Here is a 110933-nt window from a genome sequence, read left to right on the forward strand (position 1 = left end):
TCGAGGCGGCCGATGCCCTGGATCTCGGTGACGACGCGCTCGCCGCCGGTCAGGTAGCGCTTGGGGTCGCGGGCGTGGCCGACGCCGCCGGGGGTGCCGGTGGCGATGATGTCGCCGGGGTTGAGGCGCACCACGGTCGAGACGTACTCCACCAGCGCGACCGGGTCGAAGAGCAGGTCGCCGGTGTTGTCGTTCTGCATGACCTCGCCGTCGACGGTGAGCTTGACCTCGAGTGCGGGGCGTACGCCGCCGGGCAGCTCGTCGGGGGTCACCAGGTAGGGGCCGACGGGGGTGGAGGAGTCCCACATCTTGCCCTGCAGCCATTCGCGGGTGCGGAACTGCCAGTCGCGGCAGGTGATGTCGTTGAGGACGGTGAACCCGGCGATCGCGGCCTCGGCCTCGGCGCCCCGGGCGCGGCGGACCCGCTCGCCGATCACGACGGCGAGCTCGACCTCCCAGTCGAACGCCTCGGTCTCGGCGGGCCGGGCGATGTCGTCGGCGGCCCCGATGAGGCAGTCGGCGAACTTCGCGAACAGGGTGGGGTGCTGCGGCAGGTCGCGGCCCATCTCCTGGATGTGGTTCTTGTAGTTCAGGCCCACGCACACGACCTTCGAGGGGGCCGGGACGACCGGCGCGAAGTCGGCGCCCTCGACCGGGTAGGTCCGGGCGGTGTTCGCGTCGACGGCCGCGGCGCCGGCGGCCCAGTCGTCCCGGGAGAGCAGTTCGCCGAGGTCGGCGGCGCCGAGGTCGACCAGCCGGTCGCCGTCGAGCCGTACGGCGCGGGTCGAGCCGTTGACGCGGAGGGTGGCGAGCTTCATCGGGTGGTCCCTTCGTGGTGGGTGCGGTTGAGCCGGAGTGCTTCGAAGACCGGGGAGTCGCTGAACCGGAACAGGTCCAGCGCGCCGGAGTCGGAGTCGGTGGAGCCGGCCTCGGACCGGGCCGAGAAGGGCTCCCACGACGGGACGGTGAACAGGTCGCCGCGGGTGGCCGTCCAGGTCCGGTCCCCGACGGTGACGGTGCCGGAGCCGTCGAAGACCTGGTAGACCGACGAGCCGGTCTCACGGACCGGGGCGGTCTCGGCGCCGCGGGCGATCCGGTGCATCTCGGCGCGGATCGTGGGCAGCACGTCGGCGCCGGTGGCCGGGTCGGTGTAGCGGACGGCGGCGTGTCCGGGCTCGACGGTGCCGCCGAAGCCCTCGGCCTCGAGGGCGAGCTGGTCGGCCAGGGCGCGGTCGGTGAACTCCCACTTGTAGGACAGCAGCGGGGAGCCCGGCGTGAGCTCGCCGGCCGACACCGGGCGCAGGCCGGGGTGGCCCCACAGCCGCTCGGAGCGGGAGCGCTCGGGCGTGATCCGCTCGGCGTCGCTGATCTCGTCGCGGCCGAACTCGAAGAACTGCGCCTCGGTGGCGTACTGGAACGGGATGTCGAGGCCGTCGATCCAGGCCATCGGCTCGCTGGTCGCGTTGTGGTGGGCGTGCCGGTTCCAGCCGGCCTGGGGCAGGAAGTCGCCGCGGCGCATCGGGACGGCGTCGCCGCCGACGACCGTCCACACGCCCTCGCCCTCGACGACGAAGCGGAAGGCGTGCTGGGTGTGGCGGTGCTCGGGGGCGTCCTCGCCGGGCATGAGGTACTGGATCGCGGCCCACAGCGTGGGGGTGGCGAAGGGCCGGCCGCCCAGCGAGGGGTTGGCCAGCGCGATCGCGCGCCGCTCTCCGCCGCGGCCGACCGGGACGAGGTCGCCGGCCTGCGCGGCGAGCCGGCGCAGGTTCTCCCAGCGCCACAGGTGCGGCACCGCGCGCGAGCGGGGGTGCGCCGGCATGAGGTCGCCGATCTCCGTCCACAGCGGCACCAGCAGCTCCCGCTCGAAGCCGCGGTAGAGGTCCTCGAGCGCGGGGGTGACGTCGGGCTGGCCCGGGGCGTCGACCGCGTGCAGCCGCACCGGGGAGCCGGGCGTGGTCACAGGGGTGCTCATGCCGCTAGTGTGACTGCTGTCGCGTGGTGAAGAACAAGAAATTCTGCTGTGCAGAATCGAGAGGATCATGGACAAGCCGCTGAAGACGCCGCCGCCCTACCTGGTCCGCAGCGTGGACCACGCGCTGCGGATCGCCGCGATGCTGCAGCTGGAGGGGGAGCTGACCGTCTCGGAGGTCGCCGAGCGGCTGGGCGTGGCCCGCTCCACCGCGCACCGGCTGCTGGCGATGCTGGTGTACCGGGACTTCGCGGTCCAGGACGAGCGGCGCCTCTACCGGGCGGGGCCGGTCCTGGAGCTCGCCGCCCACTCGCCCTCGGCCGCCTCGCGGTTGCGGGCGGTGGCGCTGCCGCACCTGCACCGGCTGGTCGGCGTGCTCGACGAGTCGGCCAACCTGGTGGTGCGCACCGGCGACACGGTCCGGTTCATCGCCAGCGTCGAATGCGCCCAGACCCTGCGGGTCGGCTCCCGCGAGGGCATGGTCTTCCCCGCCCACCGCACCACCGCCGGGCTCCTGCTCCTGGCCGAGCTCACCGACGACGAACTCGAGGAGGTGTACGCGGCCGACCGCTACGCCGACCGGCCCGAGGAGCGGCCCGACCTGGCCGCGCTGCGGGCCGACCTGGCCCGGGTGCGGCGCACCGGCTTCGCCCTCAACCAGGGCCGCTCCGAACGCGGCGTGGTGGCGGTCGGCGTCCCGGTACGGGATCCCGGGGGAACGGTCCTCGCCGGCCTGTCGGTCTCGATGCCCGGCGCCCGCTACGACCGCCACCGGCTGCCGTCCCTGGTCAACACGCTCACCCGCGCCGCCGGCGCCCTCGAGGCCGACCTCGCCCGCCCCGCCTGACCGGCCGTACACCACCGGCCGCGCGTGGGCGGCGCGCGTGCGGTGGGGAGGATGGACGGTATGCAGCCGTTGTTGACCTTCGGCCACGGCACCGCGGGGCGGGAGGAACTGGCCGCCCTCCTCCGCGGCGCCGAGGTGCGGTGCGTGGTGGACGTGCGGACCGCGCCCGGCAGCCGCCGCAACCCGGACGTGCATCGCGACGCCCTGGGGGAGTGGCTGCCCGCGGCGGGGATCGGCTACCGGTGGGAGCGGCGGCTCGGCGGCTTCCGGCGGGCGGCTCCCGACTCGCCCGACACGTTCTGGCAGAACGCCTCCTTCCGCGGCTACGCCGGGCACACCCGTGACCCCGGCTTCCTGGCCGCCATGGCGGAACTGCTGGCCGAGGCCGGGGAGACCCGGACGGCGGTGATGTGCAGCGAGTCGGTGTGGTGGCGCTGCCACCGGCGGCTCATCGCGGACTTCGCGGTCCTGGCCCGCGGCAGGCCCGTGCTGCACCTGGCCCATGACGGCCGCCTCACCGCCCATCCGCCCGCCTCCGGAGCGCGGCTGCGGGCGGACGGCCTGCTCGTCTACGACGGGGAATGACGGTGGCCGGTGTCCGCCCGCGTTGTTACCCGGGCGTACCGTGGACGGGCTATCCAGGGAGGAGCGGCACGGGTGAGAACTGAAGAAGAGGCGACGGAAGCGGAGATCGTCCTGCGGGCGGCGGCGCCGGAGGACGCGCCGGCGGTGGCCGCGCTGGTGGAGTCGGCGTACCGGGGGGAGTCCAGCCGGGCGGGCTGGACGACCGAGGCGGACCTGCTCGACGGCAGGCGGACCGACGCGGCGGCGGTGCTGAAGATCATCGAGGATCCGGGCAGCCGGGTGCTGCTGGTCGAGCGGGACGGCGCGCCGGTGGCCTGCTGCCAGCTCGAGCGCCGGGACGACGCCGCCTACTTCGGCATGTTCGCCGTCCGCCCCACCCTGCAGGGCGGCGGCGTGGGACGCGCCGTCCTGGCGGCCGCCGAGCACGAGGCCCGCACCCGCTGGGGCTCCCGCGAGATGCACATGCACGTGATCTCCGTGCGCGCCGAGCTGATCGCCTGGTACGAGCGCCGCGGCTACCGCCCCACCGGCGAGCGCGTCGCCTTCCCCTACGACAACGAGCGCTTCGGCGTCCCCCGGCGGTCCGACCTGGAGTTCGTCGTCCTCAGCAAGCCCCTCCTCCACTCCCCGGAGGCCCGTCCCCCGGCCCAGGCCCAGGCGCAACCCGCCACGTGACGCGAAGGCCCGGCGAAAACCGGAAAGGTTCACGAAGGGGACATCTGGCCGCCGTCGTGGCGTCTCACCGGGCGGAGACGTTGGCGGGGTGCGCAGCCTTGTGATGGTCCCGCTGCTGGCGGCGGGAATGCTGGTGGTACCCGGAACCGCGGCGTCGGCGGCGGAGTGCCGGGGAGGGTCGGACTTCGACGGCGACGGCAGGCGGGATCTGGCGGCGGGAGCGCCCTCGGCGGCGGCCGGGGGACAGGCCAGGGCCGGTCAGGTGGGCGTCCTGTACGGCGATGGACGGCAGGAATGGCTGGTTCCCGACGGTGCGCGCTGGGGGGAGGGGTTCGGGGCGGCGCTGGCCGTGGGGGACCTGGACGGCGACCGCTGCGCCGACCTCGCGGTGGGCGCCCCCGGCGCGGGGACCGTCAGGGTGTACCTGGGCGGGGCGGGCGGGCTGCGGCAGGGGCCGGTGCTGCGGCTGCCGGGCCGCGGCGATGACGCGTTCGGCACGGCCCTCGCCGCGGCCGACCTCGACGGCGACCGCGACCTGGAGCTCGCGGTGGGCGCGCCGGGCCGGGGGAACGGGGGAGCGGTCGCGGTGTACGGCCTCCGCCGCGCCGGGCTGGACGGACGCGAGGTCTTCCCCGCGAGCCTCGGCCGGAAGGGGGAGCGCAAGGCGCGGACGGACGCGTTCGGCGCGGTCCTCGCCCCCGGGGACTTCGACGGGAACGGCCGCGCGGAACTCGCGGTCGGCCTGCCCGGAGCCGGGCGCCGGGGCGAGGGCTCGGTGACGGTCCTGGACGCCGTCCGCTCCCGGGGGCGCACCCTCTCCCAGGCGGGCCGGCTGCGCGGCTCCCCCGAGCGCGGCGACGGGTTCGGCAGCGCCCTCGCGGCCGGCGACTTCGACGCCGACGGACGGGACGACCTGGCGGTCGGCGTTCCCGGCGAGGCGCTCACCGACCGGAACCGCGGCTTCGGCGAGGGCGCCGTCCACGTCCTGTACGGGCCGTCCTTCAAGGAGGAGGGCCCGATGTGGAACCGGCTCACCCGGGGCCTGGCCGGGAACGTCCACCGCAACGACCTGTTCGGCGCGGCCCTGGCCGCGGGCGATCTGGCCGGCGACAAGGCGGCCGACCTCGCGATCGGCATCCCTGGCTCCGGCGCCGTCCAGATCCTCCGGGGCCGCGCCCGCCGGGGCCTGACCGCGGCCGGAGCGGAACTCATCGGCTCCGGCCTCGGCGCCGCCGCCCACTACGGCGGCGCACTGAAGATCGCCGGCGGCGTTCTGACCGTCGGAGCGCCCGGAGCCGGCGACTTCACCGGCGGCGTCTACCGGGGCCGCACCCGGCTCCCGGTCGAGGGACGCGGCCTGACCGGCTTCTCCCTCGGCTGAGGCCGTCCTTCGCAGCGGCGCCGCCGCCGTCAGCGGGCCAGGGAGCGGGCGCCGTCCGGGACGGTGAACCGGGCGGCGCGACGGGCGGGGGCGCCGCGCCGTGAGACGTACTCGAGGGTGTGGAAGTCGGCGGTGAGGGCTTCGGGGGTGAGCCTGCCGAGGGTGTAGCCGCGGCGCTGGTCGACGAAGGCGAAGTGGGGGTTCTCCGCCAGGAGCGCGGCGTTGACGCCCCGGTCGCGGTAGCCGTCGCCGTCGCTGGCGATCGAGGTGGCGACGAGTTCGACGCCGATGCGGGCGGAGGACGGATCGTCGAAGTCGCGGAGCAGGTCGCCGGCGAAGGCCGTGTGGACGTCGCCGGTGAGGACGACGGGGTTGCGGGCGCCCGAGCGCTGGACGGCGTCGAACAGGCGGCCGCGTTCGGCGGTGTAGCCGTCCCAGGAGTCCATGCCGGACCTGACGGCGGGACCGAGCGCGAAGTCCCGCTGGGCGAGGAAGATCTGCTGGGCGAGGACGTCCCAGCGGGCTCCCGAGGCGCGCAGCCCGGACTCCAGCCATCGCAGCTGCCGGGCGCCGAGCACCCGGTTCGACGGGTCCGTCCGCGCGTCGCAGCCCGTCCGCAACCAGTCGTCGCAGGGCTGGTCGGTGCGGTACTGGCGGGTGTCGAGCAGGTGGAAGGACGCGAGGGCGCCCCACGAGAGCCTGCGGAACAGCTGGATCCTCGTCCCGGACGGGCGGGACGCCGCCCGCAGCGGCATGTTCTCGTAGTAGGCGCGCATCGCGGCCCGCTTGCGGGCGGTGAACCCGGGCACCTTCGAGCCGGGATTGCTCCCGACCCAGTTGTCCTCCAGTTCGTGGTCGTCCCAGATGACGGCCCAGGGCGCGGCGGCGTGCGCGGCGCGCAGGTCGGGGTCGCTCTTGTACTGGGCGTGCCGCCGCCGGTAGTCGGTGAGCGTCTGGCACTTGCCCGCGGTGTGCCCGCGCACGACGCCGTTCGAGCCGCCGTAGTCGCCGGGCGCGTACTCGTACAGGTAGTCGCCGAGGTGCAGCACCAGGTCGGGGTCCTGCTCGGCCATCCTCCGGTAGGCGGTGAAGTAGCCGTGCTCGTAGTGCGAGCAGGACGCCGCGGCGAACGTCATCGGCGTCAGCGCGCCGCGCGGCGGCGCGGTGCGGGTGCGGCCCGCGGGGGACAGGTGGCCCTGGGCCCGGAACCGGTAGAAGTACTCCCGTCCCGGTTCGAGCCCGGACGGTTCGACGTGCACCGCGAACCCGCCGGACGGGCGTGCGACGGCCGTCCCCCGCCGGACGATCCGCCGGAAGCGTTCGTCGGCGGCGAGCTGCCAGCGCACCTCGACCGGCCGGGAGCCCATGCCGCCCAGTCCGTCCTCGGCGAGCGGGCGGGGCGCGAGCCTCGTCCACAGCACCACCCCGTCGGGGCCGGGGTCGCCCGAGGCGACGCCGAGCCGGAACGGGTCGGGCCGCCCCGCCGCCGCGGGGGAGCCGCCGGTCAGTCCGAGGGCGGTCAGGCCGCCCGCCGCGAGCACGCCTCTTCGCGTCATCTCCACGGTCCCCAGTGCAGACGACCGGTGCGAACGGCGGGTGAAGCACGGTTGAGCGCCCGGCGGACCCCGGCGGGCGGACGGCCCCCGCCGCGAGGGGACGCGGAAGGGGCCGGGCGTCCGGCTCCGGGTCAGGCGGCCTGGGGCGCCAGGGTGCGGGCGAGGCGGGCGACGGTGTCGGAGACCTGCGCCGCGATCTCGGCGTCGTCGGCCGGGTGGGTGTCGGCGAAGCGGACCACCGAGCCCGGGATGGACAGCGTGATGTCCTCCAGCACGGTGCCGCCCGCGATCTTCACGGCCTTGCGGGCCTCGTCGTGCGCCCAGGTGCCGCCGTACTGGCCGTGGGCGGTGCCGATCACGGCGACCGGCTTGCCGCCGATGGCGCCGGCCCCGAACGGGCGGGACAGCCAGTCGATCGCGTTCTTCAGCACGGCGGGGATCGTGCCGTTGTACTCGGGGGAGAGCAGCAGGAGCGCGTCGGCCTCCGCGGCGGTCCGGCGCAGGCGCGCGGCGGCCTCGGGCAGGAGGTCCGCGGTGTCGAGGTCCTCGTTGTAGAAGGGCAGCTCGCCCAGCCCCTCGTAGACCTCGACCTCGGTGCCCTCGGGGGCGACCTGGGCGGCGAGGTGGGCGAGCTGGCGGTTGTGCGAGCCGGCGCGGAGGCTGCCGACGAGGGCGAGGACGCGGACGGACATGGGGGAACTCCTCGGATATCGGGATAAGCGGGCCGTGGCCCGTTTTCTACGGACACTATAACCGGGCCGCGTTCCGTTTATTCCGCGGGCGGTAGGCTCGACGCATGAGCGCACCCCCTTCGCCCCCGGTGCCCCCGCGTCCCGAGGACGGCGCGGGACGGGCACTGACCGTCCCGCTCGGCGGCACCTCGCGGCTGCGGGCGGACGCGGCGCGCAACCGCAACCGCCTGCTGGAGGAGGCCGCCCGCCTGGTGGCCGAGGGCGGGGTGGCGAGCCTCACGATGGAGGCGGTCGCCGCCGCCGCCCAGGTCGGCAAGGGCACCGTCTCCCGGCGGTTCGGCAACCGCGCCGGCCTGCTGTACGCCCTGCTGGACCACCACGAGAGGTGCCTCCAGACGACGTTCCTGTCCGGCCCGCCCCCGGTGGGCCCCGGCGCCCCGCCCGCCGAGCGCCTGAAGGCCTTCGGCCCCGCCGTCCTGCGCCACGAGTACAGCCGCCAGGACCTGTACGCGGCCATCAACGCCGGCCTGGACCGCGGCTACGCCGCCCCCGTCCACCAGGCGCGCCTGGCCCACGTCGTCCTGCTGCTGCGCCAGGCGCGGATCGGCGGCGACGCCGACCTGCTCGGCCACACCCTGCTGGGCTGCCTGGACACCGCGCTCGTCCGCTACCTGATCACCGAGCGCGGCATGTCCCTGGAGCGCCTGGAGGCGGGCTGGGCGGACCTGGTCGACCGCGTCATCGCGGGCGGCGCGGCCGCGGAGCCGGAGGCCGCTTCTGGAACGAACTAAGCCGGTTGGTATTTTTCCGTCCGTACCACCGGCCGCAGGACCGCGGAGGAAGACCCGTGACCGAGACCTCCGACCCTCCGCTCGCGGCGCCCCGGGCGGCCGTCCCCCTGACCCACCGCCAGATCGTCGAGGTCGTGCTCGGCCTGGTGGCGATGCTCTTCACGGCGATGGTCAGCTCGACCATCGTGAGCACCGCGCTGCCGACCATCATCGGCGCCCTCGGCGGCTCGCAGCGCGCCTACACGTGGGTGTTCACCGCGTCGCTGCTGGCGATGACCGTCACCACGCCGCTGTGGGGCAAGCTGTCCGACCTCTACGACAAGAAGAGGATGCTGCAGCTGGCCGGGGCCGTCTTCCTGCTCGGCTCGCTGTGGGCGGGGCTCGCCCGCGGCGTGCCCGAGCTGCTGGCGGCCCGCGCGCTGCAGGGACTGGGCGTGGGCGGGCTGGTCGCGCTGACCCAGTCGGTCATGGGCGCGATCATCTCGCCGCGCGAACGCGGCCGCTACAACGGCTACCTGGCCTCGGCCATGGCCGTCTCGACCATCTCGGGCCCGCTGATCGGCGGCCTTCTGGTGGACACGGCGGGCTGGCGCTGGTGCTTCTTCGCCATAGTCCCGTTCTCGGTGGCCGGACTCGTGCTGATCCAGCGCTTCCTGAAGCTGGAGCCGCTGCGCCGCGAGACGCGCATCGACGGGTGGGGCGCGCTGTTCATCTCGATCGCGGCGGGCCTCCCGCTGGTGTGGGTGTCGTTCGCGGGCAGGGACTTCCCCTGGGTCTCGGGCGCCTCCGCGCTGTTCCTGGCCGGAACGCTGGCCGCCCTGGTGCTCTCGGTGCTCGTGGAGCGCCGCCACCCCGAGCCCGTGGTCCCGCCGCGCGTCATCTTGGAACGCACCACGGTGCTGGCCGTCGTCGCGAGCGTCTCCGTCGGCATCACGCAGTTCGGCGGATCGGTCTTCCTCAGCCAGTACTTCCAGATCGCCCGCGGCTTCTCGCCGACCGCGGCGGGCCTGCTCATGCTGCCGGCGATCGCGGGCAACCTGGTCGGCTCGACCGTCTCGGGGAGGCTCATCACCCGGACGGGCGTCTGGAAGCGCTACCTGCTGGTCGGAGCGGTGCTGCTGACCGCGGGCCTGGGCCTGATGGGCACCCTGGACCACACGACGCCCGTCTGGCTCGCCGGCGCCTACATGGCGCTCATGGGCCTGGGCACCGGCGCGCTGCTGCAGAACCTCGTGCTCGCGGTGCAGAACACCGTCGACCTCCCCGACGTGGGGACGGCCAGCGCCGTCGTCGCCTTCTTCCGGTCGCTGGGCGGCACCATGGGCATCACGGCGCTCGGCGCGCTCCTGGCCGTCCAGGTCGCCGACCGGGTCCGCGAGGGCCTGGCCGCGGCGGGCCTCGCCGGGCAGGCCGGGCCGGACGGTCTCGACCTGTCCGGCCTGCCCGGGCCCGTCCTGCACGTCGTGCGCGACGCCCACGCCGACGCCATCGGGGTGGTCTTCCTGGCCACCGCGGCGCTGGGCCTGGTGACCCTGCTGGCCGTCTGCCTGATCCCCGAACGGGAGCTGCGCACGACCGTCGCCAGGACCACCGGGAGGGGCTGAACGTGAAGGCCTGAGCGGCGGACGTCAGAGGCGGTAGAGCCTGCGGGCGTTCTCGCCGAGGATCTTGCGGCGCGCGGTGTCGGAGAGGGACTTCATGCTCTCCTTCGCCCGCTCGACCGGGCTGGGGTACAGGCACGTCGGGTGGGGGAAGTCGGTCTCGAAGAGGATGTTGTCCTCGCCGACGGAGTCCACCAGGGAGGCCAGCTTGCCCTGGTTGGTCTCGAACCAGTAGGTGGCGTAGATGTTGCTGCGGAAGTACTCCGAGGGCAGCCTGCCGAGCCTGGCCAGGTCGCTGGGCGCGTTCTCGGTCATCTCGTAGTCCAGGGCCTCCAGGATGAAGGGGACCCAGCCGCAGCCGCTCTCCACCGAGACCACCTTGAGGTCGGGGTGGCGGTTGAAGATGCCGGAGACCAGCAGGTTGGCCACGACGCGCGCGTTGCCGATGAACAGCAGGGTGCCGCCGATGGCCAGCCGGGTGCTCGGCGGGTGCGACGCCCACGGGTACTTGCCGTAGAAGGTCATGCCGGTCACGCTGGCGCCGATGTGGAAGTGCACCGGCAGCTCGGCCTCGGTGCAGGCCTCCCAGAACGGGTCCCATTCCCGGCTGGCCAGGTCGGGGGCGCCCAGGTCCTGGGGGTCGGAGGTCATGTTAACGCCGCGCGCGCCCAGCGCCGCCACCCGCTTGGCCTCGCGGACGCACTCCTGGACGCTCCAGGCCGGCATCAGGGGCAGCGGCAGCAGCCGGTTGTCGGAGTCCCGCTGGATCTGCGCCTGCCGGTCGTTGTAGAGCTCGAAGGTCAGGCGGCGGAGCTTCTCGTCGGTGACCTGGGCCAGGCCCTGCCCGCCGAGGCCGATCGTGCTGGGGAAGATGACCTGGGCGTCGATACCGCAGTCGTCCATCACCTGGAGGCGGGCGTCCGGATCGTAGGCGCCCTCGTGGATCTGGTCGATCGTCCAGGTGTGCAGCGCGATCTCCGACTCCTCCTTGGAGCCGTCCCGCGCCACGACGCCGCCGGCGCTGAACTTCCCGGAGGGCTGCCCGTCGAAGACCCACATCAGCTGGCCGTCGACCTCCCGCACCTGGGGCACCCGGTCGCGGTACTCCGGCGGGGCGAGACTGGTGAACAGGTCGGGACGTTCGCACCAGTGGGAGTCGGCGTCTACTACAAAGTCCGTCTTCGTCATACACATGAAAGTAAGGTTCTCCGCCTGAAAGAAGCAAGTGTTCACTCTCAAATGCCGAGGGCTCCTTGTAGAGTGAGTGATTACTTGTTAGCCTCCAGCCGTGGATAGGGAAGCCCTGGAGCGCGGTCTCGCCCGCCGGTTGCTGGACCACATCGAGCACCGCACGACCGACCTCGCCGACGACGTGATGGAACTGCCGACCGGCGTCTACTCGAGGGAGCGCCACGAGGACGAGATGCGCGTCCTCTTCCAGGACCGGCCCCTGGTCTTCTGCCTGTCCGGCGCGCTTCCCGCGCCGCGCACCTACCGCACGGTCGACCTCATGGGGACGCCGATCCTGCTGACCCGGGACGGGGAGGGCAAGGTCCGCGCGCTGGTGAACGCCTGCCGCCACCGCGGGGTGCGCGTCGCCGACGGCGCGGGGGAGGGCACCAGGTTCACCTGCCCCTTCCACGCCTGGACCTACGGCGCCAAGGGCGACCTGCTGCGCGTGCCCGTCGCGCGCGCGTTCGAGGGCATGTGCAAGGAGGACAAAGGGCTCGTCGAGCTGCCGGTGGCCGAAGGGTACGGGCTGATCGTCGGACGCCTGCGGCCCGGCCCCGTCCCCGACATCGACGTCTTCCTCGGACCCGGCCTCACCGACGAGCTCGCCATGTTCGACTTCGCGGACTGGAGGCTCCACGGCGAGCCACACGTCCACCGGGTCCAGGCGAACTGGAAGGTCACGCTCGACACCTTCCGCGAGAACTACCACTTCGACTTCCTGCACAGCAAGACGCTGGCCACCTACGCCCACGGCGGCGTGCTGACCTTCGACGCCTTCGGGCGCCACCTGCGCAACTGCTCGGCGCTGCGTTCCATCGATGTGCTGAAAGGCGTCCCGGAGGCGGAGTGGGGGGACGTGGCGCAGCACTTCAGCTACCAGTACGCGCTCTTCCCCAACACGAACCTGACCCTGGACAGCCGGCACATCGAGCTGTGGCAGATCCTTCCCGTCGACGAGAGCACCTCAGAGGTGTTGCACACCTCCTACTTCCGGCCCGGCCTCAGTGAGGCGGAGCTGGCCAAGGCCACGGAGATGGCGCCGTGGATCTGCGAGACGGTCGTCGACGGCGAGGACTTCTGGGTCGCCGGGCGCACCGAGCCGGGCGTGCGGACGGGCCTGCTCGACACGGTCGTCTTCGGCCGCAACGAACCGGCGCCCCAGCACCTGCACCGGGGGTTCGAAGCCGCCCTCCGGGAGGCGCGGGAGCGCCGCTGAACGCGCGGCCGGACGCACCGCCCGGCCGCGCGCCCGGCCGGTCAGTCCGTGTCGATCCACACGGACTTGACGTCGAGGTACTCGTCCAGCGCGTGCTGCCCCATCTCGCGGCCCCATCCGCTCATCTTGTAGCCGCCGAAGGGGACGGCCGGGTCCATGAGCAGCATCGAGTTGACCCACACCGTTCCGGCCCGCAGCTCGCGCGCCATCCGGTGCGCCTTGCCCACGTCGCGCGTCCAGACGCCCCCGGCGAGCCCGTAGGAGGTGTCGTTCGACCGGGCGACGGCCTCCTCGGGGGTGTCGAAGGGCAGCACGCACGCGACCGGCCCGAAGATCTCCTCCCGCGCCACGCGCATGGTGTCCTGGACGTCGGCGAAGACGGTGGGCTGCACGAAGTACCCCTTCGCCAGCTCCCCGGTCTCCAGCCTGCGGCCGCCGGAGGCGGTTCGCACGCCTTCCTTCGGCCCCAGATCCAGATAGGCGGTGACGCGGTCGAGCTGCTCGGCCGACACCAGAGGCCCGATCTTCGTCGCGGGATCCAGGCTATCGCCGACCTTGAGCTTCTCGGCGAACCGCGACACTCCTTCGACGAACTCGTCGTAGACGGGCCGCTCCACATAGATGCGGGTGCCCGCGCAGCACACCTGGCCCGAGTTGTAGAACACGCCCATGGCGGCTCCGGGGACGGCGCGCGAGAGGTCGGCGTCGGCGAACACGATGTCGGGAGACTTGCCTCCGAGCTCCAGCGACAGCCGCTTCAGATTGCCCGCGGAGGTGCGGACGATCTCCTGGCCCACCGCGGTGGACCCTGTGAAGGCGACCTTGTCGACGCCGGGGTGCGCCACGAGGGCCGCGCCCACCTCCTCGCCGAAACCGGTCAGGACGTTCACGACGCCGTCGGGCACACCGGCCTCGGCCAACAGCTCGCCGATGCGCACGGCGACGAGGCTCGCCTCCTCGGCGGGCTTGAGCACCATCGTGCAGCCGGTGGCGAGCACCGGGGCGATCTTCCAGACGGCGTTGCTGACGGGGCGGTTCCAGGGGACGATCGCGGCGACGACGCCCATCGGCTCCTTGAGCGTGTAGCTGAAGACCGAGCCCGGCACCGAGTTGGGGATGGTCTCGCCGTGGATCTTCGTGGCCCACCCGGCGTAGTAGCGCAGGATCTCCGCCTCCCAGGCGGGGGTGCGGCCCGAGCGCGGCCGCCCGATGGGCAGGCCCATGTCGAGCGACTCCAGGTGCCGCAGCTCGTCGTAGTGCTCGTCCACCGCGTCGGCGAGCGCCAGCAGGAGCGTCTGGCGCTCGCGCGGCTTCATCCGGCTCCACGGCCCCTCGAACGCCTCCCGGGCCGCGGCGACCGCGCGGTCGGCGTCGCGGGCGTCCGCCCGGGCCAGCTCGGCGATCCGCTCGCCGTTCGACGGGTTGAGGCTGGGGAACGTCGCGCCGGACGCCGCCTCGGTCCACCGGCCGCCGATCAGCAGTCTCCGGGGGCGGCCGTCGAGGAGGGCGGACGTGTCGGGGCGGGGAGGTGCCGGCATGGGTGCTCCTTGCGGACCGGGGACGGGATCCGAGAAATGAAAGAACGCTCACTTACTACATACAGGGGTGCGCACGGGAGCGCCAGAGGTCAAGTCGGCCTCATGGGCGGACTCTAGAAAGTGATTGCTCACCCTGTTATGTTGTGCGCCATGGAGAAGCCCACCCCGACCGCCGGCTCCATGCCCGATGAGTGGTGCATGCGGCATTTCGACCATCTCTCCCCCGACCTGGCCGACACCATGCCCCAGACCATGGCCAGGGTGCGCGAACTGTGCCCCGTCGCCCGCAGCGAGGAGCACGGCGGCTTCTGGGTGGTGAGCCGGTACGAGGACGCGCTCACCGTCGCCCAGGACTGGGAGGCGTTCAGCTCCGCGCACGGACTCGGGATCTCCGGCGCCCCCACGGTCGTGCGCAACCTCCCGGTGCAGGCCGACCCGCCGGAGCAGCGGATCTTCAAGCGCCTCATCAACCCCTTCTTCACCCCCGCGGCCGTGGCGCCGTGGGAGCCGGCCACCCGCGAGCTGGCGGGCCGCCTCATCGACGGGTTCATCGAGTCCGGATCGTGCGAGTTCATGGACGACTTCGCCCGCCCCTTCCCCAGCCTGAGCTTTTTCCGGCTCGCGATCAACGCCCCCGCCGAGGACCTGGAGGAGGTCGCCCGCCTGGCGTCCACCTCCTCCACCCCCGACGACCCGGCGGCGCGCGAGAGCTGGCTGGGCCTGTACGACTGGATCCGCGACTTCACCCGGCGGCGGCGCAAGGAGGCCCCGCGCGGCGACGTCGTCGACGCCGTCGTGCACGCCGAGATCGACGGAAGGCCGATCACCGAGGAGGAGGTCATCGGCACCGTCCAGCTGCTCATCCTCGGCGGCCTGGAGACCACGGCCGGGGCGCTGGGCCTGATGCTCGACCGGTTCTGCCGGCAGCCGGAGATCCCCGCGCTGCTGCGCGCCCGGCCCGAGCTGATCCCGGCCGCCTCCCTGGAGCTGCTGCGGCTCGACCCGTCGTTCGTGGCCGTCGGCCGCACCGCGACGCGCGACACCGACCTCGGCGGCCGCCCGGTCAAGGCGGGCGACAAGGTGCTCATCCACTGGGCCTCGGCCAACCGCGACGCCGGGGAGTTCGAGGACGCCGACACCTTCGTCCTCGACCGCGAGCGCAACCGCCACCTCAGCTTCGGCGCGGGCCCGCACCGCTGCGCCGGATCGAACCTCGCCCGCATGAACATGCGGGTGGCGCTGGAAGAGGTGCTCGAGCGCCTCGACGGCATCAGGCTCCAGGAGGGGGCGGCCGTCAGGTACCACCGCGGCCTGACCCGCTCGCCCGACACCCTGCCCATCGCCTTCACCCCCGGACCCCGCCTGGCGCCGAAGGACTCCTGAGCCCATGGCCGAGCGCACCCTCCTGACCAACGCCCGGGTCCTCACCTGCTCCGCCGGCCCGGACGAGCAGCCGGCCGGCGCCGACGTCCTCATCGAGGGCGACCGCGTCACCCGGGTCGCGCCGCGCATCGAGGCGGACTCCGCCCGGACCGTGGACCTGCGCGGCGCCACCGTCCTGCCCGGCCTCGGCGACGCGCACGTGCACCTCAGCTGGCCGCTGGACTTCGTGTTCGACCACGCCGCCGTCGCGGCCGCCGACCCCGGCCCGCACATGCTCGACGTGGCCGCCGTGACCCGCACCTTCCTAGAGTCGGGCTACACCTGCGTCATCGGCGCCGGAACCACCCAGCCGCTCGACGACCTGCACGCCAAGGACGCCATCGACCGGGGCCTCGTCCCCGGACCGCGCATCGTCCCCAGCGGGCCGATGATCGCCGAGGTCGACGGCCTGGGCGGCGACGGCGAGATGATGGAGGTCGCCGCGACCGCCGAGGACCTCCGCGAGATCGTCGCCCGCCAGTGCGACCTGGGCGTGCGCGCCCTCAAGCTGTTCATCTCCGGCGACGGCGTCGTGCCGGAGTTCCCCTCCGACGACGTCTACATGAACGACGAGATGCTCCTCGCCGCCGTCGAGGAGGCCGACCGGCACGGCGCGTTCCTCACCGTCCACGCCCGCGGCTCGGCGAGCGTGGCGATGGCCGCGCGCACCGGCGTGCGGATCGTCCACCACGCCTGCTTCCTGGACGACGAGGCGATCAAGGCGCTCGAAGCGCGGCGCGACGACATCTGGGTGTGCCCCGGCCTGCACTACCTGTACGCGATGGTCAGCGGCCACGCCGAGCCGTACGGGATGACGCCCGGGCGCATCGAGGCCGCGGGCTACCCGCTGGAGCTCCGGTCCCAGATCGAGGGGATGCGGCGCCTGCGGGAGTCGGGCATCAAGATGCTCTCCGGCGGCGACTTCGGGCACCAGTGGACGCGCCACGGCACCTACGCCGCCGAGCTCCAGCGGTACGTCGAGCTCGCGGGCATGAGCCCGGTCGAGGCGATCCACACCGCCACCCGCAACATGGGGCCCGCCACCGGGCTCGGCATCGGGCAGGTCCGCGAGGGCTTCCTCGCCGACCTCCTCATCGTCGACGGCGACCCGAGCACGGACGTGACGGTCCTGCTCGATCCGGGCCGACGGAGGGCCGTCATGAAGGGCGGGAAGTTCGCGTACGTCAACCCCGAGGTCTACCCGTGACGGGCGGGGTCCTGTCCGGCGTCGACGCGCTGGTGCGCCTCCTGGTCCTGCGGCGCGAGCTGGACGAGCGGGACGGCCTGAAGACGGCGACGCTGGTCTCCGGCTACCCCGGCTCCCCGCTGGGCGCCTTCGACCTCGCCCTCGAACGGCTCGGCGGCGCGCTGGCCGAGAACCGGATCGTGCACCGGCCCGGCCTCAACGAGGAGCTCGCCGCCGCGATCGTCTGGGGCAGCCAGATGGGCGCCGTCGTGGAGTACGACGGACTCGACGGCGTCGCGGGCGCCTGGTACGGCAAAGGCCCGGGCCTGGACCGCAGCGGGGACGCCCTCAAGCACGCCAACGCCATGGGCGCGGGACCGGGCGGCGGGGCCGTGGTGTTCTGCGGCGACGACCCGGCCTCCAAGTCCTCCACGCTGGCCTGCGACAGCCAGTACACCTTCGAGGACATGTGCGTTCCCGTGCTGGTCCCCGGCGACCAGCAGGACGTCCTCGACCTCGGCGTGCACGCCTTCCGGCTCTCCCGGTACGCGGGGACCTGGGCCGGCATGAAGATCGTCACCTCCGTCGCCGACGGCATCGGCACCGTCGACTTCGACCCCGCCCGGCACGCACCGCGCGACCCCGAGGGCGTCGTCATCGACGGGAAGCCGTGGCGGCACCGCCCGCAGTCGACGATCGGCCCGCACGCCGTGCCCGGCCAGGAGGCGCTGGTCTCCGAACACCGGCTGCGCGCCGCCCGCGCCTACGCGCGGCACAACGGGCTCGACCGCGCCACGGGCGCCGCGCCCGGGGCCCGCCTCGGCGTGGTCTGCGCGGGCAAGACCTACTTCGACCTGCTCCAGGCGTTCACCGACCTCGGGACGACTCCCGAGGGGCTCGGTGTGCGCATCCTCAAGCTCGGCATGACCTATCCGCTGGTGGAGGAGACGGTCCTGGAGTTCGCGGCCTCGGTCGAAGAGGTCGCCGTCATCGAGGAGAAGCGGCCGTTCGTCGAGACGCAGCTGCGGAGCATCCTGCACGAGGCGGGGAGCCGCGTGCCCGTACGCGGCAAACGCGACGGCTCCGGAATCTCCCTGGTGTCCTCCGCCGGCGAGCTGAACTCGTCCGAGGTGCGCAAGGTCCTCGTCCGGCTGCTGCCCGACCTCGATCCGCCCGCCGAGGCGCCGCGCCGGACACCGCTCCCCATCGCGACCCGCGCCCCCGGCTACTGCAGCGGGTGCCCGCACAACCGCTCCACCGTCGTCCCCGACGGCGCGCTGGCCGGGGGAGGGGTCGGCTGCCACGGGATCATGTACTTCGAGGCGCGCCACCGCGACCTGCGGCGGCTGCCGCCGACCCCGATGGGCGCCGAGGGCGTGCCCTGGATCGGCCTGGCGCCGTTCGTCGCCGAACCGCACCTCGTCCAGAACCTGGGCGACGGCACCCTCAGCCACTCCGGAACCCTCGCGATCCGGGCGAGCGTCGCGGCCCGCGCCGACATCACCTTCAAGATCCTCTACAACGCGGCCGTGGCCATGACCGGCGGCCAGGACGTCACCGGGCTGATGGACGTCCCGGCGCTGACCCGCGCGCTGGAAGCCGAGGGCGTCGCGGAGACCGTCGTGTGCGCGGAGGAGCCTCGCCGGTATGGACGGCGGGCCCGCTGGGCCCGCGGCGTCGAGGTGCTGGGGCGCGACCGGCTCGCCGAGGTCCAGGAGCGGCTCCGCGGGGTGCCCGGCGTCACGGTCATCGTCTACGACCAGCGCTGCGCGGCCGAGGCCCGCAGACTGCGCAAACGGAACCTGCTGCCCACCCCGCCCCGCCGCGTCCTCATCAACGAAGCGGTGTGCGAGGGGTGCGAGGACTGCGTCGCCAAGAGCAACTGCCTGTCGGTCCTCCCGGCCGAGACGGAGTTCGGCGGCAAACGCCAGATCCACGACCCGTCCTGCAACCGTGATTACACCTGTATAGAAGGCGACTGCCCGTCGTTCGTCACCCTCAAGCCCAAGCGGCGGGGGCGGCGCAAGGCGCGGGCGCGGGCCGAGGCGCGACCGGTGCTGCCCGCAGGCGTGCTGCCGCTGCCCGAAGCGCCTGGCATCGACGGCCGGTACGGCGTCTACTTCACCGGCATCGGCGGCACCGGCGTCATCACCGCCAACCGCGTCATCGCCTCCTCCGCCGAAGCCGCGGGGCTGGCGGTCGGCGGCATGGACCAGACGGGGCTGTCACAGAAGGCCGGAGCGGTCGTCTCCCACCTCCATCTGGCGGCGGACCGGGACGCCCTGGGCTCGGCGGACGTCAGCCCCGGCGGCGCCGACCTGTACCTGTCCGGCGACATCCTCCAGGCCGCCGCGCCCCAGCACCTCGTGAAGGCGCGTCCCGGCCGCACGATCGCCGTCGTCGACTCCGGCCTCACCCCCACCGCCGCCATGCAGCAGGGCGGGGCGGCGCCCCCTGACACCGCCGCCCTCGAAAGGGAGATCGCCGAGCGCGTCGGCAAGGAACGCGTCGTCTTCGTCGACGCCAAGCACATCGCCGAGACGGTCTTCGCCGACCATCTGCTCGCGAACATCGTGCTGCTCGGCGTCGCGTTCCAGCTCGGCGGGATGCCGATTCCCCTGGCGGAGATCGAGCAGGCCATGGGCAGGGGGAGGGCGGCCGCGGCCAACCTGGAGGCATTCACCTGGGGGCGCTGGGCGGCGCACGACCCGGCGGCCGTCGCGGAGGCGCTGGCCTCGGCGGCGACCGGCGGCAGCCTGTACGACCCGTCTCCCCGTGCGCTAGAGGTGGCGGCTCTCCTGGTCGAGGCGCGGAAACTGCCGGGCGAACTGCGCGAGCACCTCGTCCGCAGGGCCGCGCAGGCCCTCGACTACCAGGACGAGAGACGGGCCCGGCGTTTCCTCGGCCTGGTGGAGCGCGCGGCCGAGCACGATGATGCCGGGCACGGCTGGGAGCTCACCCGGGCTGCGGCCGAGTCCTGGTTCAAGCTCCTCACCTACAAGGACGAGTACGAGGTGGCACGGCTGCACCTCAAAGCCGACTACGACCGAATCGCGGGCGACCTGGGCATCGAAGGTCCGTACTCGGTGACCTTCCACCTTCACCCGCCCACCCTTCGCAGGCTCGGCATGAAGCGGAAACTGCCCATGGGACGGCCGTACGAGCTGGCCTTTCACGCGCTCCGACGGATGAAGCGTCTGCGGGGCACCCCGCTCGACCTTTTCGGCGCCGATCCCGACCGCCGCCTCGAACGCGCGCTCGTCCGGGAGTACGAACGGGCGCTCGCCGACGCCCTGGCCGCGGACCTGCCCTACGAGACCCTCGTGGCGCTCGCCTCGTCGGCGTTGGAGATCAAGGGGTACGGGGGCATCAAGGAGGAGGCCGCGGCGGCCTGGCGGCGGCGCGTCGCCGAGCTCGCGGAGCCGCGCGCATGATCAAGGGATTCCGGTTCGTGACGCGGCGGGAGGACGTGACCGCCGAGGCGTTCGCGGCGGAGTGGCCCGGAGCGGTCGCCGCGGCCATGCAGGCGCCGCCCGAGGTGCGGCCGACCCGGCTGGCGGTGTGCACGGTCCTGCCCGAGTCGGATCCAGGGCCGAGGCACGACGGCGTCGAGATCGGCTGGTTCGACGACGGACCCCATCTGCGGCGGTTCCGCGGCTGGGTCGGCACCTCCCGCGGCTGGTCGGTGCTCAAGGGCCTCGACCGGGTCGTCGACTTCGACGCGAGCCCGGTGGTCGTGGCGAAGGAGACGGCACTGCGCGGCGCGGACTGGCTCGGACACCGGTGGCGGGACGGGGGAGCGAGGTTCAAGCACATGGCCGTCGCGGTCCGGGCCGAGGGCCTGACCCCCGCTGAGTTCGCCGAACGGTGGCGCGCCCACGCCGGACAGGTCCGCAAACCGGGGAGCGAGGCGGCCACGGCCATCCCCGACACCGTCCGGGGTCTGGCCTACGTGCAGAACCACCCGGTCCCGCGCTCGGGCGGCGAGTGGGCCTACGACGCGGTGAACGAGGTCTACTGCGACGACGCCGAGAGCCTGCGGGCCCGTATCGCCTGGTTCCGCGACGAAGCGGACGGCGGCGCCGACGGTGCCCTCTTCGGCCGGTCGTGGTTCCTCGCGGTGAAGGAAGAGATCGTCCCGGCCCCCTGAGCCGGAACCGACCACAAGGAGGAACCATGCCGAAGGGCATCATGGTCGTGCAGTCCAGCCCGTCCGACCCGTCGGGAGAGGACGAGTACGACCAGTGGTACACCGAGGTGCACATCCCCGAGGTCCTCGCGGTGCCGGGCTTCGTCTCCGCCCGCCGCTACAGGGTGCTCGGCGACGCGGAACCAGGCCGGCACTCCCACTTGGCGGTCTACGAACTGGAAGCCGACGACCTCACCGCCCCCGTCAAGGAACTCCGCGCCCGCTCCTCCTCCAGCGCCGCCCGCCCCCCGCTGGGCCCGCCCCCGGTGGTGACCATCTACGAACTCCTCGACTGAACGGCGCTAGATTCGGCCGGATGAGCGAAGACCTACTGGCCGCCTACGACGAGCACCTACGCGGAACGTGGCTCCCTTCCCCGACCGTCCGGACCGAACGAACCGGCCCGATACTGCGGACCGTAGGAGAGCACCGCGGGTTCGTCATCGGACCACGTGACCTCTCCGGCCATGACATCGACGCCCTCATCACCGCACAGACCGCTTTCTTCGGCGCCCGCCGCGAGGCCGTGGAGTGGAAGACCCACGGGCACGACCTGCCCCGCGACCTGCCCGACCGGCTGCGCGCCGCGGGCTTCAAGGCCGAACCCGTCGAAACGGTGCTGATCGGGCGCATCACCGACCTCCCGACCACGCTCCCCGACCCGGACGGAGTGGTGGTCCGCAGGGTCGGCGGCGAAGCGATCCCGGCGATCGTGGAACTGGAGTCGCGGGTCTGGGGATACGACTGCTCCTTCATCGGCGACCAGCTGACCGGAAACCTGGCCGCGGCCCCCGACCGCCTGGCGATCTTCACAGCGGAGAACGACGGCCTGGTCATCGCGGCGGCATGGATGACATGGCACGAGGACGGACTCTTCGCGTCCCTGTGGGGCGGCTCGACACTGGAGCAATGGCGAGGCCGCGGCGTCTACCGGGCACTCGTAGCCGCCCGTGCAAGCCTGGCCGCCGAACACGACCACCGATACCTGCGAGTCGACGCCTCCGCTGACAGCCGCCCCATCCTGGAACACCTCGGCTTCGTCGCCATCACCACCACGACCCCCTACGTCTGGTCACCGCCCTGACCGCGGAGCTGCGGGGGGAGGCCGATGCTGCGGGGTTCGAGGAAGCTGCGGAGGCCTTCGGGGCCTAGTTCGCGGCCCAGGCCGGACTCCTTGAAGCCGCCGAAGGGGACGTGGGGGAACGGGGGGTAGTGGCCGTTGACGGCGATGCTTCCGGTGCGGAGGCGGCGGGCGATGCGTAGGGCGCGGGCGGGGTCGGCGGACCAGACGCCGCCTGCGAGGCCGTAGGGGGAGTCGTTGGCGATGCGGACGGCGGCGTCCTCGTCGTCGTAGGGGATGAGGCAGAGGACGGGGCCGAAGATCTCCTCGCGGGCCACGCGCATGGAGTTGTCGACGTCGGCCAGGACGGTGGGCTCGACGTACCAGCCTCGGGAGAGGTGTGCGGGGCGGCGGCCGCCCGCGGCGATCCGGGCTCCGGCCTCGCGGGCCAGGGTGATGTAGCCCTCGACGCGGGTGCGTTGGCGTTCGGCGACCAAGGGGCCGACGACGGTCGCCGGGTCGTGGGGGTCGCCCACCGGGATGGCCTGCGCCGCGGCGGCCGCGGCCTCGACGGCCTCGGCGTAGCGGGAGCGGGGCAGCAGGACCCGGGTGTGGGCGCCGCAGACCTGGCCTGACAGGTGCATGGCGCCGCCGACCAGGGCCGGGATGACCGCGGCGAGATCGGCGTCGTCGAGGACGACGGACGCGGACTTGCCGCCGAGCTCCAGGGAGACGCGTTTGACCTGCTCGCCGCACAGGCTCATGATGCGCTTGCCCGCCGCCGTCGAGCCGGTGAAGGCGACTTTGTCGATGCCGGGGTGGCGCACCAGGTGCTCGCCCGCCTCGCGTCCGCCGGGGAGCAGGTTGACCACGCCGTCCGGGACGCCCGCTTCGGCCAGGGCCTCGGCCAGGACGTATCCGCTGAGCGGTGCCTCCGGCGGCGGCTTGATGACCACGGCGCATCCGGCGGCCAGCGCGGGTGCCGTCTTCCAGGCGGCGAGTGTGACGGGCGCGTTCCACGGGACGATCACCGCGGCGACGCCGACGGGCTCGCCGGTGACCAGGCCCGCGCGGTCGCCGGTGACGACCTCGCGTTCGAACGCGTAGGTGCGGACGAGGCCGGCGTAGTAGTCGAAGAGGGCGGCGACCATCCCGGTCTGGGCGCGGGGCGCCTGGCTGATGGCGCAGCCCATCTCGTCGACGGTGATGCCGGCGATGTCGGCTTCGCGCTTGCGCAGGACGACGGCGGCGCGTTCGAGGACGTCGGCGCGCTCGTCCGGCGCCATGCGGGGCCAGGGGCCGTCGTCGAACGCCGTGCGCGCCGCGTCCACCGCGCGGTCGATGTCGGCCGCGACGGCGACGGGCACCTCGCCGACGACCTCCTCGGTGGAGGGGGAGACGACGCCGAGGCGGTCGCCGCTCGCGGGGGCGGCCCAGGAGCCCCCGATGAAGAACTCCCGCCGGTACATGAGCCGGTCGTCCACGTGCCCTCCCGCGATCAGGATTCCGAGTCTGGCTTGGTGAGTGAACGCCCGCTATTGTAGGCCAAAAGTAGGTGAGTACTCACTTGTTAGTAGGGGTGTCGATGGATCTGCTGCTGCGCGGGGCCTCGCTGATCGACGGGACGGGGGCTCCGGCCCGGCCCGCCGACGTCGCCGTCGAAGGTGACCGCATCCTCGCGGTGCGCGACCCCGGCGAGCTCGAACCGGGACCGGGCACCGAGGTCGTCGAGCTCGACGGGCTCGTGCTGGCGCCCGGCTTCATCGACGTCCACACCCACTACGACGCGCAGATTCTCTGGGACGCCGACCTCACCCCCTCCAGCTGGCACGGCGTGACCAGTGTCGTGATGGGCAACTGCGGCTTCGGAGTCGCCCCCACGCTCCCCGGGCACCGCGAGATCATCGTCCGCACGCTGGAGAACGTCGAAGGCATGTCGATGGAGGCGCTCGAAGCCGGCATCGACTGGTGCTTCGAGACCTTCCCCGAGTACCTGGCCGCCATCGACGCGCGCCGCAAGCGCCTCAACGTCGGCGCCTTCCTCGGCCACACACCGCTGCGCCTCTTCGTGACCGGAGGAGAAGAGCGCCCCGCCACGGCGGAGGAGGTCGCGACGATGAAGGGCCTCGTGCGCGAAGCCCTGGAGGCCGGGGCCATCGGCTTCTCCACCTCGCGCCAGCCCGCCCACCAGGGCGCCTTCGGCCGTCCGGTGCCCAGCCGGTTCGCCGAGACCGACGAGGTCGAGGCGATGGCCGCGGTCATGGGCGAACTCGGCAAGGGCGTCCTGCAGGTGTCGATCGGCCCCGGGATGTTCATCGACCAGTTCTCCGAGATCGCCACCCGCCACGGCATCCCCGTCACCTGGACCGCCCTGATGGCGCGCGCCGACAAGCCCGGCGCCGCCCTGCGCGCCGTGGAACGCGGCGGTGCCCTCCCCGGCGAGGTCTACCCGCAGATCGCCTGCCGCCCCATCGTCATGCAGATCGGCATGGCCGACCCCGTCCCGCTCGCCGAGATCGACGAGTGGAAGGAGGTGCTGGCCCTGCCCCGCGCCGAACGGGCAGGCCTCTACCGGGATGACGCGTGGCGGGAACGCGCCCGCGAGGTGACGCTCAAGGCATGGAGCCACCGCTGGCCGAAGACGAGCGTCGAGGAGACCGACGCGCACCAGGACGCCGTCGGCATCCCCCTGGACCGGCTGGCCGCCGACCGCGGCACCACGCCCTTCGACCTCATGCTCGACCTGGCGCTGTCCGACGGCATGGCCACCCGCTTCCGGATCGTCCTGGACAACGACGGCGACGACGAGGTCGGGCGGCTCCTGGCCGACAAGCGCACCCTCCTGGGCCTGTCCGACGCCGGAGCACACGCCACCCAGCTGTGCGACGCCTGCTACTCCACCCACCTGCTCGGCCACTGGGTCCGCGAACGCAAGGCCCTCTCCCTGGAGGACGCCGTCTGGCGCCTGACCGGCCACCCCCACCAGGCGTTCCGCATCCCCGAACGCGGCCTGGTCCGCGAAGGCTTCCACGCCGACCTCGTCGCGTTCGACCCCGACACCGTCGGCACCACCCCCGTGGAGCGGGTCCACGACCAGCCGGGCGGCACCGACCGCCTCGTCGTCCGCAGCACCGGCGTCACCCACATGTGGGTCAACGGCACCGCCACCCGCACCAACGGCGAGGAGATCCCCGACGCGACCCCCGGCCGCCTCATCCGCGGCTGACCCGGGCCCGGGGTCTTCGGGCATCGAGCCGGAGGTCCTCAGCGGAGATGCCGTGTTCCGCCGTCGCGCGGACGGTGCCGGGGCGCGGTCCCGGCACCGTCCGCGCATAGGGGCGTCCGCCCGGTCTCGGGTCAGACGAAGACCGCGCGGATGTCGCCGCCGAAGTAGCCGCTGCCCGCGTGCGCCCACGAGATCGCGGGCGCGTTCACGATGGGCCCGCCGATGGTGGTGCAGCGCCCCGGCCCGCATGCCGTGCCGAGGACGTAGTAGCGGCCCCTGTCGCAGCCGACGCCGATGCGCTTGCCGTCCGGGCTCCGGTACGTCGAGCAGGTGATCTTCCTGCCGGCCTGCCCGTCGATCTGGACGGCCGAGGCGGCGTGCGCTGCTCCGGCGGGAAGAGCGGCGAGCCCCGCGGCGGAGGCCGCCGCGGTCGCGAGCACCGCCATGGTGAGTCGTGCGTTCGTCTTCACGGGGGTTTCCCTTCGTTCGTGTTCGGCGGCGCGGGACGTCAGACGTACTGGGGCTCGGGACGGGACCAGGTCACCCTCGTGCCCGGCGGGCAGGACACGAGCGAGAAGTAGTTGGAGGTGTAACGCTCGTAGTTGCCGTGCCTGTAGGAGCCGTCGCTGCACCTGACCTGGGTCTGGTAGATCCGCGCGTCGCGCGGTCCCGCCCAGCAGTGGTAGCTCGCGGTGCGGTCGTAGCTGTGGTCGTTGCAGGTCTGCCCCTTGTACTCGAAGGCGCGGGCGGCCTGCCGCGCGTTCGCGGAAGCGGGGGACAGGGATATGAGCGCGGCCACCGCGGCGGCCGTCGCAGTGATCTTGCCGAGGGTGAAGCGGAGCATTCCGGCCCTCCGTGTTCCTCACTTTGAGTCGTACTTCATGAACTCAAGGTAATCGTGGCTGGTGGACGCATGGATCCGGGAAAACACGTACATCCAGCGAAGCGCGAACCCCGATGTCCCGGAGGCCATACGGAGCAGGCACCTGATCGGGAGAGGACGTTCCGGACATCATGGGCTGGGTGGGCGGCGCATGACCGTCGATCGCGTGGGCCCGCTCCAGCCGCACGTCCCGCCGGTAGGCTGCCGGCATGGCGTCGCTTCCGGAAGGCATTCGATGACCCCGGCCGGCGATGCTTCCCGTCGACGAGTCCGCGCTTTGCTGGAAGCCGTCGAGCCGTTCGACGAGCGTGAGGAAGCCGATCGCAGGTGGGCGCTCGACTGGGTGGACTCCGGTGCCCCGCTGTTCCGTACCGCCAAACCCGCGACGCCGCCGCGGCACCTTGTCGTCTACACGGTGCTCCTGGACGAGCGGGCCGGCGCTCTGCTGCTCGTCGACCACGCCAAGGCCCGGACGTGGCTGCCGCCCGGCGGGCACGTCGACGACGGTGAGGACCCCCGTGCCGCCGCGGTACGCGAACTGGACGAAGAGTTGGGCATCACCCCGCCGCCCCATCCGCACCTCGGGCCGGGCCCGTTCTTTCTGACGGTCACCGAGACGCGGCCCCCGCACCCGCACACCGATGTGTCGCTGTGGTTCGTCTTCGACGCCGACCAGGCACAGCCGCTCATCCCGGACCTGACGGAGTTCACCCGCACCTGCTGGTTCCTCCTCACCGAACCGCCCGAGCCTCCCGCCGGCTTTGAGCCCTATCTGTCCCGCTTCATGAACAAGTTGGCGACGTTCCCCCGCCGCTCTTCGGCCTGACCCTCCGCCACCGCCTCAGCTGTCGGTGGGCGGGATGATCGCGGGGAGTTCCACGGTGATGCGGATTCCGCCGGTGGGGCGGGGGGTGAGGGTGAGGGTTCCGTCGTGGGCGCGGGTGATGGTTTTGACGATGGTCAGGCCGAGGCCGACGCCTGCGTGGCCGGCGTGTACGCGTTCGGTGCCGCGTTGGAAGGGCTCTGTGAGTGTGGAGACCAGCTGGGGGGTGAGTTGCTTGCCGGTGTTCTCGACGGTGAGCATCACCGACTCGGGGCTGATGGTGGTGTTCACCCAAACGGTGCCGTGTTCGGGCAGGTTGTGGACGATCGCGTTCTGCACGAGGTTCATGGTCAGTTGCAGCAGGAGTGCTGGTGAGCCGAGTGTGGGGGCGATGTCGCCGGAGGTCTCGATGGTGACGCCGTGCTCTTCCGCCAGGGGGAGGAGCGTTTCGGTGGCCTCTTCCGCCAGGAGGGAAAGGTCGACGGGTTCGCGCGCGAAGGAACGCTGGTCGGCGCGGCTGAGCAGGAGCAGCGCCTCGGTCATGTCGATCGCCCGGGTGTTGACGGCGTGGAGGCGGTCGATGACCTCGCCGGTGACGTGGTCCGGATCGGTGCGGGCCACGTCGAGGAGGGCCTTCGAGACCGCCAGCGGCGTGCGCAGCTCGTGGGAGGCGTTGGCCGCGAACCTCCGCTGTTCGGCGACGTGTGCTTCGAGCCGGGCGAGCATCGTGTCGAAGGCGTCGGCGAGTTCGCGGAACTCGTCTTCGCGGCCCGGCAGGCGGATCCGGTGGGAGAGCGATCCGGTCGAGGCCAGACGGGTGGCGCCGGTGATGCGGGTCAGGGGGGCGAGCATCCGGCCGGCGAGGATCCACCCTCCCGCGAGGCCGAACACCAGCAGGAACGCCATCACCACGGCCGCCCTCGGAGCGAAGACGCGCAGGAGGCTGGACCGGATGGGAAAGACCTCCTGCACGGGGACGCCGGTGGAGCCGGGGACGATGAGCGCGCGGTCGGGGACGTAGCGCAGGAGGAACACCCACACCGCCGCGAGCAGCAGGACACCTGCGAACATGAGGAATCCGGCGTAACTGAGGGTGAGCTTGAGGCGGACGCTCAACCCGGGCGGCCTATCCACCTTCGTGCCCGTCCTCCGGCCGCACGTCGATGCGGTAGCCGACGCCCGGCACGGTGGCGATGACCCAGGGTTCGCCGAGACGTTTGCGCAGCGCCGAGACGGTGATGCGCACGGCGTTGGTGAACGGGTCGGCGTTCTCGTCCCACGCGCGGGCCAGGAGCTCTTCGGCGCTGACGACACCGCCTTCGGCGGCGACGAGGACTTCGAGCGCGGCGAACTGCTTCCGGGTGAGCGCGACGTAGCGGCCGTCGCGGTAGACCTCGCGGCGGAACGGGTCCAGCCGCAGGCCCGCGATCTCCCGCACGGGCGGCCTGCTGTGGGCACGCCTGCGGTCGAGCGCTCTGAGCCTGAGGACGAGTTCGCGCAGCTCGAACGGCTTGGTGAGGTAGTCGTCGGCGCCGAGCGCGAACCCGGACGCCTTGTCATCGAGGCGGTCGGCCGCGGTGAGCATGATGATCGGCATGCCGCTGCCGGAGGCGACGACGCGCTCGGCGATCTCGTCACCGGACGGTCCGGGGATGTCGCGGTCGAGGACGGCGATGTCATAGGAGTTGACGCCCAGCAGTTCCCACGCGGTGTCCCCGTCCCCCGCGATGTCCGCCGCGATCGCCTCCAGCCGCAGACCGTCGCGGATGGCCTCGGCCAGGTAGGGCTCGTCCTCGACGATCAGCACGCGCATGACGCCGATGCTACGAGCCGGCGCATATCGCCGACGTATCGAAAACCCCATACGCTCCGGCAACACCCCACCGCCTTGACTGACGGCATGCTTCACATTCCCGTACGCCGACCCCGCCCAGGATCCGAGGATGCGGCGGTGAACGGCGGTGAGCGAGGTCGAACGATCTGGAAGCGCGGCCCGGTCCTCGCGGCGCTGGCGCTGCTGCTGGGCCTGCTCATGCTGCTGCACGCGAGGATCCCGAACCGGATGGGGAACCTCGGCAGCCTGGTGGAGACCTTCCTGCCCTGGTTCGGCCTGTTCATCCCGGCACTGCTGGCCGGAGCGTTCTGGCGCCGCTCCGCTTCCGCGGCGGTCGCCCTGCTGCTGCCGGTCGCGGTGTGGCTGAACCTCTTCGGCGGCCTGCTCGGAGACAGGTCCCACCCGGGCGGCGACCTCACCGTGGCCGGCCACAACGTCGGCGCCGACAACCCCGACCCGACCGGCACGGCCCGCGCCCTGGCCGCCTCCGGCGCGGACGTCCTGGCCCTGCAGGAACTGACCCCGCAGGCCAGGAGCGCATACGAGAAGGAGCTGTCGAAGACATACCCGCACCACACCGTGCAGGGCACGGTCGGGCTGTGGAGCAGGTTCCCGCTGTCGGACACCCGCCCGGTCGACACCGAAATGGACTACGGGCCGTTGGCGGCCACCAAGCCGGCCGCCGTGAAGCTGGCCTACAACCGGGCGCTGCGCACCACGGTGGCCACGGACCGGGGCCCGCTGGCGGTGTACGTGGCCCACCTGGGATCCGCACGAGTGAATCCCAGGTCGGGCTTCTGGACGGTCCACCGCGACAGAGGCGCGCAGGCGCTCGGCAGGGCCGTCGCCGCCGAGCAGAACGAGCGAGTGGTCCTGCTCGGCGACCTGAACGGCACCCTGGACGACCGCGCGTTCGCCACCCTCACCTCGCGGCTGCACTCGGCACAGGAAACAGCCGGGAACGGCTTCGGCTTCAGCTGGCCCGCGAAGTTCCCGATGGTACGGATCGACCAGATCCTGGTCAGAGGCGTGAAGCCGGAGAACGCCCGACTGCTGCCGCCCACCGGCAGCGACCACCTGCCGGTGGCAGCCGGAATCACCTGGTGAGTGCCGGGGGCTCCAGGTTGTAGAGCTTGGTGGCGGTGTGTTGGAGGACCTTGCCGATGGTGTCTTCGGGGAGGCCGCCGAGGGCGAGTTCCATGACGTCGCGGGGGCTGGGGGACTCGGAGGCGGGGCCGGGGGAGAGGCTGGTGGCGTGGGGGAAGTCGGTCTCGAACATGAGGTTGTCGCCGAGCTGGTCGATGACGGCGCGGACGGACCGGCGTTCGAACCAGAACATGCCGTAGATCTGGCGCTTCATGTACTCGCTGGGGAGGAGGCGGTCGGGGTGGTCCTTGTGGGCGCCGACGTTCAGCCACTGCCAGTCCATGGTCTCGCTGAAGAACGGGAGCCAGCCGGCGCCGTTCTCGACGGAGACGAACTTCAGGTCGGGGTAGCGGTGGCAGACGCCGGTGAGGACGACCTCGGCGATGTTCTGGGCGTTGCCCAGGAGGACCAGGGAGCTCTCCCGGGTGAAGTCCTCCTTCTTGGACTGGTCGACGGCGCCCTTGAGGTCCTCGTCGGAGGCGAGGAAGCCGACGTGGAAGTTCATGCTGAGGTCCATCTCCTGGGCCTGGCCCAGGAGCGGCTCCCAGTAGTCGTCGGCGAGGCGGGGGAGGCCGACCTTGTCGTAGCGGGCGGCGAAAAGGACGCCCTTGTGGCCCATCTCGTAGGCGCGCTTCATCTCGGCGACGGACTCGTCGATGTCCCAGAAGGGGAGCATCATCATGGGGATGAGGCGCTTGGGGTCGGCGGAGCAGAACTCGGTGATCCAGTCGTTGTAGGCCTTCACGCACAGGGTCGCCAGTTCGCGCGGCATCTGGTTGAGGAACCGGTGGCTGTGGAAGCCCACGATGTTCGGATACATCACCTGGTAGTGGACGCCGACTCTGTCGTTGTAGGCCAGGCGCTCCTTGGGGTCGACGGCGGCGGGCAGCGCCTCCGACAGGCGCTTGGGGTGCGACGGGGGGAACTCCGACCAGCCCGCCTGGGCGAAGGCGCCCACGCCGTACAGCTTGCGGTCGCCGATGTACCAGACGTCCTCCTGGCGCCGCTCGTGGAACCTCACGTGCGGGACGAGATCACCCCATTTGGACGTCGGGATGCGGGACGTCCACAGGTCGGCGGGCTCGATGATGTGGGAGTCGACGTCGGCGACCGCGTAGCGCTCGCAGAGAGCGGTCCCGACCGCGTCCTGATCAGCCATGCGCGTGAGCTCCTTCTGCGCCACTAAGAGAGTGTGTGCTTACTTACATTAGGCGCGGGTTCCGTCCGCGCGCAATGGCTCAGCCGCGCGGCTCGGGGACGCCGCGCAGGTGCGGGGCCATCATCAGCGGGGTCACGCTGAGCACGCCCGAGTCCACGGGCAGGACGGCGCCGGTGATCCAGCGAGCCTCGTCGCTCGCCAGGAACGCCGCCGCCCAGCCCACGTCCCAGCCGTCGCCGGACGTGCCCAGCAGGCCCGCCTCGCTGCGCATGGCGTTCATGAACTCCGCGCGGGGACCGGGCGCGGAGACCGACATGACCATCGGCGTGGTGATGTGCCCGGGGGCCACGGCGTTGACGCGGATGCCCTGCCGGCCGTGCGAGTAGGCCATGTCCACCGTCATCGCGACCATCCCGCCCTTGGCCGCCGAGTAGGCGACCGTGCCGTCGCCGCGCAGCGCCGAGATGGAGGAGACGTTGACGATCGACCCGGCGCCCTTGGCCGCCATCACCGGCACCGCGTACTTGGAGGCCAGGAAGGCGGTGCGCAGGTTGACGTCCATGGCGAGGTCCCAGTCCTCCTCGCTGGTGTCCACGACGGTGCCCAGCGCGGCGCGGCCGATGTTGTTCACCAGGATGTCCACGGTCCCGAAGGCGTCCACGGCCGAAGCGACCATCTCCTCGCAGTCCACGGCACGGGTGACGTCGCCGGAGAAGACCTCGGCCCGTCCGCCTTCGGCCTCGATCAGCTTGCGCGTCTCCTCGGCGCGCTCGGCGTGCAGGTCCACGAGCAGGACGCTCGCCCCCTCCCGCGCCAGCACGACCGCCGTCGCCCTCCCCGTCCCGATGCCGGGCCCGGGCGTCGAGCCCGCACCCGTCACGATCGCGACCTTGTCCTCGACCCGCCCTCTGCGCTCCACCATGTCCTCGTCTTCCCTTCCACTCGTGTGAACGTTCCTGCTACCAGCGCGTCAGCAGCGCCGCGCCCGCCTCGATGCCCCCGACGTTCGTCACCGCGGCGACCTCGGCCCCGGCGACCTGCCGGGCCCCCGCCTCGCCGCGCAACTGGCGCACCGCCTCGGCGGTGTGCCCGAAGGCGGCGTGCAGACGGCCTCCCGACAGCTGGCCGCCCCAGGTGTTGAGCGGCAGCTCCCCGCCGAGCGAGATGCGCTTGCCGCCCTCCACGAACGCCCCCGCCTCGCCCGTCCCGCAGAAGCCCATGGCCTCCAGCCACCAGACGGCCTCGATGGTGAAGCCGTCGTAGAGCTGCGCGGTGTCCACGTCACCGGGCCGCAGGTCGGTGCGCGCCCACATCGCCGACGCCGCGCCGTGCCCGACGCGCCCCATGTCCTCCCACTGCTCCCATGACGGACGCCCCTCGACGACCCCGGCCATCGCCTCGACCCGGACGGGCGCCCGCAGGCCGGACGCGGTCTCGGCGGCCGAGACGACGATCGCGGTCGCGCCGTCGGCGGGCACGTCGCAGTCGTACAGGCACATCGGCGTCGAGATCATCCGCGAGGCGAGGTAGTCCTCCACGCTCAGCGGCGTCCGGTAGACGGCGTCGGGGTTGAGCGCGGCGTGCGCCCGCTGCGTCACCGGGATCCACGCGAGCTGCTCGCGGGTGACCCCGTACTCGTGCATGTAGCGGGTGGCGTAAGGGGCGACCTGGCAGACGGGCGACAGCATGCCGACCGGCAGCAGCCAGGCCAGAGGCCCCTCCGCGACGGGCTTGGTCGACCCGTAAGCCGGGCGGCCGCCGGCCCCGCGGGCGGCGCTGCCCTCCTTCACCGTCCGCCAGACGACGGCGTGCCGGGCCTGGCCGGTCGCCACCGCCATGGCGGGCCCGTAGAAGGGCAGCGCCATCCCCTCGTTGACGCCCTGGCGCCAGGTCGTCGTGATCCGCAGCGCGTCCTGGACCTCGTAGAGGTTGCCGTTGGCGTAACCGGGCAGGTTGGCCGCGCCGCCGCCGGGGAACATGGCGAGGCCGTCGATGTCGTCGGGGGTCAGTCCGGCGTCCTCGATCGCGGCGAGGACGGCGTCGAGCGTGAGCTGGAGCCCGGAGCGGTCGATCCGGCGGCCGATCGCGGACTGGCCGACGCCGGAGATCACGACCCGGCGTTCGAAGAGGTCGGTGCTCAAGAGGAGGCCTTCCGTTCAGCGCGCGGCGGTGAAGCTGGGGATGGCGAACCCGCCCGGACCCGGCTCGAAGCCGATCTCCACGGCCATGCCGATGGCCGCCTCCTCGGGCGGGCAGCCCCGCAGCCGTCCGGCCACGCGCACGCCGGGGCGGCCGGGGAACTCCACGAGGACGACGGCGTAGGGCACTTCGAGGCCGGGGAGCCAGCGCTGGTGGTTGACGGTGAGGCTGTAGACCTCGCCGCGGCCGGTGACCTCGGCGAACCCGACGGTCCTGGCCCGGCACGAGCGGCAGATCCCGCGCGGCGGGAACGACTCGGCGCCGCAGGCCGTGCAGTGCTCGACGAGCAGGCGGCCCTCCTTCGCCGCGGTCCAGAACGGCTCGGTCTCCTCGGTGACGGCGGGCGGGATCCCGGTCGTCGCGTCCATGTACGTTCGGCCTCCGATAGGGGAGAATGTCGTTCTCCTAGTACTACATAAAAAAGTGAGCGTTTGCTATCTTCGCGGCAGGGCGGTCCGGAGCAGACCGGGCGCCGGACGGCGGAGGAGACGCGGTGGCAGGCGATCGCATCACCCTCGGAGCGGCGGCGATCCCCGAGCCCGACCGCGACTGGCTGGCGGCGGTCGAGCGGCTGCCGGTCGACTCGGTCTGGCAGGGCGGCCACGTGCTGCCGCCGGGCCCCACCGGCGAGGCGGTCACCCGGCTCGCCCTGCTGACGGCCTGGACCGAGCGGGTGCGGGTGGGCGCCGCGGTCCTGCTCCTGCCGCTCTACCAGCCGGTGCTGGTCGCCAAGCAGCTCGCCGACCTCGACTCCCGCTCCGGCGGCCGGGTCACCGTCGGCGTGGGCGTCGGCGGCGAGTTCCGCCACGAGTTCGAGGCCGTCGGCGTGCCCGTCGGCGAACGCGGCGCCCGCACCGACGAGGGCATGGAGATCCTCCGCAAGCTCTGGCGGGGCGGCCCGGTCGGCCATCACGGCAGGTTCCACTCCTTCGACGGCCTGGAGCTGCACCCCGTCCGCCCGCCGGGAAAAGTAGCGCCCGCGATGCGCCCCGGCGGCCCGCCGCTCGTCGTCTCCGGCCGCAAGGCGCCCGCCATGCGCCGCGCCGCCCGCCTGGGCGACGGCTGGATGCCCTACCTCGTCTCCCCGGCCGCCTACGCCCGCTCCGTGCAGGCCGTCCAGGAGGAGGCGCACACGATCGGCCGGGACCTCGCGGGCTTCGAGTGGATGATGTACCTCTACTGCTCCATCCGCGCCGACGGCGACCGCGCCCGCGAAGACGTCGCCGGATTCCTCGGCTCCGCCTACGGCGACAAGCCCGGCGCCATGCTCGACCGCATCGCCCCCGCCGGCACCCCCGAGGAGGTGGCCGCCCGCCTCCAGGCCTACGTCGACGCGGGCGCCCGGCACATCGTCATCTCCCCGGCCGCCCGCGAGGACACCCTCGAGATCGTCCGGCTCGCCGCCGAAGAGGTGCTCCCGCGCCTGTCCGTCCCCGCCCCGGTGAGGTGATGTCGTGAACGCTCCTTCCGCCGCGCGCCCGTGCGCGGGCCTGTCCGTGGTCGAGGTGGCCGCCGGTGTCAGCGATCTGGGGCTCGGGCTCGCCGGGGGAGTGCCGGGCCTGCTCCTGGCCGACCTCGGCGCCCGCGTGACGCGGGTGGTGGGCACGCGGCCCGCGCCCATCGACGCGGACGTCCCGTGGGGCCGGGCCTGGCACCGCGACAAGCGCATCGTCGCCACCGACGACCGGGACGAGATCCTCGCCCTGCTCCGCGCCGCGGACGTGGCGCTGGTCTACGGGCCGGAAGAACTCGTGGAGCGGCGCGGCCTGGGCTACCGGGACCTGGCGGAGGCGAACCCGGCGCTGGTGTACGCGCGGTGCCGGTCCGGCCGGACGGCCAAGGGCACCACGGCCGACTACGGATTGCTGGTCGAGGCCGCCGCCGGGTTCTGCACCCAGCTCGACGGCCACCGGCCGGGCCCGATCTTCGTCGACGTGCGGGCGCCCGGCGTCGGCGCGGCCTCCCTGCTGTCCGTCTCGGTGCTCGGCCTGCTGCGGCGGCGCGCGCTGACGGGGGAGGGCGGCTGGAGCGAGACCTCCCTGTACGACGGGATGCTCGCCACGCTCGGCTGCATGATCGGCAGGTCGGAGCGCGCCGCCCCCGAGATCGAGGGGTACTGGGAGAAGGGCTCCACCTTCCCCAACTTCCTCTACCGCTGCGCCGACGGCGAGCTGGTCCAGGTGTGGTTCGGCGGCAAGGGCATGTACGCCTCGCTCATCGGAGTGCTCGGCGACGAGCCCAGCGAGAAGGGCTACTACACCGACCAGATGACCGGGAGGCTCGGCGAGCGCGCCCAGCGCTGGGTCTCCCTGTTCGCGAAGAAGCCCCGCGACGTGTGGATCGCCGAGCTCCGGCGGGCCGGGGTGGCGTGCGAACCCGTCCTCGGCCCCGGCGAGGCGCTGGCCGACCCGCACCTGAAGGAGATCGGCCTGGCCGTCGAGCGCGGGCGGGACACCGTCCTCGGCTCGCCCGTCTCGGTCACCGCCCTCACCGGCGAACGGCCCGCCGGACGCCGCACGACCGGCGGCGGACGGGGCCTGCTCTCCGGGCTGCGGGTCGCGGACTTCTCGGCGTTCGTGGCGGGCCCGCTCGCCGCCGAGGTCCTCGCCGACCTCGGCGCGGACGTCGTCAAAGTGGAGCCGCCCGAAGGCGAGGCGATGCGGGCCGCCGCCTACGCCGTCGCCGCGTGCCAGCGCGGCAAGCGCAGCCTGGCCCTCGACATCGGCGCGCCCGAGGCGCGGAGGGCCGTGGAGAAGCTGCTGGCCTGGGCCGACGTCGTGGTGCACAACTTCCGGGTCGGCGTGGCCGAACGCCTCGGCATCGGCGCGGAGGACGTAGCCCGGCTCAACCCGGGCGCGGTGTACTGCCACGCCAGCGCCTTCGGCGACACCGGCCCCCGCGCCCGCTTCCCCGGCAACGACGCGCTCATGCAGGCCGTCACCGGATTCGAGCGCGCCATCGGCGGCGAAGGCAACGAACCGATCGCCGCCACCTGGATCCCCGTCGACATGGCGGGCGGCTGGGTGGCCGCCGCGGGCGTCCTGGCCGGACTGTACGCGCGCGCCGCGGACGGCGGCGGACGCCGCGTGGTGACGAGCCTGCTCGGTGCCGGAATGCTCACGCACAGCGGCGTCTTCACCCGCGACGGCGCACTCGTGCCCGGCCCCTCGCTCGATGCGAGGCAGACGGGCTACGGACCGGGCTACCGCATCTACGAAGGAGGCGACGGCGCCTGGTTCGCCCTGGTCATCCCGGACGCGGAAGGCTGGCGCCGGCTGGCCTCAGAGATCGGCGGGCTCCCGGAGACCTACGCCCCGCTACGCGGCGGAGCCGCCGACACCGCCGCCCGCGAAGCGGAAGCCGTCCTGGAAGCGGCCTTCGCCGCAGAGCCCGCAGCCGTATGGACCACCCGCCTGCGCGACCTCGGCCTGCTCGCCGAACCGATCGAGGCCCTGAACCGCGACGGGTTCCGCCGCGCCGTCCTCGACGACCCGGTGAACCGCCGGATCGGCCGCGTCGTCACCTATGAGACCGCTGACTGGGGCCGCTTCGAGCAGATCGGCCCCCTCCTGCGCTACGGCCCCGGACCGGCGGAGGGCCCAGAACTGACACTCCCGCGCGTGGGCGAGCACACCACGGAGGTCCTCGCCGAACTGGGCCTGTCCCACGGGGAGATCGACGCACTCCTGGCGGCCAAGGTCGCCCGGCGACTGGACGAGGAGCGCACGTGAGCACCGGAACGACGAAGGACGCGGCCGGGCTGGTCCGCGAGATGAACCGCCGCTTCACCGCCGGGGACCTCGACGGCGCCTTCGCGCTGCTGCATCCGGACTTCCGCATCCAGCAGCCCGCCTCATTCCCGCACGGCGGCTGGCACGCCGGCCGTGCGGGCATGACCGGGATGGGCGCGATCTTCGCCCGCCACTGGGACCGCGTGATCACCGACCCGCGCGTCCTGGACTGCGGCGAGCGGGCCGTCCAGGTCACCACCCAGACCTGGACGGCCAAGGCCACGGGCCGCGCGGCGACCTGCGACGTCGTCGAGCTGTTCACCGCCGCCGACGGCCTCATCCTGGAGATCCGGGTGTTCCAGCAGGACACCCACGCCCTGCTGGCCACCCTCGCCGAGCCCGGCTGACGGCTGCGAGGCCGGCCCGGTCCCGCCTTGACAGGGGGCACGGCCCGGGGGAAAACTAATAAATGGGCGTTCACTTACTTATAGGGGACCGGGGCCAGGAGCACCTGGCGGGCCGTCCGGAAGGGTGCGCGGCGATGGAGTACCAGCTGATCGATGCCGACGGGCACTACTACGAGCCCGACGACTGCTTCACCCGGCACATCGAGGCGCGGTTCAAGGCGGAGACGGTGCGCGTCGAGCGCCGCCCCGGCGACGACCTGGGCCGGATCTTCCTGCGCGGCGGCCGCACGTTCATGAGCGTGATGCCCGGCGACTACGCCTCGGCGCCCGGCGCGCTGGAAGGGCTGTTCGTGGGCGGCGTCGCCGACGGGTTCACCCACCGCGAGGTCATCAACGCCAAGGACCACCCGGAGTTCACCGAGCGCGGCGCCCGCCTGGCGCTCATGGACGAGCAGGGCGTCGAGGCGTCCCTCCTGCTCCCCACCATGGGCGTGGCGGTCGAGAACGACATGCGCGACGACGTCGAGCTGACGTACGCGAGCCTGCGCGCGTTCAACCGCTGGCTGGAGGAGGACTGGGGCTACGGGGACGACGGCCGGATCTTCGCCGTGCCGATGCTCTCGCTCCTGGACCCCGGCCACGCCATGACCGAGCTGCTGCGGGTGATCGGCGCGGGCGCGCGCCTGGTCCACCTGTGCCCCGGCCCCACCGGCGGCAGGTCGCCCGCCGACCCCGTCTTCGACCCGTTCTGGGACACCGTCTCCGAGGCCGGGATCCCGGTCGTCTTCCACACCTCCAACAGCGGATACCAGCACTTCTACGGCAAGCTGTGGTCGGAGGACCCGGCCAACCCCTCGCACAAGCAGTCGCCCCTGCAGTGGGCGCTGTGCAACACCGAGCGCCCGCTGGTGGACACGCTCACCGCGCTGACCCTGCACAACCTCTTCGGCCGCCACCCCAAGGTCCGGGTCCTCTCCATCGAGAACGGGTCGAACTGGCTGAGGCACCTGATGAAGACCGTCGACAAGGCGGCCGCGCTCGGCCGCCGCGGCCCGATGATCGGCGGGAGGCTCCCGGACCGCCCCAGCGAGGCGCTGGCCGAGCACCTGTGGATCTGCCCGTTCCCCGAGGACGACGTCCACGATCTCCTCGGGCTCCTCGGCGACGAGCACGTCCTGTTCGGCTCGGACTACCCCCACCCCGAGGGCCTGCGGGAGCCGCGCGACTACATCCCCCGCCTGGACGGCTGCCCGCCGGAGGTCGCGCGCAAGGTGCTGCGCGGCAACACCGCAGGGCTGCTCGGCCTGCGCGACCACGCACCGGTGGGTGCCTGAGATGAAAGTGGCCATCGCCTACGAGGCGGGCCGCCCGCCCGTGGTGGAGGACCTGCCGGTCCCCGACGTCGGCCCCCGCGACGTGCTCGTGCGGATCGCCGCGAGCGGCATCTGCCACACCGACCTCAACGTGCTCGAAGGCGCGTCGGCGCTGCCGCTGCCGATCGCGCTGGGCCACGAGGGCTGCGGGACGGTCGAGGAGGTCGGCGCCGAGGTGCGCCGCGTCGGGGTCGGGGACCGCGTCCTGGCGTCGGTGGCTCCGGCCTGCGGGACCTGCTGGCAGTGCGTCAACGGCATGTCCAACCAGTGCGAGCTCAACCCGCTGGTGAAGGCGGCGCCGCGCTTCACCCTCCCCGACGGCAGGAGCGCCGCCGCGGTCTGCGGCTGCGGGTCGTTCGCCGAGGCGATGGTCGTCCACGAGGCGTCGGTCGTCCCCGTCGAGACCGACCTGCCCGACGAGCAGCTCGCCCTCCTGGGCTGCGGCGTCACCACGGGCCTGGGCGCCGTCCTCAACACCGCCGCCGTCGCCCCGGGCTCCAGCGTCGCGGTGGTCGGCTGCGGCGGCGTCGGACAGTCGGCGGTCCAGGGCGCCCGCATCGCCGGGGCCGCGGTCATCATCGCCGTCGACCCCGCGCCGGGGCGGCGGGAGGCCGCCCTCCGGGCCGGTGCCACCCACGCCGTCGACCCCGCCGAAGGCGATCCCGTGGCGCGGGTGCGGGAGCTGACCGGCGGCCGGGGCGCCGACTACACGTTCGAGGCGGTCGGCCGTCCCGAGCTCATGGTCCAGGCCTTCGACATGGCGCGCGGCCACGGGACGGTGACACTGGTCGGCATGCCCCCGGTCGGCTCGTCCCTGACGCTCCCCGCGATCCAGGCGGTGTTCTCGGGCAAGCGGCTGGCCGGGTCCGCGCTCGGCGGCGCCCAGATCCTGCGCGACTTCCCGAGGTTCATCCGCCTGGCCGAGTCCGGGCGGCTGGATCTGGGCTCGATGGTCTCCCAGCGCGTCAAGCTCGACGAGATCGCGCACGGCATCGACCTCGTGGCCCGCGCCGAGGGCGTCCGCACCGTCATCATCTGAGAAGAGGCACCATGCCGGATTCCGACCTGCCCGACGCGCTGCGCGCGTTCCGCCTCGACGGCCGGGTGGCCGTGGTGACCGGAGCCTCCTCGGGCCTGGGCGAGGCGCTCGCCCGCGCCCTGGCCTCGGCGGGGGCGCGCGTCGCTCTGGTGGCCCGCCGCCGCGACCGCCTGGCCGAGCTCGCCGAGCAGATCGGCGGGCTGGCGGTCGGCTGCGACCTGCTCGACGCCGCCCAGGTGGACGAGGTGGTGCCCGCCGTCGCCGCGGAGCTGGGCGGCCCGGAGATCCTGGTGAACGCCGCGGGCATGATCTTCAGCCGCGAGCGGGCCGAGCACGAGTCGCCCGAGGACATCCGCCGCACCCTCGACCTCAACCTGGTCGCCCCGTTCCGCCTGGCCCAGGCCGCCTTCCCGCACATGGCCGCCGCCGGGCGCGGTTCGGTCGTCAACGTCTCCTCCATCAGCGGGCACGTCGGCGTCCCCGGCATTCCGCAGGCCTCCTACGCCGCGGCCAAGCTCGGGCTGTCCGGGCTCACCTCGGAGCTGGCCGTCCAGTGGGCGCGCCACTCCATCCGGGTGAACACGCTGGCCCCCGGCTTCTTCCGCAGCGAGATCACCGACGGGATGTACGAGGACGAGCGCTCCCTGGCCTGGCTGCGCCGCAACACGCCGCTGCCCGCCCACGGCGTTCCCGAGGACTTCGCGGGCGCCGTCCTGTGGCTCGCCGGCGACGCGGGCCGCTACGTGACGGGCCAGACGATCGTGGTCGACGGCGGCTGGACCGCCCGCTGAGGCGGCCTCAGATCCGGGTGCCCCGGGCGGCCTGGATGGCCTGGCGGGTGCCGGCGGAGGAGGCGTTCACGACGCCGTCGTCGAAGTGGTCGAGCAGCAGCCGCTGGGTCGCGGCGAGGTGGGAGCGGTACACCCGCTCGGCCTCGTCGGCGTGCCCGGCCTCGATCTCGGCCAGGATCCGCCGGTGGGTGCGCACGGCGCTCTCGGCCTCGGCGGGGGAGGGGTACTCCCCGCGCCGGGTGAGGACCTCGGCCCAGGACTCCTCCTGCGCCGACCACAGGGCGACGAGGCTGCTCACCATGTAGCGGACGGTGGCGTTCGGGGTGAACGAGACGAGGAGGTCGTGGAACTCCCGGGCGACGCGGGTGAAGGCGACGCCGTCCGCGAGGAGCGCGGCGGAGGCCTCGACGTTGGCGGCGAGCGCGGGCACGACCGCCTCGAGCCGGTCCTCCCGGCGCGCGCACTCGGCGGCGCACAGCGGCTCCAGCGTCCGCAGGCCCTCGGCGAGGTCGCGCAGCGTGACGCGGCCGCCCTGCAGGACGAGCCCCAGGTGGTAGGCGGCCGACGCCTCGTCGGGGCGGTGCGCCTCGGCGCCGCCGACGCTGCCGCGCCGCACGGTCACCAGTCCCTCGGTCTCCAGGATCCGCAGCGCCTCCCGGATGGAGGGGTAGCTGACGCCGAACTCCTGCACCAGCTGCTCCTGGGTGGGCAGGTGGTAGCCGTCGTCGCCGGCGAGGATGCGGGCGCGCAGTTCGGCGGCGACGGTCTCGGCGATCCGGCGCTGGGGGACGCGGTGGGTGCGGGCGGGGGTCACTCGGTCGGCTTCCTCTGGGGCTCGGGGCGCATGCGCGGATTCTACCCGTAGGTTTTATCTATTCCAAGGATTGAAATCCTTATAAGGATTACTTACCTTCTCCCCATGGACTTCACGATGGGCGCGGCCGCCACGGAGCTCCGCGGCGAACTGCGCGGACTGGTGGCGCGGCACATCCCCCCGGACTACCTGGGGGCGTTCACCGACGACCCGGCCGACCTGGAGACCGCGCAGGGGTTCTGCCGGATCCTGGCCGAACGGGGCCTGCTCTGCCTGGCCTGGCCCGAGGAGTACGGCGGGCGCGGCGCCTCGGTCTGGGAGCAGACCGCCGTCCGCGAGGAGATGTGGGCGGCGCACGAGCCGCGCGGCGCCCAGTACATGGGCGTCAACTGGGTCGGGCCGACGATCATGCGGCACGGCACCGGCGAGCAGCGGCGCAGGCACCTCCCGCCGATCGCGCGCGGCGAGGTGATCTGGTGCCAGGGCTTCAGCGAGCCCGACGCCGGCTCGGACCTGGCCTCGCTGCGCACGGCCGCCCGGCGCGACGGCGACGGCTGGCTCGTCTCCGGCCAGAAGGTGTGGACCTCCTACGCCACCATGGCCCAGTGGTGCTTCCTGCTGGCGCGCACCTCCCGCGGCGAGCGCAGGCAGCAGGGGCTGACCATCTTCCTCGTGCCGATGGGCGACCCGGCGATCGAGGTGCGCCCCATCCGCTGCCTGATGGGCCCCCACCACCTCAACGAGGTCTTCTTCAACGACCTGCGGGTCACCGAGGCCGACGTCCTCGGCACGGTGGACGAGGGTTGGAAGGTCGTCCAGGAGGTCCTGGCGTTCGAGCGCGTGGGCATCGCGCGCTACGCCCGCTGCGAGCAGCTCCTCCAGGCCGCGCCGGAAGTGCTGGGCGGCGCCTGGGACGACCTGCCCGCGGAGCTGCGCGTCCGGTGGGCGCGGATGCTGGTGCACTCCCGCCGCGCCAGGCTGCTCGCCTACCGGGTGGTGGCGCTGCAGAACGAGGGCAGGGTGACGCCGGGAGACGCAGCGGCGTACCGGATCGCGGTCACCCGGCTCGACCAGGAGAGCGCCGAGGTGCTCATGGACATCGCCGCCTTCGCCGCCCGGGAGGGCGAGCGGGCCCGCCGGTTCCGCGCCGAGGTGGCGGACCACTGGCGCTACTCGCACGCCTCGACCGTCGCCTCGGGGAGCATCGACGTCCAGCGCATCCTGCTGGCCCGCGCACTGCTGGGAGCGAAGTGAACATCGACCTGAGTCCGGAGGCCGCCGCATACGGGCGGGAAGCGCTGCGGGCGCTGGAGGCCGCGGGCGGCGACCGGCTCGTCCAGCGGGCCGAGGAGGCGCCCTGGAGCCGGGAGAAGGTCCTGGCCCCCGTCCTGGGCGAGCTCGGCGCGTGGGAGCTCGAGCCCCGCGAGGACCCCGACGACCTGGAGGCCGCGGCCGCGCTGTGCCGGAGCGCCGGCCACTGGGCGATCGCCTATCCGGTGGCCGAACGCCTCGCCCGCACCGCCGCCCTGGAGGCCGACGGCCTGCTGGTCGTCGACGACACCGCTCCCGAGGCCGCGGTGGCCGGGCTCGGCCTGCGCTGGGCGGCGGTGACACCGGACGGGCGGCGCGGCGAGGCCGTCGCCCGGCCGCCGGACGCGCCGCCCCGCACGTCGGCCTTCGTCACCGGGCTCGACCTGCGGACGGTCGACGAGAACGGCGCGCGGGACGTGGCGCTCGGCCTGGTCCTGCCCTGCTGGACGCTCCTGGGCATGCTCGACCGGGCGATCGCCCTCACCCGCGAGCACGTGCTCGTCCGGCACCAGTTCGGCAAGCCGCTCGCCGCTCAGCAGGGCGTGCAGTTCCAGCTGACCGACGCCGAGGTCGAGCGCGGCGGCGTGGAGATGCTCGCCAAGTACGCGCTGTGGAGCATCCAGGCCGGTCTCCCCGAGGCGCTCGACGACGCGCTCGCCCTGCGGCTGGCGGCCGTCGAGGCGGCTGAGACCGTCTTCCGCACCGCCCACCTGCTGCACGGAGCCGCCGGCTTCTGCGACGAGACGACCATCTCCTGGGTCTCCCGCTACAGCCAGCCGCTGCGGCGGCTGCCCTGGAGCGTGTCCGGCACCCGCGACAGGCTGGTCCGGCGGGTCGGACGGCGCGGCCTGACCGGGCTGTTCCAGAACGCGGAGGCGACGGCGTGAAGTACGACGACCTGCCCGAAGAGCTCACCATCGAGGCCGACGGCCCGGTCCGCACCGTCCTCATCAACCGGCCCGCGGAGCTCAACGCCGTCAACCGGCCGCTGCACTGGGCGCTGGCCAACGTCTGGCAGCGCCTGTCCCAGGACCGCGAGGCCAAGGTCGTCGTCGTCACCGGCGCGGGCCGGGCGTTCAGCGCGGGCGGCGACCTGGGCTGGATCACCTCCTTCCTCGACGACCCGGTCGCCCGCGACGAGAGCCTGCGCGAGGGCGCGCAGATCATCGAGGAGATGCTCCGCTTCCCGCTGCCGGTGATCGCCGCCGTCAACGGCCCGGCGGTGGGCCTCGGCTGCAGCCTGGCGGTGCTCTGCGACGTCGTACTGATGTCCGAGACCGCGCACCTGGCCGACCCGCACGTCAGCGTGGGCCTGGTGGCGGGGGACGGAGGCGCGGCGTTCTGGCCGCTGCTCACCCCGATCCTGCGGTCCCGCGAATACCTCTACACCGGCGCGCGCATCCCCGCGGCCACCGCCGTCGAGCTGGGCCTGGCCTCCCGTACCGTCCCGCCGGAGGAACTGCTCGACCAGGCGTACGCCCTGGCGCGGAGGTTCGCCGCGCAGCCCGCCGAAGCGCTCCAGAGCACGAAACGGGTGACCAACATGTACCTGTCGCAGGCGCTGAGCGGCGCGATGCAGGCCGGCTTCGCGGCCGAGGCCGTCACCATGCGCTCCGCCGAGCACCGCGAGCGGCTGCTGGCCCTGGCGAAGAGGGCGCAGCGATGACGGCGTCCCTCGACCTCCCGGATTTCCGCGCCCACGTGCGCGACTGGTGCCGGACGCACATCCCGGAGGACTGGCGCGGAGCGCAGACGGGCGTTTCGGACGCGGAGTTCGTCGCCTTCCAGAAGGAGTGGTTCCAGGAGCTGCGCCGCGCGGGCTTCGCGGTCCCGCACTGGCCCGCCGCATGGGGCGGCGGGATGCCCGTCGCACGGCAGGTCGTGCTCTACCAGGAGCTCGCCGCCCACGACGCGCCACGGCTGGTCCTGGCCTTCGTCTCGATCCACCACGCCGCGTCCACGCTGCTGGCCGCGGGCACCGAGGAGCAGCGCAAGCGGCACCTCCCGGCGATCCTCGACGGGGAGATCTGGGTCCAGGGCTTCTCCGAGCCCGACGCCGGATCCGACCTCGCGGCGCTGCGCACGACCGCCCGCCGCGAAGGCGACACCTACGTCGTCAACGGGCAGAAGCTGTGGGCGAGCGGCGCCGCGCACGCCGACTGGTGCCTACTGCTGGCCCGCACCGACCCCGGCGCACCCAAGCGGCGCGGCATCTCCTACTTCCTCATGGACATGCGGACGCCCGGCGTCGACGTGCGGCCCATCCGCCAGGCGACGGGCGAGTCGCACTTCTGCGAGATCTTCCTGGACGACGCCGTCATCCCGGCGGAGTGCCTCGTCGGACCCGAGAACGACGGCTGGCGGGTGGCCCAGGAGACGCTGGGCGCCGAACGCGGCATGACGATGCTGGAGCTGGCCGAGCGGCTCGGCAACGCCGGCTTCGGCTGGCTGGTGGAGCTGTGCGGCAGACCTGGCCCGGGCGGCGCGGCCCCTCTCGACGACGCGCGGGTGCAGGACCGGCTGGCGGGGCTGGAGACCGAGCTCACCGGCCTGCGCGCGCTGTGCGCGGAACTGGTGGAGAACGACCGCCCGGGCCCCGCCGACGCCTCGATCGTGAAGCTGTACTACAGCGAGCTGCTCCAGCGGATGACGGACTTCGGCACCGAGGTCGCGGGGCTCGCCGCGCACACCGAGCTGCGCAAGCCGCTGTCGAGCGGATGGGAGTCGGGGGCCTGGGTCCTGGACTTCATCGGCTCGTGGGAGTGGACGATCCCGGGCGGGAGCAGCGAGATCCAGCGCTCCATCATCGGGGAGCGCGGTCTCGGCCTCCCCCGCGAACCGAAGGGGAACCGATGACCGCCGAGACCGCCGGCTTCACCGAGCTCCACGAGGAGCTGCGCGAGGTGGCCCGCGACCTGCTCGGCAGGACCGCCGCCGAGGCCGCGCCCGACTGGCGGGCGATCGCCGGCTCGGGGTGGCTCGGCCTCGAGGCCCCGGAGCCGCTGGACGGCGCGGGCGCGACCTTCGCCGAGGTCGCGCTCGTCCTCCGGGAGATGGGACGAGCGGCGGCTCGCGGCCCGTACCCGGCGGTCGCGGTCCTGGGCGTGGGGGCGCTCGGCCTGCTGGAGTCCTCACCCGGCCGGGACCTCCTGTTCCGGGAGACCGTGGCGGGCACCGCCGTACCGGCGGTGGCGCTGGAAGGAGAGGCCGTCGAGGGCGTGCCGTTCCGCATCGGGCGGACCGCGCGCGGTCCGCTCCTGTACGGGACGGCGGCCTTCGTGCGCGATGCGCCCGGCGCCGACCGGCTCCTCCTGCCGGCCCTCGATCCCGATGGCACACCCGTGGTGGTGGAGGCCGCACCGGACGCCCCCGGGCTGGAGGTCGCCGAGCAGCCGGTCGTCGACGAGACGCGCCGGTTCGGCCTCGTCACCGCGCACGGCGTCGAGGCGCGGCCGGACGCGGTACGGCGCTTCCGCGGCGATCCGAAGGCGGCCGTGCGGCGGCTGCACGAGCGGGCCGCCGTCGCCGTGGCCTGCGACAGCCTCGGATTGAGCGAGGCCATGCTGGAGGCGACCGTCGCCTACGCCGGGGTGCGGGAGCAGTTCGGCCGGGCGATCGGCTCCTTCCAGGCGGTCAAGCACGCGTGCGCCGACATGTTCGTGCAGGTGAAGGTGGCCGGGAAGCTCGTCGACGGCGCCGTGCGCGTCCAGGCCGAGGGGCGGGACGACGGGGGAGTCGCGGCGGCCATGGCCAAGTCCTACGCCTGCGCGGCCGCGGTGGAGGTCGCGGGCAAGGCGATGCAGCTGCACGGGGGCATGGGCTACACGTGGGAGAGCGGCGTCCACGTCCATCTGAAGCGCGCGGTGCTCAACCGCGCGCTGTCCGGTTCGCCCGCGGCGCATCGCGGGCGGCTGGCCGAGCGGTATCCGCCCCTGGCGCGGGAGCGGGCCGACGCCTAAACTAGTATGTGAGCGTTCGCTTTCTTATCCCCGCGCCGGCTTCCGGCTCGCCGGCAGGAGCAGTTGGGAGTCTCCGCATGGCGTTCACCTGGTTCATCTCCGTCGACGACCACCTCATCGAGCCCGCCGGGCTGTGGCAGGACAGGCTGCCCGCGCGATGGCGCGACACCGGGCCCCGGATCGTGCGGGAGGGGAGCTCGGAGTTCTGGGTATACGAGGACCGCCAGATCGTCACCACCGGCCTCAACGCCGTGGCGGGCAAGCGGAGGGAGGAGTTCTCGCCCGAGCCCATCACCTACGACGAGATGCGGCCCGGCTGCTACGACCCCGCCGCCCGGGTGGCGGACATGGACCAGGGGAACGTGCTGGCCTCGATGCTCTTCCCGTCCTTCCCCCGCTACTGCGGCCAGGTCTTCCACGAGGCCAGGGACAAGGAGCTCGCGCTGCTGTGCGTGCGCGCCTGGAACGACTTCATCCTGGAGGACTTCGCCGCGGCCTACCCGGGCCGGTTCATCCCGATGATGATCATCCCGCTCTGGGACCCGGCCGCCGCCGCCGCGGAGATCGAGCGGACCGCCGCCCTGGGCGCCAAGTCGATCGCCTTCTCGGAGAACCCGACCAAGCTCGGGCTGCCCTCCATCCACAGCGGCGCGTGGGACCCGGTCTGGCGGGCCTGCGACGAGACCGGCATGGTCGTGTCGATGCACGTGGGCTCCTCGTCCAACCTGCTGCGCACCTCCGACGACATGCCGACGCTGGCGTTCATGGCCTACTCGGCGGCGGTCAACCAGGCGGGCACCCTGCTGGACTGGCTGTTCAGCGGCATCTTCCCCCGCTTCGCCAACCTCAAGATCGCCCTGTCGGAGGGCTCGATCGGCTGGATCCCCTACTTCCTGGAGCGGGCCGAGCAGGTCGTCGACAAGCAGAAGTACTGGGCGTCGCGCTTCGACATCAACATGAACGCCGCGCACGACCGGGGCGAGGCCAAGGGCGCGGCCGGCTTCGACCTGGACACCGACATCCGGCGATTGTTCAAGGACCACGTGTACGGCACGTTCATCGAGGACCAGGCGGGCCTGCGGCTGCTGGACGTCATCGGCGAGGACAACGTGATGCTCGAGTGCGACTACCCGCACTCCGACTCCACCTGGCCCGACACCATCGAGATGGCCAACAAGTGGCTGGGCCACCTGCCCGAGGACGTCCAGCACAAGATCACGGTCGGCAACGCGGCGCGGGTGTACGACTTCACCCCGGCCGACCCGGCCACGATCAAGTCCTCCTGACGGGCGCTCCGGGGGAGACGCCTCGGCCCGCCGCCCTCGACGGGCGGGGGCCCGATGCCGTGCGGGCGGGTTCAGCGCACGGTGATGGCGCGCTCCGGGCAGTTGAGCGCCGCCCTGCGCGCGATCTCCTCGGCCCCGGCGGGGACCTCGGCGGTCAGGACCAGCCCGTGGCCCCCCTCGTCGAGGTCGAACACCTCGGGGGCGATCTCCCAGCAGCGGGCGTGTCCCTGGCAGCGGTCCGGGTCGACGGTGGCTTTCAACGGGTCCTCCTTGCGGCGGGGTGGTTTCAGAAGGTGGCGGAGAGGGCCCACGGGCCCTCGGGGAAGGGGCGGCCGAGCAGCTCCATGCTGTAGGAGATGCGCCCGGTCACCGCGCCGGGGCTGGCGCCGCACAGCACGAGCGCGGCGTCGGCCATGGCGCTGTCGTCCTCGACGGGGGTGTTCTCGGGGGTGTGGGGGGAGACCACGGCGACGCCCGGCGTCATCACCAGCCCGGACGTGCCGAGGGCGTTGACGCTCACCCCCGTGCCGTGCACCTCCGCGGCGAGCCCGGTCGTGAGGCGGTCGAGCGCCGCCTTGCACATCCCGTACGGCACGCAGCCGTCGGACGCCCAGTCGGGGTAGGGCGGTCCCACCGGGTGCCGCGCCTGCTTGGAGGTGATGTTGAGGATCCAGCCCCGGCCGCGCCCCACCATCCCCGGCACCGCGAGCTGGCACAGCCGGAACGGGGCGTGGACCATCATCTGGAACATCAGCGCGTAGCGGCGGGGCCGGATGTCCAGGGCGGGCCCGTAGAAGTTGACGCCGGCGTTGTTCACCAGGGTGTCGACCGGGCCGAGCAGCTCCTCGGCCCGGGCCACGACCGTCTCGACCTGCTCGGGCGCGGTGAGGTCGGCGGGCACCGCCTCGACCCGGCCGCCACGGGCCCGGATGCCCTCCATCACCTCCTCCAGGGAGCCGGGCAGCGCGGACGAGCCCCGCGTGACCGTCCGCGCCACCAGGGCGATCGCCGCCCCCTCGGCCGCCATGCGTTCGGCGATGTACCTTCCGATGCCGCGGCTCGCGCCGGTGACGATGGCCACTCGGCCGTCCATCGATCCCACAGAGAGCTCCTGAGATGAACCGGAGGCTGGACCGGCCAGCCTGGCAAAGTGAATGCATACTCTCTTATTTTCCCAGGCGTCGCGCGTTATTGTAAGTGAGTACCCGCTTTTTTAAGTCCCCGTGCTGCCGGAAGGACCTGAGCCATGCATGACATCGTGATCCGCCACGGCGAGGTGGTCGACGGGACGGGCGCGCCGCCGCGGCGCGCCGACGTCGCGGTGGACGGCGACCGGATCACCGAGGTGGGCGCGGTCACCGGGCGGGGCAGGCGCGAGATCAACGCCTCCGGCAGGCTGGTGACGCCCGGCTTCATCGACGTGCACACCCACCTCGACGCCCAGCTGTTCTGGGACCCCGCGGCCACGCCCTCCTGCTACCACGGCATCACCACCGTGGTGATGGGCAACTGCGGCGTCACCTTCGCGCCCGTCCGTCCCGGCCGGGCGGGCTATCTCGCCGCGATGATGGAGTCGGTCGAGGACATCCCCGCCGACACGATCATGGCCGGACTCGACTGGGACTGGGAGACCTACGGCGAGTACCTCAAGTCCCTGGGCCGCCGCGAGCTCGGCGTGAACGCCGGCGGCCTCATCGGGCACAGCGCCCTGCGCTACTACGTGATGGGCGAGCGGAGCCTGGAGGAGGCGCCCGCCACCGGCGACGACATCGCCGCCATGGCCGCGGTCGTGGGGGAGGCCGTCGACAACGGCGCGCTGGGCTTCTCGACGTCGCGCAGCTTCATGCACACCGTCCCCGACGGCCGCCCGGTGCCCGGCACGTACGCGCGGCCCGCCGAGCTCGCCGCCATCGCGCAGGCCATGGCCGCCCGCGGCCGCGGCACCTTCCAGGTGGTGCCGCGCATCGGCGAGCGCGACGGGACCGAGCGCCGCAACTCCGTCTCGGAGATGGCGTGGATGGAGGAGGTCAGCCGCGCCTCGGGCCGCCCCCTGGCCTTCTCCATCATGCAGAGCGACCGCCGCCCCGGCCTGTGGTCGTGGGTGATGGAGGAGACCGCCGCCGCCCGCGCCCGGGGCGCCGACATCCGCCCCATGACCGCGGTGCGCGGCAGCGCCATCGTCTACGGGCTGGTCAGCCGCACCCCCTACGACACCCTCCCCGCCTGGGCCGGGCTGATGGCCAGGCCCCCCGCCGACCGGCTGGCGGCGCTGTCCGACGCGGGACTGCGCGCCAGGCTGGTCGAGGAGGCGGGGCGGCCGTCGGAGCTGTCGGGACCGCTGGCGCCCAAGGACCCCGCCAGGATCTACCTCATGCCGCCCGGCTCGGCCGACTACGACGTGAGCGCGGAGAACAGCCTCGCCGCCGAGGCGGCACGCCGCGGCACGAGCCCCGCCGAGGCGTTCCTGGACTACACCCTGCAGACCCGCGGCCTGGGCCTGCTGTACTACCCGGTCCTCAACCAGGACCTGGCCGCCGTCGCCCAGATGATCACCAACCCCGACGTCGTGATCGGCGTGGCGGACGCCGGCGCCCACGTGGCGCTGACGATGGACGCGGGCAACTCCACCTACCTCCTCAAGCACTGGGTGCGCGACGAAGGGCTGCTCGACGTGGGCGGGGCGGTCAGGAAGCTGACGCTGGAGGCGGCCGACCTGTGGGGCATCGCCGACCGCGGCGTCCTGGCCCCCGGAGCCTATGCCGACGTCAACGTGCTGGACCTGGAGGGCCTGCACCTGCACACCCCGGAGATGCTCGCGGACTTCCCCCTGGGCGCGCAGCGCTTCACCCAGCGCGCCCGCGGCTACGACTACACCCTCGTCAACGGGCAGGTGCTGGTCGACCACGACGAGCTGACCGGCGCGCGCGCCGGCCGGGTGGTCACCCCGTCCTGAGGACGCGGCCGACGGAGGCGGACCGGCCCGGCGCGGACGGCCCGCCTCCGCGATGGGTCGGCCCGGCGCGGCCTTCCCACGCCTTGCGCAGGCACCCTGGCGTTCAGCCGCCGCGGGCCCTGACCAGGGCGCCGCGGTTGACCTTGGTGGCGGCGCTGCGGGGGACGGCGTCGACGATCTCGACGCTCTTGGGCACCTTGTAGGGCGCCAGTCGACCTCTGGCGTAGGAGACGACCTCGGCCGGGTCGGGCGGGGCGTCCGGGTCGGCGGGTTCGATCACGGCGTGGACGCGCCGCCCCCACCTGCTGTCGCGTAGGCCGATGACGACGACGTCGGCGATCGCGGGGTGGTCGATGAGGGCGGCCTCCACCTCGGCGGGGAAGACGTTGGCGCCGCCGGTGCACTGCTCGGCCAGCGTGCGGATCCGGCTCGCGTTGCTGACGGCTTCCATTCAGGCCTCCCCGTAGGAGGGAAGGACGTCCTCCGACCATTTCTGCAGGGTCGGGGCGAGCAGGGGCCAGCGCACGAACAGGCCGGGAGCCTCGCCGGACGTGCGTGCAGCCTGCCGTTCGTGCCATTCCCCGTCGCCCCACGGCGGTTCGACGAGCCGGGCGTTCGGCAGCGCCCGCGCGACCTGCTCGGACGTCTCGCGCCGGTGGTGGATGTCGCTCGCGCTGCTGCGGAACACCAGGGCGGGCACGCCGAGGGCGCGGGCCTCGGCGTCGGACATGCCGGGGACCAGCGCCTCGTCCGAGGGGCAGTGGACGGCGAGCCAGCGCTCCATCGTCGCGATGAACCGCCGCGGGTCCTGGTCGAGGAAGCGCTGCCGGTTCGCGGGGTTGCGCTCGATGACCTCGGCCCACTCCGGCAGCGCGGCGACCGCTTCCATGCCGCCCTTCCACGCGGCCTGGACGGATCCGGCGCAGTAGTGCATCCCCACGGACAGCAGCCCGTAGACGCCGCCGCTGATCCACCACAGCGCGAGGCCCGCGGCCGCCCCGGGGTGGCGGGACGCGGTCAGCAGCGACACCCGGGCGCCGCCCGAGCCGCCCGCGATCACGGCGGGCGCCATGTCCAGGTGCTCCAGCAGCCCGGCCAGGACGTCGGCCTGCATCGCCGACTCGGAGTCCCCCTCGAAGCAGACGTCCGATCCGCCGGTGTTGGGGCGGTCCCAGAGGAGCACCCGGTTGCCGCGCCCGGCCAGCGCCTCCGCCAGCTCCCGCAGGCCCGGGGCGTCCCTGCCCTCCCGGCCGCCCGGCGTGAGCGCCCAAGGGCGCCCTTCCCCGATCACCTCGTAGCCGACCCGCAGGCCGTTCACCCTTGCCGTCGCCATACCTCGAAGTTACTATCCGAACGAATGTGAGGGAATACTTACTTACTTACTCTGCGGGAGTGTACGATGAGTCATGAGGCGGTGATCGTCTCGGGCGCGCGTACCGCGATCGGGACGGCGTTCCGGGGTTCGCTGGCCGACGTCGACGCGCTGGAGCTCGCCACGGAGGCGGTCGCCGAGGCCGTGCGGCGCTCGTGTCTCCCGCCCGAGCTCTTCGACGACGTGGTCATGGGCGAGTCCCTCTACGGCGGCGGGGCCATCGGCCGCTACGCGGCGATCGAGGCGGGGCTGGTGAACGCGCCGGGCATCGCGCACAACCGGCACTGCGCCTCGGGCCTGGCCACCCTGCAGAGCGCCGCGGCGTCCGTCATCGCGGGCATGGACCGCGTCGTCGTCGCGGGCGGCGTGCAGTCCAGTTCGACGATGCCCAAGGTGAATCGGCGCATCCCGGCCACCGACGACTGGGAGGAGGACTGGCTGGCGCCCAGCCACCGCGAGACGCCCGACGCGCCGATCCGGGACATGACCATCACCGTCGGATGGAACGCCGCGGTGAAGGCCGGGATCAGCCGGGCCGACATGGACGCCTGGGCGCTGCGCTCCCACCAGCGCGCCATCGCCGGCATCGACGGCGGGAGCTTCACCGAGGAGGTCTTCCCCCTGGAGGTGACCCGCCGCGACGGGACGGCCTTCACCTTCGAGGTCGACGAGCACCCCCGGCGGAGCTCGACGCTGGAGAAGCTCGCCTCGCTCAAGCCGCTGCACCCGGAGATCAAGGACTTCGGCATCACCGCGGGGAACTCGGCGGGGGTGAACGACGGCGCGGCGGCGCTGGTGGTCGCCGACCGGGCGTTCGCCGAGGGGGAGGGCCTGGCGCCGCTGGCGACCGTGCGGGCGTGGGCGTCCGTCGGCGTGCCCCCGGCCGAGACCGGGCTGGCCCCGCAGTTCGCCATCCCCAAGGCGCTCGACCGCGCCGGGCTGTCGGTCGGGGACGTCGACCTCTGGGAGATCAACGAGGCCTTCGCCTCGGTGAGCGTCGCCGCCACCCGGGCGCTCGGCCTCGACGAGGACACCGTGAACGTCCTGGGCAGCGGCTGCAGCCTGGGGCACCCCGTCGCGATGACCGGCACCCGGATGGTCCTCACCCTCGTCCACGAGCTGCGCCGCCGCGGCGGCGGCGTCGCGGTGGCCGCGATGTGCGCGGGCGGCGGGATGGGCACGGCCCTGGTCCTGGAGGTGCCCGGACCGGCGTAGCGGAAGGGCGCAGGACCCGGCCTCCGGAGGACGCGAGAGGGGGCGAGGCTCAGGCCCCGCCCCCTCTTCCCTGCGTCGTCACTGCCGCCGGCGCGCCGGCTCCAGGGGCGGGAAGAAGCCCTTGACTGTGCCGTCGCTGATGAGGTTCATCGCGCGGTGCCGGTCGAACCCCTTGCCGTGGTGGCTCTCCAGGGCCATCACCAGCGCGATGCCCATCACCGCGCGGGCGGAGATGTCCGGGGACTCGAAGGGGTAGCCGTACCGGTGCTCGACCTCGCGCCAGGCCTCGGCGAGGCGGTCCATGGCCACCATGAAGTTCTCCTGGTAGAACCGCCGCGCCACCTGCGGGTCGCCGAAGAGCACCAGGCCCAGCAGCGGGAGGATCTCCTCCAGCGTCGAGATGAGCTGGCGGTACAGGCCGGTCATCGCCTTCAGCTGGCGCTCGGGCGTCAGCGGCTGGTCCATGTCGACGGCGGCGGTCGCGGCCACGAGGTCGTCCACGGCCTGCTTGAGCGGCTCGACCACCGCCTCGAAGAACAGCTGGTCCTTGCTCTCGAAGTGGCGGTAGATCACGCCCTCGCTGATGCCGCTGTGCTCGGCGATCACCTTGATCGTCGTGCCGTTCATGTCACCGGTCTCGATGAAGGCGCGCCTGGCCGCGGCCAGGATCGAGCTCTTGCGGGCCTCGGCGGTGAGCCGCCGCCGCCGGGGCGGGTTCTCGGCCGGCCGCGCGGCTTCCTCCGCCGGAGCGGACGGGGCTACCGGCTTGGTCATGAGCTGCTCCTGGCGGCCGGTCCTCCACAGGAGGTGAGTGGGCACATACTTTCATCGTAGTAGGTGCCGCGGCATGGTCCAGGCCGCCACCCCGGAACCCGCCCCCTTCGAGGGTCTCAGACGCGCCGCGTCACCTCCGGTGGCCCATCAGGCCCAGCGCGGCGTCGGCGGCGGCCAGGACGGCGCCGGGGTCGGCGTCCGCGGCGCGGGCGAGCTCGGTGAGGATCCGGACGTCCTTCTGCAGGAGGGGTCCGGCGACGGGCGCCATGCGGTCCAGGGCGCCTCCGGCGGCGTGGACGCGGGTGAGGGCGAAGCTGGTGCCGGTGCCGTGGGTGATGACCTCGGCGAGCCCGGCGGTGTCGACGCCCAGTTCCCTGCCGAGCGCGAACGTGCTGGCGGCCGTGGCCAGGTGGGCGGTGAACAGCAGGTTGTTGAGGAGCTTGGTGAGCTGCCCGCTGCCCAGCGGTCCGGTGTGGATGACGGGCGAGGCGTAGGCGGCGAAGACGGGGCGGCACAGCTCGACGGCGTCGGCGTCGCCCCCGGCCATGACCAGCAGCCTCCCCTCGGCGGCCGCGCCGCCCCCGCCGCTGACGGGCGCGTCGACCAGGCGGACGTCCTGGCGCGCGGCGACCTCGGCGAGCCGGTGGCAGGTGTCGGGGTGCACGGTGCTGTGGACGGCGATGACGCCGCCGGGCCGCAGCCCGGCCAGGACGCCGTTCTCGCCGGTGAGGACCTCCTCGACGTCGGTGTCGTCCACGACGCAGACGCACACGAGGTCGCACGCGGCGGCGAGCTCGGCCGGGGTGGCGGCGGTCTTGGCGGCGGTGTCGGCGAACGGCTCCAGGGAGGCGGCGCGCCGCGCCCACAGGGTCGTGCCGTGGCCGGCCTCGGCGATCCGGCGGGCCATGGGCGCGCCCTGGCTGCCCAGGCCGATGAACCCGACGTGCATCAGCTGACCTCTTCTTCCTGCTGCGGTTGGGGGCGCCAGAAGGCGGCGAGGAGCCCGGCGGTGGCCGCGACGGCGACGCCGAGGGCGACGGCGCCTCCGGTCCAGCCGGCGACGGCGATGTCCGCCGCGTGGTCGAGGGACGCCTCGCCGGGGCCGGTCAGGGCGAGGGCGAGGCAGACGGCGGCCAGGACGAGGACGTACTCGTAGCCGTCCTTGAAGACGAAGAACCCGTTCTTCCGGTGGGCCAGGAGCCCGGCCACCAGCATGACGGAGATGACGGCGGCGCAGGCCAGGGAGGTGAGGAGGCCGAGGACGAGCAGGAGGCCCGCCCCGATCTCGGTGACGACGCTCATCCAGGCCTGGAGGGTGCCGCGGCGCAGGCCCAGCCCGCCGAACCAGCGGGCGGTGCCCTCGATGCGGCCGCCGCCCCGCCAGTGGTTGTATCCGTGGGCGATCATCGTGGCGCCCACGACCACCCGCACGAGCAGCAGCGCGGTGGCTTCCGCTTCCATATGTTTCGTCCTTTGCGGTCGGGGCCCGGAGGGCGGCCGCCGGACGGCGGGCCGGGTCGTCCCCGGCCCACCGTCCGGCGGGCGGTGCGGCTAGCCGGCGATCTCGGCTCGCCGCTTGCGGACGGTGACGGGCTCGGCCAGGCCCTGCTCGTCGCAGATCTTCTGGAGCCTCTCCAGGGTCTCCTCCAGGCCGGGGCCGAGCCGGGGCCCCGGGGTGAAGGTCGCCGGGAGGAAGCGCATGCCGTTGATGACGGAGATCGCCTCGTAGTGCACGGCGCCTTCGGGGTCGCACACGTAGTCCGGCATCCGGTCGAGCACCTGCACGACCATCCGCTTGAACAGGGTGCGCGCGACGTTCGAGCCGATGCACCGGTGGATGCCCAGGCCGAAGCTGGCGTGCCGGTTGCCCTCCCGGTCCAGCCTGACCTGGTCGGGGTCCTCGAAGACCGCGGGGTCGCGGTTGGCCATCGCCCACGACAGCCAGAGGCGGTCGCCCTCCTTGAACCGCACCCCGGCGATCTCGCAGTCGGCAGAGACGGTGCGCCCGTCGCCGACGGCGGGGGTGTAGAAGCGCAGGAACTCCTCGGTCGCCGAGTCCAGCAGGGACTCGCGCTCGCGGCTGAGCCGTTCGCGCTCCGCCGGGTTCTCCGACAGCCACTCGATGGCGTGGGAGGTCAGCGCGGTGGTGGTGTCGAACCCGCCGCCGATGAGCAGCCCGAGCACGCCCATCAGCTCCAGGTCGGGCGCCTTCTGCCCGTTGATCTCGGCGTTGATGAGCGCGTTGACCAGGCCGGGACGGGGGTTCTCCTTGATCTCGGCGAACTGCTTGAACAGCTCCATGCCCATCTGCATGTGGAGCCGGCCGACCCGCTCGATGTCGGGGGAGTCCAGCGGCGTGTAGATGGCGGCGTGCGCCGGCTCGCAGTAGATCGTCCAGTCCTTGATGGGAATCCCCATCATGGCCAGGGTGAACACCGCCGGGACGATGTTGACGAGGTCCTCGACGAAGTCGATGCGTCCGGACTCGATCTTCTCGTCGATGCACGCGCGCACCAGGTCGTCGATCCACGGGATCCACCGGTTGATGGCGGCGGGGGACAGGTAGGGATTGAGCGTCTGGCGGTAGTAGCGCTGCTCGGGCGGGTCCATCTCCAGGAACCCGCCGCGGCGCCCCTTGCCGCGCGCGGGCGCGGGGATGGAGATGCCCTGGTAGCCGCGCCGCTCGTTGTTGATGTCGTGGTCGTTGGACAGGTACTCCGCGGACCGGGCGGCCAGTTCGAAGACCTCGCGGTTGCCGGCCGCCACCCAGTGCCCGCCGTGCGTGTCGGTCCAGGCGATCGGGCACCTGGCGTGCATCTCGTGGGTGATGTCCTCGAACCGCTCGCGGTACCCGGGCGCGTGCCGGTCGAAGTGGTAGCGGATCTTCTTGCGCTCCTCGTCGCCGATCCCGGCGACGGCGTCTTCGGTGCTCACGGCGTCTCCTCCACGGAGATGGCCCGCTCGGGGCAGGACCTGACGGCGTTCATCACCTGGGACTCCTGGCCGGCGGGGACGTCCGGGCTGATCGGCGAGGAGTGGCCGTCGACGTCGTCGAGTTCGAAGACCTCGGGGGCCTTCATGGCGCACAGGGTGTGGCCCTGGCAGAGCGCCTGGTCGACTCTGACCTTCATGATGTGCTCTTTCTGCCCGATCAGACGTGGAAGTCGTGCCACTTGAGGTAGCCGCCGGCGTCGACGCGCAGCTGCATGCCGGTCACGTAGCGGGCCTCCTCGGAGGCGAGGAACAGGATGGCGTTGCTGATGTCCACCGGCTCGATGTAGGGGATCGGCATCGCCTGCTGCACGCGGAAGGCCGGTTCGGCGTCCTCGCGCCGGGGGTCGGCCAGGTCCGGCCGGAAGGAGCGGTACATGGGCTTGCTCTGCAGCATCTGGGTGTTGACATTGGTGGGGTGCACCACGTTGGCCCGGATCGAACGGGGGGCGAGCTGCCGTCCCAGCTCGTGCATGTAGTCCGACAGGATCCGCTTGGCCCAGGCGTAGCCGCTGCCGCCGGGGTTGGAGCCGGGGTTCTGCACCATGCCCTGGCTCATGAGCGCGGCGGCGGAGGCGACCGCGATGACCGAGGCGCCCTCGGACAGGTGCGGCAGCGACGCCTGGATCGCGTTGATCGAGCCGAGCAGGTTGACGTTGACGACGTCGGTCCAGGCCTGCAGCGGGGGGTTGCCGTGCAGCGGGGCGATGCCCGCCTGCGCGACGACGACGTCGACCTTGCCGAGCTCGGAGATGCCCCGCTCCAGGGCCTCGCGGACCTGGGCGGCCTCGCGGACGTCGGCCTGGGCGGTCACGACGCGCCGGCCCTGCGCCTCGACCAGACGCGCGGTCTCCTTGAGGTCGTCGGGGCTCGCCATCGGGTAGTCGACGGTCTCGTAGTCCTGGCAGAGGTCGATCGCGATGATGTCGGCGCCTTCCTCGGCCAGCCGGACGGCGTGGCTGCGGCCCTGGCCGCGCGCCGCTCCGGTGATGAATGCGACCTTTCCCTCAACGCGTCCCATGGTGGCTCCTTCGCTCGGGGGGCGGGTGGGCTGACGGGTTCTCTGGTGCCGAAGGCCGCCGGCGGCCCCTCGGTTCGGATATGACGATAACCGATTATGGAATCTTCACTTCCGAATGGGAGAACCTTACTCTCAAAGCAGCGGAAAGACCAGTCTTGATGAGTGTTCACTCACTTATCTAGGTTGGTCCTCCACCCATGGACGAGGAGGACCGGTGGGCACACGGGAACGGCGGGCGAGGCTGCTCGTGGACGGGCGGCTCTTCGAGACCGGCAAGACGTTCGCATCACTCGACCCGGCGACCGGGCGGGTGGTCGGACACGCGCCCGACGCCACGGTCGCCGAGGCCGAGGCGGCGGTCGCGGCGGCGCGCCGCGCCTTCGACACCACGGACTGGGCGAGCGACGCGTCCCTGCGCGTGCGCTGCCTCGAGCAGTTCCACCGGGCGCTGGTGGAGCACAAGGAGGAGCTGCGCGAGCTGACGATCGCCGAGGCCGGCGCGCCGCGGATGAGCACCCACGGCACCCAGCTCGACGAGCCGATCGAGATCGTCCGCTACTACGCGGACCTGCTGGGGACCTACCCGATGACCGAGGAGCTCGGCGAGATCGAGTCCCGGGGCAGGCGCCACCGGCGCTGGGTGGAGAAGGAGGCCGCGGGCGTCGTCGCGGCGATCATCCCGTACAACTACCCGGTCCAGCTCGCGCTGGCCAAGCTCGCGCCCGCGCTCGCCGCCGGCTGCACGGTCGTGCTCAAGGGGGCGCCGGACACCCCCCTGATCACCCAGGCCCTCGGCGAGCTGCTCGCCGAGCACACCGACATCCCGGCCGGCGTGGTCAACGTCCTGTCCTCGTCCGACGTGGCGGTGGGCGAGGTCCTCACCACCCATCCCGGCGTCGACATGGTCACCTTCACCGGCTCGACCGCCACCGGGCGGCGCATCATGGCGGCCGCGGGCGAGACGGTGAAGAAGGTGTTCCTGGAGCTCGGCGGCAAGTCGGCGATGATCGTGCTCGACGACGCCGACATCGGCCTGTGCGCGATGGCCGCCGCCTTCATGGTCTGCAGCCACGCGGGCCAGGGCTGCGCGATCACCACCCGGGTGCTCGTGCCGCGGCGGCACCACGACGCGTTCGTCGAGCAGACCGCCGCGATGATGGCCGGGATCAAGTACGGAGATCCCGCCGATCCGCAGACCTACATGGGCCCGCTCATCAGCGAGAAGCAGCGCGACAAGGTGCACGGCATGGTCCAGCGGGCCGTCGGGGCGGGCGCGACCCTGGTGACCGGCGGCCAGAAGGTCGACCCGGGCTACTTCTACCAGCCGACCCTGCTGACCGGTGTCGACCCGGGCGCCGAGATCGCCCAGGAGGAGGTCTTCGGTCCGGTGCTCGTGGTCCTGCCGTTCGACGACGAGGACGAGGCGGTGCGCATCGCCAACGACTCGATATACGGCCTGGCCGGCGGGGTCTTCGGCGCCGACGACGAGCACGCCGTCGCGGTGGCGCGGCGGATCCGCGCCGGGGCGCTGAGCGTCAACGGCGGCTACTACTTCGGCGGCGACGCCTCCTTCGGCGGGTACAAGCAGTCGGGCATCGGCCGCGAGGGCGGCGTCCCGGGCCTGGAGGAGTTCCTGGAGCGCAAGACCTTCGCGGTGGCGGTGTCCGGATGACGGGCGGGCCCCTGGAGGGCGTCCGGGTCCTCGAAGTCGCGATGTACGGGTTCGTCCCTTCGGCGGGCGGAGTGCTCGCCGACTGGGGCGCCGACGTCGTCAAGATCGAGCACGCCGTCCACGGCGACCCGCAGCGCGGGCTGCGCCAGACCGGCAGGATGCGCGTCGAGGGCGACCCCAACCCCAACTTCGAGCACGCCAACCGCGGCAAGCGCAGCGTCGGCCTCGACATCTCCGCGCCGGAGGGCCGCGAGGTCCTCTACGAGCTCGCCAGGCGCTCCGACGTCTTCCTGACCAGCTTCCTGCCCGGCCACCGGCGGCGGTTCGGCATCGACGTGGACGACGTCCGCGCGGTGAACCCGAAGATCATCTACGCCCGGGGCAGCGCGCTCGGCCCCCGCGGCCCGGAGGCCGAGCGGGGCGGGTACGACATGACCGCCTTCTGGGCGCGGGCCGGCACCGCCGCCAGCATCACCCCGCCGGACATCGAGGGGCTGATCAACCCGCCGGGGCCCGCCTACGGCGACACCATCTCCGGCACGAACCTCGCCGGGGGCATCGCGGCGGCGCTGGTCAGACTCGGGCGCACCGGCGAACCGTCCGTCGTGGACGTCTCCCTGCTGGGCAGCGGCGTGTGGTCGATGGGCCACGGCATCACGCTCTCGGCCCACCTCGGCGAGTCGATGGAGGCCTCCGAGACCGGCGCCCACGGCTCGCCCGCCAACCCCCTCGTCGGGCTCTACCGCACCTCCGACGGGCGGTACCTGTCGCTCGTCATGCTGCAGCCCGCCAAGTTCTGGGCCGACGTGTGCCGCCACGTCGACCGGCCCGACCTCGTCGACGACCCCCGCTTCGCCACCGGCGAGCTGATCGCGGCCAACACCGGCCAGGCCGTGGAGATCCTCCGCGAGGTGATCGCCACCCGCACGCTGGCCGAGTGGGCGGAGCGCTTCGCCACCCTGTCCGGGCCCTGGGCCCCGGTGCAGGACTCCCTGCAGGTGGTCGACGACGGGCAGGTCCGGGCGAACGAGTACATGGTGCGGGCGGGGGAGATGCGGCTGGCCGCGAGCCCCGTGCAGTTCGACGTCCGCAGCGCCGCGGCGGGGCCGGCCCCCGGCTTCGCGGCGCAGACCGAGGAGGTGCTCCTGGAGGCCGGCCTCACCTGGGAGCGCATCATCGAGCTCAAGACGTCCGGCGCCGTCACGTGAGCGGGCGGAGCCCCCGCATCGCCTATGGCATTCTCTTTTAAGAGAACGTCATATCCACCCTGAACCGAAGGACCGACCGAGGAGTCCCCATGCCGTCGCGTGAGCTGCCCTATCCGCTGTTCGACGCCGACAACCACCTGTACGAGCCGCAGGAGGCGCTGACGAAGTACCTGCCCGAGGAGTACAAGAACGCGATCAAGTACGTGCAGGTGGACGGCCGTACGAAGATCGCGGTGCGGGGCAACATCAGCGAGTACATCCCCAACCCCACCTTCGAGGTCGTCGCCCGGCCGGGCGCGATGGAGGAGTACTTCCGGGTCGGCAACCCCGAGGGCAAGGACCGCCGCGAGATCTTCGGCAAGCCGATGCGCTCCATCCCGGCCTTCCGCGAGCCCGAGCCGCGCCTGAGGCTCATGGACGAGCTGGGCATCGCCAGGACGCTGATGTTCCCGACCCTGGCCAGCCTCATCGAGGAGCGGATGAAGGACGACGTGGAGATGACCCACGCGGTCATCCACGCGCTCAATCAGTGGCTGTTGGAGACCTGGACGTTCAACTACCAGGACCGCATCTTCACCACGCCGGTCATCACCCTGCCGATCGTGGAGAAGGCCATCGAGGAACTGGACTGGGCGGTGGCCAACGGCGCCCGCGCCATCCTGGTGCGCCCCGCCCCCGTCCCGAGCCTGCGGGGCGGCACCCGCTCGTTCGGCCTGCCGGAGTTCGACCCGTTCTGGCAGCGCGTCGTCGACCACGACGTCCTGGTCGGGCTGCACTCCTCCGACAGCGGCTACAGCCGCTACATCAGCGACTGGGAGGGCGTCAGCAACGAGATGCTGCCGTTCAAGCCCAACGCCTTCCGCATGATCTTCGAGTGGCGCCCGATCCAGGACACCGTGGCGGCGCTGGCCATCCACGGCGCCCTGTCCCGCTTCCCGGCGCTGAAGTTCGCGGTGATCGAGAACGGCGCCTCCTGGGTGGGGCCGCTGCTGAGCCAGCTGGCCAACATCTACAAGAAGATGCCGCAGGACTTCATCGAGGACCCGGTGGTCGCGGTCAAGCGCAACATCCACGTCAGCCCCTTCTGGGAGGAGGACATGGTCAAGCTGTCGGACCTGCTGGGCGTGGAGCGGGTGCTGTTCGGCTCCGACTACCCCCACCCCGAGGGCCTGGCCGACCCCATCACCTACGTGGACGAGCTGGAGGGGATGAGCGAGGAGCACAAGGCGCTGATCATGGGCGGCAACCTCGCGAGGCTGATCGGCGGATGAAGGAGGCCACCATCCCCGAGATGGTGCTCTCGGCCGCGGACCGCTTCGGCGACGCCGAGGCGGTCGTGGACGGGGCCGTCCGGCTCGGCTTCGGCGAGCTGGCGGAGCGCGCCGGGATCGCCGCGGGCGCGTTCGCGTCCGCGGGGATCGGCCGGGGGGACCGGGTGGCGCTGTGCGCCCCGAACTCCGCCGAGTGGATCGTCGCGGCCTTCGGGCTGCTGGCCGCCGGCGGCGTGCTGGTCCCGGTCAACCCCAGGTTCCGGCCCGAGGAGACGGCCGAGGTCCTGGCGCGGAGCGGGGCCAGGGCGGTGCTGGTTCGCCAGGGGTTCCTCGGCAGGGAGTACACCGCGCCGCCCGGCGTCCCGGTGATCGACCTCGGGTCGGACTTCCTGGACAGCGGCGCGCCCTTCGCCCGCGAGGTGGACGGCGACGACATCGCCGACGTCGTCTTCACCTCCGGCACGACCGGCCGTCCCAAGGGCGTCATGATGAGCCACCGCCAGACCCTGCGGAAGTACGCGGGCTGGGGCGACCTGGTGGGGCTGCGGGAGGGCGACCGCTACCTGGTCGCCAACCCGTTCGCCCACACCTTCGGCTACAAGGCCGGCTGCGTCGCGTCGCTGATCAAGGGCTGCACCGTGATCCCGGTGCCGGTCTTCGACCTGGACGCCGTGCTGGGACTGGTGGAGCGCGAGAAGGTGACGGTGCTGCCGGGGCCGCCCAGCGTCTACCACGCGCTGCTGTCGGCGCCGGGCGACCGGTCCACCCGCGGCGGGTACGACGTGTCGTCGCTGCGGGTGGCCTCGACGGGAGCCGCCGACATCCCGGTGGAACTCGTCCGCAGGATCCGCGACGAGCTGCCCTTCGCGTCGGTCACGACGGCCTACGGCCTGACCGAGGCGGGGACCGTCACCGCCTCCCGCCCCGGCGACCCGTTCGAGCAGATCGCCACGACCGTCGGCACCCCCTGCGACGGCATGGAGGTGCGCGTCGCCGACGACGGCGAGGTGCTCGTGCGCGGCTACAGCGTGATGCGCGGCTACCTCGACGACCCGGAGGCCACGGCCGAGGCGGTCGACGCCGACGGCTGGCTGCGCACCGGCGACCTCGGCTCGCTGGACGACGGCGGCAGGCTGAAGATCATCGGCCGCAAGAAGGACATGTTCATCGTCGGCGGCTTCAACGCCTACCCGGCCGAGATCGAGGGCGTCCTGCTCGGGCACCCGGCCGTCGCCCAGGCCGCCGTCGTCGGCGTGCCGGACGAGCGGCTGGGCCAGGTCGGCAGGGCCTTCGTCGTGCCGCGCGCCCCCGTCACCGAGGAAGGGCTCATCGCCTGGAGCCGGGAGCGGCTGGCCGGTTACAAGGTGCCGCGCCGCGTGGAGTTCCGCGACGCGCTGCCGCTCAACGCCGCCGGAAAGGTGATGAAGGACCGCCTCGGCGGAGAAGGAAGGAAGACCGTGCGCAAGGGGAACCGAGAATGATCTTTGAATTCGACGAGGACCAGCGGCTGTGGCAGGCCACGGTCCGCGAGGCCGTCGCCAAGGAGTGCCCGCCCTCGATGGTCCGCGGCGTCGTGGACGGGGGCGCCGACCCCGGACCTCTCTGGAAGTCCTACGTCCGCCACGGCTGGACCGAGCTGACCGACCCGGCCGAGGCCGTGGAACTGGCGATCGTGCTGGAGGAGCTGGGCCGGGCCACCGACCCCACCCCCTATCTGGCGACGATGACGCAGTTCGCCCCCTTCTTCCCGGAGGCGGCCGGCCGGGGCGAGTCCGGGACCGCGGTGTTCGAGGGCGTCACGGCGCGACGCGACGGGGACGGCTGGACGCTGGACGGCACCGCCCGCCACGTTCTGGACGGCGACCGCGCCGACCGGCTGGCCGTCGTGACCGGCGAGGGCGTCTTCTCCGTCCCCGCCGCGCGGGTCGCGGCCGTGCGCACGGAGGTCTTCGACCCGCTCCTGCACGTCGCGGAGGTCGTCTTCAGCGGCGTGCGCGTCACCGCCGCCGACCGGAGCGAGGCGGACGTGGAGCAGGCGCGGCACCGGGCGCTGGCCGGCATGGCGCTGACGATGGTGGGCGCCTGCCAGCGGATCCTGGACCTGACGCTGGAGCATGTGCGCACCCGCCACCAGTTCGGCGTGCCCATCGGCTCGTTCCAGGCGGTCAAGCACCGGGCGGCCGACATGCACGTGGCGGTCGAGCGGGCAAGGGCGCTGGCGTACTACGCGGCGCTGACGATCGCCGCCGACGACCCGCGCCGCCGGCTGGCCGCCTCGATGGCCAAGGCGGCGGCGGGGGAGTGCCAGTCGCTGGTGTTCCAGAGCGGCTTCCAGCTGTTCGGAGGCATGGGCTACACCTGGGAGAACGACCTCCAGTTCGCGCTCAAGCGGGCCAAGGCCGGTGAACTGCTGCTCGGCGGCGCCGCCGAGCACCGGGCGCTGATCGCCGAGGAGTGTCATGCGGCTGACGTTTGATCCCGATGTCGAGGCCTTCCGCGCCGAGTTCGCGGCCTTCCTCGCCGAGAACACGCCGACAGAGGAGGAGGCGGCGGAGCGGCCGCGCTCCAGCTCGCACATTCCCGAGTGGGCGCGCCGCTGGCAGCGGCGGCTGTTCGACGCGGGCTGGCTGCTGCCGGGCAACCCCCCGGAGTTCGGCGGCCGCGACGCGAGCCTCCTCCAGCAGTACGTGCACCTGGAGGAGCTGGCGAAGCGCAAGATCTACCACAGCTTCAACCCCCAGGGCCTGGGCATCATCGCGGCCTCGCTGCTGTCCTTCGGCAGCGAGGAGCAGAAGCGCCGCTGGGCCGTCCCGATCCTGCGCGCGGAGATCACCGCGTCGCTGGGCATGAGCGAGCCGGGAGCCGGCTCGGACCTCGCCTCGCTGCGCACCCGGGCGGACCTGCGGGGCGACCACTTCGTGGTGAACGGCCAGAAGGTGTGGACGTCCGGCGCCCACGACGCCGACGTCCTGCTGGCCTTCGTGCGCACCGACCCCGACGCGCCCAAGCACAAGGGCATCAGCGTGCTGCTCATCCCCACGGACCTGCCCGGGGTGACCCGGCGCCCGTTCGGTTCGATCGCGGGCCGCGACGACCTCGACTTCAACGAGGTGTTCTTCGAGGACGTCAGGGTGCCCGCCGAGAACCTCGTCGGCGCGCTGAACGACGGCTGGCGGGTCGCCAACGGCTCGCTCGGCCATGAGCGCAACATGCTGTGGCTGCACTTCGCCACGCGCCTGGAGGAGCAGATCCGCGACTTCCGGCCGGAGACCGTGCTCGACCGCGACTGGTACGCCACGCTCGTCATGGACGGCCAGGCGCTGCGGCTGATGGGCTCGGCGGCCCTGGCGCGGGCGGCCCGCGGCGAGCAGGACGTCGCCGCGCTGTCGACGCTGAAGCTGTTCGGCTCCGAGGCGACGCAGAAGGCGGCGGAACGCATGCTGGACGCCCACGGAGCCGAGGGCCTGTACCCCGCGCCGACGGGACCCTACGCCCACCTGAACCTGGACGTGTTCATCACCGGCTGGTTCGAGCGCTACGCGCGGAGCTTCGGCGGCACGATCGCCGGCGGCGCCTCCGACATCCAGCGCACCATCATCGCCGAGCGGGTGCTCGGCCTGCCCCGAGGTTGAGGAGCCCGTCTTGTACATCGACTACGAGGTCGCCGACGGCATCGCGACCATCACCCTGAACCGGCCGGAGGCGGCCAACGCCCAGAACATGGAGCTGCTCGACGAACTGGACGCCGCCTGGACGAGGGCGGCCCGGGACGAGGACGCCAAGGTCATCGTGCTGCGGGCGGAGGGCAGGCACTTCTCCGCGGGGCACGACCTCAAGAGCGGTGCCCCGCGACCCGAGAAGATCACTCTGGAGTGGATATACCGGGAGGAGTCGCGCCGCTATCTGGAGTACTCCCTGCGCTGGCGCAACGTGCCCAAGCCGTCCATCGCCGCGGTGCAGGGCCGCTGCATCGCGGGCGGCCTGCTCCTGTGCTGGCCGTGCGACCTCATCGTGGCGGCCGAGGACGCGCTGTTCTCCGATCCGGTGGTCACGATGGGCATCGGCGGGGTGGAGTACCACGGCCACACCTGGGAGCTCGGCCCCCGCAAGGCCAAGGAGATCCTCTTCACCGGCCGCCCCCTGACCGCCGACGAGGCGGAGAAGGTCGGCATGGTCAACCGCGTCGTTCCCCGCGAGGAACTCGACGCCCGGACCCGGGAGCTGGCCGCCCAGATCGCCGAGATGCCCGCCTTCGGGCTGCGCCAGGCCAAGCGCGCGGTGAACCAGACCCAGGACGTCCAGGGCTTCCACGCCGCGATCCAGTCGGTCTTCGACGTCCACCAGACCGGTCACGGCAACGCCCTGAGCGTGAGCGGCTTCCCGATCCTGGTGAAGCTCGACGAGATGAAGGCCAAGCTCAAGTAGCGGGCGCTCCACCGGTCCGCGGCCGCGGCGGCGCGCGGCGGTCCGCGGACCGGTGGGCCGGTGGAGATTTCCGGCCGGTACCCGTTGCTTCCCGCCTGCCGAACGGCTAGTTTTTTTGTGCGGGAATAAGTGAGTAAGTGCTCGCAAAGTTCCCGTGCGCTCCCGACCCTCGGCACGGCCGAACGACCTAACGTACCTTCGGTAGCTCGGATGGGAGAACCCCCGTGTCCGACCCCCGCCCGTATGCGGCGCTCCTGGCCAAGGGCGAGCATCGAAAACAGCTCATCCTCGCGGCCTCCCAGCGCCTGCTCACCCGGAACGGATGGCGCACCACGACACTGGGCCAGATCGCGCGGGCGGCGGGGATCAGCCCGTCGGGCCTGCTGCACCACTTCCGGTCCAAGAGGCACCTGCTCGAAGCGGTGCTCGACGCGCGCGACGCCTACGACGAGGCGCGCATCGACACCTCGCGGGACATCCTCGAACAGCTCGAACACGTCGCCGACCGGATCGCCAAGGCACCCGAGATGGTCGGCATGTACGCGGTGCTCCGCATGGAGAACCTCGATCCGGGAGCACCGCTGCACGACCGGCTGACCGGCCGGCACCGCGCCGCGGTCGCCACCGTCGCCGAGGGGATCCGGCGGGGCCAGCGCACCGGCGGGTACCGCACGGACCTGGACCCGGCCACCAAGGCGGAAGAGATCGTCGCCTTTCTCAACGGGATAGAGACATCATGGCTCATCGATCCTTCGACGCCGGTGGACGAGGTGTTCAAGGAGTACATCGCCTCGCTCTCCCGGCAGCTCGCCCGCCCCGCGGACGGATCATGAGGCACCGGCTGGTGGTCGCCGCGCGCCGGCCCGCGGACGTCGTGCGGCGGGTCGGCGGCTGGATGGTCGACCTGGCCCTCGTCGGCTGGGAGGTGCGGGTGTTCACCGAGGGCCGCGCCGACCTGCCGATGCGGATCCTCGGCGCGGACCACCGCGACCTGGAGAGCGCGCTGGACGCCCCCGCGCGGGGCCGTCCGCCCGCCGCGATCGCGGTCGACCTGGAGCTGTACGACTCCGATCCGCGCGTCAGACGCATGGTGCGCGCGGCGGTCGACCGCGGCGCGGCGGACTGTCGGATCTGGTCGGCGGCGGATGCGTTCGACGACGGCGACCGCGTGCTGCGGTACCGGCTGAGCGCGGCGGCGCGGGCGTTCAAGTGCCAGGCGCTGGCCGCGCTGGCCCTGCCGCCCGACGAGACCGGCGCCACGGAGACGTTCCGGCCGCTGGCCCTGTTCGACCCGTCCGGCACCTGACCGCGGGTGCTGGGCGAATCCCTCTGACCTGGGGCGACCTCCGGGGCTCTTGACGGTGTATTCCCCCGGTGCTAGTCATGTGCTCAGCACTGCTGGGCAACTGCTCAACAGTGCGGGGAGCGCAGGCGGCTTCCCCCCATGCTCGCCTTGACGCACGGCGACGAGACGTGCGCACGGTCAGAGGAGCCCTGAGTGAGTGACTTCGGTCCGGCGAGGCCGGTGGCCGCATGAACGACGAGACCACGAACGGGGCACGCTACGTCGGCGCCCGGGTGCCGCGGGTGGAGGATCCGCGGCTGCTGACCGGGCACGGCACCTACGTGGACGACGTGGCCAGGCCCGGCACGCTCCACGCGTGCTTCGTGCGCAGCCCCCTGGCCCGCGCCGCGATCGGGGGCGTCGACGCCTCGGAGGCGCTCGCCCTGGAGGGGGTGGTCGCGGTGTTCACGGCGGAGGACCTCAACCCGGGTGTGCACGAGCAGTGGTACACCCTCATCGGCCGCGACGTCGCGGACACGCCGCGCCCGCAGCTGGCCGAGGGCGAGGTGCGCTTCGTCGGCGACCCGGTGGCGCTGGTGGTCGCCGAGGACCGCTACATCGCCGAGGACGCCGCGGAGCTCGTCTTCGTCGACTACGAGCCGCTGCCCCCGGTCGCCGACTACACCACGGCGCGCGAGTCGGGCGAGCTGGTGCACGACGGCTTCCCGCGCAACGTCGCGTGCGAGCTCGCGGGCCTGCCCGTCGAGGACCTCCCGGTCTTCGAGGAGGCGGCGTTCACGGTCCGCGAGACGATCCACCAGCAGGCGTACGCGGCGGTGCCCATGGAGACGCGCGGCATCGTCGCGCAGTGGTCGCCGGTCACCGGCGAGATGGACATCTGGGCGTCGACCCAGTCGCCGCACGAGGTGCGCCTGTTCTGCGCCCGGCTGCTCGGCATCGACGAGAACCGGGTGCGGGTCGTGATGCGCGACACCGGCGGCGGGTTCGGGCAGAAGGTCCTGCCCATGCGCGAGGAGATCTGCGTCATGCTGGCCGCGCCGAAGGTGCCCGGCCCGCTGAAGTGGATCGAGGACCGGCGGGAGAACCTGCTGGCGGCCGGGCAGGCCCGCCACGAGCACGCCGACGCCCGGATCGCCTTCGACGCCGACGGCACGATGCTGGCCACCGCGATCGACTACGTGCAGGACGTGGGCGCCTACCCCATCCCCGCGCCGCTGAACACCTGCGCCGTCGTCGGCATCCTCTTCCCCGGCCCCTACCGGGTGCCCCAGGGCACGTTCGCCACCACCGGCGTCTTCTCCAACACCGTGGGCCGCACCGCCTACCGCGGGCCCTGGCAGTTCGAGTCGGTGGCGCGCGAGGTGCTCCTGGACATCTCGGCGCGCGAGATGGGCATGGACCCCGCCGAACTGCGGCGCCGGAACCTGCTGCGGCGCGACGAGTTCCCCTACACCAACCACAACGGCATGCCCTACAGCGACGTCACCCCCCTGGAGACGTTCGAGCAGGCCCTGGAGATGCTCGACTACGACGCCTTCCGCGCCGAGCAGGCGCGGGCGCGGGCCGAGGGGCGCTACCTGGGCGTCGGCACGTGCACCTACGTCGAGCCGACCACGGACTCGCTGACGCTGCACGCCACCGAGGGCGCGACGATCCGCATCGAGCCCTCCGGCAAGGTGAACGTGTACGTCAGCGGCGGCTCCAGCGGCAACAGCATCGAGACCACCGTCGTCCAGCTCACCGCCGACGCGCTGGGCGTGGACATCGCCGACGTCAACACCATCCAGGGCGACACGGCGATCACGCCGTTCGGCGGCGGCACCGGCGGCAGCCGGTCGGGCTCGATGACCGCCGGGGCCATCGAGGTGACGGCCGCCATCCTGAAGGAGCGGATCGCCGAGATCGCCGCGCACCGCCTGGAGGTGTCGGCGAGCGACATCGAGGTGGCCGGCGGGCAGGCCTCGGTCCGCGGCAAGCCCGAGAGCGGGATACCGCTGGCGGAGATCGCCGCCATCGCCTACTTCCAGCCCGAGACCCTGCCGCCCGGGGTGCCGCCGGGACTGGAGGCCAGCGGCCGGTACCGGGCGCAGAGCCCGGTGATCTGGGCCAACGCCACGCACCTGTGCACCTGCGAGGTCGACGTCGAGACCGGCGCGGTGAAGCTGCTGCGCTTCATCGTCAGCGAGGACTGCGGCCCGATGATCAACCCGACCGTGGTGGAGGGCCAGATCGCGGGCGGCGCCGTGCAGGGGATCGGCGGCGCGCTGTACGAGCACCTGGCCTACGACGAGGACGGCAACCCCGTCTCCACGACCTTCATGGACTACCTCCTGCCCACCGCCACCGAGGTGCCGGTCATCGAGTACGGCCACGTCGAGACCCCCGGCCCCGGCCCCGGCGGCTACAAGGGCGTGGGCGAGGGCGGTGCGATCGGCGCGCCCCCCGCCGTCGTGAACGCCGTGGCCGACGCGCTCGCCCCGTTCGGCGGGCGGATCACCCGGCTGCCGGTCACCCCGGAGTCGATCGTCAACCTGGTCCGCGAGGCCCGGGCCCGTGAGGAGGCCGCCGGATGAAACCCGCACCGTTCACCTACCACGCGCCCCAGGACGCGGCAGAGGCCGTCGGCCTGCTCGCCGAGCTGGGGGAGGAGGCCAAGTTCATCGCCGGGGGGCAGAGCCTGGTCCCCATGCTCGCCCTGCGCCTGGCGGTCTTCGACCACCTCGTCGACCTGCGCCGCGTGGCGGGGCTGCGCGGCGTCGAGCGGCGCGGCGACGAGGTGTGGATCGGCGCCGGCACCACCCAGGCCGAGATCGGGCGGTCCGAGGAGGTCGCCCGGAACGTGCCGCTGCTGGCCCGCGCCACCCCGCTGATCGGGCACTTCCAGATCCGCAACCGCGGCACCATCGGCGGGTCGATCGCGCACGCCGACGCCGCCGCCGAGTACCCGGCGATCGCCCTGACGCTCGGCGCCCGGCTGGAGGCGCTCTCGCCGCGCGGCGCCCGGACCCTGCCCGCCGAGGGCTTCTTCACCGGCATGTGGAGCACCGGCCTGGCCGAGGACGAGCTGCTGACCGGCGTCGCCTTCCCCGTCCGCGGACCCCGCAGCGGGTTCGCCGTCGAGGAGTTCGCCCGCCGCAGCGGCGACTTCGCCCTCGCGGGGGCCGCCGTCTCGGTCGAGCTCGACGGCGCCGCGCAGATCCGGCGGTGCGCCATCGGCCTGTTCGGCCTCGGCTCGACGCCGCTGCGCGCCAGCGCCGCCGAGGAGGCGCTGGCGGGATGCGGCGCCGACTCCCCGGCGGCCGAGGAGGTCGGGCGCGCCGCCGTGGCGGAGCTGCGGTCGGTGCCCGCCGACCTGCACGGATCCGCCGACTACCGCAGACACGTCGGGGCCGTCATGGTGGCGCGCGCCTGGCAGAGAGCCGTCAAGGAGGCGGGCGATGCCTGACATCGAGATCCGGGTGAAGGTCAACGGCAGGACGCGGCGCGCGACCGTGCCGCCCCGCCTCACCCTCGCCGACTTCCTGCGCGAGCACTGCCGGCTCACCGGCACCCACGTGGGCTGCGAGCACGGCGTCTGCGGCTCCTGCACCGTCCTCATGGACGGGGAGGCCGTCCGCGCCTGCCTGGTGTTCGCCGTGCAGGCCGACGGCGCGGAGGTCACCACCGTCGAGGGCATCGCCTCGCCGGCCGGCGAGCTCTCCCCGGTGCAGTGCGCCTTCCGCGACCACCACGGGCTGCAGTGCGGTTTCTGCACGCCGGGGCTGGTCGTCACGGCCACCGCGTTCCTGCGGGACAACCCCGACCCCACCGACGAGGAGATCCGCGACGGCCTGTCGGGGAACCTGTGCCGCTGCACCGGCTACCAGGGCATCCTCAAGGCCGTCCGGGCGGCGGCCGATGGCGCGGTGGCCGCGGAGGAGACCGGATGAAGCTCCAGAACACCCTCGAGATCCCCGTCCCGGCCGACGAGGCGTGGAAGGTCCTGCTCGACATCGAGCGGATCGCCCCCTGCGTGCCCGGCGCGACCCTGACCTCGCACGAGGGCGACCGCTTCGGCGGCAGGGTCAAGGTCAGGCTCGGGCCGATCGGCCTCACCTACGGTGGCACCGTCACCTTCCTCTCCCGCGACGAGGAGGCGCGGACCGTGGTCATGGAGGCCAGCGGCCGGGAGGCCCGCGGCGGCGGCACCGCCAAGGCGGTCATCACCTGCGCGCTCACCGACCGCGGCGCCACCACCGGTGTCCTCGTCGACACCGACCTCGCCATCACCGGCAAACCCGCGCAGTTCGGGCGCAGCACGCTCGCCGACGTCGCCACCGCCCTCATCGACCAGTTCGCCGCCAACCTCGCCGACCGCCTCGCCGCGTCCGCGGCGGACACCGCCTCCGCGGCGGGGCCCGCCGCGGAGGGGGCCCCCGAGCCCGCGGCGCGGCGCGGACCGGTGCCGCACGCCGAGCCGGTCGACCTCCTCGCGCCGGTCGGCGGCGTGCTCCTCCGCCACGCCGGCCCCGTCGCGGTCGTGTCGGTCCTGCTCGTCCTCCTGCTGGCCTTCCTGCGCCGCCGCCAGTCCGGCGGCGGCCCCTCGAACACCAAGAAATGAGGCAAGAGATGCCCGGAAGAGTCGAAGGAAAGGTCGCCTTCATCACCGGCGCGGCCCGCGGCCAGGGCCGCAGCCACGCCGTGCGCCTGGCCGAGGAGGGCGCCGACATCATCGCGATCGACGTCTGCAAGCAGATCGACACGGTGCCCATCCCCATGTCCACCCCCGAGGACCTGGACGAGACCGTCCGCCAGGTGGAGAAGCTGGGCCGCCGCATCATCGCCACCCAGGTGGACGTGCGCGACTACGACGGGTTGAAGGCCGCCGTGGACGACGGGGTGGAGCGGCTCGGCCGGCTGGACATCGTCGTGGCCAACGCCGGGCTCGCCGCCTCCGGCAACGAGATCCACAAGATGGAGAAGGAGTTGTGGCAGGACTCCATCGACGTCAACCTCACCGGCGTCTGGCACACCGCCAAGGCCTCGGTCCCGCACCTCATCGAGGGCGGCCGCGGCGGCTCGGTCGTGCTGACCAGCTCCGTGGGCGGCCTGAAGGCCCACCCGAACGTCGGCAACTACGTCTCGGCCAAGCACGGCGTGGTCGGGCTGATGCGCACCATGGCCGTGGAGCTCGCGCAGTACAGCATCCGCGTCAACTCGGTGCACCCCACCCAGGTGAACACGCCGATGCTGCTGAACGACATGACCTACCGGATGTTCCGCCCCGACCTGGAGAACCCGACCGCCGACGACATGGCGCCGATCTCCCAGATGATGAACGCACTGCCGGTTCCGTGGGTAGAACCCGTGGACATCAGCAACGCGGTGCTCTTCCTGTCCTCGGACGAGGGGCGTTACATCACCGGTGTGACGCTCCCCATCGACGCGGGATCCATGCTCAAGTGACCGATCGGTCACCGGGTTCTCTCCCCACCGGCCCGGCCGGTGGGGAGAGGACCCGGCCCCAGGCGAATGTTCCGATGGTTTCTGGAGGTGCAGAGGTGGCAGCCGACGGAGAGGTCTACTGGGACCCCTACGACGCCGCGTTCGCGAACGACCCCTACCCGATCTACCGCCGGCTCCGCGAGGAGGCGCCCCTCTACTACAACGAGAAGTACGACTTCTACGCGGTCACCCGCTTCGCCGACTGCGAGCGGGGCATGCCGGACTGGAAGACGTTCCCCTCGTCCCGGGGGAACATCCTCGAGCTGATCAAGTCGGACTTCGAGATCCCGCCGGGCACCCTCATCTTCGAGGACCCGCCCGTCCACGACATCCACCGCCGCCTGCTCTCCCGCGTCTTCACCCCCCGGCGGATCGGCATGCTGGAACCGCAGGTGCGCGCCTTCTGCACCAAGGCCCTCGATGCTGTCGCCGACCGCGACCGCTTCGACCTCATGGCGGCCCTGGGCGCCGAGATGCCGATGCGCGTGATCGGCATGCTCCTGGGCATCCCCGAGGCCGACCAGCCGGCCATCCGCGACCGGACGGACGAGGTGCTGCGCACCGAGGACGGCGGGCAGATGGACTTCGAGGGCGGCGCGGTCCTGAGCAACGAGGCCTTCGGCGAGTACATCGACTGGCGCATGAAGCACCCGTCGAACGACCTCATGACCGACCTGCTGAACGCCGACTTCGAGGACGAGACGGGCCGGACGCGCACCCTCACCCGCGACGAGATCCTCACCTACGTGACGGTCGTGGCGGGCGCCGGGAACGAGACGACGGGCAGGCTCGTCGGCTGGGTCGGTTCCCTGCTCGCCCGGCACCCCGGCCAGCGGCGGCAGCTCGTGGCCGACCCGTCCCTGATCCCCGGCGCGATCGAGGAGGTCCTGCGCTACGAGCCGGCCGGGCACTCCATCGCCCGGTACGTCACCGAGGACGTGGAGTTCCACGGCCGTACCGTCCCGGCGGGCAGCGCCCTGCTCTTCATCGTGGGCGCCGCCAACCGCGACCCCCGGCGCTACCCCGACGGCGAGGACTTCGACATCCACCGCAAGATCAGCCAGCAGCTGACCTTCGGCCTGGGCGGCCACTACTGCCTGGGCGCGGCGCTGGCCAGGCTGGAGGGCAGGATCGCCACGGAGGAGATCCTGAAGCGCTTCCAGGACTGGGACGTGGACTGGGACAACGCGAAACTGGCACAGACGTCGACGGTCCGCGGCTGGGAGACCCTCCCGCTCGTCATCGGCTGAGTGCCCCGCCGGGGGAGGGCGCATGCGTGAGATCGCCGCGAGGCTGCTGGAGTGGCACCGGACGGGCGTCCGGTACGCGCTGGCCACCGTCATCGGGGTGGGCGGCAGCGCGCCCCGCCGGCCCGGCGCGGCCATGGCCGTGGCCGAGGACGGCGAGGCGGTGGGCAGCGTGTCCGGCGGCTGCGTCGAAGGCGCCGTCTACGAGCTGTGCCGGGAGGCCATCGAGAGCGGCGCGGCGGTCCGGGAGAGCTTCGGCTACTCCGACGAGTCGGCTTTCGCGGTCGGCCTGACCTGCGGCGGCACCATCGAGGTGTTCGTGCAGCCCTCTCCCCGCCGCCACGTGGTCGAGGCGGTCTCGGCCGGCTCGCCGGTGGCGGTGGCGCACCTCCTGAACGCCTCCGGCACGACCCTGGCCGTCGGGCCGGAGGACCATCACGGCACCACCGGGATGGCCGACGTGGACGCGGTGGTGGTGGCGGAGGCCCGGGCCATGCTGGAAGGCGGCGCGACCGGGCTCTTCTCGGTCCGCTGCCGGCCCGGCCTGGAGGTCTTCGTCTCCTCGTACGCCACGAGGCCGCGGCTGCTGGTCTTCGGCGCGATCGACCACGCGGCGGCCGTGGCGTCCCTCGGCCGGTTCCTCGGCTACCGCGTGACGGTCTGCGACGCCCGCCCGGTGTTCGCCACCGCCGCGCGGTTCCCCGACGCCGACGAGGTCGTCGTCGACTGGCCGCACCGGTACCTGGCCGCCGCGGAGACCGACTCCCGGACGGCGGTGGTGGTCCTCACCCACGACGCCAAGTTCGACGTGCCGCTCCTGGAGGTCGCGCTGCGGCTGCCGGTCGGCTACGTCGGCGCCATGGGCTCGCGCCGCACCCACGCCGAGCGGCTGGACCGGCTGCGCGAGGCGGGGCTCACCGAGGGGGAGCTGGCGCGGCTGCGCTCCCCGATCGGGCTGGACCTGGGGGCCCGCACCCCCGAGGAGACGGCGGTGGCGATCGCCGCGGAGCTCGTGGCGGCGCGCCGCGGGGGCACGGCCCTGCCGCTGGCGCGCACCGACGGGCCCATCCACCACGACCACGTCCGAGGAACCGTCCCCTCCGCCGGGAACGGGTGAGGACTCCGCGGCGGATCCCGATGAGGGCGGGACCCGCCGCGGACCCGATCAGGGCCGCTGCGGAGCCGGAGACCCGGCGGTGTCGTCCTGCGACGGCTCCTCGACGGTGCCGTCGGGCTTGGTGAGCGTCTCGTCGTCGGCGGGAAGCGTCGACATCGCGTCGACGTGCCAGGCGCCCTTCTCCAGGACCAGCTCCAGCAGGAGCTTCGTGCCCAGGACACGGCGCACCCCGATGGTGCTGCGCACCTCGCTGTCGAGGGTGACGAGGGTCTTGGCGCGCCCGCCGTCGAAGTCGTTGACGTAGACGTCGCGCACGGTGGCGGTGGCGTCCGCCTCGTACTTGGTGATGACGCCGGACAGGCCGTCGAAGGCGGTCTGGTAGGTGTTGCCGAAGTCCGCGGACGTCAGGTCGCGGATGCGCTTCTGCGTGGTGGCCAGGTCGGTGTGCCGGTAGGCGAGCAGCGCCCGCGCGAAGTCCGCGGACCGGTCGCGCACCTGCTGCTCGGTGCCCTCCTGGCCGGTCAGCCGGTCGGCCGCCCGCCACTGGATGCCGGCCGTCGCCACGGCGGCGAGGAACACCAGCGCCAGCGCGGCGGTGACCAGCCGCCGCGACACCCCCGCCGACAGCCGCGGCGTCCGCCGCTCCGGCTTCGCGCCGGCGCTCTCCGGCTCGGCCTCCTCCGGCTTCCTCCCGGCCGCGACCGCGGTCTCTTCGGCCGCGGCCTCCTCAGCCGCGTTCTCCTCGACGGTGTCCTGCGGCGCCTCTTCGGCCGGGAGCTCTTCCGTGGTCTTCGTGGTCATGATCTCCTCCTCGGACCGGACACGGAACGTATCCGGCGTACGGTGTGGACCGCGGTGCCCAGCAGGACCAGGGCGGCGGCCGCCAGCGGGATCCGCGGCAGCCAGGCGTCGGCGGGGCCCTGGTCTCCGGGCGCGGCGGCGGGCCGGGGCGCGGCGGTCCGGAAGACGTCCCGGGGATCGGTCCCCGCGGGCCGCGCCGCCTCCTCCTCGGGCTTCTCCTCCCGCTGTCCGGTCTCCTTCACGTCCTGCACGGTGCCGTTCCCGGTGGAGGCGTCGCGGCAGTGGTAGAGCGGCGGCTCCACCGGGTCGGGCAGCGGCCGCGCGTACTCCGGCGGGTTCGGCACCGGCCCCGCGAGGCTGATGACGGCGGTGGCACGGACGTAGGTGCCGCCGTTCCCGGGCCTCTCCAGGACGTCCGCGACCATGTCGGGGAAGACGTCGCGGAGGTTCTTCATGGCGTTCTGGACGGCCTTGCTGTTGGTGTCGTTGAACACCGAGGGGGCGGGGGTGCCCGCCGCGGTGAGCACGCACCGCAGGCCGGGGCGCACCTCCTCGAGCAGCGCGTTCACCTGCTGCATGAGATTCGGCCCGTTGTCGAGCAGGCTGTCGATCTCCTTGCTGGAGCTGCTCAGCGCGGAGGTGAAGAGCGCGAGGTCGTTCATCCCGGAGGCGAGCTGCGTCCTCTTGTCCGAGAGGGTGCCGGCCAGGGAGGTCAGCTGCACCGAGAGGGCGTCGAGCACGCCCGCCTGGTCGGCGACGGTCCCGGTGAGCCGGTCGAGGTCGGCGAGGGTGTCGTGCAGCTGCTGGCCGCGGCCGTCCAGTCCGGCCGCCAGCTCGTGCGTGAGGGTCTTCAGGTCGCCGGGGTCGATCGAGCGCAGCATCCGCCCGGCGCTGTCGAACAGCTGCTGGTACTGGACGGTGGAGTCGGTGCGCTCCACCGGGATGACGTCGCCGTCCCTCAGCGCCGTCGTGCCGGTGTCCGAGGCGGGCGGGGCGAGCTCCACATAGGGCTCGCCGACCGCGGACTTGCGCAGGACCCGGGCGGTCACGGTGTTCGGCACCTTCTTGCCCCGCTCCATGAGCAGGGTGACCGTCACCCGGCCGGGACGCAGCCGCACCGACTCGATGCTGCCGATCGGCACGCCCAGGTAGTCGACCTCCAGGCCCGAGCGGAGGCCGGGGGAGGAGGCGAACTCGGCCTCCACCTTGATGAGGTCCTCGCCGAACCGGATCGGCAGCAGCGTCAGCGCCGCCCAGGCGAACATGAGGACGGCGACTGCGGCGAAGACGGCGAGGTTCAGCAGGATGCGCGGTCTCATCGCGGCCCCAGCAGGGTCTTGAGGCTCTTGTCGAGGCCGGGCTTCGCCTTCTTCTCGACCGGCAGGAATCCGGCCAGCCAGGCGACAGCCAGGACCTGCCCCTCGTGCGAGATGCGCGGTGTCAGCATGAGCTTGTCGGTGATGTCCCTGACGACGGTCTTCAGCTGGTCCTTGCCGCGGGTCATCGCGCGCAGGACGGCGTCCAGCTTCAGCAGCGTGGTCCGCAGCCGTGCGCCATGCCGTTCCTTGATCACGCTGTTCGCCTCCTCGGCGAGGTCGGTGAGGCCGGTCAGCGTCCTCTTGAGTTCGGCACGGTCCTTCTCGACCCGCGCGGTCATCTCCAGCAGGGAGCCGGGCAGCCGGTCCAGGGCGGGCGAGGCCTCGGCGAGGGAGTCGCCCAGCCGCCCCAGGCCGTCGATCAGCGTGCGCAGGTCGCGGCCCGCGTCCGCGTAGCTCTCGGAGATGTCCGCGGCCTGCTCGATGAGCTTGCGCAGCCGCGGCCCGGCGCCGTCGAGCCCGGTGGACAGCTCGGAGATGACGTCCGACAGGTTCTCCCCGCCGAGCGCGCCCAGCACCGGCCCGACCCGGTCGGTGATCCGCTCCAGGTCGGGCTGGACCGCCGTCCGGGTGATGAGGGAGCCGCTGGCCATCGCGGGCGCGACCCGCGGCACGGTGCCCTCGGGCGGGATCAGCCGCACGTAGTTCTCGCCGAGCAGGCTGGTCTGGGCGATGGTCGCGGTCGTCCCCACCGGGATCCGCGTGCCGTCCACCAGCGAGAGCGTCACCCTGCTGCGGTAGCCCTGGAGCCGGATGCCGACGACCGAGCCGACCCGCACGTCGTACATCTGCACGCCGTGGCCGGACACCAGGTTCTGCACGTCGTCGAAGACCGCGTACAGGGTGAGTTCGCCCTTGGGCGCGCCGAGGGTCTGCAGGGAGCAGCCCGTCAGCGTGGAGAGGGCCAGCAGCAGCGCGAGGAGGCGCCTCATGGCCGCCCCTTCCGTTCGATCTTCGCGGGGCAGTTGCCGACCGGCTCGTCCAGGCAGGGCACCCGGCCCCAGTCCATGGCGGTGAAGATCGGCTGGAGCCAGATGCGCAGGGTCGGGCTGAGCTGGGCTCGGATGACGAAGACGTGCCGCTTCGGATCCCAGCCGTTGGCGATCGCGTCGGTCATCCCGGACATACCGGTCATGGCTTGGCCGAGCTTGGCGCTGTTGGCCTTCATGGTCATCAGCAGGGACGAGGCCTGCGCGAGGGTGGGGGGCAGCGTCTCGCGGTAGGAGGTGACGATCAGCTGGCCCTTGCGGATCAGGGCCTCCAGGCCGACGAGCAGGTTCTTCAGCTGAGTCCGCTCGTCGGCGAGCTGCCGGCCGGTGGTGCTGAACGCGTCGATGAGCGAACGCAGCCGGGTGTCGCGCCGGTTCAGCGAGGCGGCCAGGTCGCGCAGCCTGGTCGCCATGGACACGATCTGCTCGTCCTCCGAGGCCAGGGTCTCCGCCAGCGCCGCGGTGTCGCCCAGCGCGTCGTTCATGCCCTCGCCGCGGCCGTCCAGGAGCTCGGCCCCGGTGTGCACGAGCCCGCGCAGCTTGTCCGGGTCCAGGGAGTCGGCCAGCTGGGTGAAGGAGCCGAGCGCCTCGTCGATCTCGACCGGCGGGTCGGTGCGCTCGGCGGGGATCACCGCGCCGGGCTCGGCCCGTCCCATCCCCGGCTTCCACGCCGGGTACAGGATGACGCTCCGCTCGCCGATCGCGCTGTCCGCGGCGATCGTGGCGTGCGCGTCGGCGGGGACGGGCACGCCGCCGTCGATGCGCAGGTCGACGCGCACCCGCTGCCCGGCGATGTGGACGCCCTCCACCACGCCGGCGTTCGCCCCCATGATCTTCACCCGCGACTTCTCGTACAGCGACGGCGCCTTGGTGAAGTACACGGAGATGCGGTAGCCGTCGGATCCGCCGAGGACGGAGCACCCGCCGGCGGTGACGGCCAGCCCGGCGGCGAGCAGGGCGGCGGTGAGGGACCGCGGGGATCTCATTGCTTCCTCCCGAGCTGGGCGGCGAGCCTGGACAGGTCCTCGGGGGCGACGGGGCCGAGCTGGGTGATGGCCGCGTCGAGGAAGGGGCCGTAGGAGTTGGCGGTGGCGAAGCCGGACATGGCGGGGCCGAGCCAGGCCAGCAGGGTGTTGATGTCGTCGAGCTCGGGCTGGAGGCCGGTGACGGTGCCGTTCATGTCCTCCATCAGCTCGATCAGCTTGTGCTGCTGGCCGTCGATGAGCTCGGAGAGCCGGGTGACCGCCCTGCTGCCGCTGCCCAGCAGGACCGACAGCTCGGCCTGCCGGTCGCGCAGCTGGTCGAGCAGCCCCTGGATGCCGCGGGCGAGCCGGGCGAGCTGGGCGTCCTTGGCCCGGACCATGCCCAGGAGCCGGTCGCTGCTGGAGATGAGCTCGCGCAGCTGCGGGCTCGCCCGCTCCATGGCGTCGGCCAGCTGCGCCAGGTCGTGGAGCGCCTCGGTGAGCCGTTCTCGGGTCCGGGGGGAGACCCCGCCGAGCTGGTCGATGACGTCGCCGATCAGCGCGGTGTCCAGCTGCGCGAACGTGCGGGTGCCGGTGGCGACCAGGTCGTTGGCGGTGACGGGCAGGCCGGTGCGCTCCAGGGGGACGCGGCGCTGCCCGTCGGGCAGGCCGGCCAGGTAGGGCCTGGTGACGGGGCCGCTGAGCCGCAGGTAGCGGCCGCCCAGGATGTTGGAGGTGCTGATCTCGGCGCGGGTCTGCCGGCCGAGGTCGACGTCCCGGTCCACCTTCCAGGTGACGACGACGACGCCGCGGGTGAAGTCGGGCTCGACCGCGGTGACCTCGCCCGCCTTGATCCCGGCGACCCGCACCTCGTTGCCCGAGTGCAGGCCGCCCGTCCCGGCGAACACGCCGGTCATGGTGTACCGGCGCTGGAACAGGCCGGTGCTGCCGACGAGGAACACGGCGACGAGCAGCAGGGTCAGGGCGAGCAGCGAGGAGATGCCGAGCACCGCCGGATCGCGGTCGCGGAAGGACTTGAGCGCCATCAGTTCCTCCCTACGACGAGCTCGCTCAGGGAGCGGGCGGTCATGGGGCCGTCGGGGATCTCGGTGAGCCGCATGTCGCGGGGGCACGGGTCGGGGGTGACGAAGAGGATGCAGGGGGCGGCTCCGACGAGGAACCCGCCGCGTTTGGAGAGCTCGAACACGTGCTGGAACTTGGGCCAGGTGACGGGCAGCATCTCCTTGAGCAGGCCGAGGTTGCGGTCGGTGCCGTCCATCACGAAGGACAGCTTCTCGATCATCTGGTCCAGTTCGTCGGCGTTGTCGCCCGCGACCCTGTCGGTGGTGCGCAGGGTCCGGGAAAGCTGGCCGATGGCGGCGTCCACCAGGGCGCGGTTCTCGCCGAACGCCTCGGTCAGCGTGGCCAGGTCGTCGGCGGCGCGGGCGATCTGCTGGTCGCGCCGTGCCAGGACGCCGGTGACGGTGGAGAAGTCGTCCAGCATGTTCCGCAGCGTCTGCTTGCGTCCGGCGATGGTCGACGACAGGCGGTCGACGTTGGCCAGCAGCCGCGAGGCGTCGTCCTCGGTGCCGTCCATGGCGGTGTAGATCGCCAGGAGGATGGTGTTGACCTGCTCGGGCTTGAGCCCGCGGGCCAGCGGTTCGAGCCGGTTGATCAGATCGCTGAGGTCGACGACCGACCGGGTTCTGGCCACCCGGTCGCCGTCGCGCAGCAGGGTGTCCGCGGTGCCGGGCATCAGGTAGACCACCCGCTGGCCGATCGCGTCGCGCCAGCGGATCGCCGCCTCGCTGTCCCGGGGCACCCGGTGCCTGATCCCGACCTTCAGCTCGATCTCGGCCTTGCCCTGGCGGATCCGGATGTCGCCGACCTGGCCGACCGGCGTGCCGGCGATCTTCACCTTGTCGCCCTTCATGAGCCCGCTGGCGTCGGTGAAGACCGCGGTGAGACGGTAGGTGTCGCCGAACCCGAGCCGCGCGATCTGGGCGCTGATGAAGAAGGTGAGCAGCCCGGTGAGCAGGAGGAACGCGACCACCTGGACCACCGAGGATCCGCGTTGGCGGGTCCGGGCGTCCTTGAAGCGTGTGCTCGGCATGTCAGCGGCCTCCCTGGGAGCAGATGCCGAGGACCAGCTCGCACGGATCGGTCGGCAGGAGGACCTGGGCGCCGATCAGGTGCCTGTCCCCGGGGCCCGGGGTCCAGCCCAGCGCCTTGTAGACGGGGATCAGGTCGATGATCGTGCGCACGCTGTCCCCGGCGATGGAGAGCAGCGAGTCGAGGAAGGCCGAGGACCTCTCCATGGACCGGAACAGCTGCCTCAGGTCGTTCTCGTGCGCGCCCAGGCCCTGGCCGACCGCGGCGGTCATCTCCGTGACGCCCCGGGCGAAGCGCAGCCCGCGGTCCTGCCCCGACAGGAGGGCGTCCATCAGCGGGTCGGCGGAGGTGACGAGGGTGTTCAGGTCCTCGCCCACGCCGCGGATCTCGGCGATCCGGGCGAGGTCGGCCAGGAAGCTCCGCGCCCGCTCGCGCTGGCGGTGCGCGACGTCCACCAGGGTTCCGGTGCTCTCCAGCATCCCGGCGAGGTCGGCGCCCGTGCCGTGGAGCCCCTGCCCGAGCGCGTCCATGATCACCACCATGTCCCGCGGGTCGACGGCGGACACGATGGCGTCGGCGTCGCCGAGCATCGAGGTGAGGTCGAGGCTGTCGGAGGTGCGGGCGATGCGCGCGCCGTCGCGCAGGAACGGGCCGGCCGTCTCGTGGTCGCCGGGGACCAGGTCGATGAACTTGGGGCCGAACACCGACTCGGGCTCCAGGGAGGCCAGCGCGGTGTCCGGGACGCGGACGCCCTCCTCCAGGCGCAGCGTCAGCCGGGCGCCGCCGTCGGGCGCGAGCTCGATGCGGTCGACCCGGCCGACGGTGACCCCGCGCAGCTTGACCGGGGAGGAGGTGGTCAGGCCCTGCCCGGCGCCGCCGAAGTCGGCGGTCAGCCGCGTCCCCTCGGCGGCGAACGGCTTGGCGGTCATGAGGTAGAGGGCCAGGGCGGTGACCAGCGCGGTGGCCCAGGTGAGCATGATGCGCCGGCCGCGGGGGAGGTCCTGGTTCATCCGGCGAGCCTCACTGTTCCGCCCTGCCCCCAGAACACGTACGACAGCAGCAGGTTCAGCGTCACGATCGTGATGATCGACAGCCGGATCGCCTGGCCCGCCGCGCGGCCGACGCCGACCGGTCCGCCGCTGGCGTAGTAGCCGTAGTAGCAGTGGATCGTGATGACGGCGAAGGCGAAGACCCCCACCTTGATCGCGCTGTAGAACAGGTCGAGGGGCGGCAGGTACATGTAGAAGTAGTAGTCGTAGACGCCCGGCGCCAGGGTGAAGAAGGACGTGGAGATGAACCGGGTGGCGAAGAAGCTGGCGAACAGGGCGATGAGGTAAAGCGGCACCAGTGCGATGAGTGCGGCGACGACGCGGGTGCACACGAGGTAGACGAAGGAGTTGATGCCCATGACCTCCAGGGCGTCGATCTCCTCGCTGATGCGCATCGCGCCGAGCTCGGCGGTGAAGGAGGAGCCGCACTGGGCGGCCAGGGCGATCGCGGCGATGATCGGGGTGGTCTCGCGGACGTTCATGAACGCCCCGATGAGCCCCATGAACGACTCGGCGCCGATGACCTGGAGGCCGGTGTAGGCCTGGAGGCCGACCTCGGTGCCCAGGAACAGCGACATGATGAAGATGACGAAGACCATGCCGCCGCCGACGACGGTGGCGCCGACGCCGATGACGATGTCGCTGACCTGGAGGGCGACGGTCTTGGCGTACTTGAGCCGGAAGACGATGTCCCGGAGCGAGTAGAAGACCACCTTGAGGAAGAACAGCGGCCATTCGGCGAGGGCGGCCGTGCGGTCCGCGGCCGCGGAGGAGACCCGCAGGAGCCGTATCGCCGTACTGCGGGGGACATCGATGATCATCAGACCTCCGGCGGGTAGGCGAGGTAGTAGATGGTGGTGATGATGTAGTTGAAGGCGAAGACGAGCATGAAGGCCACCACCGTCGCCTGGTTGACCGCGCGTCCCACCCCGACCGGGCTCAGCGCGCAGTTCATGCCCTTGTGGCAGGCGACCAGCGCGGCGATCAGCCCGAACAGCCACGCCTTGAGCAGGGTGACGAACAGGTCGGAGACCCGCAGCATGCCCAGGGCGCCGTCGAAGTAGGCGCCGGGGGTGACGCCCTGGAGCAGGACGTTGAAGACGAACCCGCCGACGGCGCCGGACATGATCACCAGCGAGGCCAGCATCATGGACACGATGCTCGCCGCCCACATGCGCGGGGTGACCAGGCGGTGGACGGGGTTGACGCCCATCACCTCCATGGCCGCCAGCTCGTCGCGGATGTTGCGGGCCCCCATGTCGGCGGTCATCGCCGAGCCGCCCGCCCCGGCGATGATGAGCGCCGCGGCCATCGGGGCGACCTCGCGCACGAGGCCGACGATGACGGCGCCGCCGGTGGCCGACTGGGCGCCGAGCTGCCCTGCCAGGTCGCCGACCTGGAGGGCGACGGTGGCGCCCAGCGGCAGTGCCACCAGGATCACCGGGAGGGTGGTCACCCGCGCCAGGAAGGCGAACTGCTCGATGAACTCCCAGAACCAGCTCCGCACGTCCCAGGTGCGGCGCAGGCCCTCGAGGCCGATGGCGAACAGCTCGCCGAGGGAGACGGCGCCGCGGTGCGCGCGGCGCAGGGGCAGCCGGCCGGTGAGGGAGCGGTGGGGGGACGGCGGGCTGGAAGAAACGCTCATGGTCGCCCTCCTCGGATCGTGGAGCCGCTGCCGTACCCGATCGCGGCGGGGGTCCGCGGGCGGGACCGCGCGCTCTCCGGCGCGGAGCGTTCGCCTACTCTTGCTAGGCAAGTGCTCAACAGTGCTGGGCATGTGCTCAGCATTGCTGGGCACATGCTTAGCATGTGCCCTCCCTGTGGTCAAGGTCACAGGAAGGGCGCCGCTAGGGTGCAGGACGGCGTCGGCAGGCGCGGTCCGTGGAGTTTCTGGAGGTCATGACATGACATCGCCGCGCCGGGTCGGTGCGCCGGACGCGAAGAACCGCATGCTCCTCGTCGACGCGGCGGAGCGGCTCCTCCTGGAGGAGGGGCACGCCGCGGTGAGCTCGCGGCGGGTGGCGGCGCGGGCCGGGCTCAAGCCGCAGCTGGTGCACTACTACTTCCGCACCATGGAGGAGTTGTTCCTCGCGGTGTTCCGGCGCCGCGCCGAAGAGGGGTTGGAGCAGCAGGCGCAGGCGCTGGAGTCCGACCAGCCGCTGTGGGCGCTGTGGCGCTTCAGCACCGACCCGGCGGGCATCGCGCTGGCGATGGCCTTCACCGGCCTGGCCCGCCAGAGCGAGGCGATCCGCAGGGAGATGGCCGAGCACTCGGAGCGGTTCCGCGCCGCTCAGGTCGAGGTGCTGAAGGCGGCCCTGGGGCGCTACGGGATCTCGGAGAGCGTGGTCACCCCCGAGGCGGTCGCCGTTCTGGTGAGCAGCATCTCCCGCGTGATCTCGATGGAGCGGGAGCTGGGGCTCCTCACCGGCCACGACGAGCTCCTGGAGCTCGTCGAACGGCGCCTGCGCCGGTTCGAGGGGGAGCCGCGCCCGCTGGACGCGGTGGGGTAGGCGCGTGGTCGTCCCGCCCTGGAGTGCCAAAGCGTTCACCTCCTTCCGGATCGTCGTGTGCGGGCGGTGCGTCCTGCGACGGCGCCCGTGACGAAAGCGGAATCTCAATGGTGAGAATAATGTTCTCCTCAAGGGGTGTCGAGAGTCCCGCCGCGGCCGCCGCCTCCCGGAGACGGGAGCGGCCGGCGGGCGGCGCTACGATGGCGGGCAGCGCCGGATGACGCGGCCGCAGAGCTCAGGAGGTCGGGACATGGCATCGCCGCGCCGGATCGGTGCGCCGGACGCGAAGAACCGCACGGTCCTCATCGACGCGGCGGAGCAGCTCCTCCTGGAGGAGGGCCACACCGCGGTGAGCTCGCGGCGGGTGGCGGCGCGCGCGGGGCTCAAGCCGCAGCTGGTGCACTACTACTTCCGCACCATGGAGGAGTTGTTCCTCGCGGTGTTCCGGCGCCGCGCCGAAGAGGGCCTGGAGCAGCAGGCCAAGGCACTGGAGTCCGACCAGCCGCTGTGGGCGCTGTGGCGCTTCAGCATCGACCCCGCGGGCATCGCCCTGACCATGGCCTTCACCGGCCTGGCCGGCCAGAGCGAGAAGATCCGCGCGGAGGTCGCCGACTACGCCGACCGCTTCCGCACCACCCAGATCGAGGCGCTCGCGCAGATCCTCGACCGCTACGGCGTCGCCGCCGAGGCGCCCGCCCCCGCAGCCCTCGTCGTCCTGCTGACCAGCGTCTCCCGCGTGGTCATGCTGGAGGAGGCGCTCGGCGTGTCCACCGGCCACGCCGAGATCACGGCCCTGGTCGAGGACCACATCCGCGCGCTCGAAGGCCCCCCTTCCTTCTGAGCCGGCCGGACCCCGGCCGGGCCGGATAAAGAGTTGGTGCGCACGGCGGCCCGCGGCCTACCGTGACGGCATGAACGATCTGTGGTGGGCCGAGGACGTCCAGCGGGTGACGGTCTTCACCGGAGCGGGGATCTCCACGGACTCCGGGGTCCCCGACTACCGGGGCCCGCAGGGCATCTGGACCAGGGACCCCGCGCTGGCGGACCTGTTCACCTATGACAACTTCCTGGCGGACGCCGAGGTCCGCGTCCGGTTCTGGCAGGTCTTCGCGGGACGGCAGGGGGACGTGCTGCCGAACGCCGCGCACCGGGCGCTCGCGGAGCTCGAAACGGGCGGCAAGGCGCTGCGGGTCCTCACGCAGAACGTGGACGGGCTGCATCAGAAGGCCGGGATGAGTCCGCGCAAGGTGGTGGAGCTGCACGGATCGCTCGCCACCGCGACCTGTCTGGACTGCGGGGAGCGGACGCCTTCGGCCGAGGCGATCGCCCGGCTGCCCGAGGAGCCGCGCTGCGCCTGCGGCGGGCTGCTCAAGCCGTCGGTCGTCATGTTCGGCGAGTATCTGGACTCCGACGTCCTGTCGCTCGCGCGCCGGATCGCGGCGGCTTCCGAGCTGTTCCTGGCGGTGGGGTCGTCCCTGCGGGTGGAGCCGGCCGCCGGGCTGTGCGCGGTCGCCGCGGAGCACGGGGCGCGCCTGGTCGTGGTCAACCGCGACCCCACGCCGTACGACGGCCTCGCCGTCGAGGTCGTGCGGGAGCCCATCGGCACCGCCGTTCCGCGGATCTGCGCGGTCCTGGCCGGATCGGGGCCGAAAAGACACTAACAAACGCTTGGTTTTATGCTTCCCCTGCAGTTGAATCGAGGCGGACGAGGGGAAAGACATGGAACGGTATGCCGACCGGCGGGTGCTGGTGACGGGAGCGGCCTCGGGCATCGGCCGCGCGATCGTGTTGCGGCTGCTCGCCGAGGGCGGACGGGTCGTGGCGGCGGACGTCGCCAAGGAGGGCCTGGCCGAGACCGCGCGGCTGGCCGCCGAGGCCGGGGCGGGCGAGCGCCTGGGCACCGAGGTGATCGACATCGCCGACGAGGCGTCGGCGAACGCCGGCGTCGCCGCCGCCGTCGCGGAGCTGGGCGGGCTGGACGTCCTGGTCAACGCCGCGGGGATGCTGCGCGGCGCGCACACCCACGAGTGCGAGCTGGCGCTGTGGGAGCAGGTCATCCGCATCAACCTCACCGGCACGTTCCTGATGACCCGCGCGGCGCTGCCCGCCCTGCTGGAGACCGGCCGCGGCGTGGTGGTGAACTTCAGCTCCACCTCCGCGCAGTTCGGCCATCCGTACATGGCGGCCTACTCCGCCAGCAAGGGCGGCATCCTGTCGTTCACCCACTCCATCGCCCAGGAGTACGCCAAGCAGGGCCTGCGCGCGATGAACATCATGCCCGGCGGCATCAGCAGCGGCATCACCGACAACGTCTTCAACCTCGTGCCCGGGGACGTGGACTGGAACCTGTTCGGCAAGTTCGGCGCGGCGCTCGGCAAGGGGGCCGGGTCCCCCGAGCACATCGCCGGCGTGGTGGCGATGGTCGCCTCGGACGACGGGGCCTTCCTCACCGGCACCGAGATCCGCATCGACGGAGGCGCGCACCACTGATCGGGAGGCCGCGCGCGTCCGCGACCTGTACGCTTCGGCCCGGCGCGATCGTTCAAGGGAAGGGAAGGACCGCATGGGGGTGGCGAGGTCGGGCGAGGCGGCCACGGGACGTGAGCCCGGCGCCAGGAGCGGCCGACGCGACCAGCTCCTGGAGATCGCCGCCGGGCTCTTCGCCACCCAGGGCTACGCCGAGACGACGATGCGCGACATCGCGGACGCGACGGGCATCCTGGCGGGGAGCATCTACCACCACTTCAGCTCCAAGGAGGCGATGCTCGACGAGCTCCTCCGGGGCTTCCTCGTCGACCTCCACGAACGCTTCGCGGCCGCCGAACGGGAGAACACCGACCCGCAGGAGACGCTCAGCACGCTGATCCGCATCTCCTTCTCCTGCATCAGCGAATCGCCGCACGCCGTCGCGGTCTACCAGAACGAGTCCGCCACCCTGCAACGCCAGGAGGCGTTCGCCTACGTGGGCGACTACGGCGTCCGCATCGAGCGGATCTGGCTCCGCGTGCTCACCGCGGGCCAGGAGGCCGGCGTGGTCCGCTCCGGGCTGGACGTGAAGGTCGCCTACCTCTTCATGCGCGACGCCATCTGGTCCGCGGTCCGGTGGTACCGCCCCGGCGGCCAGCTGAGCCTGGAGACCGTCGCCGACCAGTACCGCGACCTCCTCTACGGCGGCCTGTTCTGATCACGGCCCCCAGCCGCGTCCGAGCAGGCCGATGATCCGGTCGAGCGCGGCGGGGGGGTCGGGGTCGCGCCGCGCCAGCGGGGGGATGTCCAGCACGTAGCGGGCCAGCGCGAGGACGGCGATGTCGCCGGATTCGCGTCCCGTCCGGCGGGCGATGGCCTCGGCGAGCGCGGGCTCGTGCCGCGTCCACATCCGCCGGGCGTGCTCGGCCAGCTCCGGTGTCGCGTCCACCAGCTCGAAGAACGGGCGCAGCTCCCGAGTCGCCTCCAATGTCTGAAAACGTTCCCTCAGGTGGACGCGGAGCGCCTCGAGAACGCCGGCGACCGACGGCTCGGCCCGCTCGACGGCCGCGAGCAGCGCCTTCTCGCGCACCGCGTCCTCATCGAAGACGAGGGTCGGCTTGCCCTCGGGGAAGTGGGCGAAGAGCGTGGTCACCGCGACGTCCGCCGCGTCGGCGATCTCCTTGACGCTCACCCGGTCGTAGCCGCGCTCCAGGAAGAGTCGCAGCGCCGCCTCGCCGAGCGCTCTGCGGGTCTGGGCCTTCTTGCGTTCTCTGCGGCCGGACGCCGGTGTCGTGGTCACCCCGATAACGTAGCAAAAACCGTAGTGACTACGAAAAGCTAATGGTTGTGGATTTTCCGGGTGTGTGGTTCGGTGGCACTGGTCGGCCCGAGAGGAGACGCATGGCCATCCGGAGCATCCTGTTCGGCGCGGGGGAGCCCTTCGCCGTGCCGGGAGACGTGGCGGAGCCGGAGTACTTCCGCGACCTGAACCTCGACCGGGTCGCCGCGGGGGTGGCCGAGGCGGGCAAGGAGCCGTGGCTGGCCGTCGTGTTCCGGCTTCCCACCAGGGACGTCGATCTCGTCGCCTTTCGGCAGCAGGTCTTCCGCGACCTGGAGGAGCCGGGCGTATGGGAGGTCGCGGAACGGTTCGCGAGGGCGATGGCCCGGATCCGGCGCAGGCTGGAGCTGATCGGGAGGATGAAGCATCCGCCGCAGGCGCACCGCTGGCATCTCGAACTCCTTCTGGAGTACGCCGATGTCGTGACGGCGTTCGCCGAAGGACTGCAGGGGGTCGAGCTCACCGCTCCCGGCCTGCTGGCGCTGCGGGAGGACATGGCGGAGCGGGCACGGGAGACCTCGTTCCTCCGCCTCCGCGACCAGGCGCGCGCACTGCACGAGCGGCTGGGAGAGGTCCGCTACGACCTCCTCCTGCGCAGAGACCGGATCACCGTGGCGCGGCACGACCCGGAGGAGCGGTTCGACTACGCCGAACAGGTGCTGGCGCTGTTCGCGAGATTCCGCCCGGATGCGGGGAAGCGTCCGCCGGAACACCACGACGAACTGGGCCTGGACCAGGTGGAGGCGGGCGTCCTGGACCTGGTGGTCGAGCTTTTCCCCGACGTCTTCCGGGACCTCGCGGCGTTCTTCGAGGCCCACCGGGGCTTCGTGCCGGCCGATCTCATCGGCGTCGAACGCGAACTGCGCTTCTACCTCGGCTACCTGGCCTACCTGGAGCCGCTGCGGAAAGCGGGCCTGCCGTTCTGCCGCCCGGCCGTCTCCGCCACCGACAAGACCCTTCTCGCCCGCGACGCCTTCGATCTGGCCCTCGCCGCCAAGCTGGCGGAACGGGGCGAACGGGTGGTGGGCAACGATCTGGGCCTGGAGGGGGACGAGCGCATCCTGGTGGTCTCCGGCCCCAACCAGGGCGGCAAGACGACGCTCTCCCGGACCTTCGGCCAGCTGCACCACCTGGCGGCGCTGGGCTGCCCCGTCCCCGGCCGCCGGGCGCGCGTCTTCCTGCCCGACCGGATCCTCACGCACTACGAGCGCGCCGAGCACCCCGAAGCACTCGCGAGCAAACTGGAGGACGAGCTGGTCCGGATGCGCGACCTCCTCGCCGCGGCGACCCCCGACAGCGTCGTCATCCTGAACGAGATCTTCACCTCGACGACCTGGGACGACGCCCGGGAGCTCAGCGCGGCGGTCCTCGCCGCGCTCTCCGGGCTCGACGCGCCGTGCCTGTGGGTGAGCTTCCTCGACGAGCTGTCCGGCCTGGACCCCAAGGCGGTGAGCATGGTCGGCACGGTCGCCGGGGACGGCACGACCCGCACCTACCGCCTGGTGAGACGGCCGCCCGACGGCCGCGCCCACGCGCACGCGATAGCCGAACGGCACGGCCTGACCCGGGCCCGGATCATCGAGCGGGTCGGCCGGTGAGGCCCCGCCTGATGTCCGCCGACGGCGACTTCGACCTCCACGCCCCCGAGCTCCCCCTCGCCCCCGACCTGGTGGCCGACCTGCACCTCGAGACGCTGTGGGCGGGCATGGCGCGCGGCGACCGCAGACTGTACGCCATGGCCCGTGCCGCGACCCTCGCCCCGCTGACGGACCCCGCCGCCCTCGCCTACCGGCAGGCGGCCCTGGACGACTGCCTGCGCAACGCCCCGGCCGTCCGGGCGCTCCACACGCTGGCCGACGAGGCCGTGAAGGCCGAAGAGAAGATCATCCGAGGCTCCTCCGGCAGCTCCGAGGGGCTGCTGAACCGCTCGGTACACGTGCTGGAACTGCTCTGCGGCCATTTGCGCGAGCTGGGACGGCTGGCCGCCTCGTCCGCGCACGGCTTCCGCTCGGCGGCCTTCACCCGCCTGTTCGCCCTGCTCCACAACGAACTGAACGAGAAATACCTCCGCTCGGTGGAGGCTTTCCTGCGGGGTTTCGACTTCGAGCACGGCATCATCGCCAGCGCCCGGCTGGGCGAGGGGAACAAAGGAGTCGTCTTCCGGCTGCACGAGCCACCGGGAAAGGGACGCCCCATCCCTCTGCACCGGCGCCTGAAGAAGTCGGGTCTCGCCTACACCCTCCCCGGCAAGTACGAAGAGGAGTGGCGGTCCCTGAACGCGTTCCGGAGCCGTCTCCTCGGCGGTGTCGCCGGCGCCGTCTCCGGCTCCGCTGATGACGTTTGCGACTTCTTCCGCGCCCTCCGGAACGAACTGGGCTTCTACGTCGGCTGCCTCAACCTCGCCGAGACGCTCGCCCAGCGCGGCCTGCCGTTCTGTCCGCCCGAGATCCATCCGTCCGGCACCGGTGTCTTCACCGCACGCGAACTGTACGACCCCTGCCTGGCACTGCGCCTCGACGATCCCGTAACCGGCAACGACATCAGTGCCGACGGCCTCGGCCTGATCGTGGTCACCGGCGCGAACCGCGGCGGCAAGTCCACCTTCCTGCGCAGCGTCGGCGTGGCGCACCTGATGGCGCAGTGCGGCATGTTCGCCCCCGCCCGGGGCCTCTCGGCCTCGGCCGCCCAGGGCGTCTTCACCCACTTCAAACGGGAGGAGGACCGCTCGATGACCAGCGGCAAGCTCGACGAGGAACTGGCCCGGATGAGCCAGGTGGTGGACCGCCTGCGTCCCGACTCACTGGTGCTGTGCAACGAGTCCTTCATGTCCACCAACGAACGGGAGGGCTCGGACATCTCCCGCGAGATCGTCGGCGCGCTGGGCGAACTCGGCGTCCGCGTGGTCTTCGTGACGCACATGCACGCGTTCGCCCACCGGACGAGCACGGAGACCCCAGAAGGCACCCTGTTCCTCACCGCCGAACGGGACGGCGGATTCCGCCTCCGCCCCGGCACCCCCTCACCCACCGCCCACGCCGAAAAGCTGTACGCCCAGATCTTCGGAGAGCGCGACTGATCCGTACGCCACGCCCTCTACTGGACGGGCGGTTCGGGGGCTCGAAGCCTGCTGCTCGGGCGGCGGAAATTTTGGTGACTCTCTGCATTCTGTCGGTTGCGTCTGGCAAGATCCGGGGTCATGACGAGGACCGCCGCCACCAGCGTCGGGGCACCGCAGGCACCCGGTGCCCCGATGAGCGGTGTGCGTCTCACACGGGGAAAGAACAAAGCACCCGCATGGCGGTGGGACGGCCCGGTGGCGGTGATCCGCCTGCCCTTGGCGGTGGATGAGCAGGCCGCAGCCCGTCTGGAGGGGCTGTTCTCGGCGATGTTCGCTCTCAAGCGGGCGTTGCAACACGACGCCTGCGCCCGGGTGGCGGCGTTCTGGGCGGGTACCCACCGGCGCAGGGTGGATGCGGCAGGGTGGCGTCGTGAGCTGGGCTTGTCGCGTCAGAGTCTGGAGCGGGCGGCGTACGGGCATCTGGACGCCTCCGGCTGGCTACGGCACCACGCGACCAAGGCGCTGGCCCTGCACCAGGCCGATGAAGTATGGGCCGGGGTGGAGCGTCACCTGTTCCCGGACGCCTCGGGAAAGAGAGCAGGCTGTCCCCGGGTGGGGTCGTGGTGGGAGTACACGCGTATCCCGGGCAGGGCCCGCTCCCACACCACCGCCCGCAAGTGGGAGACGTTCCGGCTGCACGGCAGCCTGCAGGGACATCTGGATGCCTACCGCCACCCTCTCCTGCCCGGTGCGGTGGTCACTCCCGCGCAGGCCGCACGGTCGGAGCCGGGCACTGCGGTCCTGGCCCAGCCCCGCCGCATGTCCCCGCCCGCTCCTCCACTGGGACGACCGGGCAAGGCCTCCTGGTGGGAGTATGAGGGGCCTTTGGCGGTGGTGTTCACCGGCGGCCCCGACAGCGGACGCGGAGAACTGGTCCTGCCGGTACGTCTCCCCTCGGGTGCGGGCCGCTGGGGGTGGCTCTGCCACTTCCTGGACAGACCGCAGCTGTGGCACAAGATCGACCTGGTCCGGCGGCCGCATCCTTCCGGGCCTGGGGGGTGGGTGTACGAGGCGCATCTGATGATCCTGGACGGCGGCTACACCTCCCCGTCCACCCGGGAACGCAGGGCGCGGGCCGCGGTGCTGGAGCGGGTGGGAGGGGCGGACGTCAACGTCGGCAACCTCTCCCTGGTCTCCTTCCCCACTTCACCAGAGCCTGAGACAGGTCGGGTGCTGGCCGACCAGGTCATCCTCACCACACTTGAACAAGCCGCGGCGGATCGGGACCGGCGCACCGCCCGCAGACGCGCCCGCGCACTGGAACGCTCCCGACGGACCGCCAACAAAGCCCGCTACGAGCTGTCGCGCCGCCAGCGCAAACGGGCACGGCGCAGGCAGGCCGCCGGACTGGCCGCCCGCCACGTCGATCTGCCCAAAGGCCCACGGGTAGCCGATGCAGCAGGGCGGCCTCGCACCGCTTATCGCAAGGATCGCCTTTCCGGCGGCTACCGTGCCCTGCGTACTCGTAACCGTGCCGAACGGATCGGCCGCACCGAGGCCAAACGCGCTCGCGCCAGGCAGGTGGCGGCCCGGCTCGTCTCCTCCCACGGAGGACGGCTGACGGTCGAGGACTGCCGTCTGGCCTCATGGTCCCGGTTGTGGGGGCGGGCGTGCGCGGCCTTCACCCCTGGCATGCTCACCACCACCCTGAGCGCTGAATGCGCAGCCGTGGGCGGACGGCTGGGGAGAGCGTCGACGTTCACCACCAGGCTCTCCCAATACTGCCTGTGCGGTCACCGGGTGCCCAAACCCCTCTCCCAGCGGAGGCACCGCTGCCCCGCCTGCGGGCTGGAAGCCGACCGGGACCTGGTCTCGGCCGCGCTGGGCGCCTTCGTGACATGGACCGACCCGGCCGACCCCAAGACGGCGTCGGTCGACTTCCAAGCCTCCCGGCACGCCCTGGGCGTGTACGGGCCTGGGCTGCAAGGAGCCCTGGCCGAGTCAACCGCCACCCGCCCCTCACCCGCCCTCGCAGGCGGGTACGGGCAAGGCGGCAGCCGCACCCCTTCGGGTGCGGCCTCTGCTCGGCCGAATCCGGAAAGCCGACGGCGTCGACCCCGGTCAGAGACCCCCGAGGGACCACACCGGACAGACACCGCAGGGCACCGGACTGTCTCAACTTCAAGACAGGCCTTAGGTTGTGCCCATGAAACCTGGAGACGTGGTCGAGGACTTCGCCCTGCCGGACGAGACCGGCACGGTGCGCAAGCTGAGTGAGCTGCTGGCCGGAGGGCCCGTGGTGCTGTTCTTCTACCCCGCGGCGTTCACGCCCGGCTGCACGGCCGAGGCGTGCCACTTCCGCGACATCGTCGGGGAGTTCCGCGAGCTGGGCGCCCAGCCGGTGGGGATCAGCGGCGACAGCGTGGAGCGGCAGGCCGAGTTCAGCGGCAAGTACTCCCTGGGGTATCCGCTGCTGGCCGACCCCGACGGCGTCGTGCGCAAGCAGCTGGGCGTCTCGCGCGGGCTGGCGTTCGCCCCCACCAAGCGCGTCACCTTCGTGATCGACACCGACCTGCGGGTGCTCGAGGTGGTCAAGAGCGAGATCCGCATGAACGTGCACGCCGACAAGGCGCTGGAGGCACTGCGCCGCCGCGGGGGTCAGGCGGTCTGAGGCCAGCTGCTCAGGTCGCGGAAACGCGGCTCGGGCAGCAGCCGCAGGCCCGAGGCGGCGGCGGTCGGGTCGCTGAGGAAGCGCTCGGTGTCGAAGCGGCGGGTCTCGGCCATGGTGAGGACCCCGCACAGCAGCGCGCCGGGCACCCGCACCATGACCAGCGGACCGATCTGGGCGAAGGCCTGCTCGCACGCCTGGAGCTCCACCGCCAGGGCGTGCAGGGCGTCGCGGCGCGGGTCGGGGCCGGGCGCGCGCAGCTCGCCGAGCAGGGCCAGGAAGTCGCGGCGCAGCCGCGCGGTGTTCTTGCCCGCCAGGTAGTACTGGATGTGCCAGGGCGAGGACCCGGCCGGCACCTGCATGCGCACCCGCAGGTCCAGGGCGTCGGTGAAGTTCTCGTACGCCTTGCTCAGCACCTCGTGCGAGGCGGGCGTCGCCCCGACCAGGCCGCCCCGCACGGTCGTGGGCTCGGGGTCGGCGGCGCGCTGCCCGGCGAGCTGGTCCTCGACCGCGTCGAGCGCCTGGGCCAGGTCGCGGTAGCGCTCCAGGTCGCGGTCGCGCTCGGCGTCCAGCTCGTCCAGCCGGTCCAGCGCCAGGTCGGTCTGGGCGCGCAGCGCCACCAGCTCGGCGCGGATCAGCTCCGGCGCCGTCGGGTCGCCCAGCTGGTCGATCTGCCCGGACAGCTCCTCGCGCCGCTCCGCGGGCCGCGCCTCCCCGGAGGCGCGCAGCTCGGCCAGCGTGGTGTCCACGCGCTGGGTCTGCTCCTCCCGGACCCGGCGCAGCTCCTCCAGCGCGTCGGCCAGCCGCGCGGAGTGCTCCTCGCGGCCCTGCCGCAGCTCCTCCAGCGCCTCGGAGAACCGGCTGTCCTGCTCCTCCCGCTCCCGGCGCAGGTCGGAGGAGGCGGCGGTGAAGAGCGCCTCGTACTCCTCGCGCGAGCGCTGCAGCTCGACGACGAGCGCCTCGATCCGGCCGTTCTGCTCCTCCCGCTCCCGGCGCAGCGCGCTGACCGCCGCCTCCAGGTGGGTGAGCTGGGTGTCGCGGGCGCGGCGCAGCTCGGCGATGGTCGTTTCGAGCCTGCCGGACCGCTCCTCCACCCGGCTGACGTAGCCGGCCAGCTCGTCGTAGCGGCGCAGCGCGGCGGTCAGCTCGTCCTGGCCCTGGCCCAGCTCGGCGGTGCGCTTGGTGAGCCGTGCCAGATCGGCGGCCTCGGGCCGCTCGGCGAGGTCGGCGCGCACCTCGTGCAGGTCGGCGAGCGCGGCCTCGAGCCGCTCGGCGAGCTCGGTGCCCGAGGAACGCAGATCGGAGATGGTGGCCGCGTCGCGTCTCGACCGGCCGAAGGCCAGGTAGAGCTCGGCCCCGGCGACCGCCAGGCATGCGACGACCAACACCACCGTCATGGCACTCCTCAGGGTTTTCGCGTTTCCCTGACGATAAGCCCTGGAAGCCTCCCGGGGTACTGTCTTTCGGACAAGCCAAAAGATCTCCCTCAGGAACGGGTCGAAGCAGGCGGGTTCAGCGGAGACAGCAGCTCGCGCACGCCTCGGCGCCGGGCAGCGTGACCCACAGGCAGCAGGTGCGGCGGCGGCCCGTGTCCGGCTCCATCAGCCCCGCGATCGGCGCCCCGGCCTCGGCCAGGAGGGCGGCGGCGTCGGGTGCGCCGGGCAGCAGCGGGGCGTAGGCCGTCAGCGGTCGGGCGAGGGACTCGGCGACCGAGCCCCACAGGTTGCGCCGCCCGGCCCGCGTCGCCTTGGCGAGGGCGTCGATGAGCGGGGTGTGCAGGTCCAGCAGGAGGGAGCGCACGTCGGTGGCGGCGGCGGGCTCGCGCATGCCCAGGAGGAGGTGCGGCTCCTGCGGCAGCCGCCGCACGACCGTGTTGGCGGCGGTCAGCGCCGGAAGCGTCCCGTTCAGTGCCCAGCCGAGGGCGACGGGGACGGTGGACCAGTACGCGAAGCCCTTCCACCACAGGGTGGCCGCCACGTGGAGCGGGGCATTCCAGCGCTCGGCGTGCTCGGCGACCAGTTCGCGGAGCAGGGTGTGGGGCGCCTCCGCCAGTTCGGCGACGGTGGCGCCCTCGGCGAGCCGCATCCCCGGTGCGACGCCGTCCAGGCCACCCGCCTCCTCGATCAGGGTCAGCAGCGGCAGTAGGGTGGGGTCGGCGTCGACGGGGGAGTACGGGTTGAGATCGACGGCGGTCATGCTGGTTCCCCCTGGCGCTTGCAAATTAGGTAAGGCTTGCCTAATTTATTCCCCGGGTGTTTGTCAACTCACACCCTCGAACCCAGGGAAAGGCCGGCCCATGATGAAGACCGCCACGCGGCTGCGCGCCGAGGGGCTCCGGCTGGCCTACGACGGCAGGGCCGTGGTCGACGGATTGGACCTGGCGGTCCCGGACGGGAAGGTCACCGCGGTCATCGGACCGAACGGGTGCGGCAAGTCCACCACGCTGCGCGCGCTCGGCCGGCTGCTGCGCCCCCGCGAGGGCGCGGTGCTGCTGGACGGGCAGCGGATCGAGAGGCTGCCGACGAAGGAGGTCGCCCGGGCCCTGGGCGTGCTCCCGCAGTCCCCCGTGGCGCCGGGCGGGCTGACCGTCGGCGAGCTGGCGGCGCGCGGCCGCCACCCCCACCAGAACTGGTACCGCCCCTGGTCGGAGGAGGACGAGGCGGCGGTCACCGCCGCCCTGGCCCGCACCGACCTGCTGGAGCTGCGCGACCGCGCGGTGGAGGAGCTGTCCGGCGGCCAGCGCCAGCGGGCGTGGATCGCGATGGTGCTGGCGCAGGGCACCGACCTCCTGCTGCTCGACGAGCCCACCACCTACCTGGACCTCGCCCACCAGATCGACGTCCTGGACCTGGTGCGCGAGCTCAACGGCGACGGCCACACCGTCGTCATGGTCCTGCACGACCTGAACCTCGCCGCCCGCTACTGCGACCACCTCGTGGCCATGCGCGAGGGCAGGGTGGCCGCGCAGGGCCCGCCCGCCGAGGTGCTCACCGCCGAGCTGGTCCGCGAGGTCTTCTCCCTGGAGGCCCAGATCATCACCGACCCGTCCGCGGGCACCCCCCTGGTGATCCCGCTCAGCCGTCTGCGCTGAGCCCCGCCCTCAGCGCAGTCCGGCGAAGTCGGCCATCCGCGCGACGGCGTGTCGGAAGAGCGGCCCCGCGGGGTCGGCGCTGCCGTTGAACTGGCCGAACACCTCGAAGGTGACCAGGCCGAAGAGCTGCGACCACACCAGGAGCAGCCGGGTGAGCTCCTCCGGCGTGAGACCCAGGTCCGCGGCCTCGGCGACGCCCCGCATCTGCTCGTCGAGCTCCTCCTCCAGCGGTGCGGGGAGGCCCGGGTCCAGCGGCCGTCCGGCCAGGAGGATCTCACCGCATCGACGCAGGACCCTCGTCCCGGCCGCGACGGTCTCGACCGGCGCCCGGTAGCCGGGGACGGGCGTGCCGTAGAGCAGCGCGTACTCGTGCGGATGGGCCACGGCCCACTCCCGCACCGCCCCGCACACCAGCGCCCAGCGCTCCCGCGGCGCGGCCTGCGGCAGGTCGGCGCCCTCCGCCGCCTCTCCCAGCGCGTCGTAGGCGTCCAGGATGAGCGCGGTCAGCAGCTCGTCCCGGCTGGGGAAGTAGCGGTAGATCGCCGAGGACGCCATGCCCAGGGCGCGGGCGACCGACCGCAGTGACAGCTGGGCGGAGCCCGCCTCGCTGAGCTGCCTTCTCGCCTCCTGCTTGATCTCGTGCGTCAGTTCGGCGCGTGCCCTCTCCCGGGCGGTGCGTATGGCGTTCATGCCACCAGTCTGCCAGAGCGGAACACTAAAACGAGAGCACTGCTCTTGCCTTATGCGGGCGCCTGGTGTTCAATGTTCGCAACGGAGAGCACTGCTCACAAAGGAGAGCGACACATGCGTTACATCGAGGCGGGCCGGTCGGCGGAACTCTTCAACGGCTTCGTCCGCTGGCTGACCCGCAAGGGCGTGAGCCTCTGGGGCGCCCACCTGGTGGCGGTCCGCGGCCGCAAGAGCGGCGAGTGGCGCACCAACCCCGTCAACCCCCTCACCCTGGACGGCGAGCGCTACCTCGTCGCCCCGCGCGGGCACACCCAGTGGGTGCGCAACCTGCGTGCCGCCGGCGGCCGCGGAGAGCTGCGCCTGGGCCGGAAGGTGAAGCCGTTCCACGCGGTCGAGCTGCCGGACGCGGCGAAGCCGGACGTCCTGCGCGCCTACCTCAAGCGCTGGAAGTTCGAGGTGGGCGTCTTCTTCGACGGGATCGACCACACCGCCTCGGACGAGGAGCTGCTGCGCGTCGCCGAGGGCTACCCGGTCTTCCGGATCTCCTGATGGCCGGGACGGCGGGTGCTCCGGCGGCGGCCGCTGCGGCATGATGCCCGACGTGGTCATTGAGGATATGGCAGGCGAATCGGAATTCCGGGTGGTCTCGGCGGTGCGGCGGCACGGCCGGGAACGCCGCGAGGCGCCCGCGCTGACCGGCGACGGGCGCACGGTCTCCTACGGCGAGCTGGACGCGCGCTCCAGCCGCGTCGCGCAGGCGCTGCTGGCCGCGGGCGTCCGGGCGGGGGACAGGGTCGCCTACGTCGGCAAGAACGCCCCCGAGTACTTCGACCTCCTCTTCGGCGCCGCCAAGCTCGGCGCGGTCACCGTCCCGGTGAACTGGCGGCTGACCGGACGGGAGATCACGGCCATCCTCACGGACGCGGGCGCGGCCGTCACCGTGGCCGACCGCGAGGCCGACGCCTTCCCCGCCCCCGGACGGCTGCTGCGCACCGGCCCGGAGTTCGAGGAGTGGCTGGCCGCGCACGAGGCGGTCGACCCGGGCTTCACGGGCGGCCCCGACGACATCGTGGCCCAGCTCTACACCTCCGGCACGACCGGCCTGCCCAAGGGCGTGCCGCTGAGCAACCGGAACTTCTCCACGGGGGAGCGGCGGGGGCCCCACTGGCTGCTGGACGAGCACTCGGTGAACCTGGTGGCCTCGCCGGTCTTCCACGTCGGCGGGACGGGCTGGGCGCTCACCGGCCTGCACGCCGGATGCCACCACGTCCTGGTGCGCGACGTGCGCGCCGCCGAACTGGCCGGGCTGTTCGAACGCCACCGCATCACCAACGGCTTCGTCGTCCCCGCCGTGCTCCAGGCGCTGTGCGACCTGCCGGAACGGCATGACTACTCGGCGGTCCGCGCCCTGGGCTACGGGGCGGCGCCCATCACCACCGGCCTGCTCCGGCGGGTGAAGGAGGTCCTCGGCACCCCGCTCTACCAGGTGTACGGCATGACCGAGACGACCGGCACCATGGTGCAGCTCGACCCGGCCGACCACGAGCGGCCGGAGCTGCTGCGCTCGGCGGGCCGCCCCTTCCCCTGGGTGGAGCTGCGGATCGCCGACCCGGACACCGGACGGGAGCTGCCGCGGGGCGAGACCGGCGAGGTGCAGGTGCGCTCGGACCAGAACACGCGCGGCTACTGGAACCGCCCGGAGGAGACCGCGCGGCTGCTCACCTCCGACGGCTGGCTGCGCACCGGCGACGCCGGGCACCTGGGCCCCGAGGGCCACCTCTTCCTCACCGACCGGATCAAGGACATGATCGTCACCGGCGGGGAGAACGTCTACCCCGTCGAGGTCGAGGAGGTCCTGGCCCGCCATCCGGGCGTCGCCGACGTGGCGGTCATCGGCGTCCCCGACCGCCGCTGGGGCGAGAGCGTCCTGGCCGTCGTGGTCCCCCGCGGCGAGGTGGCCGAGGAGGACGTCCTGGCCTACGGCAGGGACCACCTCGCCGGTTTCAAGCGCCCCCGCGCCGTGGTCTTCCGGACGGAACTGCCCCGCAACCCCGGCGGCAAGGTGCTGAAGCGCGACCTCCGCGCCCCCTACTGGGCGGCCGAAGGCCGCGCCATCGGCTGACCGGCGACCGCCCGCCGGTCAGCCGATGGCGGTTCATCGGACTACCGGAAGAGGTCCCTCCGCAGCGCGGTGCAGGCCACCGCCACGGCCTCGCGCGCGGCCGGAAGGACGTGCGTGAGGGTGATGAAGCCGTGGAACGCCCCGTCGAAGCGGTGCGTCTCGACCGGGACGCCCGCCGCCTCCAACCTGGCGGCGTACGCCTCGCCCTCGTCGCGCAGCGGGTCGTACTCCGCGGTGATCACGCAGGCGGAGGGCAGCCGCGCCAGATCGGACGCGCGCAGCGGGGAGGCGGCGTGCCCCGGAGCCCCGCCGAGGTACTGCTCCCAGTACCAGGCCATCGCCTTGGCCGTCAGGAACCCGTCCTCGGCGTGCTCGGTGTAGGACGGCGCGTCCATCGCCGCGTCGGTGACCGGGTAGACCAGCAGCTGGTGCCGGACGGCGGGGCCGCCCTCGTCCCGCGCCCGCCAGGCCGCGCGGACGGCGAGGTTCCCGCCCGCGCTGTCCCCGGCCACCGCGATCCGCTCCGGGTCGCCGCCGAGCGCGGCGGCGCGGCCGTGCGCCCAGAGCAGCGCGGTGTAGGCGTCGTCCTCGGCCGCGGGATGCCGGTGCTCGGGCGCCAGCCGGTAGTCCACCGACACCACGACCGCCCCGGTCCCGGCGCACAGCTCGCGCGCCAGCCCGTCATGGCTGTCGAGCCCGCAGAGCACGAACCCGCCGCCGTGGAAGAACACCACGACCGGCGGCGCGGCCCCGCCGGAGCCGCCGTCGAGCGGCCGGTAGACGCGGACGGGCACGCCGTCCGCGTCGAGGTCCGCCACCTCGCCGACGGGAACCTGCGGGCGGTCCGGGACGGGGGCGGCGGCCAGGACGGCGCGGGCCTCGGCGGCGTCGAAGACGGTGTCGCCGACGGCGGGGAAGCCCGCGCTCATCGCGTCCCGGATGCGCCGGGTGCGCGCGTCCATCAGCTCTGGCCCGCGACCTGGCCGAGCATGACGACCTCGCCGGCGGTCCAGCCTCCGTCGACCGCCAGCTCGGCACCGGTCACGTAGGAGGCGGCGTCGGAGATGAGGAAGGCGATGGCCGCGCCGATCTCCTCGGGGCCGCCGACGCGGCCGAGCGCCGACAGCGGGAACATGCCCTCGCCGGGCACGGCGCCGTGCTGCGCGGTCATCGGGGTGTAGGTCATGCCGGGATGGACGGAGTTGACGCGCACGGCGGACGGCCCGAACTCCACCGCCGCGATCTTGGTGAGACCGCGGACGCCCCACTTGGCGGCACCGTACCCCGAGGTCCCCGGCAGGGCGGTCAGGCCGGCGGCCGAGGAGATGTTGACGATCGAGCCGCCGCCCGCGGCGCGCATCGGCTCCAGGACCGCCTTCATGCCCAGGAACACCCCGGTCAGGTTCACCTGGAGCACCTTCTCGAAGTACGCGAGCGACTCCTTCTCGATGAGGAGGTTCGAGGCGATCCCGGCGTTGTTGACCAGGCCGTCGAGCCTGCCGTAGGAGGCGACGGCCAGGTCGACGACCTCGGCCCACCCCGCCTCGCTGGTCACGTCGAGGCGGGCGAAGACGCCGCCGACCTCGGCGGCGGTCTCGCGGCCCTCCTCCTCGAGCAGGTCGGCGATCACGACCCGCGCGCCGCCCGCGGCCAGCGCGGCGGCGGCGGAGGCGCCGATCCCGCGCGCCCCGCCGGTGACGATGACGACCTTGTCCTGCAGTCCGGACATCTTGTTCTCCTCGTTGATCGATCAAGGTGGGTGACGGCGCGGTCTAAGCTGAGTGCCATGGAGCGCCCGGATCCGACCAAGCTGCCCGCGACCGCCTGGGCGGTGCTGGGGATCCTCGCGTTCGGCGAGGAGCTGACCGGATACGAGGTCAGGCAGTGGGCCGACCACGTGTTGCGGCACTTCTACTGGAGCCCGGCGATGAGCCAGATCTACTCCGAGCTGAAGCGGCTGGAGAAGGTCGGCTACGCGGTCTCCCGGGCCGCCGTCTCCGACGACGGCCGCGGCAAGCGGGTGTACGGGATCACCGCGTCCGGCGAGGCCGCGCTGGCCGAGTGGGCCGGGCGCGCCCCCGTCGAACCGCCGGTGCTCAAGCACGGTCCGATGCTGCGCGCCTGGCTCGGCCACCTCTCGACGCCCGAGCGGCTGCGCGAGCAGATCCTGGAGCACCGGGCGGACACGGAGCGGGAGCTGGCGGAGGCGGACGCCTCGCGGGAGGTCGCCGCCCGGTTCCCCGAGTGGGCCTATCCCGAGCTGACGATCCGCTGGGCGACCCGGTACTACGCGGCGCAGCGCGATCTCGCCGACCGGATGCTCGCCGATCTGGCGGAGCTGGCGGAGGACGGGCGGCGCGAGGAGTCAGCATGAGGCCTCCCGCAGCCGGTGCTTGAGGACCTTGCCGCCGGGGTTGCGCGGCAGGGAGTCCACGAAGTGGAAGTGGCGCGGCACCTTGAAGTTGGCCAGGCGCTCGCGCAGCCAGGCGGTGAGCTCCGCCGCGTCGGCGGGGGAGCGTAGGACCAGGAAGGCCGCGCCGACCTCGCCGAGCCGCTCGTCGGGCACGCCGACGACCGAGGCGTCGGCGACCGCCGGATGGGCGAGCAGGACGTTCTCGATCTCGGCGGGGTAGGCGTTGAAGCCGCCGACGACGAACATGTCCTTGAGCCGGTCGGTGATCGTCAGGTAGCCGCGCTCGTCCAGGACGCCGACGTCGCCGGTGTGCAGCCAGCCGTCGGCGTCGACGGCCTCGGCGGTGGCCCGGGGGTCGTCGAGGTAGCCCTGCATGACGTTGTAGCCGCGCACGAGGATCTCGCCGGTCCCGTCGTCGATGCGGATCTCGGTGCCGGGCAGCGCGGGACCGGTGGTGGCGGCCACGGTGGCGGCGTCGGCGTCGACGGGGCAGATCGAGACGACGCCGCAGGACTCACTGAGCCCGTAGGCGGTGAAGACCGACGGGATGCCCAACTCCTCGCGGATGCGCCGGATGAGGTCGACCGGGACGTTGGCCGCGCCCGTCCCGGCCAGCCGCACCCGGTGGGCGGGGCGGGAGCCGGGCTCCAGCAGGGAGAAGAAGACGGTCGGCGGCCCCATGAGCACGCTGATGCGCTCTTCGGCCAGGCGCTCGGCCACGCGCCGCGCGTCGAAGACCGGTTCGGGGACCATCGTGACGCCGTTGAGCAGGCAGGCGAGGATCCCGGCCTTGTACCCGAAGGTGTGGAAGAACGGGTTGATCAGCAGGTAGCGGTCGCCGGGACGGAGCGTCACGACCTTCGACCACTCGGCGTAGACCCGGAGGTTCTGCCCGTGCGTGGTGCGGACGCCCTTGGGCCTGCCGGTGGTGCCGGAGGTGAAGATGATGTCGGAGACGTCGTCCGGGGAGACCTCCGGCAGCCCGGTCTCCGGGCCGGGCGGCACCCGGTCGATCAGCACCGTCCGGGCGAGGTCGGGCAGGTCCTCGCCCGCCAGCGCCGCGGAGTAGTCGACGCCGAGGAAGCCGTCGACGGTGTAGAGCGCGACGGCCTTGGCGCGGCGCAGGATGTCGGCGGCCTCGGCCCTCTTGTAGCGCGTGTTCAGCGGCACCAGCACCGCTCCCGCGCTGCTCAGCCCGAGCGCCTGGACGATCCAGTGCCGGCTGTTGGGCGCCCAGATCCCGACGCGGTCGCCGGGCCTGATGCCGGACGCGGCGGCGGCGCGGGCGGCGTCGCGCACCCGCTCGGCCAGCTGGGCGAAGGTCCAGCGGACCTCGCCGTCCACCAGGGCTTCACGATCGCCGTGGGCGGCGGCGGCGTACTCGACGAGCGCCGGGATCGTCTCCAAGGTCCCTCCTCTTTCGCTTGCCTTGACATGGAACCACACCGATGCTTCTAATCGGAATATTCCTAAGCGAAATATCAACGGAGACTCGAAGGAGCCCCCATGACGATCACGACCCCCCAGGTGCACCCGGCCGAGATGCGGCGCGTGCTCGGCACCTTCGCCAGCGGCGTCGTCGCGGTGACCGCGGTCCTGGACGGAGAGCCGGTCGGCATGGCCTGCCAGTCGTTCTCCTCCCTGTCGCTGGAGCCCCCGCTGGTGACGTTCTGCCCCGGGAACGGCTCGACGACCTGGCCGAAGATCCGGCGGGCCGGCAGGTTCGCGGTCAACGTCCTGGCCGCCGACCAGGAGGGGATCTGCATGGCGCTCGCCGGTCCGCGCAAGTTCGAGGGCGTCGCCTGGGAGCCGGGCGGCAACGGCGCGCCCCTCCTGCCGGGCGCGCTGGCGTGGATCGAGGCGGACCTGTCCGCGGAGCTGCCCGGCGGCGACCACAGCATCGTCATCGGCGCGGTCACCGCGCTGGCCGCCGAGCGGGACGCCGCGCCGCTCCTGTTCTTCCGCAGCTCGTTCGGGAGCCTGGCCACCGCCTGAGGGCGGGGCCTACTCCCGGAGACGCGTGTAGGCGCCCGGCACCGGCTTCGGCCGCGGCCGGGCGGCGAGCTCGTCGAGGTCGGCCAGCATCTGCTGCGCCAGATCGCGCTCGGCCTCGTAGTACCGCTGCGACCAGCGCAGCACCATCTCGGGATACGCCCAGGCGGGGATCTCCGAGGCCCCCTCGGCGTCGGCGCGGGCGAGCCGGATCATCTTCTCGGCGTAGTCGCGGTGCTGGATGATGATCTCGCGCAGCCGCTCGGGCTCCAGCAGGTGGCCGAGCCAGACGCGCAGCATCACGCCGTGCTTGAGGACGGGGGGCTCGACGGGGGCGTCCCTCGCCCAGCGCCGCACCGCCTCCCGGCCCGCGTCGGTGATCGTGTAGACGCGCTTGCCCCGGGTGTTCTCCGTCAGCTCCACCCGCGAGAGGGCGTACCCGGCCTTCTCCAGCCGCTTCAGCTCGCCGTAGATCTGGCTGTAGGAGGGGCTCCAGTAGAAGAACTTCAGGCTCCAGTCGGCCCACTTCTTCAGGTCGTATCCCGACAGCTCCTGCCCGAAGGACAGCAGGCCGAGCACGGCCCAGCTCGTCGGCGGGAGGTTCGGCGGCTCCTGTGTCACATCCCGCAGCGTATCCGAATCGGGATGTTGTCCCCGTGCAATATGTCTGTTAGTAATATTCCTAATCGAAATACCTGGAGGTTCCCGTGCAGTTCTCGATGATCTTCGAGGCCCAGCTGGCCGATCCGACGCCCGAGCGCGAGCGGCGGCTGCTCCATGACTGCGTCGAGCAGGCCGTCTACGGCGAGGCGATGGGCTTCGACCGGGTCTGGGCGGTCGAGCACCACGGCCTGGAGCGGTACGCGCACATGTCGGCCTCCGAGGTCTTCCTGACCTGGGTGGCGGCCAAGACCTCCACGATCCGCATCGGCCACGGCGTGGTCTGCATGCCGTTCAACTACAACCACCCGGTGCGCGTCGCCGAGCGGGTCGGCATGCTCGACGCGCTGTCCGGCGGCCGGCTGGACGTCGGGGGCGGCCGCGGCTCCACCCGCATGGAGATGGGGATGTGCGGCGTGAACCCCTCCGACACCTACCCGCAGCTGGTCGAGGGGCTGCGGTTCCTGGCCGGGGCCTGGCAGAAGGAGCAGGTGGACTGGCACACCGACCTGCTCGACGTCGGCCCCGCCAAGATCCTGCCGCGCCCCGTGCAGACCCCGCACCCGCCGCTGTACATGGCGTGCAGCAAGCGGGACACCGTGGTCATGGCCGCCGAGCTCGGCGTCGGCGCGCTGGTCATGGGCTTCGCCGGGCCCGAGGAGGTCAAGGAGATGTACGACCTCTACCACGCCACCGTCCGGACCCGCACGGGCGAGAAGCTCGTCTCCACCGAGGTCAACGACAAGTTCGTCGCGCTGTGCCCGACCATCGTCCTGGACGACGGGCCGAAGGCGCTGAAGATCGGCACGCGCGGCCAGCGGTTCTTCGCCGAGTCCATCGCCCACTGGTACGGCCACGGCCCCGTGCCCCGGGAGGACACCGAGGACGACGACAACATCGCCGCCCTGGCCAAGGACAAGGAGGACCTCGTCGCCAAGCTGAACGAGGCCAACATCCCCGCCCGCCCGCAGGACACCGGCGCGTTCAACGCCGAGCACGCCTACGGCACGCCGCAGCAGGCCATCGAGTACGTCGAGCGGCTCGCCGAGATCGGCGTGGACGAGGTCATGTGCCTCATCCAGATGGGCACCGTCCCCCAGGAGGCGTGCATGGAGACCATTCGGCACTGGGGCGAGACGGTCATCCCGCACTTCCGGGCGGGATGACCGCGGGCCGGCGGCGGTTCACCCCCGGCGTGCGGACAGGGCGCGCCGCACGTCCCGGGCCGCCATCAGCAGCGGCGGGGTCAGCGCCTGCGGGTTCAGCCTGCCCGGCGCGCCGCACAGCGAGATCGCCGCGACGGGGCGGCCCAGGCCGTCCCGCAGCGGCGTCGCGACGCAGACGACGCCGCGGTGGTTCTCCTCGCGGTCCAGGGCGATGCCGCGCTCGCGGATGCCCGCCAGCTCCCGCCGGAACGCCTGCGGGTCGGTGATCGTGGCGGGCGTGCGCGGCGCCAGGCCCGCCCCGAGCACCCCGGCCACCTCCTCCTCGTCGGCGAAGGCGAGCATCGCCTTGCCCGCTCCGGTGCAGTAGGCGGGCTGGCGGCCGCCCAGCCGCGTGGGGGCGCCCCCGGCGGGCGGGCCGCCGACCTTCTCCAGGTAGATGATCTCGTGGCCGTCCGGGATCGCGAGGTGCACGGGCACCCGCGTGGCGGCGTGCAGGCGGTGCAGGTGGGGGGACGCGGCCTCGCGGAGCCGGTTCTGCTGGGCGGCCAGCGCCCCCAGCTCGAGCAGGCCCAGGCCCAGCCGGTACCGGGAGCCCGCCCGCTCCAGCGCTCTGAGCTGGACGAGCTGGTCGAGGATGCGGTGCACCGAGGAGCTCGGCAGCCCGGTGCGGCGCGCCATGTCGGTCAGCGTCAGCTCGGGCGTGGCGGCGGTGAAGCAGTACATGATCCGCGCGGCCCGCGCGAGCATCGACGACTCGAGGCCGGGGGCGGCGGCGGTGGCGGGGACGGTCATGGGCGAGCTCCTGCGTCGTTCCGGGAGGCGGCCTTGCTTTCCCGGTAACCGGGAAAGCCACTATTTCTAATTGGAACATCTCGCCTAACGTACACGCAATCCGTCCGTGAGCCAGCTCACAGGACGACGAGCAAGGAGCATGAATTGAGCGAGCAGGTTCTCGAGGCCGTGCGTGCCCTCGTCCCGACCATCCGCGAGCGGGCCGCCGAGGCCGAGGAGGCGCGGCGGGTTCCCGAGGCCACGATCGACGAGCTGGCCGGCACCGGCTTCTTCCGGCTGCTGCAGCCCAAGCGCTACGGCGGCTACGAGGCCGACCCCGTCCTCTTCTACACCGCCGTCAAGGAGATCGCCGCCGCCTGCGGCTCGACCGGCTGGGTCGCCTCCGTCCTGGGCGTGCACCCGTGGCAGCTCGGCCTGTTCCCCGACGAGGCCCAGCGCGAGGTGTGGGGCGAGGACCCCGACACCCGCATCTCCTCGTCCTACGCGCCGGTCGGCAGGATCACCCCGGTCGAGGGCGGCTTCCGGGTGAGCGGGCGCTGGAGCTTCTCCTCCGGCTGCGACCACGCCCAGTGGGTCTTCCTCGGCGGCATGATCCTGGGCGCCGACGGCGTCCCGGTCGACATGCGCACCTTCCTTCTGCCCCGCTCCGACTACCAGATCATCGACGTCTGGGACACCGTGGGCCTGCGCGGCACCGGCAGCAACGACATCCTGGTCGAGGACGTCTTCGTCCCCGAGCACCGCACGCTGAGCTTCGCGCACACCAGCGCGCTGGACTGCCCCGGCAACGCGGTCAACACCTCCGCCCTCTACCGGCTGCCGTTCGCCGCGGTCTTCTCCACCACGATCTCCGTCCCGGTCGTCGGCATCGCCCAGAGCGCCCTCGACTCCTACATCCAGGTCACCCGGGAGCGGTACCGCGTCTCCTACGGCAACCAGAAGGTGGCCGAGGACCCGCACGCCCAGGTCCGCATCGCCACCGCCGCCAGCGAGATCGACGCGGCATGGCTCCAGCTCAGCCGCAACATCTCCGAGCAGCGGCGGCTCGCGGAGGCGGGCGAGGAACTGCCGCTGAAGCTGCGCCTCGTCACCCGCCGCGACCAGGTGATGGCCACCCAGCGCGCGATCAAGGCGGTGGACCTGCTGTTCGAGAACGCCGGCGGGCGCGCGCTGACCTCGGGCAACGCCGTCCAGCGGGCCTGGCGCGACGCCCACGCCGGACGCGTCCACGCCGTCAACGACCCCGAGCGCGCGCTCACCATGTACGGCCAGGGCGCCCTGGGCCTCGAGGTGACGGACGTGATGATGTGATCGAGGGGACCACGCGGAACGGCCTGTTCTACACCGAGGCGGGCGAGGGGCACCCGCTGATCATGCTGCACGGCGGCGGCCCCGGGGCGTCGGGGACGAGCAACTTCGGCGCCAACCTGCCGGTGTTCGCCGAGCACTTCCGCACCCTGCTCGTCGACCAGCCCGGCTACGGGCGGTCGGTGAAGCCCGAGCGCTTCGAGAAGCAGTTCTTCACCGCCTCCGCCGACGCGGTCGTCGGGCTCATGGACGACCTGGGCATCGAGCGGGCGCACGTGCTCGGCAACTCCCTGGGCGGCGGCACCGCGGCGCGGATGGCCATCGACCATCCCGACCGTGTCGCGAAGCTGGTGCTCATGGGTCCGGGCGGGGTCAGCCTGAACGTGCTGGCCGCCGACCCGACCGAGGGCATCAAGCGGCTCTTCGAGTTCTCGGCCGCCCCGTCCCGCGAGCGCCTCGTCGCCTTCCTCACCGCCCTGGCCCACGACCCGTCGCTGGTCACCGAGGAGCTCATCGCCGACCGCCTCGCCTCGGCGACCGATCCCGAGACCGCGCGCGGCAACGCCGCGATGGCCGCGACCTTCGCCGACCCGGCCATGGCCGAGGACGGCATGCTCTGGCGCGAGGCCTACAAGATCCGCCACGAGACGCTGCTGACCTGGGGCCGCGAGGACCGCGCCAACCCCCTCGACGGCGCGCTCGTGGCCCTCAAGACCATCCCGAACGCGCGGCTGCACGTCTTCCCGCACTGCGGCCACTGGGCGCAGACCGAGCGCTTCGACGAGTTCAACCGCGTCACCCTCAGCTTCCTGGAGTCCTGATGATCACTTCCCTCGGCTACCTGCGCTTCGAGACCGCCGACCTCGACGCATGGCGCACCTTCGGCGCCGAGGTCCTCGGCCTGGAGACCGTCACCGGGCCGGACGAGAACGCCCTGTACCTCCGGCACGACGAGTACGCCAACCGCTTCACCTTCCTGCCGGGCGAGGCCGACCGGCTGCTGGCCGCGGGCTGGGAGGTCGCCAACGCCCGCGCCCTCGCCGAGACCGTCGAGCGGCTGGAGAAGGCGGGCCACACCGTCACCCCCGGCACCGCCGAGGAGGCGGCCGACTGCCGTGTCGAGGCGCTCGTGCACGTCGACGACCCCAACGGCAACCACCTGGAGATCTACTACTCCCCGGCGATGAACCACGCGCCGCAGGTGAACCCGTACGGCAACAGGTTCCTGGCGGGCGACCTCGGGCTCGGGCACATCGTGCTGTCGGCCTCCGACATCGAGGCGTCCTTCGCCTTCTACACCGAGCTGCTCGGGTTCCGCCACCGCGACTCCATCCGCTTCCCCGCCGCCACGTTCGGCGGTCCGGAGGGGCAGATGAACTGGGTGCGGTTCC

The 110933-nt window shown here is 72.5% G+C and carries 108 protein-coding genes (2 of these 108 cut by a window edge); 64 read left to right on the plus strand and 44 right to left on the minus strand.

Features of this window, described 5'->3' with window-relative positions; translation table 11 throughout:
- Both ABD140_RS13585 and ABD140_RS13590 read right to left on the minus strand, forming a co-directional pair.
- Positions 1-818 carry the 5' portion of a fumarylacetoacetate hydrolase family protein gene (locus tag ABD140_RS13585; RefSeq protein WP_344240549.1) on the minus strand. It extends 28 nt beyond the left edge of the window, so the window shows 818 of its 846 coding nt (coding positions 1-818); the start codon lies at positions 816-818; its stop codon lies beyond the left edge, outside the window.
- Positions 815-1972 carry a cupin domain-containing protein gene (locus ABD140_RS13590; protein WP_344240551.1) on the minus strand — a complete coding sequence of 386 codons (1158 nt, stop codon included), beginning with the start codon at positions 1970-1972 and terminating at the stop codon, positions 815-817. Before ABD140_RS13590 ends, ABD140_RS13585 begins: the two co-directional genes overlap by 4 nt.
- A 67-nt stretch (positions 1973-2039) precedes the next feature.
- On the opposite strand from ABD140_RS13590, the gene ABD140_RS13595 reads away from it, so the two are divergent.
- The 4 genes from ABD140_RS13595 (at position 2040) to ABD140_RS13610 (ending at position 5457) form a co-directional block, all read left to right on the plus strand.
- Positions 2040-2816: an IclR family transcriptional regulator gene (locus tag ABD140_RS13595; protein WP_344240553.1), complete on the plus strand. Its 777-nt coding sequence runs from the start codon at positions 2040-2042 to the stop codon at positions 2814-2816.
- A gap of 60 nt (positions 2817-2876) precedes the next feature.
- Entirely contained in the window at positions 2877-3401 is a 525-nt protein-coding gene (locus ABD140_RS13600) for a DUF488 domain-containing protein (RefSeq protein ID WP_344240555.1), read from the plus strand.
- A 72-nt stretch (positions 3402-3473) separates the two neighbouring features.
- Entirely contained in the window at positions 3474-4076 is a 603-nt protein-coding gene (locus ABD140_RS13605; RefSeq protein ID WP_344240557.1) for a GNAT family N-acetyltransferase, read from the plus strand.
- Between the two features lie 88 nt (positions 4077-4164).
- Positions 4165-5457 carry an FG-GAP repeat protein gene (locus tag ABD140_RS13610; protein ID WP_344240559.1) on the plus strand — a complete coding sequence of 431 codons (1293 nt, stop codon included), beginning with the start codon at positions 4165-4167 and terminating at the stop codon, positions 5455-5457.
- A gap of 29 nt (positions 5458-5486) precedes the next feature.
- Here ABD140_RS13610 and ABD140_RS13615 read toward each other — a convergent pair whose 3' ends face one another.
- Both ABD140_RS13615 and ABD140_RS13620 read right to left on the minus strand, forming a co-directional pair.
- Positions 5487-7013 (minus strand): alkaline phosphatase D family protein, encoded by a 1527-nt coding sequence (locus tag ABD140_RS13615; protein ID WP_344240561.1) that lies wholly within the window; start codon positions 7011-7013, stop codon positions 5487-5489.
- 131 nt (positions 7014-7144) lie between these two features.
- Positions 7145-7705, minus strand: coding sequence for an NAD(P)H-dependent oxidoreductase (locus ABD140_RS13620; protein ID WP_344240562.1), 561 nt, complete (start codon positions 7703-7705; stop codon positions 7145-7147).
- 104 nt (positions 7706-7809) lie between these two features.
- Here ABD140_RS13620 and ABD140_RS13625 point away from each other — a divergent pair, with 104 nt between their 5' ends.
- Positions 7810-8496: a TetR/AcrR family transcriptional regulator gene (locus ABD140_RS13625; protein ID WP_344240564.1), complete on the plus strand. Its 687-nt coding sequence runs from the start codon at positions 7810-7812 to the stop codon at positions 8494-8496.
- A gap of 56 nt (positions 8497-8552) precedes the next feature.
- Positions 8553-10100: an MDR family MFS transporter gene (locus tag ABD140_RS13630; RefSeq protein ID WP_344240566.1), complete on the plus strand. Its 1548-nt coding sequence runs from the start codon at positions 8553-8555 to the stop codon at positions 10098-10100.
- Between the two features lie 24 nt (positions 10101-10124).
- Here the strand turns inward: ABD140_RS13630 and ABD140_RS13635 are convergent, their stop codons facing one another.
- Positions 10125-11285 (minus strand): amidohydrolase family protein, encoded by a 1161-nt coding sequence (locus ABD140_RS13635; protein WP_344240568.1) that lies wholly within the window; start codon positions 11283-11285, stop codon positions 10125-10127.
- Between the two features lie 100 nt (positions 11286-11385).
- Between ABD140_RS13635 and ABD140_RS13640 the strand changes: the two genes are divergently transcribed.
- Complete coding sequence (locus tag ABD140_RS13640; protein WP_344240570.1) at positions 11386-12546, plus strand: aromatic ring-hydroxylating oxygenase subunit alpha; 1161 nt, start codon at positions 11386-11388, stop codon at positions 12544-12546.
- Positions 12547-12587: 41 nt separating this feature from the next.
- Here ABD140_RS13640 and ABD140_RS13645 read toward each other — a convergent pair whose 3' ends face one another.
- Positions 12588-14084, minus strand: a complete 1497-nt coding sequence (locus ABD140_RS13645; RefSeq protein WP_344240572.1) for an aldehyde dehydrogenase family protein — start codon at positions 14082-14084, stop codon at positions 12588-12590.
- 150 nt (positions 14085-14234) lie between these two features.
- Between ABD140_RS13645 and ABD140_RS13650 the strand changes: the two genes are divergently transcribed.
- Genes ABD140_RS13650 through ABD140_RS13675 form a run of 6 tightly spaced genes read left to right on the plus strand, consistent with a single transcriptional unit; the run spans position 14235 to position 21965 of the window.
- Complete coding sequence (locus tag ABD140_RS13650; protein WP_344240574.1) at positions 14235-15467, plus strand: cytochrome P450; 1233 nt, start codon at positions 14235-14237, stop codon at positions 15465-15467.
- Positions 15468-15471: 4 nt separating this feature from the next.
- Positions 15472-16713, plus strand: a complete 1242-nt coding sequence (locus tag ABD140_RS13655; RefSeq protein ID WP_344240576.1) for an amidohydrolase family protein — start codon at positions 15472-15474, stop codon at positions 16711-16713.
- A complete protein-coding gene (locus ABD140_RS13660) occupies positions 16710-20126 on the plus strand; it encodes an indolepyruvate ferredoxin oxidoreductase family protein (RefSeq protein WP_344240578.1) in 3417 nt (1138 codons plus the stop codon). The genes ABD140_RS13655 and ABD140_RS13660 overlap by 4 nt, the downstream gene beginning before the upstream one ends.
- Entirely contained in the window at positions 20123-20842 is a 720-nt protein-coding gene (locus tag ABD140_RS13665; protein ID WP_344240580.1) for an EthD domain-containing protein, read from the plus strand. The genes ABD140_RS13660 and ABD140_RS13665 overlap by 4 nt, the downstream gene beginning before the upstream one ends.
- Positions 20843-20868: 26 nt before the next feature.
- The gene (locus tag ABD140_RS13670; RefSeq protein ID WP_344240582.1) at positions 20869-21177 is read left to right on the plus strand and encodes a DUF4286 family protein; all 309 of its coding nucleotides are present in this window, start codon (positions 20869-20871) and stop codon (positions 21175-21177) included.
- Between the two features lie 20 nt (positions 21178-21197).
- The gene (locus tag ABD140_RS13675; RefSeq protein ID WP_344240584.1) at positions 21198-21965 is read left to right on the plus strand and encodes a GNAT family N-acetyltransferase; all 768 of its coding nucleotides are present in this window, start codon (positions 21198-21200) and stop codon (positions 21963-21965) included.
- Here the strand turns inward: ABD140_RS13675 and ABD140_RS13680 are convergent.
- Positions 21944-23425 (minus strand): aldehyde dehydrogenase, encoded by a 1482-nt coding sequence (locus ABD140_RS13680; RefSeq protein ID WP_344240585.1) that lies wholly within the window; start codon positions 23423-23425, stop codon positions 21944-21946. The two genes, ABD140_RS13675 and ABD140_RS13680, sit on opposite strands and share 22 nt — an antisense overlap.
- A 101-nt stretch (positions 23426-23526) precedes the next feature.
- On the opposite strand from ABD140_RS13680, the gene ABD140_RS13685 reads away from it, so the two are divergent.
- The gene (locus ABD140_RS13685; protein WP_344240587.1) at positions 23527-25167 is read left to right on the plus strand and encodes an N-acyl-D-amino-acid deacylase family protein; all 1641 of its coding nucleotides are present in this window, start codon (positions 23527-23529) and stop codon (positions 25165-25167) included.
- Positions 25168-25298: 131 nt separating this feature from the next.
- Here the strand turns inward: ABD140_RS13685 and ABD140_RS13690 are convergent, their stop codons facing one another.
- Positions 25299-25637: a hypothetical protein gene (locus ABD140_RS13690; RefSeq protein ID WP_344240589.1), complete on the minus strand. Its 339-nt coding sequence runs from the start codon at positions 25635-25637 to the stop codon at positions 25299-25301.
- Positions 25638-25675: 38 nt separating this feature from the next.
- Positions 25676-26011: a hypothetical protein gene (locus ABD140_RS13695; RefSeq protein ID WP_344240591.1), complete on the minus strand. Its 336-nt coding sequence runs from the start codon at positions 26009-26011 to the stop codon at positions 25676-25678.
- A gap of 190 nt (positions 26012-26201) precedes the next feature.
- Here ABD140_RS13695 and ABD140_RS13700 point away from each other — a divergent pair, with 190 nt between their 5' ends.
- Positions 26202-26876, plus strand: coding sequence for an NUDIX domain-containing protein (locus tag ABD140_RS13700; RefSeq protein WP_344240593.1), 675 nt, complete (start codon positions 26202-26204; stop codon positions 26874-26876).
- Between the two features lie 15 nt (positions 26877-26891).
- Here the strand turns inward: ABD140_RS13700 and ABD140_RS13705 are convergent, their stop codons facing one another.
- Both ABD140_RS13705 and ABD140_RS13710 read right to left on the minus strand, forming a co-directional pair.
- Positions 26892-28007, minus strand: coding sequence for a sensor histidine kinase (locus tag ABD140_RS13705; protein WP_425544111.1), 1116 nt, complete (start codon positions 28005-28007; stop codon positions 26892-26894).
- Positions 28000-28686 carry a response regulator transcription factor gene (locus ABD140_RS13710; protein WP_344240597.1) on the minus strand — a complete coding sequence of 229 codons (687 nt, stop codon included), beginning with the start codon at positions 28684-28686 and terminating at the stop codon, positions 28000-28002. Before ABD140_RS13710 ends, ABD140_RS13705 begins: the two co-directional genes overlap by 8 nt.
- A gap of 138 nt (positions 28687-28824) precedes the next feature.
- On the opposite strand from ABD140_RS13710, the gene ABD140_RS13715 reads away from it, so the two are divergent.
- Complete coding sequence (locus ABD140_RS13715; protein ID WP_344240599.1) at positions 28825-29814, plus strand: endonuclease/exonuclease/phosphatase family protein; 990 nt, start codon at positions 28825-28827, stop codon at positions 29812-29814.
- Here the strand turns inward: ABD140_RS13715 and ABD140_RS13720 are convergent.
- The 4 genes from ABD140_RS13720 to ABD140_RS13735 all read right to left on the minus strand — a co-directional run bounded on the left by ABD140_RS13720 (position 29804) and on the right by ABD140_RS13735 (position 33579).
- A complete protein-coding gene (locus ABD140_RS13720; protein WP_344240601.1) occupies positions 29804-31012 on the minus strand; it encodes an amidohydrolase family protein in 1209 nt (402 codons plus the stop codon). The two genes, ABD140_RS13715 and ABD140_RS13720, sit on opposite strands and share 11 nt — an antisense overlap.
- Before the next feature lie 79 nt (positions 31013-31091).
- Positions 31092-31934, minus strand: coding sequence for an SDR family NAD(P)-dependent oxidoreductase (locus ABD140_RS13725; protein WP_344240603.1), 843 nt, complete (start codon positions 31932-31934; stop codon positions 31092-31094).
- Between the two features lie 37 nt (positions 31935-31971).
- Positions 31972-33153 (minus strand): thiolase family protein, encoded by a 1182-nt coding sequence (locus ABD140_RS13730; protein WP_344240605.1) that lies wholly within the window; start codon positions 33151-33153, stop codon positions 31972-31974.
- A 15-nt stretch (positions 33154-33168) separates the two neighbouring features.
- Complete coding sequence (locus ABD140_RS13735; RefSeq protein ID WP_344240607.1) at positions 33169-33579, minus strand: Zn-ribbon domain-containing OB-fold protein; 411 nt, start codon at positions 33577-33579, stop codon at positions 33169-33171.
- 125 nt (positions 33580-33704) lie between these two features.
- Here ABD140_RS13735 and ABD140_RS13740 point away from each other — a divergent pair, with 125 nt between their 5' ends.
- The 6 genes from ABD140_RS13740 to ABD140_RS13765 all read left to right on the plus strand — a co-directional run bounded on the left by ABD140_RS13740 (position 33705) and on the right by ABD140_RS13765 (position 40552).
- The gene (locus tag ABD140_RS13740; protein ID WP_344240609.1) at positions 33705-34661 is read left to right on the plus strand and encodes an LLM class flavin-dependent oxidoreductase; all 957 of its coding nucleotides are present in this window, start codon (positions 33705-33707) and stop codon (positions 34659-34661) included.
- A gap of 4 nt (positions 34662-34665) precedes the next feature.
- Positions 34666-36942 carry a CaiB/BaiF CoA-transferase family protein gene (locus tag ABD140_RS13745; protein ID WP_344240611.1) on the plus strand — a complete coding sequence of 759 codons (2277 nt, stop codon included), beginning with the start codon at positions 34666-34668 and terminating at the stop codon, positions 36940-36942.
- The gene (locus ABD140_RS13750; protein ID WP_344240613.1) at positions 36939-37349 is read left to right on the plus strand and encodes a nuclear transport factor 2 family protein; all 411 of its coding nucleotides are present in this window, start codon (positions 36939-36941) and stop codon (positions 37347-37349) included. The genes ABD140_RS13745 and ABD140_RS13750 overlap by 4 nt, the downstream gene beginning before the upstream one ends.
- Before the next feature lie 134 nt (positions 37350-37483).
- A complete protein-coding gene (locus ABD140_RS13755) occupies positions 37484-38683 on the plus strand; it encodes an amidohydrolase family protein (RefSeq protein WP_344240615.1) in 1200 nt (399 codons plus the stop codon).
- A 1-nt stretch (position 38684) separates the two neighbouring features.
- Positions 38685-39761, plus strand: coding sequence for a Zn-dependent alcohol dehydrogenase (locus ABD140_RS13760; RefSeq protein ID WP_344240617.1), 1077 nt, complete (start codon positions 38685-38687; stop codon positions 39759-39761).
- A gap of 11 nt (positions 39762-39772) precedes the next feature.
- Positions 39773-40552 (plus strand): SDR family NAD(P)-dependent oxidoreductase, encoded by a 780-nt coding sequence (locus ABD140_RS13765; RefSeq protein ID WP_344240619.1) that lies wholly within the window; start codon positions 39773-39775, stop codon positions 40550-40552.
- Between the two features lie 7 nt (positions 40553-40559).
- Here ABD140_RS13765 and ABD140_RS13770 read toward each other — a convergent pair whose 3' ends face one another.
- Positions 40560-41366 (minus strand): FadR/GntR family transcriptional regulator, encoded by an 807-nt coding sequence (locus ABD140_RS13770; RefSeq protein ID WP_344240621.1) that lies wholly within the window; start codon positions 41364-41366, stop codon positions 40560-40562.
- Positions 41367-41471: 105 nt separating this feature from the next.
- Here ABD140_RS13770 and ABD140_RS13775 point away from each other — a divergent pair, with 105 nt between their 5' ends.
- The 6 genes from ABD140_RS13775 to ABD140_RS13800 all read left to right on the plus strand — a co-directional run bounded on the left by ABD140_RS13775 (position 41472) and on the right by ABD140_RS13800 (position 47922).
- Positions 41472-42620 (plus strand): acyl-CoA dehydrogenase family protein, encoded by a 1149-nt coding sequence (locus ABD140_RS13775; protein ID WP_344240623.1) that lies wholly within the window; start codon positions 41472-41474, stop codon positions 42618-42620.
- Positions 42617-43564 (plus strand): acyl-CoA dehydrogenase family protein, encoded by a 948-nt coding sequence (locus tag ABD140_RS13780; RefSeq protein WP_344240625.1) that lies wholly within the window; start codon positions 42617-42619, stop codon positions 43562-43564. Before ABD140_RS13775 ends, ABD140_RS13780 begins: the two co-directional genes overlap by 4 nt.
- Positions 43561-44343 (plus strand): enoyl-CoA hydratase/isomerase family protein, encoded by a 783-nt coding sequence (locus ABD140_RS13785; RefSeq protein ID WP_344240627.1) that lies wholly within the window; start codon positions 43561-43563, stop codon positions 44341-44343. Before ABD140_RS13780 ends, ABD140_RS13785 begins: the two co-directional genes overlap by 4 nt.
- Positions 44340-45533, plus strand: a complete 1194-nt coding sequence (locus ABD140_RS13790) for an acyl-CoA dehydrogenase family protein (RefSeq protein WP_344240629.1) — start codon at positions 44340-44342, stop codon at positions 45531-45533. Before ABD140_RS13785 ends, ABD140_RS13790 begins: the two co-directional genes overlap by 4 nt.
- Positions 45530-46636: an acyl-CoA dehydrogenase family protein gene (locus tag ABD140_RS13795; protein ID WP_344240631.1), complete on the plus strand. Its 1107-nt coding sequence runs from the start codon at positions 45530-45532 to the stop codon at positions 46634-46636. The genes ABD140_RS13790 and ABD140_RS13795 overlap by 4 nt, the downstream gene beginning before the upstream one ends.
- Positions 46637-46713: 77 nt before the next feature.
- Positions 46714-47922: an amidohydrolase family protein gene (locus ABD140_RS13800; protein WP_344240632.1), complete on the plus strand. Its 1209-nt coding sequence runs from the start codon at positions 46714-46716 to the stop codon at positions 47920-47922.
- A gap of 71 nt (positions 47923-47993) precedes the next feature.
- On the opposite strand, the gene ABD140_RS13805 is transcribed toward ABD140_RS13800, so the two are convergent.
- Positions 47994-48182 carry a ferredoxin gene (locus ABD140_RS13805; RefSeq protein WP_344240634.1) on the minus strand — a complete coding sequence of 63 codons (189 nt, stop codon included), beginning with the start codon at positions 48180-48182 and terminating at the stop codon, positions 47994-47996.
- A 26-nt stretch (positions 48183-48208) separates the two neighbouring features.
- Positions 48209-49015 (minus strand): SDR family NAD(P)-dependent oxidoreductase, encoded by an 807-nt coding sequence (locus ABD140_RS13810; protein ID WP_344240844.1) that lies wholly within the window; start codon positions 49013-49015, stop codon positions 48209-48211.
- A 153-nt stretch (positions 49016-49168) separates the two neighbouring features.
- Here ABD140_RS13810 and ABD140_RS13815 point away from each other — a divergent pair, with 153 nt between their 5' ends.
- The gene (locus ABD140_RS13815; RefSeq protein ID WP_344240636.1) at positions 49169-50875 is read left to right on the plus strand and encodes an N-acyl-D-amino-acid deacylase family protein; all 1707 of its coding nucleotides are present in this window, start codon (positions 49169-49171) and stop codon (positions 50873-50875) included.
- Positions 50876-50978: 103 nt separating this feature from the next.
- Here ABD140_RS13815 and ABD140_RS13820 read toward each other — a convergent pair whose 3' ends face one another.
- Positions 50979-51326, minus strand: a complete 348-nt coding sequence (locus tag ABD140_RS13820; RefSeq protein ID WP_344240638.1) for an AMP-binding enzyme — start codon at positions 51324-51326, stop codon at positions 50979-50981.
- Positions 51327-52208, minus strand: coding sequence for an alpha/beta fold hydrolase (locus tag ABD140_RS13825; RefSeq protein WP_344240640.1), 882 nt, complete (start codon positions 52206-52208; stop codon positions 51327-51329).
- Positions 52209-52274: 66 nt separating this feature from the next.
- On the opposite strand from ABD140_RS13825, the gene ABD140_RS13830 reads away from it, so the two are divergent.
- The gene (locus ABD140_RS13830) at positions 52275-53462 is read left to right on the plus strand and encodes a thiolase family protein (RefSeq protein ID WP_344240642.1); all 1188 of its coding nucleotides are present in this window, start codon (positions 52275-52277) and stop codon (positions 53460-53462) included.
- A gap of 78 nt (positions 53463-53540) precedes the next feature.
- Here the strand turns inward: ABD140_RS13830 and ABD140_RS13835 are convergent, their stop codons facing one another.
- The 6 genes from ABD140_RS13835 to ABD140_RS13860 form a co-directional block, all read right to left on the minus strand.
- Entirely contained in the window at positions 53541-54236 is a 696-nt protein-coding gene (locus tag ABD140_RS13835) for a TetR/AcrR family transcriptional regulator (protein WP_344240644.1), read from the minus strand.
- Positions 54237-54366: 130 nt separating this feature from the next.
- Positions 54367-55185, minus strand: coding sequence for an NAD(P)-dependent oxidoreductase (locus ABD140_RS13840; protein ID WP_344240646.1), 819 nt, complete (start codon positions 55183-55185; stop codon positions 54367-54369).
- Positions 55185-55697, minus strand: coding sequence for a DoxX family protein (locus tag ABD140_RS13845; protein ID WP_344240648.1), 513 nt, complete (start codon positions 55695-55697; stop codon positions 55185-55187). Before ABD140_RS13845 ends, ABD140_RS13840 begins: the two co-directional genes overlap by 1 nt.
- A 90-nt stretch (positions 55698-55787) precedes the next feature.
- Positions 55788-57170: a cytochrome P450 gene (locus ABD140_RS13850; RefSeq protein ID WP_344240650.1), complete on the minus strand. Its 1383-nt coding sequence runs from the start codon at positions 57168-57170 to the stop codon at positions 55788-55790.
- Positions 57167-57367 carry a ferredoxin gene (locus tag ABD140_RS13855; protein ID WP_344240652.1) on the minus strand — a complete coding sequence of 67 codons (201 nt, stop codon included), beginning with the start codon at positions 57365-57367 and terminating at the stop codon, positions 57167-57169. The genes ABD140_RS13850 and ABD140_RS13855 overlap by 4 nt, the downstream gene beginning before the upstream one ends.
- Before the next feature lie 20 nt (positions 57368-57387).
- The gene (locus tag ABD140_RS13860) at positions 57388-58248 is read right to left on the minus strand and encodes a mycofactocin-coupled SDR family oxidoreductase (protein ID WP_344240654.1); all 861 of its coding nucleotides are present in this window, start codon (positions 58246-58248) and stop codon (positions 57388-57390) included.
- A gap of 214 nt (positions 58249-58462) precedes the next feature.
- Between ABD140_RS13860 and ABD140_RS13865 the strand changes: the two genes are divergently transcribed.
- The 16 genes from ABD140_RS13865 to ABD140_RS13940 all read left to right on the plus strand — a co-directional run bounded on the left by ABD140_RS13865 (position 58463) and on the right by ABD140_RS13940 (position 75978).
- Entirely contained in the window at positions 58463-59920 is a 1458-nt protein-coding gene (locus ABD140_RS13865) for an aldehyde dehydrogenase family protein (RefSeq protein WP_344240656.1), read from the plus strand.
- Positions 59917-61128, plus strand: coding sequence for a CaiB/BaiF CoA transferase family protein (locus ABD140_RS13870; RefSeq protein ID WP_344240658.1), 1212 nt, complete (start codon positions 59917-59919; stop codon positions 61126-61128). Before ABD140_RS13865 ends, ABD140_RS13870 begins: the two co-directional genes overlap by 4 nt.
- Positions 61129-61217: 89 nt before the next feature.
- Positions 61218-62399 (plus strand): amidohydrolase family protein, encoded by a 1182-nt coding sequence (locus ABD140_RS13875; protein ID WP_344240660.1) that lies wholly within the window; start codon positions 61218-61220, stop codon positions 62397-62399.
- The gene (locus ABD140_RS13880) at positions 62396-63880 is read left to right on the plus strand and encodes a FadD3 family acyl-CoA ligase (RefSeq protein ID WP_344240662.1); all 1485 of its coding nucleotides are present in this window, start codon (positions 62396-62398) and stop codon (positions 63878-63880) included. The genes ABD140_RS13875 and ABD140_RS13880 overlap by 4 nt, the downstream gene beginning before the upstream one ends.
- Positions 63877-64875: an acyl-CoA dehydrogenase family protein gene (locus ABD140_RS13885; RefSeq protein WP_344240664.1), complete on the plus strand. Its 999-nt coding sequence runs from the start codon at positions 63877-63879 to the stop codon at positions 64873-64875. The genes ABD140_RS13880 and ABD140_RS13885 overlap by 4 nt, the downstream gene beginning before the upstream one ends.
- Entirely contained in the window at positions 64859-66031 is a 1173-nt protein-coding gene (locus ABD140_RS13890) for an acyl-CoA dehydrogenase family protein (protein WP_344240666.1), read from the plus strand. The genes ABD140_RS13885 and ABD140_RS13890 overlap by 17 nt, the downstream gene beginning before the upstream one ends.
- Before the next feature lie 10 nt (positions 66032-66041).
- Complete coding sequence (locus ABD140_RS13895) at positions 66042-66824, plus strand: enoyl-CoA hydratase (RefSeq protein ID WP_344240668.1); 783 nt, start codon at positions 66042-66044, stop codon at positions 66822-66824.
- A gap of 224 nt (positions 66825-67048) precedes the next feature.
- On the plus strand, positions 67049-67657 hold the full coding sequence (locus ABD140_RS13900) for a TetR/AcrR family transcriptional regulator (RefSeq protein ID WP_344240670.1): 609 nt from the start codon (positions 67049-67051) through the stop codon (positions 67655-67657).
- Entirely contained in the window at positions 67654-68130 is a 477-nt protein-coding gene (locus ABD140_RS13905; protein ID WP_344240672.1) for a hypothetical protein, read from the plus strand. The genes ABD140_RS13900 and ABD140_RS13905 overlap by 4 nt, the downstream gene beginning before the upstream one ends.
- A gap of 227 nt (positions 68131-68357) precedes the next feature.
- Positions 68358-70703, plus strand: coding sequence for a xanthine dehydrogenase family protein molybdopterin-binding subunit (locus tag ABD140_RS13910; protein ID WP_344240674.1), 2346 nt, complete (start codon positions 68358-68360; stop codon positions 70701-70703).
- Positions 70700-71575 (plus strand): FAD binding domain-containing protein, encoded by an 876-nt coding sequence (locus tag ABD140_RS13915; protein WP_344240676.1) that lies wholly within the window; start codon positions 70700-70702, stop codon positions 71573-71575. The genes ABD140_RS13910 and ABD140_RS13915 overlap by 4 nt, the downstream gene beginning before the upstream one ends.
- Positions 71568-72059: a (2Fe-2S)-binding protein gene (locus ABD140_RS13920; RefSeq protein WP_344240678.1), complete on the plus strand. Its 492-nt coding sequence runs from the start codon at positions 71568-71570 to the stop codon at positions 72057-72059. Before ABD140_RS13915 ends, ABD140_RS13920 begins: the two co-directional genes overlap by 8 nt.
- Positions 72056-72730: an SRPBCC family protein gene (locus ABD140_RS13925; RefSeq protein WP_344240680.1), complete on the plus strand. Its 675-nt coding sequence runs from the start codon at positions 72056-72058 to the stop codon at positions 72728-72730. Before ABD140_RS13920 ends, ABD140_RS13925 begins: the two co-directional genes overlap by 4 nt.
- Positions 72731-72738: 8 nt before the next feature.
- Positions 72739-73575: a mycofactocin-coupled SDR family oxidoreductase gene (locus ABD140_RS13930; RefSeq protein WP_344240682.1), complete on the plus strand. Its 837-nt coding sequence runs from the start codon at positions 72739-72741 to the stop codon at positions 73573-73575.
- A gap of 95 nt (positions 73576-73670) precedes the next feature.
- Positions 73671-74864, plus strand: a complete 1194-nt coding sequence (locus ABD140_RS13935; RefSeq protein WP_344240684.1) for a cytochrome P450 — start codon at positions 73671-73673, stop codon at positions 74862-74864.
- 22 nt (positions 74865-74886) lie between these two features.
- The gene (locus tag ABD140_RS13940) at positions 74887-75978 is read left to right on the plus strand and encodes an XdhC family protein (protein ID WP_344240686.1); all 1092 of its coding nucleotides are present in this window, start codon (positions 74887-74889) and stop codon (positions 75976-75978) included.
- Between the two features lie 48 nt (positions 75979-76026).
- Here ABD140_RS13940 and ABD140_RS13945 read toward each other — a convergent pair whose 3' ends face one another.
- The 9 genes from ABD140_RS13945 to ABD140_RS13985 are packed head-to-tail and all read right to left on the minus strand — an operon-like array spanning position 76027 to position 84912.
- Positions 76027-76779 (minus strand): hypothetical protein, encoded by a 753-nt coding sequence (locus ABD140_RS13945; protein ID WP_344240688.1) that lies wholly within the window; start codon positions 76777-76779, stop codon positions 76027-76029.
- The gene (locus ABD140_RS13950; RefSeq protein ID WP_344240690.1) at positions 76776-78098 is read right to left on the minus strand and encodes an MCE family protein; all 1323 of its coding nucleotides are present in this window, start codon (positions 78096-78098) and stop codon (positions 76776-76778) included. The genes ABD140_RS13945 and ABD140_RS13950 overlap by 4 nt, the downstream gene beginning before the upstream one ends.
- On the minus strand, positions 78095-79087 hold the full coding sequence (locus ABD140_RS13955; protein WP_344240692.1) for an MCE family protein: 993 nt from the start codon (positions 79085-79087) through the stop codon (positions 78095-78097). The genes ABD140_RS13950 and ABD140_RS13955 overlap by 4 nt, the downstream gene beginning before the upstream one ends.
- Positions 79084-80130, minus strand: a complete 1047-nt coding sequence (locus ABD140_RS13960) for an MCE family protein (protein WP_344240694.1) — start codon at positions 80128-80130, stop codon at positions 79084-79086. The genes ABD140_RS13955 and ABD140_RS13960 overlap by 4 nt, the downstream gene beginning before the upstream one ends.
- Positions 80127-81152, minus strand: a complete 1026-nt coding sequence (locus ABD140_RS13965; RefSeq protein ID WP_344240696.1) for an MCE family protein — start codon at positions 81150-81152, stop codon at positions 80127-80129. The genes ABD140_RS13960 and ABD140_RS13965 overlap by 4 nt, the downstream gene beginning before the upstream one ends.
- The gene (locus ABD140_RS13970) at positions 81152-82219 is read right to left on the minus strand and encodes an MCE family protein (protein WP_344240698.1); all 1068 of its coding nucleotides are present in this window, start codon (positions 82217-82219) and stop codon (positions 81152-81154) included. The genes ABD140_RS13965 and ABD140_RS13970 overlap by 1 nt, the downstream gene beginning before the upstream one ends.
- A gap of 1 nt (position 82220) precedes the next feature.
- A complete protein-coding gene (locus tag ABD140_RS13975) occupies positions 82221-83228 on the minus strand; it encodes an MlaD family protein (protein ID WP_344240700.1) in 1008 nt (335 codons plus the stop codon).
- A complete protein-coding gene (locus ABD140_RS13980) occupies positions 83225-84088 on the minus strand; it encodes an ABC transporter permease (RefSeq protein WP_344240702.1) in 864 nt (287 codons plus the stop codon). Before ABD140_RS13980 ends, ABD140_RS13975 begins: the two co-directional genes overlap by 4 nt.
- A complete protein-coding gene (locus ABD140_RS13985; protein ID WP_344240704.1) occupies positions 84088-84912 on the minus strand; it encodes an MlaE family ABC transporter permease in 825 nt (274 codons plus the stop codon). Before ABD140_RS13985 ends, ABD140_RS13980 begins: the two co-directional genes overlap by 1 nt.
- A 259-nt stretch (positions 84913-85171) precedes the next feature.
- Here ABD140_RS13985 and ABD140_RS13990 point away from each other — a divergent pair, with 259 nt between their 5' ends.
- The 5 genes from ABD140_RS13990 to ABD140_RS14010 all read left to right on the plus strand — a co-directional run bounded on the left by ABD140_RS13990 (position 85172) and on the right by ABD140_RS14010 (position 88961).
- Positions 85172-85777, plus strand: coding sequence for a TetR/AcrR family transcriptional regulator (locus tag ABD140_RS13990; RefSeq protein WP_344240706.1), 606 nt, complete (start codon positions 85172-85174; stop codon positions 85775-85777).
- 250 nt (positions 85778-86027) lie between these two features.
- A complete protein-coding gene (locus ABD140_RS13995) occupies positions 86028-86618 on the plus strand; it encodes a TetR/AcrR family transcriptional regulator (RefSeq protein ID WP_344240708.1) in 591 nt (196 codons plus the stop codon).
- A 70-nt stretch (positions 86619-86688) separates the two neighbouring features.
- Complete coding sequence (locus ABD140_RS14000) at positions 86689-87438, plus strand: SIR2 family NAD-dependent protein deacylase (RefSeq protein ID WP_344240710.1); 750 nt, start codon at positions 86689-86691, stop codon at positions 87436-87438.
- A 58-nt stretch (positions 87439-87496) separates the two neighbouring features.
- Positions 87497-88267, plus strand: a complete 771-nt coding sequence (locus ABD140_RS14005; protein WP_344240712.1) for an SDR family NAD(P)-dependent oxidoreductase — start codon at positions 87497-87499, stop codon at positions 88265-88267.
- Positions 88268-88340: 73 nt separating this feature from the next.
- On the plus strand, positions 88341-88961 hold the full coding sequence (locus ABD140_RS14010; protein WP_344240714.1) for a TetR/AcrR family transcriptional regulator: 621 nt from the start codon (positions 88341-88343) through the stop codon (positions 88959-88961).
- On the opposite strand, the gene ABD140_RS14015 is transcribed toward ABD140_RS14010, so the two are convergent.
- The gene (locus tag ABD140_RS14015) at positions 88962-89543 is read right to left on the minus strand and encodes a TetR/AcrR family transcriptional regulator (RefSeq protein WP_344240716.1); all 582 of its coding nucleotides are present in this window, start codon (positions 89541-89543) and stop codon (positions 88962-88964) included.
- A 101-nt stretch (positions 89544-89644) separates the two neighbouring features.
- Between ABD140_RS14015 and ABD140_RS14020 the strand changes: the two genes are divergently transcribed.
- From ABD140_RS14020 to ABD140_RS14035, 4 genes are all read left to right on the plus strand, one after another.
- Positions 89645-91180 carry a MutS-related protein gene (locus ABD140_RS14020; protein WP_344240718.1) on the plus strand — a complete coding sequence of 512 codons (1536 nt, stop codon included), beginning with the start codon at positions 89645-89647 and terminating at the stop codon, positions 91178-91180.
- The gene (locus tag ABD140_RS14025; RefSeq protein ID WP_344240720.1) at positions 91177-92658 is read left to right on the plus strand and encodes a MutS-related protein; all 1482 of its coding nucleotides are present in this window, start codon (positions 91177-91179) and stop codon (positions 92656-92658) included. Before ABD140_RS14020 ends, ABD140_RS14025 begins: the two co-directional genes overlap by 4 nt.
- Positions 92659-92895: 237 nt before the next feature.
- Entirely contained in the window at positions 92896-94917 is a 2022-nt protein-coding gene (locus tag ABD140_RS14030) for a zinc ribbon domain-containing protein (protein ID WP_344240722.1), read from the plus strand.
- Complete coding sequence (locus ABD140_RS14035; protein ID WP_344240724.1) at positions 94847-95311, plus strand: peroxiredoxin; 465 nt, start codon at positions 94847-94849, stop codon at positions 95309-95311. The genes ABD140_RS14030 and ABD140_RS14035 overlap by 71 nt, the downstream gene beginning before the upstream one ends.
- Here the strand turns inward: ABD140_RS14035 and ABD140_RS14040 are convergent.
- Together ABD140_RS14040 and ABD140_RS14045 are read right to left on the minus strand one after the other, a co-directional pair.
- Positions 95299-96705, minus strand: coding sequence for a coiled-coil domain-containing protein (locus ABD140_RS14040; RefSeq protein WP_344240726.1), 1407 nt, complete (start codon positions 96703-96705; stop codon positions 95299-95301). The two genes, ABD140_RS14035 and ABD140_RS14040, sit on opposite strands and share 13 nt — an antisense overlap.
- Before the next feature lie 115 nt (positions 96706-96820).
- The gene (locus tag ABD140_RS14045; protein WP_344240728.1) at positions 96821-97504 is read right to left on the minus strand and encodes a (2Fe-2S)-binding protein; all 684 of its coding nucleotides are present in this window, start codon (positions 97502-97504) and stop codon (positions 96821-96823) included.
- Between the two features lie 100 nt (positions 97505-97604).
- On the opposite strand from ABD140_RS14045, the gene ABD140_RS14050 reads away from it, so the two are divergent.
- Positions 97605-98399: an ABC transporter ATP-binding protein gene (locus tag ABD140_RS14050; protein WP_425544112.1), complete on the plus strand. Its 795-nt coding sequence runs from the start codon at positions 97605-97607 to the stop codon at positions 98397-98399.
- Between the two features lie 9 nt (positions 98400-98408).
- Here ABD140_RS14050 and ABD140_RS14055 read toward each other — a convergent pair whose 3' ends face one another.
- A complete protein-coding gene (locus ABD140_RS14055) occupies positions 98409-99089 on the minus strand; it encodes a TetR/AcrR family transcriptional regulator (RefSeq protein WP_344240730.1) in 681 nt (226 codons plus the stop codon).
- Positions 99090-99203: 114 nt separating this feature from the next.
- Between ABD140_RS14055 and ABD140_RS14060 the strand changes: the two genes are divergently transcribed.
- Both ABD140_RS14060 and ABD140_RS14065 read left to right on the plus strand, forming a co-directional pair.
- Complete coding sequence (locus tag ABD140_RS14060; RefSeq protein ID WP_344240732.1) at positions 99204-99638, plus strand: nitroreductase/quinone reductase family protein; 435 nt, start codon at positions 99204-99206, stop codon at positions 99636-99638.
- Between the two features lie 67 nt (positions 99639-99705).
- Entirely contained in the window at positions 99706-101211 is a 1506-nt protein-coding gene (locus tag ABD140_RS14065) for a long-chain-fatty-acid--CoA ligase (protein WP_344240734.1), read from the plus strand.
- A gap of 41 nt (positions 101212-101252) precedes the next feature.
- Here the strand turns inward: ABD140_RS14065 and ABD140_RS14070 are convergent, their stop codons facing one another.
- Complete coding sequence (locus ABD140_RS14070; RefSeq protein ID WP_344240736.1) at positions 101253-102173, minus strand: alpha/beta hydrolase; 921 nt, start codon at positions 102171-102173, stop codon at positions 101253-101255.
- Positions 102173-102940 (minus strand): glucose 1-dehydrogenase, encoded by a 768-nt coding sequence (locus ABD140_RS14075; RefSeq protein ID WP_344240738.1) that lies wholly within the window; start codon positions 102938-102940, stop codon positions 102173-102175. Before ABD140_RS14075 ends, ABD140_RS14070 begins: the two co-directional genes overlap by 1 nt.
- Before the next feature lie 57 nt (positions 102941-102997).
- Here ABD140_RS14075 and ABD140_RS14080 point away from each other — a divergent pair, with 57 nt between their 5' ends.
- Entirely contained in the window at positions 102998-103585 is a 588-nt protein-coding gene (locus ABD140_RS14080; RefSeq protein ID WP_344240740.1) for a PadR family transcriptional regulator, read from the plus strand.
- On the opposite strand, the gene ABD140_RS14085 is transcribed toward ABD140_RS14080, so the two are convergent.
- The gene (locus ABD140_RS14085; RefSeq protein WP_344240742.1) at positions 103577-105031 is read right to left on the minus strand and encodes a FadD3 family acyl-CoA ligase; all 1455 of its coding nucleotides are present in this window, start codon (positions 105029-105031) and stop codon (positions 103577-103579) included. The genes ABD140_RS14080 and ABD140_RS14085 overlap by 9 nt on opposite strands.
- Before the next feature lie 99 nt (positions 105032-105130).
- Between ABD140_RS14085 and ABD140_RS14090 the strand changes: the two genes are divergently transcribed.
- Positions 105131-105619 (plus strand): flavin reductase family protein, encoded by a 489-nt coding sequence (locus ABD140_RS14090; RefSeq protein WP_344240744.1) that lies wholly within the window; start codon positions 105131-105133, stop codon positions 105617-105619.
- Between the two features lie 9 nt (positions 105620-105628).
- Here the strand turns inward: ABD140_RS14090 and ABD140_RS14095 are convergent, their stop codons facing one another.
- Positions 105629-106237, minus strand: coding sequence for a helix-turn-helix transcriptional regulator (locus ABD140_RS14095; RefSeq protein ID WP_344240746.1), 609 nt, complete (start codon positions 106235-106237; stop codon positions 105629-105631).
- Between the two features lie 86 nt (positions 106238-106323).
- Between ABD140_RS14095 and ABD140_RS14100 the strand changes: the two genes are divergently transcribed.
- A complete protein-coding gene (locus tag ABD140_RS14100) occupies positions 106324-107442 on the plus strand; it encodes an LLM class flavin-dependent oxidoreductase (protein ID WP_344240748.1) in 1119 nt (372 codons plus the stop codon).
- A gap of 18 nt (positions 107443-107460) precedes the next feature.
- Here the strand turns inward: ABD140_RS14100 and ABD140_RS14105 are convergent, their stop codons facing one another.
- Entirely contained in the window at positions 107461-108234 is a 774-nt protein-coding gene (locus ABD140_RS14105; protein WP_344240750.1) for an IclR family transcriptional regulator, read from the minus strand.
- Between the two features lie 144 nt (positions 108235-108378).
- Here ABD140_RS14105 and hsaA point away from each other — a divergent pair, with 144 nt between their 5' ends.
- The 3 genes in view from hsaA to ABD140_RS14120 are tightly spaced (each overlapping or abutting the next) and all read left to right on the plus strand, a layout consistent with a single transcriptional unit that may run on beyond the window.
- Positions 108379-109545, plus strand: a complete 1167-nt coding sequence (hsaA, locus tag ABD140_RS14110; RefSeq protein WP_344240752.1) for a 3-hydroxy-9,10-secoandrosta-1,3,5(10)-triene-9,17-dione monooxygenase oxygenase subunit — start codon at positions 108379-108381, stop codon at positions 109543-109545.
- A complete protein-coding gene (gene hsaD / locus ABD140_RS14115; protein WP_344240754.1) occupies positions 109542-110363 on the plus strand; it encodes a 4,5:9,10-diseco-3-hydroxy-5,9,17-trioxoandrosta-1(10),2-diene-4-oate hydrolase in 822 nt (273 codons plus the stop codon). The genes hsaA and hsaD overlap by 4 nt, the downstream gene beginning before the upstream one ends.
- Positions 110363-110933: the 5' portion of a VOC family protein gene (locus ABD140_RS14120; protein ID WP_344240756.1), read on the plus strand. It continues 305 nt past the right edge of the window; the window shows 571 of its 876 coding nt (coding positions 1-571); its start codon is at positions 110363-110365; the stop codon falls past the right edge of the window. Before hsaD ends, ABD140_RS14120 begins: the two co-directional genes overlap by 1 nt.

It is taken from the genome of Actinocorallia libanotica (assembly GCF_039525175.1).
GTDB classification, from domain to species: Bacteria; Actinomycetota; Actinomycetes; order Streptosporangiales; family Streptosporangiaceae; genus Actinocorallia; species Actinocorallia libanotica.

Bases quoted from the DNA above. Each gene is read 5' to 3' on its own strand.
- ABD140_RS13650 (WP_344240574.1), top strand. From the start codon at position 14,235: ATGGAGAAGCCCACCCCGACCGCCGGCTCCATGCCCGATGAGTGGTGC.
- ABD140_RS13985 (WP_344240704.1), bottom strand. From the start codon at position 84,912: ATGAGCGTTTCTTCCAGCCCGCCGTCCCCCCACCGCTCCCTCACCGGC.
- ABD140_RS14080 (WP_344240740.1), top strand. From the start codon at position 102,998: ATGGAGCGCCCGGATCCGACCAAGCTGCCCGCGACCGCCTGGGCGGTG.
- ABD140_RS14090 (WP_344240744.1), top strand. From the start codon at position 105,131: ATGACGATCACGACCCCCCAGGTGCACCCGGCCGAGATGCGGCGCGTG.
- ABD140_RS13675 (WP_344240584.1), top strand. From the start codon at position 21,198: ATGAGCGAAGACCTACTGGCCGCCTACGACGAGCACCTACGCGGAACG.
- ABD140_RS13685 (WP_344240587.1), top strand. From the start codon at position 23,527: ATGGATCTGCTGCTGCGCGGGGCCTCGCTGATCGACGGGACGGGGGCT.
- ABD140_RS13710 (WP_344240597.1), bottom strand. From the start codon at position 28,686: ATGCGCGTGCTGATCGTCGAGGACGAGCCCTACCTGGCCGAGGCCATC.
- ABD140_RS14070 (WP_344240736.1), bottom strand. From the start codon at position 102,173: ATGGACGCGCGCACCCGGCGCATCCGGGACGCGATGAGCGCGGGCTTC.
- ABD140_RS14075 (WP_344240738.1), bottom strand. From the start codon at position 102,940: ATGTCCGGACTGCAGGACAAGGTCGTCATCGTCACCGGCGGGGCGCGC.
- ABD140_RS13735 (WP_344240607.1), bottom strand. From the start codon at position 33,579: ATGGACGCGACGACCGGGATCCCGCCCGCCGTCACCGAGGAGACCGAG.
- ABD140_RS13810 (WP_344240844.1), bottom strand. From the start codon at position 49,015: ATGGACGGCCGAGTGGCCATCGTCACCGGCGCGAGCCGCGGCATCGGA.
- ABD140_RS13875 (WP_344240660.1), top strand. From the start codon at position 61,218: ATGCCGTCGCGTGAGCTGCCCTATCCGCTGTTCGACGCCGACAACCAC.
- ABD140_RS14065 (WP_344240734.1), top strand. From the start codon at position 99,706: ATGGCAGGCGAATCGGAATTCCGGGTGGTCTCGGCGGTGCGGCGGCAC.
- ABD140_RS13915 (WP_344240676.1), top strand. From the start codon at position 70,700: ATGAAACCCGCACCGTTCACCTACCACGCGCCCCAGGACGCGGCAGAG.
- ABD140_RS13760 (WP_344240617.1), top strand. From the start codon at position 38,685: ATGAAAGTGGCCATCGCCTACGAGGCGGGCCGCCCGCCCGTGGTGGAG.
- ABD140_RS13965 (WP_344240696.1), bottom strand. From the start codon at position 81,152: ATGGCGCTCAAGTCCTTCCGCGACCGCGATCCGGCGGTGCTCGGCATC.
- ABD140_RS13905 (WP_344240672.1), top strand. From the start codon at position 67,654: ATGAGGCACCGGCTGGTGGTCGCCGCGCGCCGGCCCGCGGACGTCGTG.
- ABD140_RS13665 (WP_344240580.1), top strand. From the start codon at position 20,123: ATGATCAAGGGATTCCGGTTCGTGACGCGGCGGGAGGACGTGACCGCC.
- ABD140_RS13975 (WP_344240700.1), bottom strand. From the start codon at position 83,228: ATGAACCAGGACCTCCCCCGCGGCCGGCGCATCATGCTCACCTGGGCC.
- ABD140_RS14060 (WP_344240732.1), top strand. From the start codon at position 99,204: ATGCGTTACATCGAGGCGGGCCGGTCGGCGGAACTCTTCAACGGCTTC.
- ABD140_RS13600 (WP_344240555.1), top strand. From the start codon at position 2,877: ATGCAGCCGTTGTTGACCTTCGGCCACGGCACCGCGGGGCGGGAGGAA.
- ABD140_RS13790 (WP_344240629.1), top strand. From the start codon at position 44,340: ATGACGGCGTCCCTCGACCTCCCGGATTTCCGCGCCCACGTGCGCGAC.
- ABD140_RS13595 (WP_344240553.1), top strand. From the start codon at position 2,040: ATGGACAAGCCGCTGAAGACGCCGCCGCCCTACCTGGTCCGCAGCGTG.
- ABD140_RS13920 (WP_344240678.1), top strand. From the start codon at position 71,568: ATGCCTGACATCGAGATCCGGGTGAAGGTCAACGGCAGGACGCGGCGC.
- ABD140_RS13980 (WP_344240702.1), bottom strand. From the start codon at position 84,088: ATGATCATCGATGTCCCCCGCAGTACGGCGATACGGCTCCTGCGGGTC.
- ABD140_RS13845 (WP_344240648.1), bottom strand. From the start codon at position 55,697: ATGGAAGCGGAAGCCACCGCGCTGCTGCTCGTGCGGGTGGTCGTGGGC.
- ABD140_RS13695 (WP_344240591.1), bottom strand. From the start codon at position 26,011: ATGCTCCGCTTCACCCTCGGCAAGATCACTGCGACGGCCGCCGCGGTG.
- ABD140_RS13820 (WP_344240638.1), bottom strand. From the start codon at position 51,326: ATGGAAGCCGTCAGCAACGCGAGCCGGATCCGCACGCTGGCCGAGCAG.
- ABD140_RS13830 (WP_344240642.1), top strand. From the start codon at position 52,275: ATGAGTCATGAGGCGGTGATCGTCTCGGGCGCGCGTACCGCGATCGGG.
- ABD140_RS13880 (WP_344240662.1), top strand. From the start codon at position 62,396: ATGAAGGAGGCCACCATCCCCGAGATGGTGCTCTCGGCCGCGGACCGC.
- ABD140_RS13930 (WP_344240682.1), top strand. From the start codon at position 72,739: ATGCCCGGAAGAGTCGAAGGAAAGGTCGCCTTCATCACCGGCGCGGCC.
- ABD140_RS14040 (WP_344240726.1), bottom strand. From the start codon at position 96,705: ATGACGGTGGTGTTGGTCGTCGCATGCCTGGCGGTCGCCGGGGCCGAG.
- ABD140_RS13625 (WP_344240564.1), top strand. From the start codon at position 7,810: ATGAGCGCACCCCCTTCGCCCCCGGTGCCCCCGCGTCCCGAGGACGGC.
- ABD140_RS13855 (WP_344240652.1), bottom strand. From the start codon at position 57,367: ATGAAGGTCAGAGTCGACCAGGCGCTCTGCCAGGGCCACACCCTGTGC.
- ABD140_RS13885 (WP_344240664.1), top strand. From the start codon at position 63,877: ATGATCTTTGAATTCGACGAGGACCAGCGGCTGTGGCAGGCCACGGTC.
- ABD140_RS13615 (WP_344240561.1), bottom strand. From the start codon at position 7,013: ATGACGCGAAGAGGCGTGCTCGCGGCGGGCGGCCTGACCGCCCTCGGA.
- ABD140_RS14035 (WP_344240724.1), top strand. From the start codon at position 94,847: ATGAAACCTGGAGACGTGGTCGAGGACTTCGCCCTGCCGGACGAGACC.
- ABD140_RS13725 (WP_344240603.1), bottom strand. From the start codon at position 31,934: ATGGTGGAGCGCAGAGGGCGGGTCGAGGACAAGGTCGCGATCGTGACG.
- ABD140_RS13720 (WP_344240601.1), bottom strand. From the start codon at position 31,012: ATGGCTGATCAGGACGCGGTCGGGACCGCTCTCTGCGAGCGCTACGCG.
- ABD140_RS13825 (WP_344240640.1), bottom strand. From the start codon at position 52,208: ATGGCGACGGCAAGGGTGAACGGCCTGCGGGTCGGCTACGAGGTGATC.
- ABD140_RS13700 (WP_344240593.1), top strand. From the start codon at position 26,202: ATGACCGTCGATCGCGTGGGCCCGCTCCAGCCGCACGTCCCGCCGGTA.
- ABD140_RS13925 (WP_344240680.1), top strand. From the start codon at position 72,056: ATGAAGCTCCAGAACACCCTCGAGATCCCCGTCCCGGCCGACGAGGCG.
- ABD140_RS13940 (WP_344240686.1), top strand. From the start codon at position 74,887: ATGCGTGAGATCGCCGCGAGGCTGCTGGAGTGGCACCGGACGGGCGTC.
- ABD140_RS14020 (WP_344240718.1), top strand. From the start codon at position 89,645: ATGGCCATCCGGAGCATCCTGTTCGGCGCGGGGGAGCCCTTCGCCGTG.
- ABD140_RS13890 (WP_344240666.1), top strand. From the start codon at position 64,859: ATGCGGCTGACGTTTGATCCCGATGTCGAGGCCTTCCGCGCCGAGTTC.
- ABD140_RS13795 (WP_344240631.1), top strand. From the start codon at position 45,530: ATGACCGCCGAGACCGCCGGCTTCACCGAGCTCCACGAGGAGCTGCGC.
- ABD140_RS13655 (WP_344240576.1), top strand. From the start codon at position 15,472: ATGGCCGAGCGCACCCTCCTGACCAACGCCCGGGTCCTCACCTGCTCC.
- ABD140_RS14045 (WP_344240728.1), bottom strand. From the start codon at position 97,504: ATGACCGCCGTCGATCTCAACCCGTACTCCCCCGTCGACGCCGACCCC.
- ABD140_RS14050 (WP_425544112.1), top strand. From the start codon at position 97,605: ATGATGAAGACCGCCACGCGGCTGCGCGCCGAGGGGCTCCGGCTGGCC.
- ABD140_RS13645 (WP_344240572.1), bottom strand. From the start codon at position 14,084: ATGCCGGCACCTCCCCGCCCCGACACGTCCGCCCTCCTCGACGGCCGC.
- ABD140_RS14010 (WP_344240714.1), top strand. From the start codon at position 88,341: ATGGGGGTGGCGAGGTCGGGCGAGGCGGCCACGGGACGTGAGCCCGGC.
- ABD140_RS13775 (WP_344240623.1), top strand. From the start codon at position 41,472: ATGGACTTCACGATGGGCGCGGCCGCCACGGAGCTCCGCGGCGAACTG.
- ABD140_RS13955 (WP_344240692.1), bottom strand. From the start codon at position 79,087: ATGAGGCGCCTCCTCGCGCTGCTGCTGGCCCTCTCCACGCTGACGGGC.
- ABD140_RS13945 (WP_344240688.1), bottom strand. From the start codon at position 76,779: ATGACCACGAAGACCACGGAAGAGCTCCCGGCCGAAGAGGCGCCGCAG.
- ABD140_RS14005 (WP_344240712.1), top strand. From the start codon at position 87,497: ATGGAACGGTATGCCGACCGGCGGGTGCTGGTGACGGGAGCGGCCTCG.
- ABD140_RS13960 (WP_344240694.1), bottom strand. From the start codon at position 80,130: ATGAGATCCCCGCGGTCCCTCACCGCCGCCCTGCTCGCCGCCGGGCTG.
- ABD140_RS13620 (WP_344240562.1), bottom strand. From the start codon at position 7,705: ATGTCCGTCCGCGTCCTCGCCCTCGTCGGCAGCCTCCGCGCCGGCTCG.
- ABD140_RS13590 (WP_344240551.1), bottom strand. From the start codon at position 1,972: ATGAGCACCCCTGTGACCACGCCCGGCTCCCCGGTGCGGCTGCACGCG.
- ABD140_RS13755 (WP_344240615.1), top strand. From the start codon at position 37,484: ATGGAGTACCAGCTGATCGATGCCGACGGGCACTACTACGAGCCCGAC.
- ABD140_RS13840 (WP_344240646.1), bottom strand. From the start codon at position 55,185: ATGCACGTCGGGTTCATCGGCCTGGGCAGCCAGGGCGCGCCCATGGCC.
- ABD140_RS13835 (WP_344240644.1), bottom strand. From the start codon at position 54,236: ATGACCAAGCCGGTAGCCCCGTCCGCTCCGGCGGAGGAAGCCGCGCGG.
- ABD140_RS13670 (WP_344240582.1), top strand. From the start codon at position 20,869: ATGCCGAAGGGCATCATGGTCGTGCAGTCCAGCCCGTCCGACCCGTCG.
- ABD140_RS13635 (WP_344240568.1), bottom strand. From the start codon at position 11,285: ATGACGAAGACGGACTTTGTAGTAGACGCCGACTCCCACTGGTGCGAA.
- ABD140_RS14000 (WP_344240710.1), top strand. From the start codon at position 86,689: ATGAACGATCTGTGGTGGGCCGAGGACGTCCAGCGGGTGACGGTCTTC.
- ABD140_RS13970 (WP_344240698.1), bottom strand. From the start codon at position 82,219: ATGCCGAGCACACGCTTCAAGGACGCCCGGACCCGCCAACGCGGATCC.
- ABD140_RS13800 (WP_344240632.1), top strand. From the start codon at position 46,714: ATGGCGTTCACCTGGTTCATCTCCGTCGACGACCACCTCATCGAGCCC.
- ABD140_RS13990 (WP_344240706.1), top strand. From the start codon at position 85,172: ATGACATCGCCGCGCCGGGTCGGTGCGCCGGACGCGAAGAACCGCATG.
- ABD140_RS13860 (WP_344240654.1), bottom strand. From the start codon at position 58,248: ATGGGACGCGTTGAGGGAAAGGTCGCATTCATCACCGGAGCGGCGCGC.
- ABD140_RS13765 (WP_344240619.1), top strand. From the start codon at position 39,773: ATGCCGGATTCCGACCTGCCCGACGCGCTGCGCGCGTTCCGCCTCGAC.
- ABD140_RS13995 (WP_344240708.1), top strand. From the start codon at position 86,028: ATGGCATCGCCGCGCCGGATCGGTGCGCCGGACGCGAAGAACCGCACG.
- ABD140_RS13870 (WP_344240658.1), top strand. From the start codon at position 59,917: ATGACGGGCGGGCCCCTGGAGGGCGTCCGGGTCCTCGAAGTCGCGATG.
- ABD140_RS14105 (WP_344240750.1), bottom strand. From the start codon at position 108,234: ATGACCGTCCCCGCCACCGCCGCCGCCCCCGGCCTCGAGTCGTCGATG.
- ABD140_RS13910 (WP_344240674.1), top strand. From the start codon at position 68,358: ATGAACGACGAGACCACGAACGGGGCACGCTACGTCGGCGCCCGGGTG.
- ABD140_RS14055 (WP_344240730.1), bottom strand. From the start codon at position 99,089: ATGAACGCCATACGCACCGCCCGGGAGAGGGCACGCGCCGAACTGACG.
- ABD140_RS13950 (WP_344240690.1), bottom strand. From the start codon at position 78,098: ATGAGACCGCGCATCCTGCTGAACCTCGCCGTCTTCGCCGCAGTCGCC.
- ABD140_RS13815 (WP_344240636.1), top strand. From the start codon at position 49,169: ATGCATGACATCGTGATCCGCCACGGCGAGGTGGTCGACGGGACGGGC.